Source organism: Pectobacterium artocarpous (assembly GCF_046159765.1).
Taxonomy (GTDB): domain Bacteria; phylum Pseudomonadota; class Gammaproteobacteria; order Enterobacterales; family Enterobacteriaceae; genus Pectobacterium.
Map to the genome: position 1 here is coordinate 57,672 of NZ_JBJXVK010000006.1, position 115,343 is coordinate 173,014.

At 51.4% G+C, this 115,343-nt stretch carries 99 protein-coding genes and 9 tRNA genes (1 of these 108 only partly in view); 53 read left to right on the forward strand and 55 right to left on the reverse strand.

Annotated elements, in window-relative coordinates; genetic code table 11:
- Positions 1–636: the 5' portion of a polysaccharide export protein gene (locus ACKQAD_RS05360; protein WP_409159202.1), read on the reverse strand. Its footprint begins 501 nt before the window's first position; only the first 636 of its 1,137 coding nucleotides appear in the window; the start codon lies at positions 634–636; its stop codon lies beyond the left edge, outside the window.
- 144 nt (positions 637–780) lie between these two features.
- On the reverse strand, positions 781–1,836 hold the full coding sequence (gene wecA / locus ACKQAD_RS05365; protein WP_409159203.1) for a UDP-N-acetylglucosamine--undecaprenyl-phosphate N-acetylglucosaminephosphotransferase: 1,056 nt from the start codon (positions 1,834–1,836) through the stop codon (positions 781–783).
- Positions 1,837–2,547: 711 nt separating this feature from the next.
- Between wecA and ACKQAD_RS05370 the strand changes: the two genes are divergently transcribed.
- Positions 2,548–4,134, forward strand: coding sequence for a TerC family protein (locus tag ACKQAD_RS05370; protein WP_409159204.1), 1,587 nt, complete (start codon positions 2,548–2,550; stop codon positions 4,132–4,134).
- Positions 4,135–4,345: 211 nt separating this feature from the next.
- Here the strand turns inward: ACKQAD_RS05370 and asmA are convergent, their stop codons facing one another.
- The 4 genes from asmA to apbC form a co-directional block, all read right to left on the reverse strand.
- The gene (gene asmA, locus ACKQAD_RS05375) at positions 4,346–6,181 is read right to left on the reverse strand and encodes an outer membrane assembly protein AsmA (protein ID WP_409159205.1); all 1,836 of its coding nucleotides are present in this window, start codon (positions 6,179–6,181) and stop codon (positions 4,346–4,348) included.
- A gap of 63 nt (positions 6,182–6,244) precedes the next feature.
- A complete protein-coding gene (gene dcd, locus ACKQAD_RS05380) occupies positions 6,245–6,826 on the reverse strand; it encodes a dCTP deaminase (RefSeq protein ID WP_225087396.1) in 582 nt (193 codons plus the stop codon).
- Between the two features lie 124 nt (positions 6,827–6,950).
- Entirely contained in the window at positions 6,951–7,592 is a 642-nt protein-coding gene (gene udk, locus ACKQAD_RS05385) for a uridine kinase (RefSeq protein WP_015839564.1), read from the reverse strand.
- 369 nt (positions 7,593–7,961) lie between these two features.
- Positions 7,962–9,071, reverse strand: coding sequence for an iron-sulfur cluster carrier protein ApbC (gene apbC, locus ACKQAD_RS05390; protein ID WP_409159206.1), 1,110 nt, complete (start codon positions 9,069–9,071; stop codon positions 7,962–7,964).
- 223 nt (positions 9,072–9,294) lie between these two features.
- On the opposite strand from apbC, the gene metG reads away from it, so the two are divergent.
- The 6 genes from metG to ACKQAD_RS05420 all read left to right on the forward strand — a co-directional run bounded on the left by metG (position 9,295) and on the right by ACKQAD_RS05420 (position 18,804).
- Positions 9,295–11,325: a methionine--tRNA ligase gene (gene metG, locus ACKQAD_RS05395; RefSeq protein ID WP_409159207.1), complete on the forward strand. Its 2,031-nt coding sequence runs from the start codon at positions 9,295–9,297 to the stop codon at positions 11,323–11,325.
- Between the two features lie 278 nt (positions 11,326–11,603).
- Positions 11,604–14,651, forward strand: a complete 3,048-nt coding sequence (gene fdnG, locus ACKQAD_RS05400) for a formate dehydrogenase-N subunit alpha (protein ID WP_409159208.1) — start codon at positions 11,604–11,606, stop codon at positions 14,649–14,651.
- 12 nt (positions 14,652–14,663) lie between these two features.
- A complete protein-coding gene (fdxH, locus tag ACKQAD_RS05405) occupies positions 14,664–15,572 on the forward strand; it encodes a formate dehydrogenase subunit beta (RefSeq protein WP_409159209.1) in 909 nt (302 codons plus the stop codon).
- Positions 15,565–16,200 carry a formate dehydrogenase-N subunit gamma gene (fdnI, locus tag ACKQAD_RS05410; protein ID WP_409159210.1) on the forward strand — a complete coding sequence of 212 codons (636 nt, stop codon included), beginning with the start codon at positions 15,565–15,567 and terminating at the stop codon, positions 16,198–16,200. Before fdxH ends, fdnI begins: the two co-directional genes overlap by 8 nt.
- Before the next feature lie 261 nt (positions 16,201–16,461).
- Positions 16,462–17,538 (forward strand): sugar ABC transporter substrate-binding protein, encoded by a 1,077-nt coding sequence (locus ACKQAD_RS05415; protein WP_409159211.1) that lies wholly within the window; start codon positions 16,462–16,464, stop codon positions 17,536–17,538.
- Between the two features lie 15 nt (positions 17,539–17,553).
- Positions 17,554–18,804: an LVIVD repeat-containing protein gene (locus ACKQAD_RS05420; protein WP_409159212.1), complete on the forward strand. Its 1,251-nt coding sequence runs from the start codon at positions 17,554–17,556 to the stop codon at positions 18,802–18,804.
- A gap of 53 nt (positions 18,805–18,857) precedes the next feature.
- Here the strand turns inward: ACKQAD_RS05420 and pgl are convergent, their stop codons facing one another.
- Positions 18,858–19,856, reverse strand: coding sequence for a 6-phosphogluconolactonase (gene pgl / locus ACKQAD_RS05425; protein ID WP_409159213.1), 999 nt, complete (start codon positions 19,854–19,856; stop codon positions 18,858–18,860).
- Positions 19,857–20,101: 245 nt separating this feature from the next.
- Here pgl and ACKQAD_RS05430 point away from each other — a divergent pair, with 245 nt between their 5' ends.
- Positions 20,102–20,464 carry a DUF4186 domain-containing protein gene (locus ACKQAD_RS05430; protein ID WP_409159214.1) on the forward strand — a complete coding sequence of 121 codons (363 nt, stop codon included), beginning with the start codon at positions 20,102–20,104 and terminating at the stop codon, positions 20,462–20,464.
- A 102-nt stretch (positions 20,465–20,566) separates the two neighbouring features.
- Here the strand turns inward: ACKQAD_RS05430 and ACKQAD_RS05435 are convergent.
- Positions 20,567–20,654, reverse strand: a tRNA-Ser gene (locus ACKQAD_RS05435).
- Positions 20,655–20,928: 274 nt separating this feature from the next.
- On the opposite strand from ACKQAD_RS05435, the gene ACKQAD_RS05440 reads away from it, so the two are divergent.
- Positions 20,929–21,750 (forward strand): pyridoxal phosphatase, encoded by an 822-nt coding sequence (locus ACKQAD_RS05440; RefSeq protein ID WP_409159215.1) that lies wholly within the window; start codon positions 20,929–20,931, stop codon positions 21,748–21,750.
- A 70-nt stretch (positions 21,751–21,820) separates the two neighbouring features.
- Here ACKQAD_RS05440 and glk read toward each other — a convergent pair whose 3' ends face one another.
- The 5 genes from glk to ACKQAD_RS05465 form a co-directional block, all read right to left on the reverse strand.
- Positions 21,821–22,786: a glucokinase gene (gene glk / locus ACKQAD_RS05445; protein ID WP_409159216.1), complete on the reverse strand. Its 966-nt coding sequence runs from the start codon at positions 22,784–22,786 to the stop codon at positions 21,821–21,823.
- 359 nt (positions 22,787–23,145) lie between these two features.
- Positions 23,146–24,204: a molybdenum ABC transporter ATP-binding protein ModC gene (gene modC, locus ACKQAD_RS05450; RefSeq protein WP_409159217.1), complete on the reverse strand. Its 1,059-nt coding sequence runs from the start codon at positions 24,202–24,204 to the stop codon at positions 23,146–23,148.
- Positions 24,204–24,893, reverse strand: a complete 690-nt coding sequence (gene modB / locus ACKQAD_RS05455) for a molybdate ABC transporter permease subunit (RefSeq protein WP_409159218.1) — start codon at positions 24,891–24,893, stop codon at positions 24,204–24,206. The genes modC and modB overlap by 1 nt, the downstream gene beginning before the upstream one ends.
- Positions 24,893–25,663 carry a molybdate ABC transporter substrate-binding protein gene (gene modA / locus ACKQAD_RS05460; RefSeq protein ID WP_409159219.1) on the reverse strand — a complete coding sequence of 257 codons (771 nt, stop codon included), beginning with the start codon at positions 25,661–25,663 and terminating at the stop codon, positions 24,893–24,895. The genes modB and modA overlap by 1 nt, the downstream gene beginning before the upstream one ends.
- A 145-nt stretch (positions 25,664–25,808) precedes the next feature.
- The gene (locus ACKQAD_RS05465; protein WP_409159220.1) at positions 25,809–25,964 is read right to left on the reverse strand and encodes an AcrZ family multidrug efflux pump-associated protein; all 156 of its coding nucleotides are present in this window, start codon (positions 25,962–25,964) and stop codon (positions 25,809–25,811) included.
- A 320-nt stretch (positions 25,965–26,284) separates the two neighbouring features.
- Between ACKQAD_RS05465 and modE the strand changes: the two genes are divergently transcribed.
- The 10 genes from modE to gpmA all read left to right on the forward strand — a co-directional run bounded on the left by modE (position 26,285) and on the right by gpmA (position 38,806).
- Positions 26,285–27,076: a molybdenum-dependent transcriptional regulator gene (gene modE / locus ACKQAD_RS05470; RefSeq protein ID WP_409159221.1), complete on the forward strand. Its 792-nt coding sequence runs from the start codon at positions 26,285–26,287 to the stop codon at positions 27,074–27,076.
- 40 nt (positions 27,077–27,116) lie between these two features.
- Positions 27,117–28,592, forward strand: coding sequence for a molybdate ABC transporter ATP-binding protein ModF (gene modF, locus ACKQAD_RS05475; protein ID WP_409159222.1), 1,476 nt, complete (start codon positions 27,117–27,119; stop codon positions 28,590–28,592).
- A gap of 198 nt (positions 28,593–28,790) precedes the next feature.
- Positions 28,791–29,810, forward strand: coding sequence for a UDP-glucose 4-epimerase GalE (gene galE, locus ACKQAD_RS05480; RefSeq protein WP_409159223.1), 1,020 nt, complete (start codon positions 28,791–28,793; stop codon positions 29,808–29,810).
- A 125-nt stretch (positions 29,811–29,935) separates the two neighbouring features.
- Complete coding sequence (gene galM / locus ACKQAD_RS05485) at positions 29,936–30,982, forward strand: galactose-1-epimerase (RefSeq protein WP_409159224.1); 1,047 nt, start codon at positions 29,936–29,938, stop codon at positions 30,980–30,982.
- Positions 30,983–31,131: 149 nt separating this feature from the next.
- Positions 31,132–31,584: a hypothetical protein gene (locus ACKQAD_RS05490; RefSeq protein WP_409159225.1), complete on the forward strand. Its 453-nt coding sequence runs from the start codon at positions 31,132–31,134 to the stop codon at positions 31,582–31,584.
- Between the two features lie 74 nt (positions 31,585–31,658).
- On the forward strand, positions 31,659–32,012 hold the full coding sequence (locus tag ACKQAD_RS05495) for a copper-binding protein (protein WP_409159226.1): 354 nt from the start codon (positions 31,659–31,661) through the stop codon (positions 32,010–32,012).
- 12 nt (positions 32,013–32,024) lie between these two features.
- Positions 32,025–33,284, forward strand: a complete 1,260-nt coding sequence (locus ACKQAD_RS05500) for a TolC family protein (RefSeq protein WP_409159227.1) — start codon at positions 32,025–32,027, stop codon at positions 33,282–33,284.
- Complete coding sequence (locus ACKQAD_RS05505) at positions 33,281–34,783, forward strand: efflux RND transporter periplasmic adaptor subunit (RefSeq protein WP_409159228.1); 1,503 nt, start codon at positions 33,281–33,283, stop codon at positions 34,781–34,783. Before ACKQAD_RS05500 ends, ACKQAD_RS05505 begins: the two co-directional genes overlap by 4 nt.
- Positions 34,780–37,908 (forward strand): efflux RND transporter permease subunit, encoded by a 3,129-nt coding sequence (locus ACKQAD_RS05510; protein ID WP_409159229.1) that lies wholly within the window; start codon positions 34,780–34,782, stop codon positions 37,906–37,908. The genes ACKQAD_RS05505 and ACKQAD_RS05510 overlap by 4 nt, the downstream gene beginning before the upstream one ends.
- Before the next feature lie 145 nt (positions 37,909–38,053).
- On the forward strand, positions 38,054–38,806 hold the full coding sequence (gene gpmA / locus ACKQAD_RS05515; RefSeq protein WP_409159230.1) for a 2,3-diphosphoglycerate-dependent phosphoglycerate mutase: 753 nt from the start codon (positions 38,054–38,056) through the stop codon (positions 38,804–38,806).
- Between the two features lie 76 nt (positions 38,807–38,882).
- On the opposite strand, the gene aroG is transcribed toward gpmA, so the two are convergent.
- Positions 38,883–39,938 carry a 3-deoxy-7-phosphoheptulonate synthase AroG gene (aroG, locus tag ACKQAD_RS05520; protein ID WP_409159231.1) on the reverse strand — a complete coding sequence of 352 codons (1,056 nt, stop codon included), beginning with the start codon at positions 39,936–39,938 and terminating at the stop codon, positions 38,883–38,885.
- Between the two features lie 295 nt (positions 39,939–40,233).
- Between aroG and zitB the strand changes: the two genes are divergently transcribed.
- A complete protein-coding gene (gene zitB / locus ACKQAD_RS05525; protein ID WP_409159232.1) occupies positions 40,234–41,184 on the forward strand; it encodes a CDF family zinc transporter ZitB in 951 nt (316 codons plus the stop codon).
- A gap of 7 nt (positions 41,185–41,191) precedes the next feature.
- Here the strand turns inward: zitB and pnuC are convergent, their stop codons facing one another.
- The 24 genes from pnuC to sdhC form a co-directional block, all read right to left on the reverse strand.
- Positions 41,192–41,917 (reverse strand): nicotinamide riboside transporter PnuC, encoded by a 726-nt coding sequence (gene pnuC / locus ACKQAD_RS05530; protein ID WP_409159233.1) that lies wholly within the window; start codon positions 41,915–41,917, stop codon positions 41,192–41,194.
- 109 nt (positions 41,918–42,026) lie between these two features.
- The gene (gene nadA / locus ACKQAD_RS05535) at positions 42,027–43,088 is read right to left on the reverse strand and encodes a quinolinate synthase NadA (protein WP_409159234.1); all 1,062 of its coding nucleotides are present in this window, start codon (positions 43,086–43,088) and stop codon (positions 42,027–42,029) included.
- 617 nt (positions 43,089–43,705) lie between these two features.
- Complete coding sequence (locus ACKQAD_RS05540) at positions 43,706–44,422, reverse strand: DUF554 domain-containing protein (RefSeq protein ID WP_409159235.1); 717 nt, start codon at positions 44,420–44,422, stop codon at positions 43,706–43,708.
- 494 nt (positions 44,423–44,916) lie between these two features.
- A tRNA-Lys gene (locus tag ACKQAD_RS05545) sits at positions 44,917–44,992 on the reverse strand.
- A gap of 50 nt (positions 44,993–45,042) precedes the next feature.
- A tRNA-Lys gene (locus ACKQAD_RS05550) sits at positions 45,043–45,118 on the reverse strand.
- Positions 45,119–45,293: 175 nt separating this feature from the next.
- Positions 45,294–46,070: a cell division protein CpoB gene (gene cpoB, locus ACKQAD_RS05555; protein WP_409159236.1), complete on the reverse strand. Its 777-nt coding sequence runs from the start codon at positions 46,068–46,070 to the stop codon at positions 45,294–45,296.
- 9 nt (positions 46,071–46,079) lie between these two features.
- On the reverse strand, positions 46,080–46,589 hold the full coding sequence (pal, locus tag ACKQAD_RS05560) for a peptidoglycan-associated lipoprotein Pal (RefSeq protein WP_409159237.1): 510 nt from the start codon (positions 46,587–46,589) through the stop codon (positions 46,080–46,082).
- Positions 46,590–46,629: 40 nt separating this feature from the next.
- A complete protein-coding gene (tolB, locus tag ACKQAD_RS05565; RefSeq protein WP_409159238.1) occupies positions 46,630–47,922 on the reverse strand; it encodes a Tol-Pal system beta propeller repeat protein TolB in 1,293 nt (430 codons plus the stop codon).
- A gap of 136 nt (positions 47,923–48,058) precedes the next feature.
- Positions 48,059–49,162: a cell envelope integrity protein TolA gene (gene tolA, locus ACKQAD_RS05570; protein WP_409159239.1), complete on the reverse strand. Its 1,104-nt coding sequence runs from the start codon at positions 49,160–49,162 to the stop codon at positions 48,059–48,061.
- A gap of 64 nt (positions 49,163–49,226) precedes the next feature.
- Positions 49,227–49,652, reverse strand: a complete 426-nt coding sequence (tolR, locus tag ACKQAD_RS05575) for a colicin uptake protein TolR (RefSeq protein WP_409159240.1) — start codon at positions 49,650–49,652, stop codon at positions 49,227–49,229.
- Between the two features lie 13 nt (positions 49,653–49,665).
- Complete coding sequence (gene tolQ / locus ACKQAD_RS05580) at positions 49,666–50,352, reverse strand: Tol-Pal system protein TolQ (RefSeq protein ID WP_225087365.1); 687 nt, start codon at positions 50,350–50,352, stop codon at positions 49,666–49,668.
- Positions 50,349–50,750 (reverse strand): tol-pal system-associated acyl-CoA thioesterase, encoded by a 402-nt coding sequence (ybgC, locus tag ACKQAD_RS05585; protein WP_409159241.1) that lies wholly within the window; start codon positions 50,748–50,750, stop codon positions 50,349–50,351. The genes tolQ and ybgC overlap by 4 nt, the downstream gene beginning before the upstream one ends.
- 133 nt (positions 50,751–50,883) lie before the next feature.
- A complete protein-coding gene (gene ybgE / locus ACKQAD_RS05590; RefSeq protein ID WP_409159242.1) occupies positions 50,884–51,177 on the reverse strand; it encodes a cyd operon protein YbgE in 294 nt (97 codons plus the stop codon).
- Positions 51,174–51,290, reverse strand: a complete 117-nt coding sequence (gene cydX / locus ACKQAD_RS05595) for a cytochrome bd-I oxidase subunit CydX (protein WP_015839522.1) — start codon at positions 51,288–51,290, stop codon at positions 51,174–51,176. The genes ybgE and cydX overlap by 4 nt, the downstream gene beginning before the upstream one ends.
- A gap of 16 nt (positions 51,291–51,306) precedes the next feature.
- Positions 51,307–52,446: a cytochrome d ubiquinol oxidase subunit II gene (gene cydB / locus ACKQAD_RS05600; protein WP_409159243.1), complete on the reverse strand. Its 1,140-nt coding sequence runs from the start codon at positions 52,444–52,446 to the stop codon at positions 51,307–51,309.
- 13 nt (positions 52,447–52,459) lie between these two features.
- Complete coding sequence (cydA, locus tag ACKQAD_RS05605; protein ID WP_409159244.1) at positions 52,460–54,028, reverse strand: cytochrome ubiquinol oxidase subunit I; 1,569 nt, start codon at positions 54,026–54,028, stop codon at positions 52,460–52,462.
- A gap of 710 nt (positions 54,029–54,738) precedes the next feature.
- Complete coding sequence (gene sucD, locus ACKQAD_RS05610) at positions 54,739–55,611, reverse strand: succinate--CoA ligase subunit alpha (RefSeq protein WP_409159245.1); 873 nt, start codon at positions 55,609–55,611, stop codon at positions 54,739–54,741.
- Positions 55,611–56,777 carry an ADP-forming succinate--CoA ligase subunit beta gene (sucC, locus tag ACKQAD_RS05615; protein ID WP_349888727.1) on the reverse strand — a complete coding sequence of 389 codons (1,167 nt, stop codon included), beginning with the start codon at positions 56,775–56,777 and terminating at the stop codon, positions 55,611–55,613. Before sucC ends, sucD begins: the two co-directional genes overlap by 1 nt.
- A gap of 196 nt (positions 56,778–56,973) precedes the next feature.
- Positions 56,974–58,203: a 2-oxoglutarate dehydrogenase complex dihydrolipoyllysine-residue succinyltransferase gene (gene odhB / locus ACKQAD_RS05620; protein ID WP_409159246.1), complete on the reverse strand. Its 1,230-nt coding sequence runs from the start codon at positions 58,201–58,203 to the stop codon at positions 56,974–56,976.
- Positions 58,204–58,216: 13 nt separating this feature from the next.
- Positions 58,217–61,024: a 2-oxoglutarate dehydrogenase E1 component gene (sucA, locus tag ACKQAD_RS05625; RefSeq protein WP_409159247.1), complete on the reverse strand. Its 2,808-nt coding sequence runs from the start codon at positions 61,022–61,024 to the stop codon at positions 58,217–58,219.
- A 276-nt stretch (positions 61,025–61,300) separates the two neighbouring features.
- Complete coding sequence (locus tag ACKQAD_RS05630) at positions 61,301–62,017, reverse strand: succinate dehydrogenase iron-sulfur subunit (protein ID WP_409159248.1); 717 nt, start codon at positions 62,015–62,017, stop codon at positions 61,301–61,303.
- 16 nt (positions 62,018–62,033) lie between these two features.
- Positions 62,034–63,800, reverse strand: coding sequence for a succinate dehydrogenase flavoprotein subunit (gene sdhA, locus ACKQAD_RS05635; RefSeq protein ID WP_409159249.1), 1,767 nt, complete (start codon positions 63,798–63,800; stop codon positions 62,034–62,036).
- A complete protein-coding gene (gene sdhD / locus ACKQAD_RS05640; protein ID WP_409159250.1) occupies positions 63,800–64,147 on the reverse strand; it encodes a succinate dehydrogenase membrane anchor subunit in 348 nt (115 codons plus the stop codon). The genes sdhA and sdhD overlap by 1 nt, the downstream gene beginning before the upstream one ends.
- A complete protein-coding gene (sdhC, locus tag ACKQAD_RS05645) occupies positions 64,141–64,530 on the reverse strand; it encodes a succinate dehydrogenase cytochrome b556 subunit (RefSeq protein WP_409159251.1) in 390 nt (129 codons plus the stop codon). Before sdhC ends, sdhD begins: the two co-directional genes overlap by 7 nt.
- A gap of 651 nt (positions 64,531–65,181) precedes the next feature.
- Here sdhC and ACKQAD_RS05650 point away from each other — a divergent pair.
- Positions 65,182–66,468 carry a citrate synthase gene (locus tag ACKQAD_RS05650; RefSeq protein ID WP_409159252.1) on the forward strand — a complete coding sequence of 429 codons (1,287 nt, stop codon included), beginning with the start codon at positions 65,182–65,184 and terminating at the stop codon, positions 66,466–66,468.
- Between the two features lie 104 nt (positions 66,469–66,572).
- Here ACKQAD_RS05650 and ACKQAD_RS05655 read toward each other — a convergent pair whose 3' ends face one another.
- The 10 genes from ACKQAD_RS05655 to ACKQAD_RS05700 all read right to left on the reverse strand — a co-directional run bounded on the left by ACKQAD_RS05655 (position 66,573) and on the right by ACKQAD_RS05700 (position 74,628).
- Positions 66,573–66,995, reverse strand: coding sequence for a hypothetical protein (locus tag ACKQAD_RS05655; RefSeq protein ID WP_409159253.1), 423 nt, complete (start codon positions 66,993–66,995; stop codon positions 66,573–66,575).
- Complete coding sequence (locus ACKQAD_RS05660; RefSeq protein WP_409159254.1) at positions 66,992–67,384, reverse strand: hypothetical protein; 393 nt, start codon at positions 67,382–67,384, stop codon at positions 66,992–66,994. Before ACKQAD_RS05660 ends, ACKQAD_RS05655 begins: the two co-directional genes overlap by 4 nt.
- Positions 67,385–67,426: 42 nt before the next feature.
- Entirely contained in the window at positions 67,427–68,218 is a 792-nt protein-coding gene (gene nei, locus ACKQAD_RS05665) for an endonuclease VIII (protein ID WP_409159255.1), read from the reverse strand.
- 59 nt (positions 68,219–68,277) lie between these two features.
- Positions 68,278–68,925, reverse strand: a complete 648-nt coding sequence (gene pcp, locus ACKQAD_RS05670; protein ID WP_409159256.1) for a pyroglutamyl-peptidase I — start codon at positions 68,923–68,925, stop codon at positions 68,278–68,280.
- A gap of 29 nt (positions 68,926–68,954) precedes the next feature.
- Complete coding sequence (gene pxpA / locus ACKQAD_RS05675; protein WP_409159257.1) at positions 68,955–69,692, reverse strand: 5-oxoprolinase subunit PxpA; 738 nt, start codon at positions 69,690–69,692, stop codon at positions 68,955–68,957.
- Entirely contained in the window at positions 69,682–70,626 is a 945-nt protein-coding gene (pxpC, locus tag ACKQAD_RS05680) for a 5-oxoprolinase subunit PxpC (RefSeq protein WP_409159258.1), read from the reverse strand. The genes pxpA and pxpC overlap by 11 nt, the downstream gene beginning before the upstream one ends.
- Positions 70,620–71,276, reverse strand: a complete 657-nt coding sequence (gene pxpB, locus ACKQAD_RS05685; RefSeq protein ID WP_409159260.1) for a 5-oxoprolinase subunit PxpB — start codon at positions 71,274–71,276, stop codon at positions 70,620–70,622. Before pxpB ends, pxpC begins: the two co-directional genes overlap by 7 nt.
- Before the next feature lie 156 nt (positions 71,277–71,432).
- Complete coding sequence (locus ACKQAD_RS05690) at positions 71,433–72,176, reverse strand: type 2 GTP cyclohydrolase I (RefSeq protein ID WP_409159261.1); 744 nt, start codon at positions 72,174–72,176, stop codon at positions 71,433–71,435.
- Entirely contained in the window at positions 72,169–73,647 is a 1,479-nt protein-coding gene (gene phrB, locus ACKQAD_RS05695; RefSeq protein WP_409159262.1) for a deoxyribodipyrimidine photo-lyase, read from the reverse strand. The genes ACKQAD_RS05690 and phrB overlap by 8 nt, the downstream gene beginning before the upstream one ends.
- A 21-nt stretch (positions 73,648–73,668) precedes the next feature.
- Complete coding sequence (locus ACKQAD_RS05700) at positions 73,669–74,628, reverse strand: YbgA family protein (protein WP_409159263.1); 960 nt, start codon at positions 74,626–74,628, stop codon at positions 73,669–73,671.
- A 635-nt stretch (positions 74,629–75,263) separates the two neighbouring features.
- On the opposite strand from ACKQAD_RS05700, the gene ACKQAD_RS05705 reads away from it, so the two are divergent.
- Positions 75,264–76,136, forward strand: a complete 873-nt coding sequence (locus ACKQAD_RS05705) for a hypothetical protein (RefSeq protein WP_409159264.1) — start codon at positions 75,264–75,266, stop codon at positions 76,134–76,136.
- 185 nt (positions 76,137–76,321) lie between these two features.
- Here ACKQAD_RS05705 and ACKQAD_RS05710 read toward each other — a convergent pair whose 3' ends face one another.
- Positions 76,322–76,528 (reverse strand): YbfA family protein, encoded by a 207-nt coding sequence (locus ACKQAD_RS05710; RefSeq protein WP_010299142.1) that lies wholly within the window; start codon positions 76,526–76,528, stop codon positions 76,322–76,324.
- Positions 76,529–76,948: 420 nt separating this feature from the next.
- On the opposite strand from ACKQAD_RS05710, the gene kdpF reads away from it, so the two are divergent.
- The 7 genes from kdpF (at position 76,949) to ACKQAD_RS05745 (ending at position 85,542) form a co-directional block, all read left to right on the forward strand.
- Positions 76,949–77,038 carry a K(+)-transporting ATPase subunit F gene (gene kdpF / locus ACKQAD_RS05715; protein WP_039290783.1) on the forward strand — a complete coding sequence of 30 codons (90 nt, stop codon included), beginning with the start codon at positions 76,949–76,951 and terminating at the stop codon, positions 77,036–77,038.
- Positions 77,038–78,726: a potassium-transporting ATPase subunit KdpA gene (kdpA, locus tag ACKQAD_RS05720; protein ID WP_409159265.1), complete on the forward strand. Its 1,689-nt coding sequence runs from the start codon at positions 77,038–77,040 to the stop codon at positions 78,724–78,726. The genes kdpF and kdpA overlap by 1 nt, the downstream gene beginning before the upstream one ends.
- A 15-nt stretch (positions 78,727–78,741) precedes the next feature.
- A complete protein-coding gene (gene kdpB, locus ACKQAD_RS05725; RefSeq protein WP_409159266.1) occupies positions 78,742–80,886 on the forward strand; it encodes a potassium-transporting ATPase subunit KdpB in 2,145 nt (714 codons plus the stop codon).
- Positions 80,887–80,905: 19 nt separating this feature from the next.
- On the forward strand, positions 80,906–81,481 hold the full coding sequence (kdpC, locus tag ACKQAD_RS05730; protein WP_409159267.1) for a potassium-transporting ATPase subunit KdpC: 576 nt from the start codon (positions 80,906–80,908) through the stop codon (positions 81,479–81,481).
- Between the two features lie 102 nt (positions 81,482–81,583).
- Positions 81,584–84,346: a two-component system sensor histidine kinase KdpD gene (gene kdpD, locus ACKQAD_RS05735; protein WP_409159268.1), complete on the forward strand. Its 2,763-nt coding sequence runs from the start codon at positions 81,584–81,586 to the stop codon at positions 84,344–84,346.
- Between the two features lie 5 nt (positions 84,347–84,351).
- Positions 84,352–85,032 carry a two-component system response regulator KdpE gene (kdpE, locus tag ACKQAD_RS05740; RefSeq protein WP_409159269.1) on the forward strand — a complete coding sequence of 227 codons (681 nt, stop codon included), beginning with the start codon at positions 84,352–84,354 and terminating at the stop codon, positions 85,030–85,032.
- An 81-nt stretch (positions 85,033–85,113) separates the two neighbouring features.
- Positions 85,114–85,542, forward strand: a complete 429-nt coding sequence (locus ACKQAD_RS05745) for an EamA family transporter (protein ID WP_409159270.1) — start codon at positions 85,114–85,116, stop codon at positions 85,540–85,542.
- 304 nt (positions 85,543–85,846) lie between these two features.
- Here ACKQAD_RS05745 and pgm read toward each other — a convergent pair whose 3' ends face one another.
- Together pgm and seqA are read right to left on the reverse strand one after the other, a co-directional pair.
- Positions 85,847–87,490 carry a phosphoglucomutase (alpha-D-glucose-1,6-bisphosphate-dependent) gene (gene pgm / locus ACKQAD_RS05750; protein WP_409159271.1) on the reverse strand — a complete coding sequence of 548 codons (1,644 nt, stop codon included), beginning with the start codon at positions 87,488–87,490 and terminating at the stop codon, positions 85,847–85,849.
- Between the two features lie 47 nt (positions 87,491–87,537).
- Complete coding sequence (gene seqA / locus ACKQAD_RS05755; protein ID WP_409159272.1) at positions 87,538–88,074, reverse strand: replication initiation negative regulator SeqA; 537 nt, start codon at positions 88,072–88,074, stop codon at positions 87,538–87,540.
- A 273-nt stretch (positions 88,075–88,347) separates the two neighbouring features.
- Between seqA and ybfF the strand changes: the two genes are divergently transcribed.
- Positions 88,348–89,115, forward strand: coding sequence for an esterase (gene ybfF, locus ACKQAD_RS05760; RefSeq protein ID WP_409159273.1), 768 nt, complete (start codon positions 88,348–88,350; stop codon positions 89,113–89,115).
- Positions 89,116–89,406: 291 nt separating this feature from the next.
- Entirely contained in the window at positions 89,407–89,688 is a 282-nt protein-coding gene (ybfE, locus tag ACKQAD_RS05765; protein ID WP_409159274.1) for a LexA regulated protein, read from the forward strand.
- A 115-nt stretch (positions 89,689–89,803) separates the two neighbouring features.
- Here ybfE and ACKQAD_RS05770 read toward each other — a convergent pair whose 3' ends face one another.
- Positions 89,804–91,474, reverse strand: a complete 1,671-nt coding sequence (locus ACKQAD_RS05770) for a methyl-accepting chemotaxis protein (protein ID WP_409159275.1) — start codon at positions 91,472–91,474, stop codon at positions 89,804–89,806.
- A gap of 861 nt (positions 91,475–92,335) precedes the next feature.
- Here ACKQAD_RS05770 and fldA point away from each other — a divergent pair.
- Positions 92,336–92,863 carry a flavodoxin FldA gene (gene fldA / locus ACKQAD_RS05775; protein WP_409159276.1) on the forward strand — a complete coding sequence of 176 codons (528 nt, stop codon included), beginning with the start codon at positions 92,336–92,338 and terminating at the stop codon, positions 92,861–92,863.
- 328 nt (positions 92,864–93,191) lie between these two features.
- Positions 93,192–93,641 carry a ferric iron uptake transcriptional regulator gene (fur, locus tag ACKQAD_RS05780; RefSeq protein ID WP_225087336.1) on the forward strand — a complete coding sequence of 150 codons (450 nt, stop codon included), beginning with the start codon at positions 93,192–93,194 and terminating at the stop codon, positions 93,639–93,641.
- A gap of 62 nt (positions 93,642–93,703) precedes the next feature.
- Here fur and glnS read toward each other — a convergent pair whose 3' ends face one another.
- Together glnS and nagE are read right to left on the reverse strand one after the other, a co-directional pair.
- Positions 93,704–95,362 carry a glutamine--tRNA ligase gene (gene glnS / locus ACKQAD_RS05785; RefSeq protein WP_409159277.1) on the reverse strand — a complete coding sequence of 553 codons (1,659 nt, stop codon included), beginning with the start codon at positions 95,360–95,362 and terminating at the stop codon, positions 93,704–93,706.
- 174 nt (positions 95,363–95,536) lie between these two features.
- Entirely contained in the window at positions 95,537–97,033 is a 1,497-nt protein-coding gene (gene nagE, locus ACKQAD_RS05790; RefSeq protein WP_409159278.1) for an N-acetylglucosamine-specific PTS transporter subunit IIBC, read from the reverse strand.
- A gap of 357 nt (positions 97,034–97,390) precedes the next feature.
- Between nagE and nagB the strand changes: the two genes are divergently transcribed.
- From nagB to ACKQAD_RS05845, 11 genes are all read left to right on the forward strand, one after another.
- Positions 97,391–98,191: a glucosamine-6-phosphate deaminase gene (gene nagB, locus ACKQAD_RS05795; protein WP_409159279.1), complete on the forward strand. Its 801-nt coding sequence runs from the start codon at positions 97,391–97,393 to the stop codon at positions 98,189–98,191.
- 19 nt (positions 98,192–98,210) lie between these two features.
- Positions 98,211–99,356 (forward strand): N-acetylglucosamine-6-phosphate deacetylase, encoded by a 1,146-nt coding sequence (gene nagA / locus ACKQAD_RS05800; RefSeq protein ID WP_409159320.1) that lies wholly within the window; start codon positions 98,211–98,213, stop codon positions 99,354–99,356.
- 122 nt (positions 99,357–99,478) lie between these two features.
- Entirely contained in the window at positions 99,479–100,702 is a 1,224-nt protein-coding gene (gene nagC, locus ACKQAD_RS05805) for a DNA-binding transcriptional regulator NagC (protein WP_409159280.1), read from the forward strand.
- A 203-nt stretch (positions 100,703–100,905) separates the two neighbouring features.
- Positions 100,906–102,570 (forward strand): asparagine synthase B, encoded by a 1,665-nt coding sequence (gene asnB, locus ACKQAD_RS05810; protein ID WP_409159281.1) that lies wholly within the window; start codon positions 100,906–100,908, stop codon positions 102,568–102,570.
- A 219-nt stretch (positions 102,571–102,789) separates the two neighbouring features.
- Positions 102,790–102,866: transfer RNA gene (locus ACKQAD_RS05815), tRNA-Met, on the forward strand.
- A gap of 7 nt (positions 102,867–102,873) precedes the next feature.
- A tRNA-Leu gene (locus ACKQAD_RS05820) sits at positions 102,874–102,958 on the forward strand.
- A gap of 53 nt (positions 102,959–103,011) precedes the next feature.
- Positions 103,012–103,086 (forward strand) — tRNA-Gln (locus ACKQAD_RS05825).
- 36 nt (positions 103,087–103,122) lie between these two features.
- A tRNA-Gln gene (locus ACKQAD_RS05830) sits at positions 103,123–103,197 on the forward strand.
- 53 nt (positions 103,198–103,250) lie between these two features.
- Positions 103,251–103,327 (forward strand) — tRNA-Met (locus tag ACKQAD_RS05835).
- 6 nt (positions 103,328–103,333) lie between these two features.
- Positions 103,334–103,408, forward strand: a tRNA-Gln gene (locus ACKQAD_RS05840).
- Between the two features lie 132 nt (positions 103,409–103,540).
- The gene (locus ACKQAD_RS05845) at positions 103,541–104,155 is read left to right on the forward strand and encodes a hypothetical protein (RefSeq protein ID WP_409159282.1); all 615 of its coding nucleotides are present in this window, start codon (positions 103,541–103,543) and stop codon (positions 104,153–104,155) included.
- A 22-nt stretch (positions 104,156–104,177) separates the two neighbouring features.
- Here the strand turns inward: ACKQAD_RS05845 and ubiF are convergent, their stop codons facing one another.
- Positions 104,178–105,344, reverse strand: coding sequence for a 3-demethoxyubiquinol 3-hydroxylase (gene ubiF, locus ACKQAD_RS05850; protein ID WP_409159283.1), 1,167 nt, complete (start codon positions 105,342–105,344; stop codon positions 104,178–104,180).
- A 227-nt stretch (positions 105,345–105,571) separates the two neighbouring features.
- On the opposite strand from ubiF, the gene miaB reads away from it, so the two are divergent.
- From miaB to ACKQAD_RS05895, 9 genes are all read left to right on the forward strand, one after another.
- Complete coding sequence (miaB, locus tag ACKQAD_RS05855) at positions 105,572–106,996, forward strand: tRNA (N6-isopentenyl adenosine(37)-C2)-methylthiotransferase MiaB (RefSeq protein WP_409159284.1); 1,425 nt, start codon at positions 105,572–105,574, stop codon at positions 106,994–106,996.
- Between the two features lie 390 nt (positions 106,997–107,386).
- Entirely contained in the window at positions 107,387–108,445 is a 1,059-nt protein-coding gene (locus ACKQAD_RS05860; protein ID WP_409159285.1) for a PhoH family protein, read from the forward strand.
- Positions 108,442–108,921, forward strand: a complete 480-nt coding sequence (gene ybeY, locus ACKQAD_RS05865; RefSeq protein ID WP_409159286.1) for an rRNA maturation RNase YbeY — start codon at positions 108,442–108,444, stop codon at positions 108,919–108,921. The genes ACKQAD_RS05860 and ybeY overlap by 4 nt, the downstream gene beginning before the upstream one ends.
- A gap of 309 nt (positions 108,922–109,230) precedes the next feature.
- Positions 109,231–110,109, forward strand: coding sequence for a CNNM family magnesium/cobalt transport protein CorC (corC, locus tag ACKQAD_RS05870; RefSeq protein WP_409159287.1), 879 nt, complete (start codon positions 109,231–109,233; stop codon positions 110,107–110,109).
- 1 nt (position 110,110) lies between these two features.
- On the forward strand, positions 110,111–111,646 hold the full coding sequence (gene lnt, locus ACKQAD_RS05875; protein WP_409159288.1) for an apolipoprotein N-acyltransferase: 1,536 nt from the start codon (positions 110,111–110,113) through the stop codon (positions 111,644–111,646).
- A gap of 439 nt (positions 111,647–112,085) precedes the next feature.
- Entirely contained in the window at positions 112,086–112,982 is an 897-nt protein-coding gene (locus ACKQAD_RS05880; protein WP_409159289.1) for an amino acid ABC transporter substrate-binding protein, read from the forward strand.
- A 212-nt stretch (positions 112,983–113,194) separates the two neighbouring features.
- Positions 113,195–113,935, forward strand: a complete 741-nt coding sequence (locus ACKQAD_RS05885) for an amino acid ABC transporter permease (RefSeq protein WP_409159290.1) — start codon at positions 113,195–113,197, stop codon at positions 113,933–113,935.
- A 3-nt stretch (positions 113,936–113,938) separates the two neighbouring features.
- Positions 113,939–114,613: a glutamate/aspartate ABC transporter permease GltK gene (gene gltK / locus ACKQAD_RS05890; protein WP_409159291.1), complete on the forward strand. Its 675-nt coding sequence runs from the start codon at positions 113,939–113,941 to the stop codon at positions 114,611–114,613.
- Complete coding sequence (locus ACKQAD_RS05895) at positions 114,613–115,338, forward strand: amino acid ABC transporter ATP-binding protein (protein ID WP_409159292.1); 726 nt, start codon at positions 114,613–114,615, stop codon at positions 115,336–115,338. The genes gltK and ACKQAD_RS05895 overlap by 1 nt, the downstream gene beginning before the upstream one ends.
- Positions 115,339–115,343: the final 5 nt, after the last annotated feature.

Genomic DNA, 115,343 nt, shown 5'->3' on the forward strand with positions numbered 1-115,343 from the left:
ATTACGCCAGTCGGCATTTTCTGTGAGCCCGCCCGCTTTGTTAATGGCATCCAGCACCGTCAAGGGGACGTTGGTGATGGGCTGTTGACCCGACGTTGCCACTTCACCCGTCACATAGGCTTTCTGTGAGCGGAAGGCTGCAATACTGACATCAACCTGAGGAGACTCTATATATTGCGCTAAACGACTCATAATCTGATCGCGCACTTCAGTAACTGTTTTGCCCGCAACGTTAACCTTACCGATGTAGGGATAGAAAATCGTACCATCGGAATGCACCCAGTTACCAGTATCAGCAGCAGTACGGTATGTACCAGCCGGCGTAGTCAGTTCAGGGTGATCCCACACCGTCACCATGATGACATCACCAATACCAATACGGTATTCATAACCCTGTAATTCTTTCTCCAAGGCAGGGTTAGCTTGCGCTATCAGTGGCCTAGCGCGCATTTTTTCGACCAAATAAGGCGTTAACGGATAAACATTGACTAGCTTATCGATATTGAAATCCGCATCTTGCTGCTCGACAACATTCTTGCCGCTAGTAGAAAGGTGAGAACCAGGAACCAAGGTACAACCACTAAGTAGCGCTATTGACACCATCAAGGGCATCAATTTTTGTTTGTGTTTTATCATCCTGTCTATGCCATCGCTCTTAATAAAAAATTGTTTATATCCCTACAAAATAGTTAGTAATTATAGAGAAAAACGATTCAGATTAACTCAAGATCTAACGTATAAAACAAGGGTAAATCTCGCTTTAGCCACACTTCAATGCTGCTATTGCTTAGCCACAACAACGAGAACCCGACGAAACCATGCTAACACGCGTACCAGTGAGGTTATTGCCGCCATATAGCCAGAGAACATCAATAAAAAGACGCTTAACATAATAGACTCACTTATGTTGCTACGCTCGCAAATGATACCAGCCATTGCAAATAACGTCGCAATAGTCACAATCACAACTAACGTCTGGCCCGGTGTAAATCCTGAACGGAGCAATACATGGTGTAAATGTTCTCGATCGGCTTTAAAAGGATTTCCACCTTTAGCAAGACGCCGTATCATTACTGCTGCCATATCCATGAGAGGAACAGCAATTAGCCATAATCCCGTCACCGGCTGCATTACACGTCCTTCTCCTTGGGTCGCCAGAATCAGTAGCCAGATAATGGAGAATCCAACCAGTGTACTTCCCGCATCTCCCATAAAAACTTTGAATCTTTTTCCTAGCAACATACCCGAATTCAAAAATGCATAAGGCAACGTCGCTGCCAGAAAACACAAACTCCAGCGAGCAAGTTCATTGTTTCCTCCAAGATAAAAAGCGAGAACCAAGGCGCTAAGCGTGACGAAAGAAAGCCCACTAAGTAGACCGTCCATACCATCCACCATATTGAAAGCATTGATAGATCCCAAAACAGCAAAAAGAGTCACGATATAACCAAATGCGCCTAAAAAAATCTCATCATCAAAGAAAACATTTCCTAAAGAGGAAATAAACAACCCCGTAGACATCATCGCGATGGCCACACACATTTGGAGTCCGATTCGCGGTAAAACAGGTATGTCAAAACGATCATCGAGAATGCCTACAACCAGCAGCACGGTTGAACACACCAAGTATAGAAAAAAATGCGGCAATAAATCAGCCTGAAGTACATAGAGAACACACAGAGCCAGATAAATCGACACACCACCGACCAATGGGATATTACCCTTATGTCTTTTACGGACATCGGGTTTATCTACCAATCCGATTTTAACCGCCGCCTTTCTAGCCAAAAAAAGCGAGGCAAAAGCACTGATGAAGATTAGGGTAGACTCTTGCATACCTGTACCTAGCCCATATTGAGTTTTTTTGCTTCAGGCACGCTACCGCCCTTGGCTTGTAGCTACCAATGCACTATCAAAGTACGGTCCCGTCCTGCGGGTTAAATTTTTTAAAGTGTTAAGTTGCAGATTTATTATACGGATACAGTATGTCGCCAACTGAGCACTCTATGATCGCAGAGGATACATTAAGCCCCAATCACTCAAAATGAGAGCTGTCGGTCAGCAAAAAACGCTACCATAGTATTGACCACTCAAGCGGGATCACAAGAACAAGATGTTTAGGGCGGAGTTTTTAGGAATAAGACTATGAACATCCATTGTGGCAAAGCCTCCATAAGTATAAAAAACCGCCTAAAAGAATAAAGTCAGCCTGTTTCAGTCATAAAATGGCTGCTTGGGATGTAAAACTACATGATTATGTGGATATTAGCAGCGGCGCGTTATTCTATGCTCGGATACATAGCATGATCAAATGTTACGGCCTGTGTCCCCGTTATACAGCATAATTTTTTTTAAGGCCGATAATGAGATTTTTTAACATTAGCCAATCTTAATCTGACATGCTGCATATAAAAAACGCACAAAAATACGTCATAATTTCTGCGCACGACACCACATACTAAAGAATATCCCTGCAAATTCTGGTTCATCTGTGTCTGCCCTGATACGCTATCGAGGTTATCTTCATTTAAAGGTGAAAAAATAGATATGGAGTGGATCGCTGATCCAACAATATGGGCCGGGTTGGCCACGCTGGTTGTCCTGGAGTTGGTTCTGGGCATTGATAATCTTATCTTCATCGCCATTCTGGCTGAGAAACTACCAAAAGAACAACGCGATAAAGCCAGAGTGGTCGGTCTGTTACTCGCCCTGCTTATGCGCCTGGGTCTGCTGGCGTCCATTTCGTGGCTGGTCTCTTTGACTATCCCACTTTTCACGCTCCTTGGGCACACATTCAGCGCTCGCGATGTCATTATGTTGATTGGCGGGCTGTTTCTACTCTTTAAAGCCACGATGGAGCTCAACGAGCGGCTCGAAGGGAAAGATGAAGAGCAGCACGCCCAACGTAAAGGTGCACGTTTCTGGCCCGTCGTCGCACAGATTGTAGTACTGGATGCGATATTCTCACTGGACTCCGTGATTACCGCTGTCGGCATGACCGATCATCTGCTGGTAATGATGTCCGCCGTGACCATTGCCATCTTCCTGATGCTGCTAGCCAGTAAACCGTTGACCCGTTTTGTCGCGGAACACCCGACCATCGTTATCCTGTGCCTCAGCTTCCTTCTGATGATTGGTTTCAGTCTGGTCGCAGACGCCTTCGGCTACCACATTCCTAAAGGTTATCTCTACGCTGCGATAGGTTTCTCGGTACTGATTGAGATGTTGAATCAGGTCTCCATGTTTAACCGCCGACGCTTCCTTTCTTCTTCAGTCCCGCTACGTCAGCGTACTGCGGAGGTGGTTTTGCGTATTTTGCGCGGCAACCACGAAGAAGCCGAGCTGGACAATCAAACCTCATCAATGATTGCAGACAATACCCGGGCAGGTCAGGAAGTATTCAATCTTCAGGAACGCCGGATGATAAAGCGGGTACTGGGGCTGGCACTGCGAACCATTAGCAGTATCATGACATCGCGGCATGATATCGATTCGGTTGAGCTGGATATTACTCAGGATGAACTCGCTAAGCTGCTAACGAGCAACCAGCATTCCCGACTTGTGGTTACCGACAGCAAGACGTCTGACGAGCCGCTGGGCATAGTACATGTTGCAGACTTACTACAGCAGCAGCTAAACCGCGAACCGTTTAACCTGCGTATTCTCATTCGTCAGCCGCTGGTTTTCCCTGAACAACTTTCTCTCTTGCAGGCTTTAGAACAGTTCAGAGAAGGGAGAACGCATTTTGCGTTCGTGGTTGATGAATTTGGTTCGATGGAAGGGATTGTTACATTAAGTGACGTGATGGAGACTATTGCAGGCAATCTGCCGCGCGAAGGCGAAGATCGCGATACGCGGCACAGCATTCAGCAGAATGATGACGGCAGTTGGACCGCAAATGGCTATATTCCGCTGGAAGATCTGACGATGTATGTTCCGTTGACGCTGGATGAAAAGCGCGAATACTACACGTTGGCGGGGCTGTTGATGGAGCACGCGCAGCGGGTTCCACAGGTGGGCGATACACTATTAATCGATAGTTATCAGTTCACTATACTGGCGGTGGAAAGTCATCGAATCGTGGAGGTTCGCATCACTCCAAGCGACGAACCACAGCCTGATTTTGAAGTGTGACGACGTAGAAGCAGGGAATGGCTTATCTTCTCCCCCAACCTGCTTGGTTATAATTGGTGTTCGTGCAATCCTGTCAGACACACTCATAGCCATGGAAGGTATAACATGTTCGATAAGATCGTTATGACAAGCCAGAGGAAAACAGTGGCGAGAAGCTGCCGATTTGCTGACAGGAATCAGCAAATCGGCTAAAGCCCAGTATTTCAGAAAATTAAAGACGATCGAGGAGTTGCTTCAGATCCTTACCCTTTTGGCTTTGCTGATTTTGGCTGGCCCATTCATTCAGGCGCTTCTTCAGCTCGTCCTGTAGGCGTTTGCGCAACAGTTGGTCTACCTGTAGCTGATAATTTAATTTATCCCACTCGCCATAGACGCGTAACGGGATCGCCGTATTTTTCAGCACACTGATCAACTGCTCGTCGCCCCGCCACCCTTGAGTGATAGAGATATTCAAATTGACATCGCACGTCTGGGCAGGCAAATCGAATTGTCCAACACCGCCGAGTGACAGCAGTTCTGAACGGCCATTGAGATCGGTAAGGCGTAACTTACCCGCATTCAACTGGGCTTTCCCCGTCAGCTGTTGCAGCTCAGTGTAACGCTCGTAGCGCTCTTGTCCTCGCACATTACCGTTGCTACGCGCGACAGCCATCTGCACCATTTGCTGAATATTCAAACCCTGTAGACGGACGCTATTGGCCTGAAGAGTCGCCGTTCCCTGCCACTGCTGGAGCAACGCAGGTAGCGTAACGCTGTTACCGCTGAACTGCCCTGTCATCGACAATTTTCCGCTGACCGTCTCGGCAGGCAGCGCAAACGCGGACATGAGTTGAGACAGCTCAATGTCCTTGAGTTCTGGCCGTAGCGTGATGTTGGTCGATTGCTTCGTCACGACTCTACCAGGTAATGAAAAATGCCCACTGCCCAGTTCACCGCTCAACGTCGTAATATCCAGCAATCCCGGCTGATTTTCTGCCCGTAGCGTAAACTGACGAACATCAAGCCCACGGTAGATCATCGTCGCAGCATGTAACGACAGGCGCGCGGTGAATGCCTGTAAGCCATCTTCTGGCTTGGTTAACCCACTTTCATTTGAAATGACAGGGGCTGAGGATTTAACCGGTGCGTTGGAGGCAACGTCTTCCTTTGCCGCCGCGATTCCCAGCAGGGAATCCAAATCCAGCGTCTTCGACAGCAGATCCAAATCGTAATGTGGGATATCACCCAGCGTCACGCTCCCCGCCCCCGACAACTGGCTATTATTGGTATTCAATGAAAGCTGGCTAAACGTGATTTTTTCAGGCTGCTGTTGATAACTTGCCTGTACGCTCCCCGTTCCGCTGATACCGCTTGCCGGTACGCCAGCTCCTTGAAGCAGGTAGTCCAGCCTGGTGATATTGGCATTGACCTGCTGAGGGAAGTGCAGCAAATCGACCTCCGCGTTAAGAGAGAAGGCAATATCGCGCTGATTGCGATTGATACGGCTTGATAACTCAATGTTGACCTGACGGTCGCTGTTCTGCTCCATAGCAAGATTAATGTCGCGAACATTGATCTGTTCATTGTTGCTACGTTGCAGAACCAACAGGCTATCGGCGACTTTTATTTTATCGATATCCAACCGCCAGCGCCGTTCTTCAAATGGAGTTTGCGATCCCGCCGGAGCAATTGGGGCATTGTTGGCCTGTCTAGCTTCACTTTCTGGCGTCAGGCGAATAATCGCCCCTTTCAGCATCACCTGCTTGACCGCAAGTTTGTGTGACAACAGCGGCCACAGTTGCACATCAAGACGCATGTTCTCTGCACTGATAATAGGCGCACTGGAACCCGGCGCACTTAGCGACATCCCGCCGGATAATATGCTCAGTTGCGGCCACACATGCCAGCGCAGATCGCCATCCAACTGGAGACGATAGCCGCTACGTTCCTCAACCTGCTTCACCATATAGGCGCGGAAGTCATTGGGATTAACCAGTACGACCAAAGCCGTCATTCCTGCTACCAGCACAACAAGCAGAATTGCCAGCGTCGTCAGAAATCTTCTCATGCCATCCTCATTGCGAAACGCACGGCCACCTGCTTTTTACCTTGCAAGCCTGTCGCCAGTCGCTCAGTCTTTATCGATCCGGCTCGCTACCGCACCCTGTTGGTCTTTATATTTGGCATCCTGACGACGGTTGTATGGACGAGCCGCCGGCCCGGAAAGCGGTTCAAAACTCAGAGCGCCAATCATCATGCCGGGGCGTAACGCCAGCGGCAACTTACCTGAATTATAGAACTCCAACACAATTCTTCCTTGCCAACCTGGATCAATGCGGTGTGCGGTAACGTGAACCATCAATCCCAGACGAGCCAGCGAAGAGCGACCATCCAGCCAGCCGACCAAATCATCGGGCAGCGTAACTGACTCAAACGTCACCGCCAGCGCTAACTCTCCCGGATGCAGGAAGAATGCCTCGCCTTCCGGTAAATTAATCTCGTCACTCATGACGCGATCAAGCGCTGCACTGACTTCATCCTTCGGTCCACTTAGATCAATGAAAGGCGCGGTGTGTCCGCGGAATACGCGAAACTGATTTCCCAGGCGAACATCAACGGTCGCGCCAGAGATTCTCTCGGTTGGCGGACGGGGCGTAATCACCAGTCGGCCATCATCCAGCCAGGCTTCAATGTCACGGTCACACAGTCTCATCTTATTCTCCATTCAACACCAGTATCTATCAGATAAACCTCATCTCTTTCCGTCATACATCACGCTGCGGCGGCGTGTTCCAAACGTCAATCTCGGTCACGCAACCTGAATGATTCAGGAGATATTATTCAAAGAACTGGCTTATCTTGGCTTTCAAAATATCAATCGCAATACGGTTTTTCCCGCCGCGCGGCACGATAATATCGGCGTACTGCTTGGATGGCTCAATGAATTGCAGGAACATCGGACGCACGGTTTTCTGATACTGTTCCATCACGGAATCCATGGAACGCCCGCGCTCATTCACATCGCGGCGCATGCGACGCAGCAGACAAATATCCAGCGGTGTATCGACAAAAATAGAGAAATTCATCTCATCGCGCAGGCGTGCATCCGTCAGCAGCAGGATACCTTCCAGAATAATGACCTTTTTCAGCTCAATATGTACCGTTTCCTGCTTGCGGGTATGCTCGACATAGCTGTACTGCGGGACTTCAATCGCCTGACCTGCTTTCAGCATCTGCAAATGTTTCAGCAACAGACTGTGATCCATTGAACTCGGGTGGTCATAGTTAGTTTTTACCCGCTCTTCCATCGTCAGGTGGCTTTGATCTTTATAATAGCTGTCTTCAGATATCACCCCGATATGCTGATCGCCGACCTGATCGCGTAATTCCCGATACAAGGTGCTGGAAATAAGACTTTTACCCGAAGCGGACGCTCCTGAGATCCCGATGATGACACACTGGTGAGACTGATCAGTCATAGTATTAACGACCTGATTAACATAAATAAAGAGAGGGGAATGCGCTAACGGGCGCTTTGACGCGGCAATTATAGGGAGTTCCCCCCCTTCACGCCACCCTTTCCGCGTATTGCGCCCGAGGGAAGTGAGGACTGGCGCAGGTCAAGCCGGGACAGAGCCCGGCCTTTTTACCCATCATACTTCAAGTTGCATGTGCGTTGGCTGCGTCCACTCAACCGAATCACTTACCTGAGTAAGCTCATCGGGATTCCTTACCTTGCCGCGTTATTCGGCCTTATAGCCCCATCCCTTCGGGTCAGCGCAAGCGCTGTTCAAAAACGCCTTGCCGTTTTTGTCCTGAAACTCGAATTAGTTAGGGTATATAGCAGGCTACAGCGCCCGGAAAGAAATTTCGCCGGGAATAACGGCCCCCTGCCAGTAGAGCTGAGCGGCAACCTGCCCCGCCAGTTCACGGTACAGAGACGTGAATTCACTGTCTGGCTGGCTGACAACCGTCGGCTCACCGCGGTCAAGATCTTCACGCAGGGAGATGTGCAGCGGAAGCTGGCCTAACAGGGAACAGTGGTATTTCTCCGCCAGCTTCTGCGCGCCGCCCGTACCGAAGATCGGCTCCAGATGCCCACAGTTGCTACAGATATGTACGCTCATATTCTCAATGATGCCCAAAACCGGCACGCTGACTTTTTCAAACATCGCGATGCCCTTCATGGCATCCATCAGCGCGATATCCTGTGGCGTCGTCACGACGACCGCCCCCGTAACAGGAATACTCTGCGCCAGCGTCAATTGAATATCACCCGTGCCCGGTGGCATATCGAGTACCAGATAGTCCAAATCCGGCCAGAGGGTATCTTGCAATAGCTGCAATAACGCTTTGCTGGCCATCGGCCCGCGCCACACCATGGCGTTATCGTCCGTCACCAGATAACCAATCGAGTTGGTTGCCAGACCGTGTGCGATAATCGGCGCCATATGTTGACCGTCCGGCGAGGTTGGCCGCTCACTGGCTGACCCCAGCATGGTCGGAATGGAAGGGCCGTAGATATCGGCATCCAGAATGCCTACATTGGCACCTTCAGCCGCCAATGCCAGCGCCATGTTGACCGCCGTGCTGGATTTGCCGACTCCGCCTTTCCCGGAACTGACGGCAATGATGTTTTTCACGCCCTTCACACCGGCCTGATCGTTAACCCGGCGCAAGGTAGCGATATCGTGCGTTAAGCGCCATTCGACTGCCTTTGCGCCTGATAAACGTAATAGCTCATCGCTAACCGTTTCTTTTAATACTGCCAAACCGCTCAGCCAGACAAACGGCATCGTCAGTTCGATGTGCAACACGTTGTCCAGCAGCGCACAATGGCGCAGCGCATTCAGTGTCGTCAGGTTATTTTTCAGTGTCGGGTGCTGAAAAGTAGATAAAACCCCGGTGACCATCGCACGCAGTGCTTCAGGGCGTTGTTCGGGGACTGTCGCGTTCATTCCGGCTCCTTGAAATTCTCATATTTGACCGTTGAGACCTTGTACAGCATACCAGAGCCATCACAGTCTGACGCCCTTCGGCGTCAAAAACGTGGAAACGCTACGCAAAATAAAATCTGCCATGGGGTTTCCTGCCGTTTTTACTCACGCCAGCGGTTTACGCAGCAAGGCGCTATCGGTTAACATCGATCTCCCTCTATTCACAAAAGAAAGCAAGTTCCTCATGACTCAAGTCGCAAAGAAAATCCTGGTAACGTGCGCGCTGCCTTACGCTAATGGTTCGATCCACCTCGGTCATATGCTTGAACACGTTCAGGCCGATATTTGGGTTCGTTACCAGCGAATGCGCGGCAACCAAGTTCACTTTATCTGTGCGGACGACGCCCACGGCACGCCAATCATGCTGAAAGCGCAGCAGATGGGGATTGCGCCTGAACAAATGATTGCGGCAATGAGTGAGGAGCATCAACAGGACTTTGCCGGTTTCAATATCAGCTATGACAACTATCACTCCACGCATAGCGAAGAAAACCGTGAGCTGTCTGGTCTGATTTATCGCCGCCTGAAAGAGAACGGCTTTATTAAAAATCGCACGATTTCTCAGCTGTATGATCCAGAGAAAGGCATGTTCCTGCCGGATCGTTTCGTCAAAGGCACCTGCCCGAAATGTAAGGCTGTCGACCAATACGGCGATAACTGCGAAGTTTGTGGGGCGACCTACAGCCCAACGGAACTGATCGACCCGAAATCCGCGGTTTCTGGTGCGACGCCAGAAATGCGTGAATCAGAGCACTTCTTCTTCGATCTGCCCGCGTTCAGCGAGATGTTGCAAGCCTGGACACGCTCCGGCGCATTGCAGGAGCAAGTCGCTAACAAGATGCAGGAGTGGTTCGATTCAGGTCTGCAACAGTGGGACATTACCCGCGACGCACCGTATTTTGGCTTTGAAATCCCCGATGCGCCGGGCAAATATTTTTACGTCTGGCTGGATGCGCCCATCGGCTACATGGGTTCGTTCAAGAACCTGTGTGACAAGCGTGGCGATCTGAATTTTGATGATTTCTGGAAGAAAGACTCCGACGCGGATTTGTACCATTTCATCGGTAAAGACATCGTTTATTTCCACAGCCTGTTCTGGCCGGCTATGTTAGAAGGCAGCGGTTTCCGTAAACCGACGAACCTGTTCGTGCACGGCTACGTCACGGTCAACGGCGCCAAAATGTCTAAATCACGTGGCACCTTCATCAAAGCGGACACGTACCTGCAACATCTGGATGCCGATTGCCTGCGTTATTACTACGCGGCAAAACTGTCTTCTCGCATTGATGACATCGACCTCAATCTGGAAGATTTCGTTCAGCGCGTGAATGCTGACATCGTTAACAAAGTCGTAAATCTGGCATCACGTAATGCCGGTTTCATCAACAAGCGCTTTGACGGCAAGCTGGCGGGCAAGCTGGCCGACGCCGAGTTGTACAAAACCTTCACCGATGCCGCAGCCAGCATTGCCGAAGCCTACAGCAGCCGTGAGTCCGGGCGAGCCATTCGTGAGATCATGGCGCTGGCGGATATCGCCAACCGCTATGTTGACGAACAAGCACCGTGGGTGGTGGCAAAAGCAGAAGGTCGGGATGAAGACCTGCAAGCCATTTGCTCGATGGGCATCAACCTGTTCCGCGTGCTGATGACGTACCTGAAGCCGGTACTGCCGGCACTGGCACAGCGGGCAGAAGCGTTTTTGAACACGGAACTGAGCTGGGACGCAATCACCGCCCCGTTGCTGAACCATCAGGTTAGTCCATTCAAAGCACTGTTCAACCGCATCGATCTGGATAAAGTCAACGCGATGGTTGACGCGTCTAAAGAAGACATGGTCACAGCGCAAAAAGCGGTGTCCGGTCCGCTGGCAGATAACCCCGTGCAGGACACCATTAGCTTTGATGATTTTGCCAAAGTCGATATGCGTATCGCATTGATTAAACAGGCTGAACTGGTTGACGGCTCTGACAAACTGCTACGTCTGACGCTGGATCTGGGCGGCGAAACTCGTCAGGTCTTCTCCGGTATTCGTGAAGCCTACCCCGAGCCAGCGAAACTGGAAGGTCGCCTAACCATCATGGTGGCCAATTTGGCACCGCGGAAAATGCGCTTCGGCATATCGGAAGGGATGGTGATGGCTGCGGGGCCGGGCGGGAAAGATATCTTCCTGCTAAGCCCAGACAGCGGTGCACAGCTAGGTATGCAGGTCAAATAACCCCCCATCAAGCCGGATACCTATCCGGCTTTTTTTTGCAACAATTTCGCCACAAATCCCTGTTTATCCCTTTTCGAGTAACTCGCTGCCCACATAGTTTGTAACCATGAAATAACAAAAACGCTGTATATTACAATATATAGCGAGTGAAAAATATACCCCTTTGTAGGTGCAATGGGGGTTTAAATACTTAAATTTTGATTTTGCGCAAAACCCACAATTTATGTGTTGTTAAATTGCTCGCAACAAAAATGACACATAATTACACAGGGAAACTAATGCAACTGAATAGAAGAGGTTTCTTTAAAGTTTGCGCGGGGGGGATGGCTGGAACCACTCTCGCGGTATTGGGCTTTACACCCGCAGAAGCAATGGCATCAGTACGTCAATATAAGCTGTTACGCGCGAAAGAGACACGTAACAACTGCACATACTGCTCGGTCGGTTGCGGTGTGCTCATGTATAGCCTGGGCGATGGCGCCAAGAATGCAAAGCCTTCCGTTTTTCATATCGAAGGCGATGCGGATCATCCAGTCAGCCGCGGCTCCCTTTGCCCGAAAGGTGCGGGTCTGGTCGACTATATCCACAGTGAAAACCGCCTGCTCTACCCTGAATACCGTGCACCCGGCTCCGACAAATGGCAGCGAATCAGCTGGGACGACGCGATCGAACGTATCGCGCGTCTGATGAAAGCGGACCGTGACGCCAACTTCCAGCGTACTAACGCTAAAGGTGAAACCGTCAACCGCTGGCTGACGACCGGTATGCTGTGCTCTTCTGCCGCCAGTAACGAAACCGGTATTCTCGACCAAAAATTTGCCCGTTCTCTGGGCATGGTCGCCATCGACTGCCAGGCTCGCCTGTGCCATGGGCCAACTGTCGCCGCGCTGGCACCGACATTTGGCCGTGGCGCAATGACCAACAACTGGGTTGATATCAAAAACGCCAACGTCATCATCGTCATGGGCGGCAACCCGGCAGAAGCGCACCCGGTCGGTTTCAAGTGGGCCGTGGAAGCAAAAACGCACAATAATGCGAAATTGATCGTTGTCGATCCGCGTTTTAACCGCTCCGCAGCCGTTGCCGACCTCTACGCGCCCATTCGCGCAGGTTCAGATGCCGCCTTTCTGTTAGGTATCGTTAACTACCTCATTACAAATGATAAAATTCATCATGAGTATGTGGTGTCCTACACCAGCGCTAGCCTGATCGTTCGAGAAGATTTCAGCTTTGACGAAGGTTTATTCAGCGGCTACGACGAACAAAAACGTCAATATGATAAATCCAGTTGGCAGTATGAGTTTGATGAATCCGGCTTTGCCAAACGCGACACCACGCTATCTCACCCACGCTGCGTGTGGAACCTGCTGAAAAAACACGTCTCCCGCTATACGCCAGAAATGGTGACATCCCTGTGCGGTACATCAGCCAAAGATTATGAAACGATCTGCCGCACGCTGGCCGAAACCTGTGTGCCGAATAAAACGGCGACGTTCATGTACGCCTTAGGCTGGACGCACCACACCAACGGTGCACAGATCATTCGCTCAGCCGCCATGATCCAACTGCTACTGGGCAACATCGGCATGGCTGGTGGTGGTATCAACGCGCTGCGTGGTCACTCTAATATTCAGGGTTATACCGATCTGGGCTTGCTGTCATTAAATCTTCCGGGCTATATGCCGCTGCCGTCAGAAAAGCAGCCGGATCTGAAAACCTATCTGGGGCAAATCACACCAACCGCGCAACTGCCCGACCAGGTTAACTATTGGAAGAATACGCCAAAATTCTTTATCAGCATGATGAAGAGCTTCTATGGCGATAATGCTCAAGCGTCGAATGACTGGGGCTATGACTGGCTGCCGAAGTGGGATCGTAGCTACGATATCATGGTACAAACCGAACTGATGGTGGAAGGCAAAATGAACGGCTATATCGTTCAGGGCTTTAACCCCGTTGCGGCGTTTTCCAACAAGAATAAAGCGACCGAAGCACTCTCCAAACTCAAGTACATGGTCATTATCGATCCGCTGGTCACCGAGACGTCCACGTTCTGGCAGAACTATGGCGAATTCAATGACGTGGATACGAAGTCCATTCAGACTGAAGTCTTCCGCCTGCCTTCTTCCTGTTTTGCCGAAGAGAATGGGTCTATCGCCAACTCAGGCCGCTGGTTGCAATGGCACTGGGCGGCGGCTGAGCCACCAGGAGAAGCCCATCACGACGGCGAAATCCTCGGAAAACTGTTGATGCGCCTGCGTGAGCTGTATCGCGAAGAAGGTGGTACGTATCCCGATCCGTTGATGAACATCAACTGGAACTATAAAGACCCGGAAGATCCGACGCCGGAAGAGATCGCCCGTGAAGCCAACGGCATGGCGCTGGCCGATATCTATGATGACAGCGGCAAACTGCTCCTGAAGAAAGGTCAGCAGCTCGCCGATTTCTCACAGTTGCGCGATGACGGCTCCACATCCAGCTTCTGCTGGATCTATGCCGGTAGCTGGACGGAAGCGGGTAACCAGATGGACAGACGCGACAACGCGGATGCCGGTCTGGGCTGCACACCGAACTGGTCATGGTGCTGGCCACAAAACCGCCGCATCCTCTATAACCGCGCGTCTGCCGATCTACAAGGTAAGCCATGGGACAGCAAACGTAAATTACTGGAATGGAATGGTCAGAAATGGCAAGGCATTGATGTACCTGATTTCGCCGCGACCGTACCGCCGGGCAAAGACACCGGGCCGTTCATCATGCTGCCGGAAGGTCTGGCACGTCTGTTCTCCATGGACAAGCTGGTCGATGGGCCGTTCCCTGAGCACTACGAACCGATCGAGTCCCCTATCGGCACCAACCCGCTGCATCCGTCGGTGGTGTCCAGCCCAGCAGCGCGTCTGTTTGATCGTGATGCCAAAACCATGGGGACCGCGAAGGACTTCCCTTATGTGGCGACAACGTACTCCATTACCGAATTGTTCCGTCACTGGACAAAACACGCTCGTCTGAACGCGATTGTGCAGCCGGAACAGTTTGTTGAGATCGGTGAAAATCTGGCGAAGAGCAAAGGCATTAAAGCGGGCGATGAAATCAAAATCTCCTGCCAACGTGGCTACATTAAAGCCAAAGCGGTGGTCACCAAGCGTATCAAGACGTTGGAAATAGCCGGACGCAGCGTGGAAACCGTGGGAATCCCCTGCCACTGGGGCTTTGAGGGAACCACGCGTAAAGGGTTCCTGGCTAATACACTCACCCCAAGCGTCGGCGACGCTAATTCACAAACGCCTGAGTACAAAGCGTTTTTGGTTAATGTAGAGAAGGTGTAAGGGTAGCCAACTATGTCAATGCAATCACAAGATATTATTAAACGTTCGGCCACCAACGGCTTTACACCGCCTCCGCATGTGCGTAATGACAAAAGCGAAGTGGCAAAACTGATTGATGTTACAACCTGTATCGGCTGTAAAGCCTGTCAGGTTGCCTGCTCAGAATGGAACGACATCCGCGATGAAGTCGGCCATAACCTCGGGGTTTATGACAATCCCGCGGATCTGAGCGCCAAATCCTGGACGCTGATGCGCTTTTCCGAAGTGGAAGAGAACGATCGTCTGGAATGGCTGATCCGTAAAGATGGCTGTATGCACTGTAGCGATCCGGGCTGTCTGAAGGCCTGCCCTTCCGCTGGCGCGGTTATTCAGTACGCCAACGGCATCGTCGATTTTCAGTCCGAGAATTGTATCGGATGCGGCTATTGCATCGCCGGTTGCCCATTCAATATTCCACGTCTGAATAAAGAAGATAACCGCGTCTATAAATGTACGCTGTGTGTCGACAGAGTCAGCGTTGGGCAAGAACCCGCCTGCGTGAAAACCTGCCCGACGGGTGCCATTCGTTTCGGTACGAAAGAGGAGATGAAGCATCTGGCGGAAGAACGTATCGCCGATCTCAAAAACCGTGGTTATGAGCACGCAGGTCTCTACGATCCGCAGGGCGTGGGCGGTACGCACGTGATGTATGTTCTGCACCACACAGACAGACCATCGCTCTATCACAACCTGCCAGATAACCCGCAAATTTCCACGCCGGTCAATCTGTGGAAAGGCATTCTGAAACCGCTGTCCGCGTTAGGATTTGTCGCCACATTCGCCGGGTTAATGTTCCACTACGTCGGTGTGGGTCCAAACACGGAAGAAATGGAGCATGAGCACGAGGGAGAAGGCAAAGAAGGGGGAGACAAACATGAGTAAACCACAAATGATTTTGCGTACCAAGTTTATCGATCGCATCTGTCACTGGATTGTGGTGATTAGCTTTTTCCTGGTTGCGCTCTCTGGTATTGCTTTGTTCTTCCCTACCCTGCAATGGCTGACGCAGACGTTTGGTACGCCACAAATGGGGCGTATTCTGCACCCATTTTTTGGTATGTTGATCGTCATTTGTCTGATTCCGATGTTCTTCCGGTTCGTTAGTCATAACATCCCGAAGAAGCGCGATCTGCCGTGGTTCCTCAACATTGTTGAAGTGTTGAAAGGCAATGAACATGAAGTCACGGAAGTGGGTAAATATAACCCAGGTCAGAAGATGATGTTCTGGAGTATCATGGGGTTAACGCTGGTACTGCTGATCACCGGGATTATCATGTGGCGCCCTTATTTTGCCCACCTGTTCCCGATTGATATCGTGCGCTACGCCATCCTGATTCATGCGGTTGCGGCCATCGTCCTCATCCATGCCATTCTGATCCATATGTACATGGCGTTCTGGGTGAAAGGATCGATCAAAGGCATGATTGAAGGCAAAGTCTCCAAACCCTGGGCGCGTAAACACCACCCGCGCTGGGCACGTGAAATGGAAGAGAAAGAAGCGAAGAAATAACGTACTCGCTTTCACCAAACATCCTTCTCAAATGCCCGCCTGCGGGCATTTTCTTTTACTCACAGTCAGCACGAATCGTTATAACTTAAACCCAAACGGCATAACTCCCTCTCTTTCTCGCCTATTGCTCTACGGCTATGATGCAGTATCATTTTTAAATAGACATCCAGACATAAAGACAGCTATAAAGTAGTCACGCAGGGAACATAACAATACTGCAATCGACACGACATCAATTTATAAAACGCCATGGAGCTGATAATGAAGAAATTTACCCCCGCCCTGCTTGCATTGAGCTTACTGACAGCATTACCGGCATTGGCCAATCAGAACGCTAGCATTGCTCCCGTTCCAGCGGCTATCGCTAATCATGACGGTCCGGTTCGTATCGCGGTTATCCGCAATCTGGGTTCGGATGACAACACTACGCAGTTTGTTTCCGGCGTGCTTGAAGAAGGCAAAAAGCTGGGCTTCAAAGTCAGCACCTTCCTAAGCAACGGCGACGACGCCCGTTTTCAGGATTTCGTAAACCAGGCCATTAGCCAGAAATATGACGGCATCATCCTGTCACAGGGTCGTGATCCCTACTCTACCGATTTGATTAAACGTATCGTCGACAGCGGTATTGCCGTCTCAGTATTTGATACCGCCGTAAAAGGTGAAATCCCAGGCGTGACCGTCACCCAGCAAGATGATGCTTCATTGACTAACGAATCACTCGGCCAACTGGTGAAAGACTTCAACGGTAAAGCCAACATCATTAAGCTGTGGGTCGCCGGTTTCCCGCCAATGGAACGCCGCCAGCTCGCCTATCAGCAGATCCTCAAAGCTAACCCCGGCATCAAGGAACTGGAATCGATTGGCGCCGTGTCCTCTGACGTACAGGGCGATACCGCCAATAAAGTCGGCGCGGTGCTGGCGAAATACCCGAGAGGCAAAATCGATGCAATCTGGGGATCGTGGGATGCCTTCAGCCAGGGCGCCTATAAGGCATTGAAAGAAAACGGCCGGACTGAAATCAAACTGTACAGCATCGACATCTCCAATCAGGATTTACAACTGATGCGCGAAGCAAGCAGCCCGTGGAAAGTCAGCGTGGCCGTCGATCCAAAACTGATCGGTAAAGTTAACCTGCGTCTGGTTGCCAACAAGATAGCTGGTGAACCCACGCCTGCAACCTACGAGTTCCGCGCGGCCGCGATTCCGCAGGCGCTGTTAGCCAGTCAGGCAGGTGCAGTCAACGTCGCGGGATTGGCGAAAATCATCCCTGGCTGGGGCCACACGGATGATTTTATCGCGCCATGGTTTGCTACACTGGAAGCCAAACAGGCGAAATAATACGGAGATAACGTTATGGCATTGACCCCTCTGCCCACTCCTGATTACAGCCGCAATATGCGGCTGATAGGACACAGCGATCAGGGCGGCAGACCCGACGGCGTGCAGGTGATGGTCCATCGCGGCTATGCTTACATCGGGCATATGGTTTCACAAGGCGTGTCGATTGTGGATGTGCGCGATGCCAAAAATCCCAGACCAGCGGGGTTTATTGCTGCCCCGCCCGGTACCTGGAATATCCACCTGCAAACCCATGATGACTTGCTGCTTGTCGTTAACGCACGCGATTTGTTTGCCGATGCCAGCTTCGCCGAGGAAAAAGTCTATTACACCCGCTCCGTCGCCGATACGGTCAGTACCAAACAGCAGGGCAAAAGCTGGAGCGCCGGATTACGGATTTTCGATATTTCAACGCCGGCTAAACCACGCGAAATCAGCTTCCTGCCGCTGGACGGCATCGGGATTCATCGCATCTGGTACGTCGGCGGACGTTGGGCTTATGTCTCCGCGTTGCTTGATGGCTATAGCGACTACATCTTTCTGACTATCGACCTGGCCGATCCGCAGCGCCCTGAAGTTGCTGGCCGCTACTGGCTACCCGGCATGCACACCGCCGGTGGGGAAACCGCAAGCTGGCCGGACGGCAAACGTTATGCCCTGCACCACGCCATCATCAGCGGCGACACCGCCTATGGGAGCTGGCGTGATGGCGGGCTAACGCTGCTAGACGTGAGCGATCGCACCAACCCACAGCTCATCAGCCATCGTAACTGGAGCCCACCGTTTGGTGGCGGCACACATACAGCGCTGCCGCTGCCGGATCGCGAGCTGCTGATCGTGTTGGATGAAGCGGTATTAGATGATCAGGAAGATGGAGAGAAATTGATTTGGGTGTTCGATATTCGTGAACCGAGCAATCCAGTGAGCATCGCTACCTTTCCACAGCCGAAAGAAGCGGACTATGTGAAGAAAGGCGCACACTTTGGTCCACATAACCTGCACGAAAATCGACCCGGCAGCTTCATCAGTTCCTCACTGATTTTCGCCACTTATCAAAATGCGGGAGTACGGGCTTACGACATCAGTAATCCGTATCAACCGAAAGAAACCGGTGCACTGGTGCCTGCTGCACCCGCCAGAATGGTCGATAAACGACATGGCAGGCCGCAGATCATTCAGTCTTGTGATGTGTTTGTTGATGCCGATGGCATCATTTATAGCACCGACTACAATGCGGGTTTGTCGATTATTGAATACCGGGGCTAATCGAAAAAAAGCCCTGCGGATAAAAACAGGGCTTAGTGTTGTACTTGGTTTTTTTAGTCCAGCGCCAGCACCGATACCCACATTGGCCCCTGACCGACGGCGTAACGCGCCAGCGGTTGCAGTTCGCCCGTGTTCTGATCGATGTGATACACCTCGATGTGCTGAGATTTTTGGCCCGCTGAAATCAGAAACTTGCCAGAGTGATCAATATTGAAACCGCGCGGCTGCGTTTCAGTCGGTTGATGACCAGTCAGCGCTAACGTGCTGCCGTCTTCAGACACCAGGAAAACGCTCAACAGGCTAGCCGTGCGATCGCTGATATACAGGAAACGCCCATTCGGCGTAATGTGAATATCCGCCGCCCAGCGCGTGTCGCTGAAGCCCACAGGCATAGCATCCAGCGTTTGTACCTTTTGCAAATCGCCGCTGGCTGCATCCAACTGGTACACATCTACCGAGCTGTCCAGTTCATTCACGCAATAGGCAAAACGCTGATTGGGATGGAAAGCCATATGGCGCGGACCGGCACCCGCTACCGTCGTCATTTCAGCCTGACGATGCACGCTCAGTTTTCCATCAGCGCTGAGGTCGTACAGACGAATACGGTCTTCTTTTAGGCAAGGCGCCCACACGACAGTATTGGTTGGATCGATGTTGGTAGAGTGACACCCTGCTAATCCTTCCAGTTGTTGAATTGGCTCGCCGACAATGCCGTCAGCGCCAATTGGGCTAACGCTCACGCAAGCACCGCTGTAAGACGCGCTGAACAGGAAACGTCCGTCATTATCGGTAGACAGGTGTGTCGGGCTGCCCGGCAGCGACGCCACACCCGCTTGCGTTAATGTGCCCTGTTCGTCAATACGATAGCTCAGTACCCTGAAGTCAGGACGAACACCAACATACAGGTGACGCTTGTTCGGTGCGATCACCATCGGCTGAACCTGTCCCGGAACGTCAACGGTTTGCAATAATGTCAGATTTCCCTGAGCACAGAGTTGCCAAACATGAATCTGCTGGCTTTCCGGGCTGGCGACATAAACAACTTGCTGCATCGTATTCTCCTTATTTCACGCGAATGTGACGGCTCAGGAAGGCGCAAAGCGGTTCATTGAAAGGATAACGAACTTGCTCAACCTGACGCACGGTATACCATAAATGACCAATCACTCTATTCTACAGAGACATCGCAAGGCTACTATTGATTTAAGCAATGGCTGATTTAGGTAATCATTGATTTATACAGCGATGCCCGCACTTATCTGCTATTGCATGGTTTACGTTCTACGGACTTCAGATTATGACCACGTTTGATTCGCTGTTTTCCCGGCTGTCGCGTTCCCCTTTCCGCCAGCGCTTTAAGTTAGGTGCCAAAGAGCGTGACTATTGCTACAACAAAGGTAAGGAAACGATCGCCTCCCACGCTGCCGATTTTATCGCTCGCAGGCTGGCACCGGCGGATCCGGCCAATGATGGCAAACAGACCCCGATGCGTGGTCATCCTGTGTTTATTGCACAACACGCCACCGCAACCTGCTGCCGGGGATGCCTGGAAAAATGGCATCATATCGCTCAACATCGTCCGCTAAGTGATGAGGAACAGCGTTATGTCGTCGACATAATTTTGTACTGGCTGGAAAACGATTTGATTAGCAGACGCTAAAGATGCAGCGATAACGAATAAAACAGAAACTATGACGGCAAATCGTCAGAGATAATCAAGAAGCAAGAGAAAGAATGAAATAAGAAAGGTTAAGATTGAAAGTGGCGGAGGAGTAGAGATTCGAACTCTAGAACACTTTCGCGTCGCCGGTTTTCAAGACCGGTGCCTTCAACCACTCGGCCACTCCTCCGCAATGACGCGCACTATAAACAGTACGTCGCACATTGTAAAGCCGCGTTTTGATCAATTGCTTAAAAAAATAGGTGATAACCTGTTGAAAGTATACAAAATCGACAACGACGTTGCCAAACTGTCTGTTTCGCCTTATTTCCCGCCGCTGCGCAGTACCTTTTGTCATCAAATGGACCTCAGGCACTTTTATCTCGTTGTTGTCTGTCTATTTTTCGCCGCGTCCTTTATCGTAAGGCTTATTTGATATCCACATTTTTATTGGCGAGACAACGATGACCTACCGAGTAATTGCACTTGATCTTGATGGTACCCTACTGAATCAACAGAAAAAAATCCTGCCCGAATCACTCAGCGCACTCGCGCTGGCCCGACAGCAAGGCATAAAAGTGATGATCGTCACCGGACGCCACCACTCAGCCATTCATCCTTTTTATCAGGGATTGCAGTTGGATACGCCAGCTATATGCTGTAACGGTACCTATGTCTATGATTACCAGCAAGGCCAGGCGTCGCATACCAATCCGCTCTCTGTTGAACAGGCCAAAAATGTCATCGCGCTGCTAGAAGGATTTGATATTCATGGGCTGATGTATGCTGATGACGACATGTATTACCAATACCCTACCGGGCACGTCGTTCGCACGCTGGCATGGGCCGCTAACCTACCGGAACAACAACGTCCTCGCTTTGCGCAGGTAGAAAATCTGGTACGCCAGACTGAGGCGTCCCACGCCATTTGGAAATTCGCGACCACGCATGCTGATGTCCCCACACTGAACCACTTCGCCGTAGAAGTGGAAAAACAGCTCGGACTGGCCTGTGAGTGGTCATGGCAAGATCAGGTTGATATCGCCCAAACCGGCAACAGCAAAGGCAAACTGCTTCAGCAATGGCTTGGCGAACAGGGCATCAGCATGAAAGACGTTGTGGCATTCGGCGATAACTTTAACGATATCAGCATGCTGGAAGGCGTGGGATTGGGTGTCGCTATGGGCAACAGCGCCGACGAAATCAAAGCGCGTGCCGATCTGGTGATTGGCAGCAATGAAGAATCCAGCATCGCAGATGTCATCCTCACCCGCATTCTGGCATAGCCAACGATGATACAATCAGGCAAGCGCGTTCTTATTAGGCTGCCTGATTGCGTTCCACGAGCAAACTCACTTACAGTGCGTTGCCAAGCACTTGCCGCAGGTAAGCTCCTGCTCCCATTAATCCCGGCTGCTCATGGGTAATCAGGTACACAGGGATATCCTGCATATAACGTTTAAGCCGTCCTTTGTCTTCAAAGGCTGCCCGAAAGCCGGAAGCTTTAAAAAACTCCAGAAAGCGTGGCACGATGCCGCCAGCAATATAAACACCACCAAATGTGCCTAAATTTAACGCCAGATTGCCGCCGAAGCGTCCCATGATGACGCAGAATAGCGACAGTGCGCGGCGACAATCCACATCCGTGTTGTTGACGGCCCGTTCAGTAATATCTTTCGGCTCCAACACCTCCGGCGTGCGGCCATCGGACAACACCACTGCACGGTAAATATTCACCAGTCCCTGCCCGGAGAGTAGGCGCTCTGCGGAAACGTGCCCCAGCGACTGGCGCAAGACTGCCAGAATGTTGTCTTCTTCGCCGCTATTAGACGCGAAATCCACGTGCCCGCCCTCACCCGGCAGACTGATCCACTGATTGGCAACATGAACCAGATGAGCAACCCCCAGCCCCGTGCCTGCGCCATACACCGCAATGGGCTTACCCGGCACAGGTTCCCCGCCACCGAACTGGAGCAGACTCTCACTCCCCATCACTGGCACCGCCATGGAGACCGCGGTAAAGTCGTTGATAACCTCAACGTGGCGTAAGCCCAGGCTCGCTTTCATTTCAGCGATGGAAAATGCCCAAGTGTGATTCGTCATCGCCACCCAGTCACCGGTCATCGGGCAGGCAATCGCAATACAAGCATCCTGCACCGTGACCTGTCGTGAATCGAGATAATCACGGATCGCCCCTTCCAGAGAAGGGAAATTCAGCCCGGAATAGGTCTCGATTTGCGACAGCTTGCCCGTCATGGCGTCACACAGTGCCAAACGCGTATTGGTGCCGCCGACATCACCCACTAAAACAAAGTGCGTCATTCTTCTTTTCCCCTCAAGCACAGCTGATACCCGATCATTGCGCGAAAACAGCCAACTGCGCCATGACTATATAACTTTCTAGCGATAAGGATCTCATTCGCGCCATTCAATGCATGGCAGCGCAAATCGGCAAGCATGCGGTGACCATGTCGTCACAACATGTTAGTCACCCTGACAATAAAGAAGAAAGCGACGGTTAAATAGCCGTTATCGGGAAGGTATTCGATTCATCACCACAGTACACAGCGATGATGAATCGAACCTGACAGCCTGCGTTCATAAACCACAGTCTAGTGCGAGAAGGCACTGCTTTATTATCGGTTGACTCACTGCAACAAGAAAAACTGCATTGATGTCCATTACGCCGTAATCGACACGCTCTTAATCTGCGCATAGAGAATTTGCCCCGGATGAAGCGCGAGATCGTCACGTGCCCACAGTGTAATCCGGGACCATAACGTCTGCTGACCAACCGCCAGTTTCACTTCAACCTGTCCATCGGCATCAATGCACTCCACCACGCTGGCACACAGCACATTACGGATACTGCTTTTTTCTGGCGGCTGTAATACCAGAGAAACATCGGCGGCATTCACGCGAATGCGCAATGTGGCATCTTGAGGAAGTTCGACTTTTCCAACCCACACCTGCTGGTCACCTAATGCCAGCGCCGTCATCGCGTAATGCTCATGCTGAGCCAACACACGCGCGCTCAGAATCGTGCTCTGTTCTTCTTTTGGTAACCACGGACGTAGCGTGCTGCTAGCCCACACCTCTTCCAATAGCCCCTGCGCTTTCACTTTGCCTTTATCGAGCACCACGACACGATCGGCTAACCGAACAATCTCTTCCAGACTGTGGCTGACATACAGGATAGGAATATTGACTTCTTTCGCCAGACGTTCCAAATATGGCAACAGCTCGCGCTTTCTGGGTAAATCCAGCGACGCCAGCGGTTCATCCATGAGCAGCAATTCCGGTGCGGTCAGCAATGCCCGACCAATCGCGACACGCTGTTTCTCTCCACCGGACAGCGTCCGTGGATAGCGATTCAGCAGCGGCTCGATACCCAGTAAGCTGACGATATCATCGAACTGCGATGCCATTGTTTCAGCCATACCGTAGCGTAGATTGCCGCGCACGCGATAGTGCGGGAACAGGCGAGCATCCTGAAACACATAGCCGATTCGCCGCTTTTCTGGCGGAAGAAAAATACGTTGCTGCGTATCCACCAGCACATGATTATTGAGCACAATCCGCCCGCCATCTGGCCGGGTCAGGCCAACAACAGCGTTGATCAGAGAGGTTTTCCCTGCCCCAGATACGCCGAAAATAGCGGTAATCCCCTTCGCAGGCAGTTCAGACTGAACGCGAAGTTCGAGGCTACCTAGCTGTTGATGAAAATCGAGTTGCAGCATTATCCCCCCAACCGCTTGCGGCTCCAGTTTGTTAGCCATTCCGATGCTAACAGCGCCGCCAGCGACAAGACGATGGCAATAATACACAGCCTTGCCGCATCAGCCTCTGCGCCGGGCGTTTCAATCAGGGTATACATCGCCAGTGGAATGGTGCGGGTTTCGCCAGGAATATTAGAAACAAACGTAATGGTCGCGCCAAATTCGCCAAGCGAACGGGCAAACGCCAATACGGTTCCAACAACAATCCCAGGAAAAGAGAGAGGTAGCGTGATGGTAAAAAACACACGCCAGGGTGTGGCACCCAGTGTTCGGGCAGCCTGCTCCAGATGCTTATCGACAGCATCCAGTGACAGTCGAATCGCTCGAACCATCAGCGGGAACGCGACAATCGCCGATGCTAATGCGGCACCGCGCCAGCTAAAACTAAAGCTGAAGCCGAGCCAGTCATAGAGCCAGGAACCGATTACGCCGCGTCTTCCCATCACCACCAGCAGCAGATAACCAATGACCACTGGCGGCAACACCAGTGGTAAATGGATAATGCTATCTAACAGCGATTTGCCGGGGAACCGACAGCGCACCAAAATCCACGCCATCAATATCCCAAACGGCAAGCTGCATGCCACAGCCACAACGGAAACTTTGAGGCTCAGCTCAACCGCCTGCCATTCGTAATCACTCAGCATCATTAACGCGGCGCAAAACCATAACGTTTAAATACGACCGCCGCTTCCGGCGTTTTCAGGTAGTCATAAAATCCGGTAACTGCTGGGTTTTTATGTTCTTTTACTATCGCCATCGGATATTCGACAGGCTTATGGCTCGTGACAGGGAACGTACCGACAACCTTAACTTTGTCGCTGGCAACCGCGTCAGAACCATAAACGATACCCAGCGGCGCTTCTTCACGTTCCACCAGCGCCATCGCGGCACGCACGTTGTTAGCCCGAGCCATCAACGGGGAGAGTTCATCCCAGGCTTTCAGATTCTGTAACGCTTCTTTAGCGTAAATTCCGGCTGGCACATGATCCGGGTCGCCAACGGCCAGGCGGCCGCCTTTCAGCAGGCTTTTCCAGTCGGTTTTATCATCAATGTTGATATCTTTCTGCGCGCTGGCCTTCGGCACAATCACCACCAGCTCATTGCCCAGCAGCGTGTGGCGCGTGGTGGTATCCATCAGGTTTTTATCCTGCGCGTAATCCATCCACTGTTGATCAGCAGAAATGAACAGATCGGCAGGCGCACCTTGTTCAATCTGGCGCGCCAGCGTTGAAGATGATGCGTAAGACGCTACAACGGCAACGTTTTTCTCTTTCTGATATTGCGTAGCAATGTCCTGCAACGCATTGGTCAGTGATGCCGCGGCGAACACCGTAACTTTATCTTCTGCCGCCGCAGGCAGCGCCATTCCTGCACTGAGCGTCAGTGCGGCAAACCATTTTAACCATTGCTGCTTCATTCTTGTCTCCTGACAATTATCGTTGTGTAAATAATAATATAACGAATCATAAAGCAGTGTCATGCGCTTTAAAGAGGTAGATATAGGGGTAGATAAAGAAATGTCCGGCAAGAAACCGGACATCAAAATAGAAAAGAATCGTGAATCAGTGCTGATTCTTTGCGCGCTGGCCGTTGGAATGACCGATGCGGGACAACACGTTAAACACTTCGCCCAGACAATAAATCGCGCCCATGATCACCACCATCATCACAGGAACCATGGCAACTGCAAACAGCAGGCTCTTCAACAACTCCAACATGCTTACCTCACTTATTGCAACGGTTACCGCTACTCTAGCCCGTCTATATCCGTCATACTTCAAGCTGCTTGTGCGTTGGTGCCCTTACTCACCCCAATCACTTATTTGTGTAAGCTCCTGGGGATTCGCGCGGTTACCGCCTTCACGCAACCCGAATTATCCAGGGTACAATGTGCTATTTCACTGTAAACCGAGATCGTCATTATCTCCATGTAGTCTACCGTAGTAATAGAAAATAGTGCGTCTATTTGTGCGATTTGCCCGTAATGAAGAAAATAGCGACAATACAGGGAATTAAACTCACCGACGGTGCCCTCATTATGCAGGCTGAAATTCTTCTCACCCTGAAACTCCAACAGCGTTTATTCGCCGATCCGCGGCGTATTGAACTGCTCAAGCAAATTCGTCATACCGGCTCAATCAGTCAGGGAGCCAAGCTGGCGGGGATTAGCTATAAAAGCGCATGGGATGCCATCAATGAGATGAACCAGTTAGCCGAACAGACCATTGTTGAGCGTATGACCGGCGGCAAAGGCGGCGGCGGCGCAGAGCTTACCCGCTACGGCGAACGCCTTCTCCAACTGTACGATTTGCTCGCGCAGATCCAGCAAAAAGCCTTCGATGTCTTGCAGGAAGATGGACTGCCGCTGGATAGTCTGCTAGCAGCCATTGCGCGTTTCTCACTGCAAACCAGCGCCCGTAACCAGTTTTTTGGAACCGTGCTCGCACGTGCTGAAGAACAGGTGCAACAACATCTGGATATTTTACTCGCCGATGGTAAAACAACGATTAACGCACTGATTACGCAACAAAGCGCCGAGCGCCTGCAATTACAGAAAGGAAAAGAGGTGCTGGCACTGATTAAAGCGCCGTGGATCGACGTGTACGCCGCTACATCCGCCGCGCCTGCCGCTGATAACGTCTTGCCTGGGCAAATTCAGGCAATCCAGCACGGTGTAGAAAACAGCGAAATTCTGATTACGCTAACCGGGGGGGAAACCCTGTGTGCCATGGTGCCGAATGCCTTGCTTGAGCAGCAAAAGCTGCAACAGGGAATGGATGTGAAGGCCTGCTTCAATGCCGACCGGGTCATTATCGCCACGCTTTGTTAATGCCGCTTTAGCGCTATCGCCATCTGACGAAGGATAAAAGATGTCATTGTTAAAAATCACTCAGGGATTGTTTCGTCTTAGCGACACCCGCATGTTGCGTCTGGACGAACTGACGCTCGAAAAAAACCAGTGCTGGGCCTTTGTCGGAGCCAACGGAAGTGGTAAATCTGCACTGGCGCGGTCGCTATCCGGCGAACTGCCGCTATTGCGTGGTGAGCGAACAACGGAATTTCAACGCCCTGTTCGTCTATCGTTTGAACAATTACAAAAACTGGTTTCCGACGAGTGGCAGCGCAATAACACCGATCTGCTGGGCGAGGGGGAAGATGACACTGGCCGCACCACGGCGGAAGTGATTCAGGATAGCCTCAACGACCCTGCGCGTTGCCAACAGTTGGCACACCAGTTTGGTATTGCACGTTTGCTGGAGCGTCGTTTCAAGTACCTCTCTACAGGGGAGACCCGTAAGGCGATGCTGTGTCAGGCACTGATGTCTCAGCCCGACCTGCTGATTCTCGATGAGCCTTTTGATGGGCTGGACGTTGCCTCTCGCCAGCAGCTTGCCGATGAGTTGCGGAAACTGGCAGGCATGGGTTATACACTGGTGCTAATTCTGAATCGCTTTGACGATATCCCTAACTTTATCAACCATGTTGGTGTGCTGGCAGACTGTACGCTGACCCGCCTCGGCGAACGTAAAACGATCCTCTCAGAAGCGCTGGTGGCTCAACTTGCTTTTAGCGAAAAACTGTCGGGGAGCTCGCTGCCAGAACCCGAAGATCCGCAACGTTATATAACACTTCCCGCCGACGAGGCGCGCATTCAGTTGCGTAACGGTGTGGTGCAATACAACGATCGCCCCATTCTGCATGCATTGACATGGGAAGTGCTGCCCGGACAGCATTGGCAGATTGTCGGCCCCAATGGCGCAGGAAAATCGACGCTGTTGAGTTTGATTACCGGAGACCATCCGCAAGGCTATAGTAACGACCTTACGCTGTTTGGCCGTAGGCGCGGCAGCGGGGAAACCATATGGGATATCAAACGCCACATCGGCTACGTCAGCAGCAGCTTCCATCTAGATTATCGCGTCAGCACCAGCGTGCGTAACGTGATCCTGTCCGGCTTCTTTGATTCCATCGGTATTTATCAGGCGGTGTCCGACCGTCAACGCCATCTGACCGAACAGTGGCTCACCCTGCTGGGGCTTAATGGCGCAATCGCCGATGCCCCATTTCAGTCACTCTCCTGGGGTCAGCAGCGTCTTACACTGATTGCACGTGCGTTAGTCAAACACCCCGCCCTGCTCATTCTTGATGAACCGCTACAGGGGCTTGATCCACTCAATCGCCAACTGGTACGCCGCTGGCTGGATATCCTGATTGGCGAGGGCGAAACGCAGCTCCTCTTCGTCTCTCACCACGCGGAAGACGCGCCAGAGTGCATCACACACCGGCTCACTTTCATCCCGCACAACGACATCTATCGTTACCAGATTGATGGGTTATATAAATGATACCTAAAAACAGAAATGATAACGCTACCACAAAATAAAATGTAGGGAAGGAGTCTAGGTTAATTTACACTGTAGTCTACGCTTCATTAAGTTTCTTCGTACAAAAATCATCGATAACAGAGGCAGATTCTCGCTGTAGATCACCTTTTTCAGCGTCTAGCCATGTTATTTTGCAGCATTACCATAATAGGGGTCATTATGAACGTTCTTGTTACAGGTGGTAGCGGTTACATAGGAAGTCATACTTGCGTACAATTGCTGGCTGCCGGGCATAATCCCGTCATTCTCGATAACTTGTGCAATAGCAAAGCTAGCGTCGTTAAAACCATTACACGGTTAACCAACAAAACGCCTGTTTTTTATCAGGGAGATATCCGCGACAGCACATTGCTGGACGAGATTTTCGCTAAACACGCTATTGATTCCGTCATCCACTTTGCTGGCTTGAAAGCCGTCGGGGAATCAGTGCGTGAACCGCTGAGTTACTATGATAATAACGTCTACGGTACGCTGGTGCTGACTGAGGCGATGAAGAAAGCAGGCGTGAAAAATCTGATTTTTAGCTCTTCCGCTACTGTTTATGGCGATCAGCCACACACGCCCTATCAGGAAAGTTTCCCGACCGGACACCCTGCCAGCCCCTATGGCCGTAGCAAGCTGATGGTGGAGCAAATTCTGCAAGACTTACAGCATGCGGAACCAGAATGGAGTATTACGCTATTGCGTTATTTCAACCCGGTTGGCGCACATCCATCGGGCGAGATGGGCGAAGATCCGCAGGGTGTGCCCAATAACCTGATGCCTTACATCGCTCAGGTTGCAGTTGGGCGTCGCGATTCGCTGGCGATCTTCGGTAATGACTACCCTACCGTTGACGGCACGGGCGTACGAGATTATATCCACGTTGTCGATTTGGCTGACGGTCATATCGCCGCCATGAACACCCTGCAAAATCGTGCTGGCGTGCACATTTACAATCTGGGCGCGGGTATAGGCTACAGTGTATTGCAGGTCGTTGAAGCCTTTAGTCAGGCCTGTGGTAAGCCACTGCCTTACCATTTTGCCCCGCGTCGCCAGGGAGATCTGCCTGCTTATTGGGCAAATGCCGAACGTGCAGAAAAGGATCTTAACTGGAAAGTCACACGCTCATTGCAAGAAATGGCGCAGGACACCTGGCACTGGCAATCCAACCACCCTAACGGGTATGAAGAAGCGTAACGGCGTTTTTTCACGTCGAGTGACAGAGTGGGAAGCGTAGCAGAGCTGGCTTCTGCTGCTTTCCCCCTATACTGCATGTATCGGCAAGCCCCTTCTATCTTGTCGAGCCTCTACAGGAGCAAGTCATGTTGAATGAAAGTCTTAATTCGCTGGCACCAGATGGCCAGCCGTTTCAATTAACAACTTTGCAGAATCAGGCAGGCATGCGCGTATGCCTGATGGACTGGGGGGCAACCTGGCTTTCCTGTGAGCTCCCGCTACCAGAAGGTGAAGTACGAGAGGTTCTCTTGGGCTGTGCCTCACCCGAGCAATATCCGCAGCAAAGCGCTTATCTCGGTGCGTCGATTGGCCGCTATGCCAACCGGATAGCCAAAGCCACATTCAGTCGAGAGACCGAAACCTTTCATCTGGTTCCGAATCAGAACGAACATCAGTTGCACGGTGGCCCGGAAGGCTTTCATGCCCGCCGCTGGCGAATCGTCAGTCAGAGCGCGACACAGGTCACTTACCAGTTACATTCACCAGATGGCGATCAGGGGTATCCAGGGCACCTCAACGTGCAGGTGACCTATGCGCTGACTGAATATAATTCGCTGGAAATTTCATATCAGGCGACCGTGGAAAAAGCCTGCCCCGTCTGCCTGACTAACCACGCCTACTTTAACCTTGATGGCGATCTGACTGACGTACGTAAACACCAATTACAGCTGTTTGCCGACTATTATTTACCGGTCAATAGTTCAGGGATTCCCAATGCTGACCTGACACCGGTAAACGGGACCGGAATGGATTTCCGCCAGCCAAAAACGCTCGAAGAGGATTTCCTGCGCGACAGCGATCAAATGGCCGTCGGTGGTTACGATCACGCTTACTTACTGCATCGCACCTGCGGTTCCAGTGAGAGTCCGGCCGCCAATTTGTGGTCGTCAGATGGCCGCGTGCTGATGAGCGTCTTCACCAGCGCCCCCGCCTTGCAGCTCTACAGCGGCAACTTTCTGGCCGGAACACCTTCGCGGGACGGTGGTCAGTATGAAAACTATGTCGGCGTCGCGCTGGAAAGCGAATTCCTGCCAGACAGTCCGAATCACCCAGACTGGCCGCAACCCGACTGCTGGCTAAAGCCGGGAAAAGTCTACCGTTCGGATACCACGTACCAGTTTCTCGTACAGTAACCGAACAGCAAAACACAATTAACTCGTTGATAACATTGGCAGAGATATCTGCCAATTTACTACACGACTTTACAAAACTATGCCATTCCCCGCTTGCCCCTCTCCAGTTTAGACGCTTACACTCCTACGACATTCAAAAAGGAATTGCCATGTCCGCATCATCACGGTCTCCATTACTCATTCATCATCTGCGCCATAAAGGCAGGTGGGGATGGCTATTGGCGCTGTGTTGGCTTTTCCTGAATGCGCAACTGGCTATCGCAGGTCATCAATGCGATATGACGCTCAGCCAGACATCCCCCACTATTCAGCATCAGGCACATCTGCAACAGGCTGACGTTCAGCCATTATCGTCTCACGCTCAGCATACGGCTGAAGCGTCTTACACAGCCAACCAGCAAACGCCACTGTGCGAAAAGCACTGCGTACCGGATAGCGTTAAGCAGGATAACGGTTCGCTGGCATTACTCGCACTGCCGGTCAGCGGTGAACTGGTTTTAGCGGATAACCCTGTCCCGCTTAATCAGGCATGCGATGCCTGGCTCTCTCCTCCCGCAGTTGGCCCTCCGGCTGAGATCCGCTTCTGTCGATTCAGAGAATAACCCAAGCGATTGATAACCTCTGCGCCAGCGAGCGCAACACCTTGTTTATCAATTATTTTTATTGGGATTATTTTATGCGTATCACTTATATGACTCTGCTCAGCGGCCTGGTTTTTGCTGTTTCTTCCGTTACTTTTCCCACGTGGGCAAACGACCACCAGCATCACGCGATGATGCATACCACACCTCCTGCGGCCACTCCCGTTGTTTATCAGAGCACCGGGATGGTTAAACAGTGGAACGCCGACAGCGTGACGCTCTCTCACGCCCCCATTGCCGACCTAAAATGGCCGGCTATGACGATGGCCTTCACGCTGCCATCAGAGGGAAAAATAGCGCCGTTACCCATCAACACGTCCGTTTCGTTCAGCTTTATCCAGAACGACAGCGGCTACATTCTGACCGCGATTACGCCACAGCAGCCTTAACCGGAGCACATCATGAACTTATCCAAACACGACGCCACGCCTGCGTGTCTGGCGATGTTGCTGTGGCTGCCTGCCGTCGTATTTGCGGCAGATCTGAGTCTTGAACAGGCTTTACAGGCAGCGGAACGTTATTCCGCCGATCTGTCGGCCAATCAACACCAGATTAACGCGCTACAGAACATGGCCGACTCCGCCACACAACTTCCCGATCCCAAATTGAAATTTGGCGTCGAAAATTTGCCATTGGGCGGTAACAACGGTAGCCGACTCACACGGGAAGGGATGACGATGCAGCGTATCGGCGTCATGCAAACCTATGTCAGTAGTCGTAAGCGCGATAGTAAAGCGCAGGCTATTCGGGTCGAAGCCGACGCGCTGCAAAGTAATAGCGAAAGTATCCGCGCTCGCCTGCAACGGGAAACGGCACAGGCATGGCTGGAGCTGGCGCTCTCACAGAGAGCATTGGCCGACGTCGCTGCGCTGGTCAACGAAAGCCAGCGGCAGATTACGTCACAAAAAGCGAATGTGGCGGCAGGCGGTGAAACCAGTAGCGTACTGGATGCTCGTCTGACGCTGGCAACCATGCAGGACAAGCTGGCCGACGCCGAACGAGATAATCAGATCGCGCACGCCCGACTAGTGCAGCTTACCGGCATGACGGCAATTAACGTGCAAGGCGAACTGCCCCGCTTTGAACGACTGCCAGCTTCACCAGAGGTGCTGAGCAGCACCATTCACCAGCACCCGGAAATGCAACAGGCGCAACGTGAAGCCGAACTGGCTCAGGCTCGCTCCGCACAATCAGCGGTTGCCGCCATCCCTAATGTCGATGTTGAAGTCTATTACGCAAAACGTGGTGACGGTTACGACGACATGGCAGGCATGATGGTGACGGTCGATCTGCCGCTGTTCACATCCAAACGTCAGGACAAGGACTACGCCGCAGACGTCTCGCGCAGTATGGAGGCACGCGACAAAGTCTTGCTCACCGAACGAGAACATCAGGCGCAGCTCGATACGCTGATTGCCCAATATCACGCCGCACAGTCACGCTGGCAGCGTCAGAGCAACGACGTTCTCCCGCTACAACAGCAGCGCATCAAACTGATTCAGGCTCAGTATCAATCCGGCAGCAGTAATCTCGCTGCCGTACTGGATGCCCGCCGGGCACTGCTTGAAAGCCGGATCGCGGTTCAGGATACCGCCCAGGAGATGGCGCAATATTGGGCCGCCATCCGCTATCTGACACCACAAGGAAGCCCTACGCGATGAGCAAAACCGTAATGAAAAAATCACTCATGTTTAGTCTGGTGACGCTGGCTATTCTCAGTGCAGGCGGCGTGGGCTATCTGGTGGGTCAACAGCAAACATCCCACATCCCCGCTACCGCTGAGCCAGAACGTACCGTCCTCTATTGGTACGACTCAATGGTACCGGATAAACGTTTCGACAAGCCGGGGAAGTCCCCCTTTATGGATATGGAACTGGTGCCCCGCTACGCCGATGAAGTACAGGATGATAGTGGTATTACCGTCAGCGCCCGTCAGCAGCAAAACCTCGGCGTTCGCACCGCACGCGCGGAAATGCGCGAACTTGCCGATCGTAGCACGGGTTACGGCACCGTTGCGATCAATGAGCGTGGATTGCACACGCTGGTCGCGCCCAGTGGCGGCATCGTCGAAAAACTCACGGTTAACGCGCTGCAACAGCAGGTGAAGAAAGGCGAAACGCTGGCCACATTGTGGAACCCGACCTGGGCGGCAGCGCAGCGCGAATATCTGGCGGTACGGCAGTTGGGCGACGATGTCCTCAGCCAATCGGCCCGACAGCGGCTGTCGCTGCTCTTCATGCCGGAAACGGTGATTCGTCAGGTCGAGCGTAGCGGCAAGCCGCAGGATAGGATTGTCATTACTGCACCGGAAGACGGCTACGTGAATAAGCTTGAAGTACGGCAAGGCATGCAGTTAAGCCCTGCTCAGCCATTATTTGAGCTTGCCAGTCTGAATCCAGTTTGGATCGATGTCGATTATCCCGAATCGCAGGCGGCTCAACTCACTATTGGTAATGACATCAGCGCCGCCAGCAATGCCTGGCCGGGAAAAACCTTCCACGGCAAAATCAGCGAACTGCTGCCCGTGCTGGATAGCACCACGCGCACGTTAAAAGCGCGCGTTGTACTCGACAACCCGCAACAGCAGCTAAAACCTGGCATGTACCTCACCGTACAGCTTTCTCACGTTCAGGCACAGCCGCGTCTGGCGATCCCACAGGAAGCGCTATTGGTCAGTGGTAGCCAAAATCGGGTCTTGCTGAGCGATGGCAATGGCCATTTCACCCCGCGCAACGTCACTGTGGGTGCGTCGCTGGGGGACTGGGTCGAAATAATCGAGGGCCTGAAGGCTGGTGACAGCGTAGTCACCTCCGGCCAATTCCTGATTGATTCCGAAGCCAGCCTGCGCAGCGCCTTACCGCAGTTTGATGCAGAGACATCAGCAAACCCAGCAACGCCAGCTACCTCGGTTGGCTATCAAACACAGGGAGTTATCAGGGCAATAAACGGCAATCAGGTCACCATCGAGCATGAAGCCGTTCCGGCGCTCAACTGGTCACCGATGACGATGGACTTCACGCTGCCAGCGTCAGGGCTGCCTCAGGGCGTGGGGCTCGGCAGCACCGTGCGTTTCCAGTTCAACATGGACGACAGCGGGATACACGTTCTGCATTTTTCCACCACTGACGATCCGCATGCCGGACATGGAGTCCATCCATGATTGCCTACGTGATTCGCTGGTCGCTCAACAATCGTCTTCTGGTTTTACTGGCGGCGCTATTCATGGCGGCCTGGGGTCTGCTTTCCCTGCAAAAAACGCCGCTGGATGCTCTCCCCGATCTGTCTGACGTGCAGGTCATCATTCGCGTCAGCTATCCGGGGAAAGCGCCACAGGTGGTGGAAAATCAGGTGACCTATCCGCTCACCACCACCATGCTTTCCGTGCCGGATGCCAAGACAGTTCGGGGCTTTTCCATGTTCGGCGATGCCTACGTCTACGTGCTGTTTGAGGACGGAACCGATCCTTACTGGGCGCGCTCCCGCGTGCTGGAGTACCTCAGTCAGGTGCAATCCAGCCTGCCCGCCGAGGCCAAAACCTCGCTGGGTCCAGATGCCACTGGCGTAGGCTGGATCTACGAATACGCGCTGGTCGATCGTAGCGGCAAATACAGCTTGGCCGACCTGCGCGGATTTCAGGATTGGCTGTTGAAATATGAGCTGAAAACGGTTCCTGATGTGGCAGAAGTCGCCAGTGTGGGCGGTATGGTCAAACAGTATCAGATCATCGTCGATCCAGAACGTATGCGGACACAGGGCATCACCCACCGGCAGATCGTGAGTGCCGTGCAGGCAGCCAATCAGGAAAATGGCGGCTCCGTACTGGAGCTGGGTGAAGCGGAGTATATGGTACGCACTACCGGCTACCTGAAAACCGTGCAAGACTTTAACCACGTGGTGATTACCACCCGCAACGGCATTCCTGTGCTGTTACAGGATGTGGCTACGCTCAGAGAAGGGCCGGAGATGCGACGCGGCATCGCCGAACTGAATGGCGAAGGCGAAGTGGCGGGCGGCATTATCGTCCTGCGCTATGGTAAAAATGCGCTGAATACGCTGCATGCTGTCAAAGCACGGTTACAGGAGATACAAAAAAGCCTGCCAGCGGGCGTTGAGATCGTCCCGACCTACGATCGTTCGCAGTTGATAGAACACGCTATCGACACGCTCAGCTTTAAGCTGCTGGAAGAGTTTGCCGTTGTCGCCGTCATCTGCGCACTGTTCCTGTTCCACTTCCGCTCGGCGCTGGTAGCGATTATCAGCCTACCGCTGGGGATTTTAGGGGCATTTATCATCATGCGCTATCAGGGCGTAAATGCGAATATCATGTCGCTGGGCGGAATCGCGATTGCCATCGGCGCCATGGTGGATGCCGCGATTGTGATGATAGAAAACATGCATAAAGTCATTGAGCAGTGGCGGCATGAAAACCCCGGCAAGCAGCCGCAGAACAACGAGTGGTGGCAGTTAGCCGAACGGGCGGCGGTGGAAGTCGGTCCCGCGCTGTTTTGCAGCCTGCTGATCATTACGCTGTCGTTTGTACCGGTGTTCTCACTGGAGGCACAGGAAGGCCGCATGTTTTCACCGCTGGCTTTTACCAAAACCTACGCCATGGCCGTTGCCGCCGGATTAGGGATTACGCTGGTTCCGGTATTAATGGGGTATTTCGTGCGCGGTAAGATACCGGACGAACAGGCAAATCCGATTAACCGTTGGCTGATTACACTCTATCATCCGGTGCTGCAAAAAGTGTTGAGCTACCCAAAGACCACACTGCTGGTCTCCGGCCTGCTGTTACTGCTAACGCTCTTTCCGCTCAGCCGTCTGGGAAGCGAATTTATGCCACCGCTGGATGAAGGCGACCTGCTGTATATGCCTTCCACCCTGCCCGGCATTTCTGCGCGTGAAGCGGGTCGGTTGTTGCAACAAACAGACCGGCTGATTAAAACCGTGCCCGAAGTTGAATCGGTTTTCGGTAAAGCTGGCCGTGCCGAAACGGCAACTGACCCTGCTCCGCTTACTATGCTGGAAAGTACAATTCGGCTGAAACCGCACGACCAGTGGCGTGAGGGTATGACTATGGACAAACTGGTTGCGGAATTGGATCGCACCGTCAGTCTGCCGGGCATCGCCAACGTATGGGTGCCACCGATTCGCAACCGGCTGGACATGCTGGCTACCGGCATCAAAAGTCCGGTTGGTATTAAGGTTAACGGCAACAATCTGGCAGACATCGAGCGTACCGCCGAGCAAATCGAGCAGGTGGTAAAACAGGTGCCTGGCGTGACGTCTGCGCTGGCAGAACGATTAGCAGGAGGACGCTATATCGATATTGATATAGACCGCCAACGCGCTGCGCGCTACGGTGTCTCCGTTGAGGAACTTCAGTCGGTCGTCGCGACGCTCATCGGCGGGCAGAACATCGGCGAAACCATTGAAGGTCGCCAACGTTACCCCATCAATATCCGCTACCCACGAGAATTGCGCGATTCGCTCCAAAAATTGCGCGACCTGCCCATCGTGACGGCAAACGGTAGCAGAGTGACGCTGGCGGAGCTGGCTGATATTCGCGTCAGCGAAGGGCCCCCTATGCTGAAAAGCGAGAACAGTCGTCTGTCAGACTGGATTTATGTCGATCTACGCGGCCGTGACCTGAAATCCGCCGTTGAAGACATGCAGCAGGCCGTCGCCCAGTTGGTCACGCTACCGGAAGGGATTTCACTCAGTTGGTCCGGTCAGTTTGAATATCTGGAACGCGCCACGGAGAAAATGAAAGTCGTAATCCCTTTTACGCTGCTGATCATTTTTGTGCTGCTGTATGTCACCTTCAACCGCATCAAAGATGCCTTGCTGATTATGGCAACGCTCCCCTTCGCACTGATTGGCGGCGTCTGGCTACTCTATTTCCTTGGCTATAATCTTTCTGTAGCCGGTGCTGTGGGCTTTATTGCATTGGCGGGCGTCTCGGCGGAGTTTGGTGTCATTATGCTGCTCTATCTCAATCATGCGGTGGAGAAACACCGCGTGGCGGGCCAGGCGCTGTCACGCCAGCAGTTAATGGATGCCATCCACGAAGGAGCCGTTCTGCGCGTACGGCCAAAAATGATGACCGTAGCGACGATTATGGCTGGGTTACTCCCCATTATGTGGGCCGGAGGCAGCGGGTCTGAGATCATGCAGCGGATCGCCGCGCCGATGATAGGCGGTATGGTAAGCGCGCCCCTACTGTCAATGCTGGTGATCCCTGCGGTTTATCTGTTGTTACATAAGGGGAAACCGGTTTGCTGAAACGGTAAAGCCATAGCGTGATTTTACGCAAATAACCTGCGGATAAATCACGCTTGCCATCGACTATCGATTGCCGATAACCGTTCTCAGCCCCTATAATGAAATCAGTTATCACAGAAATCTTAGGATAGGAAGGAGTTTAGCTATGGCTGTAACTAAGCTGGTACTGGTAAGACACGGTGAGAGCCAGTGGAACAACGAAAACCGCTTCACAGGCTGGTACGATGTCGATCTGTCCGACAAAGGCCGTTCAGAAGCCAAAGCCGCAGGTCAGTTGCTGAAAGACGAAGGTTTTACCTTTGATTTCGCGTATACCTCCGTGCTGAAACGTGCCATTCATACACTGTGGAACGTACTGGACGAGCTGGATCAAGCCTGGTTGCCAGTGGAAAAATCCTGGAAACTGAATGAGCGCCACTACGGTGCATTGCAGGGTCTGAACAAAGCCGAAACGGCTGAAAAATACGGTGACGAGCAGGTTAAACAATGGCGCCGTGGTTTTGCGATTACGCCTCCAGAGTTGACGCGTGATGACGAGCGTTTCCCGGGCCACGATCCGCGTTACGCTTCTCTTAGCGACAAAGAGCTGCCGCTGACTGAAAGCCTGGCGCTGACCATCGAGCGTGTTGTGCCTTACTGGAATGAAACCATCCTGCCACGCATCAAGAGCGGCGAGCGCGTGATCATCGCGGCTCACGGTAACTCACTGCGTGCTCTGGTGAAATACCTGGACAACATGGGCGAGGACGAAATTCTGGAACTGAATATCCCGACTGGCGTGCCGTTGGTATATGAGTTCGACGAGAACTTCAAACCAATTAAACGTTACTACCTAGGCAACGCAGATGAAATCGCTGCAAAAGCGGCCGCAGTAGCGAATCAAGGTAAAGCGAAGTAATTTACCGTTGAATGAAAAAAACCCGGTCTGTGCCCGGGTTTTTTTCATGGCGAGCCTGCTAGCACGCCATTCGGTATTACTTGCTACGGCGTTCTCGTACGGCAGACGCTAACTGACGCAGTAGGGATTCCGTGTCTTCCCAGCCAATACAGGCATCGGTCACGCTACGGCCATAAACCAGCGGCTCACCACTTTCCAGACTCTGATTACCTTCAACTAGGTGACTTTCCACCATCACGCCCATAATCGCTTTTTCGCCCTGAGCGATCTGCCCGCAAACATCAGTACAAACATCCATCTGCTTCTTAAACTGCTTGCTGCTGTTTGCATGGCTGAAATCAATCATGACCTGCGGTGTCAGACCGGCTTTTTCCAAGCCAACCTTCACGTCTTTAACGTGTTCAGCGCTGTAGTTAGGCGTTTTTCCGCCGCGCAAAATGATGTGGCAATCGTTGTTGCCGCTGGTGTTCACGATAGCCGAATGACCCCATTTGGTCACAGACAGGAAGCAGTGTGGTGCACTGGCGGCGTTAATCGCGTCAATCGCAACCTTGATGGTGCCGTCAGTGCCATTTTTAAAGCCGACAGGGCATGACAGGCCAGAGGCCAGTTCACGGTGTACCTGAGATTCCGTCGTACGTGCACCGATCGCACCCCAGCTCATCAAATCCGCCAGGTATTGCGGGGTGATCATGTCCAGAAATTCACCCGCAGCCGGTAAACCGGTATCGTTAATTTCCAGCAGCAGTTGACGTGCAATGCGCAAACCGTCATTGATCTGAAAGCTGTTGTCCATGTGCGGATCATTGATTAGCCCTTTCCAGCCAATCGTGGTACGTGGTTTTTCAAAATAAACCCGCATAACCACTTCCAGATCGCCACTCAGCTCATCACGCAGCGTCAGCAGACGCGCGGCATACTCTTTTGCTGCTTTCGTGTCGTGGATCGAGCAAGGACCAATCACCACCAGCAGGCGGTCGTCATTGCCATTAAGAATTTTGTGGATGGCAGTACGCGCGAACGATACCGTTTCCGCAGCCTTCTCCGTAGCTGGAAACTTTTCTAGTAAAGCAACCGGCGGCAAAAGTTCATTAATCTCTTTAATTCTTAAATCATCATTTTGGTAATTCATAAATAAATCCATCGGTTCCGAAACGGTATGTTAACCCCATCCAATGCGCGCCATCCCACCCATGCAGGTAGCCTGAGAAACGGGATGTTTCATATTGAAGATTGATTATTATATGTCAAGCTGGTGTTATCAGGACGCTGAAATCAACGGGATTTACGCGATCAAATGCTTTCAGATGCCCTATCCATCTTATTTTCACCAGAAAATAGCCCAATCGACAGGCCGATGAAGCGCAGAGTAGGTTTTCACTGTCGGTTTAAGTAAAGTGGAACAAAACCACCACTCAGGGTGATCGATGTCACATAACCACAGCCACACGGAATCAGGTAACAGTAAACGTCTGCTAGCCGCATTTATCATTACCGCCACGTTTATGGTGGCAGAAGTCATTGGCGGTCTGCTATCCGGTTCCCTCGCCCTACTTGCGGATGCAGGTCATATGCTGACAGACGCCGCCGCACTGTTTGTCGCACTTGTCGCTGTGCGTTTCGCACAGCGTAAGCCCGATGCGCGCCATACCTTCGGCTATTTGCGGCTCACGACCCTCGCCGCATTTGTAAATGCGCTAACGCTGATACTGATTACGGCCTTCATCTTCTGGGAAGCCATCCAACGCTTCTATGAGCCTCAGCCTGTTGCGGGCATCCCCATGCTGCTTGTCGCCGTTGCCGGATTGCTGGCAAACATCGTGGCATTTTGGCTGTTACACCACGGCAGCGAAGAGAAAAACATTAACGTCCGCGCGGCAGCCCTGCATGTGTTGGGCGATCTGCTCGGTTCTGTCGGCGCGATGATGGCGGCCGTCATTATCCTTTATACCAACTGGACGCCTATAGACCCGGTTCTCTCTGTTCTGGTGTCGTGCCTGGTGCTGCGCAGCGCCTGGGCGTTATTGAAAGAGAGCATTCACGAGCTATTGGAAGGCACGCCCACCCAACTTAGCGTTGAGGTTCTACAGAAAGATCTGACGCTGAATATTCCCGAAGTCAGGAACATTCACCATGTGCATTTATGGCAGGTAGGCGAGAAACCGATGATGACGCTGCATGCACAGGTGGTTCCGCCTCACGATCACGATGCGTTGTTAAGACGTATTCAGGCATATTTACTGAAAAATTATCAGATTGGACATGCAACGGTGCAGATGGAATATCGACGCTGTGATGATGACCACTGCGATTTTCACCATCAGGGACGCCATCATTCGGCAAACCATGACGCAGAAGGCCACCACCACAAGCATTAAGTTTGGATTATACCCTCTGTGAAACCGTGCTGGCGCGGTTTTCCTTTGCGCTCTTAATCCATAGCCAGGAACCGTTCAGGGCGATCAGCGTCAGGATCGCGTACTCTACCGCCATCGCGTAGACGCCTTGATAAGCAAAAATCACCACGCTTATCACATCAATCACTACCCACAACAGCCAATTTTCGACGTATTTACGCGTCATCAGGATCATCGCCACGATCGACAGCACCATCATGGTGGAATCCCAGAATGGGAACGCATCCGGCTGGAGGGTCGGCATCTGTACAACCAACCCCAGCCTCTGCATGCTGGAAACAGCAATGCGCGTCAGCACAGCAAATACTGCATCAATGTAGAACGTCATCAAGCCAATCGCGGCAATACACGCTACCGACCAGCCAATCAGCTTCTGTAGCGGTAGCCAGCGAATGCGCAACTCCACTTCCTGCGAATCGGTCTTACGCGTCCAGGCGTACCAGCCATAAATATTGGCGGCAAAGAAGAAGATTTGCAGCAACAGGCTGGCGTAAAGCTGAATCTGGAAAAAGATCACGGCAAACAGCGTGACGTTAATCAACCCAAATAAATAGTTGATGGTTTTTTCCTGACTCGCGAACCAAATACACAGCAGGCCAAACAGCGTGCCGATCGCCTCAATCCAGGAAAGATCGTATCCCCCTTCCCCCAAAGGAATATGAATTAACATATTGCTGGTACTAAAAAAATCCATCTCACCCCCTGTCTCAATTATTGTAAGAAGTCGCGATATCCGTAATGCTTCGAGTCGCCTGCATGCAATTCAAATTATTTGGAGTATATCAAGATGCCTGGGATCGCCGTCAGGCATTCCCTTTCACATGTAATTTTAGTGAAGCCGCAAATTCCAGCATGCGATTCAGCGGGATTAACGCACCTTCTCGTAGGGCTGCATCAACATGAATCTCATGGGCACTGCCGCCTTGTTCAAGGCCGTTAGCAATCGCTTCCAGCCCATTCATCGCCATCCACGGGCAGTGGGCACAGCTGCGGCAGGTGGCTCCTTCACCTGCGGTCGGCGCTTCCAGCAACATTTTCTCTGGGCATGCCTGCTGCATTTTGTAGAAAATGCCGCGGTCGGTCGCCACAATCAGTTCACGCTGCGGCAACGTTTTCGCCGCCTGAATCAGCTGGCTGGTCGACCCAACGGCATCAGCCATCTCCACCACGCTCTGCGGTGACTCTGGATGGACCAAAATGGCCGCATCTGGGAACAAAATCTTCATGCGCTTCAGCGCCTGCGTTTTAAATTCGTCATGCACAATGCACGCGCTCTGCCAGCACAGTACATCCGCCCCAGTCTGCTTTTGAACATAGCTTCCCAGATGACGATCCGGTGCCCAGATAATCTTTTCTCCCAGGCTATCCAGATGTTCGATCAACTCCACCGCGATACTAGACGTGACCACCCAATCGGCACGCGCTTTTACCGCCGCGGAAGTATTGGCATAAACGACTACTGTTCGGTCTGGGTGCGCATCGCAAAAACGGCTGAACTCATCGACGGGACAGCCGAGATCGAGCGAGCATTCGGCTTCCAACGTGGGCATCAGAATCATTTTTTCTGGATTGAGTATCTTAGCGGTTTCTCCCATGAAGCGGACACCCGCCACCAACAGCGTCGACGCCGAATGGGTGCTGCCGAATCGCGCCATTTCCAGCGAATCCGCCACGCAACCGCCAGTTTCTTCTGCCAACGCCTGAATTTCAGGATCGGTATAGTAGTGCGCGACCATGACGGCGTTTCTTTCCCGCAACAGCGTTTTTATCCTGCTACGATAGTGCTGCTTCGCATCAGCCGATAAAGGTTTCGGCTTCGGCGGAAACGGATAAATGGTTTCATTGCTATCAAAAAAGGTGATCATTATGAATTTCCACGATGACAACTCGGGTTGTAACACCTGATACTGATTCATCATCAGTATCGAAGTTTTTTATCCTAAACAAAATACCGAAAACCATGCCTAAAGTCGCGGTGTTTTTTCCAGAAAACAGGCCATCTTGTTTAAGATGCTTAAAACACCGATATGCAATACGTGAGTGGTATGACTTATAGAAAAGAGACAAGGAGAGAAATGGCATGGTCAGTTTCTATATCAGAATATATCGCGATACCCTGACCACCAGAAATGTGGGCACGAAACAAGAGGTGACAGGGAAATCAGAAACGCCTTTTACCACCACGTGCTTACTTCTCGGGCAGATGATTCCAGCAGCGACTCACAAGCAAGATGGCAGCTAAACGGCTGATTAATCTGTTCTCCTCGCACAGCGTCATCATTCATGCCATGAAGATAGAATGAAGGTGGGCACAGCCAGGTAGAATTTGCCAGCCACTAAATAGAGCTAGTCAAGAGTATCAGCCCGCAAGGAAAGCATATTTATGTCTGTAGCAAAAATGTACCGCTTACCGATATGGAAGTGATACAAATTTTTCGCGGCGACATGCCTTCACTTGCCCGCCACTAATCAGACATGACTTTTAGCCGAAAATGCGATGCCAGTAGAGAGAGATAGGAATAACCAGAACCAAAGCAGGCAGGAAGTTAACCACCGCAAATGATTTGATCTGCGCGATTCTCAGACCTACCGCAATCATGATAATTCCACCGCAGGCAGAAAAATCCCCCATCGTGATGTCTGTCATAAAGGGCATAATCAATTTGGCGGAGAAGAACAACAGCGTCTGGACAATAATCTGCGGTATCGCAATCGACATCACGGCAAGGCCAAGCGTGATGGAAAAAACCAGCGCGGTAAAAATATCCAAAGCAGATTTTATGATCAGCAGTTGATAATCACCAGTTAGCCCTTCAGTCAATGCGCCAACCACGCCGGTTCCGCTGGCACAAAATAGAACGATTAATGCGGTAAAGTTCTGCGTGTAGACATCCTGCGGTAAGCTGTGCTCCTGTGCAGGCAGCACGCGATTTAACCCTTTCTGAATCATCGTGCCAGCCCACTGAACGCCAGACTCCATGCGGAGCAGTTCGCCTAACGCGACACCAATCACGATAGCCAGCGTCACCGCAGGCAGCTGCTGGACTTTAACAACCAGCGTGATACCCATTGCAATCGACACCATCGCAAACGCTGGCGGAAGACCATCCTGCAAACGTTGAGAGATAAAGCGACGTAAAATAATACCCAAACTGCTACCTATCAAGATAGCAGCACCATTAATCAGCGGACCAATCATATTTTTTCCTAAACAGGGCTACAGGTGCTTTCCCTGTGGCAGTGACTCCATTCCACTCGATAGGATGAGAAAACAGTTTCTGACGGGTTGTATAGCCTAAATCATCCGAGTTGCAGGTAAACAGCGTAATGCTGTGCCCCTGTAGCTTATGGAGGAGATGAATAACTCTGCAACCTATCGCCCATCAAGAGGGATAAAATCCTAATATACCGCAAAGCCTTAACAAATAGGGAACGATGGTGGATTTTTATCTCACCAACACGAAATGCGTAATGGTGATCTTAAAGCGAACTCATTCGGGAAGAGAATCAGCTACTGAGATAGTGGGTCGTGCAGGATGACTTGGCCTTCGGCCTCGCCCCTTCGGGGTCTACGCTCACACGTTGCAGATTCGATTCGCGAGTCTGCAACCAAAGCACAGATTCTCACCTACATGGTACGTGCGACTGTCATTTAAAATGAATTTATTTGAGGAAGGAATTCTACTGCTGAAATGGTGGGTCGTGCAGGATTCGAACCTGCGACCAATTGATTAAAAGTCAACTGCTCTACCGACTGAGCTAACGACCCGCAATGCGGAACTATTTAATGCCTACCAAGACTATGACTATATTTGAAATTGGTGGGTCGTGCAGGATTCGAACCTGCGACCAATTGATTAAAAGTCAACTGCTCTACCGACTGAGCTAACGACCCAATTTCATACTGTTTTAGCGTTTCGCTGTTTGCCTTGGCAACGGCGGCACATATTACTGATTTAAATTTTCAGCGCAACCTATTTTCTTGGAAAATTGTTTGATTGCTTACTCTTAAGACGTTTAGGCACAAAAACCGCTCATGATGGGCGATTTTTGTGCCAATTAAGACGGAGTTACGATGCAGATAAACGTTTTTGTGCCTGCTTTGCACTTTCTGTATTGGGGTACATTTTTACAACTTGCTGGTAAACGGCCTTCGCTTTATCAGCCTGACCTTTTTCCTGCATGATCACCCCGACCTTCAGCAATGCCTCGGCACTTTTTGGTGACTTGGGATAATTTTTAACAACATTAGCGAAATAGTACGCCGCATCATCCTTTTTCCCCTTGTTGTAATTCAACTGACCAAGCCAATAGTTGGCATTAGGCTGATAGGTTGAATCCGGGTACTTCTTGACGAATGCCTGAAATGCGCTGATCGCTTGATCGTACTGTTTTTTTTCCAGCACGAGCGCGACTGCAGCATTGTAATCCGTATTCACATCACCCGTACTCGCCGGTGCCGATGTGTTAGCAGCACCAGTATCAGTACCCACAGCAGCGGCAGGCGTGCCATCTGTCGTCGGTGTAGAGGATGATTGCGAACTTAATCCATCAATCTGCTGATATATCTGCTTCTGCCGTTCAACAACCTGATTCAACTGATACTGGCTTTCCTGAATCTGCCCACGAAGGCTGTCAATATCACGCTGATTATCAGAGATTTGCTGCTGAAGTTGGGTTAAAAGCTGGCTGTGAGCGTTAGAAATACGCTCCAATTGAGTGACACGATCTTCGACCGAGCCAGAGCCGACATTACTGATTGGCGCTTGGGCAGCAGCGGCCCAAGGGACCGCTACGCCAACCAGTAACGACAGACCCAACAGGTGACGTCTGAAGTTACTGCTCATGCGATTCTCTTAATATACCAGAACGGCACGACGGTTTTTGGCATACGCCGCTTCGTCATGACCGAGAACAGCTGGTTTCTCTTTACCGTAAGAAACGATGGAGATCTGATCGGAAGAAACGCCTTTACCTTGCAGGTACATTTGTACCGCGTTGGCACGACGCTCACCCAGAGCGATGTTGTATTCTGGCGTACCGCGTTCGTCCGCGTGACCTTCGATAGTCACTTTGTAAGACGGGTTGCTACGCAGGAATGCAGCGTGTGCGTCCAACATCTGAGCGAATTCAGAGCTAACATCGTACTTGTCCAGACCGAAGTAAACGATGTTGTTGCGCTGTAATTCTTGCATCTGCAAACGAGCTTGCTCAGAAGAAGACATGTTGCCGCCGTCCATCATGCCGTTGTTGCCAGCCCCCATGGAAGATTGGTCATTGTCCGCGTTCTTGTTGGAGCTACAAGCGGCCACTGCCAGCACCGGCAGAGCCAACATCAGGCCTTTCAGCACGTTATTGAATTGCATTTCTTATGTCCTTTGACGAGTTTATTGTACATATCTGTACTTATAGATACGGCGACCAGGCAGGGAATTTAACCTGTCCATCTGTAGCCGGAAGACGCGCTTTGAAACGCCCATCTGTCGAAACCAACTGTAGCACTGATCCCAGTCCTTGTTTGGAACTGTAGATCACCATCGTGCCATTCGGTGCGATACTTGGCGTTTCGTCCAGGAACGTGTCCGTTAATACTTGTACGGCACCCGTTACCAGATCCAGTTTGGAAATATGCTGAGCTCCGCCATTAGAGCCAACCGTTACCAAAAACTTCCCGTCGGCGCTCACGTCAGCATCCTGATTCTGAGCACCTTCCCAGGTCAAACGCTGCGGTGCTCCGCCGTTAACATTGACTTTGTAAACCTGAGGACGGCCCGCCTGATCTGAAGTATAGGCCAGGGTCTGGCTGTCAGGGAACCATGTTGGTTCCGTATTATTGCTACGGCCATCCGTCACCTGGCTGATTTGCCCAGATCCCAGATTCATAACATACAGGTTCAAGCTACCGCTCTTGGAGAGCGCGAATGCCAGTTTGCTGCCATCGGGAGAGAAAGAAGGCGCACCGTTGTGACGTGGGAAAGACGCAACCTGACGGATCGCACCATTTGCCAGCGTCTGGATAACCAGCGCAGAACGGCCACTTTCAAATGTTACATAAGCGAGTTTGCTACCGTCTGCCGACCAGGCCGGAGACATCAGCGGCTGTGGTGAACGGTGAACAACAAATTGATTGTAACCATCATAGTCCGCAACACGCAGCTCATAAGGGAACTGACCGCCGTTGGTCTGAACAACGTAAGCGATACGGGTTCGGAATGCACCTTTTATACCGCTCAGTTTCTCAAACACTTCATCGCTGGCCGTGTGCGCAGCGTAGCGTAGCCACTGTTTGGTTACTTTGAATTGGTTCTGAGCCAGAACGTTACCAGGGTTACCCGACGTATCGACAAGCTGATAAGAAACCAGGTAGCTGCCATCAGCGCTCGGTTGAACCTGGCCAACAACAACCGCATCAATACCCAGCGCAGTCCATGCAGCAGGCGTCACTTCAGATGCCGTCGCAGGCTGCTGTGGCATGCGATTTACGTCAATCGGGTTGAATTTACCGCTGTTACGTAAATCAGCACCTACGATGCCGCCTACGTCCTCAGGTACTGCGCCCGCCCCCGCCCATTTGAATGGAACCACACCGATAGGACGTGCAGAGTCTACCCCTTGGGTAATCTCTATACGTACTTCCGCGTGCAGCGCCGCTGCCCACAGCATTAAAAAGCTTAATGCAACTTTCAGTACTTGCTTCATCTCATCTCCCTTATCCAGACGCGAAGCCTACGATAAATTAGCAGAATTTTAACAAAAACAAACCAATGTCAACAAAACTACATAACCTGGTTTATTTACCATCGTAATAATCTTAAATCTTGGGTAAACAGCCCAGCTACTGCGGTTTAAAGTCTATTGGCGCGTTTTTGAAAGCCTCATAAACCTCTGTGCTCGGTGGCTTCGGTATTCTGGCCTGTTTGGCAGCCGCAATAGCTGCCTGACATAACGCCGGATCGCCGCCTTCAGCAGTGACATCAATCAGCAGGCCATCTGGTGCCAGTTTAATCCGTAATGTACAGGTACGCCCTTTGTAGAGCTGCCAGTCATAAAACTTGCTCTGAATGGCTGAACGCACCTGACCGCCATAGCTGTCCAGTGCCGCACCTGATGCCCCGCTCTTCTTATTGTTACCTGTGCCCACAGGCGCGCCACCGCCAGATTTCGGTGCATTTTTCGATGAAGCCAGCCCGCCTAGCAAATCGTCAACGGCGCTTTCCTGCTTAGCTGCTTCTGCTGCTTTCTTTTTCTCATCAGCCGCTTTCTTAGCCACAGCGGCTGCTTCTGCTTTTTTCGCTGCTTCAGCATCGGCTTTTTGCTTAGCCGCCTCTGCCGCCTTCTGCTTAGCCGCTTCAGCGGCCTTTTCTTTGGCCTCTTCTTCTGCCTGCTTCTTAGCCGCAGCGGCTGCCGCAGCCTGTTTCTTCGCTTCGTCTTCCGCTTTCTTTTTAGCGTCCGCCGCCGCTTTCGCCTGTTGCTCGGCTTCAGCCTTCGCTTTGGCCGCTGCTGCTTCGGCTTGTTTCTGCTGCTCTTTTGCCTGCTGAGCTGCGGCTTCGGCTTGCTTACGCTGTTCTGCCTGTTCCTGAGCCTGATTTTTTGCCTCTTCCTGCGCTTGCAGACGCTCTTTTTCCAGCTCTTTCAGCCGCTGTTGTTCAGCCGCCTGCTTCTGCTGGAGCTCTTCTGCCTGCCGTTCAGCCTGCTTTTGACGCTGCTGCTCAGAGCGTTTCGCATCAGTCTGCTGCTGCTGTTGGCGGTTATACTGCTCCACCACTGCGCTCGGATCGACCATTACGGCATCAATTGACGAGCCTCCGCCGCCTCCGCTGGCATCCATCGTTTGCGTCGACGAACTCAAGAGCAGCAAAGCAATCAGTATGATGTGCAAAACAGCCGAGATAATAACGGCGCGTTTCAGCTTATCGTTTTGTTCGTTTGCCTTTAGCACAAGCGATTCCCAAAAACAGTGTTGCCAGAAATAGGCTTAACGATCATTACCGTGATGCGCTCATTTAAATCGGTTGTGTCATCAAACCAACGGATTTTACGCCAGCTTGATGCAATAAATTCAACGCTTTAATGATCTCATCATAAGGAACATCCTTCGCGCCACCAATCAAAAAGACCGTCTTGGGATTGGTTGACAACCGTGATTGCGCTTCAGCAATCACCTGCTCTGCCGGAAGTTGTTCCATACGGTTTTGTTCAACAACCAGGCTATATTGTCCTATGCCTGAAACCTCTACGATCACGGGTGGATTATCATTGCTGGAGACCGTTTTTGAGTCGGTCGCGTCCGGCAGATCTACCTCAACGCTCTGCGTAATAATGGGAGCTGTCGCCATAAAAATCAGCAACAGCACCAGTAGCACGTCCAGTAGCGGAACAATGTTGATCTCGGATTTCAGCTCACGACGGCCTCTGCGTACTCGTGCCATGATCCCCCCCTGATTACTTGCTGTTGTCGCTGGAGAACGCCTGACGGTGCAGGATCGCGATGAACTCTTCCATAAAGTTGTCGTAGTTCTGTTCCAGTTTGCTCACCCGCAGATTAAGGCGGTTATACGCCATGACCGCAGGAATTGCCGCAAACAGGCCGATTGCCGTTGCAATCAAGGCTTCGGCAATACCAGGGGCAACCATCTGTAAGGTTGCCTGTTTCACTGCACCCAGCGCGATGAAGGCGTGCATAATCCCCCAAACGGTACCAAACAGGCCGATATACGGGCTGATAGATCCCACTGTACCCAAGAAGGGAATATGCGTTTCCAGCGTTTCCAGCTCACGATTCATGGAAATACGCATTGCGCGGGACGCGCCTTCCACTACAGCTTCCGGCGCATGGCTGTTCGCACGATGCAACCGTGCAAATTCTTTGAAACCTGAATGGAAGATTTGTTCAGTGCCTGTCAGGCTATCGCGACGACCTTGGCTTTCCTGATAGAGACGTGACAGCTCGATGCCCGACCAAAATTTGTCCTCGAAGGCTTCAGCTTCGCGCGTCGCCGAATTCAGAATTCGGGTACGTTGAATGATGATCGCCCAGGAAGCGATAGAAAAACAGATTAAAATCAGCATGATTAGTTTGACCAGAAGGCTTGCCTTCAGAAACAAATCAAAAACGTTCATGTCAGTCACTGCTTAAACTCCGCGACAATAGACTTAGGAAGCGCAATGGGCTTCATTTGATGTGGATCGATACATGCGATCAAAACTTCAGCATGACTTAGCAGGGTGCCATGATTGAGAATACGTTGTGCAAAAGTCAGCGAAGCACCACGCAGTGAGATAATCTCACTTTGCACTTCCAGCATGTCGTCGAGGCGCGCAGGAGCAAGATACTCCACCATCATCCGACGAACAGCAAACGCGACATTTTCACTTAGCAAGGCTTGCTGGTGAAAGTTGCGCTCACGTAGCGCCTCCGTCCTTGCCCTTTCATAAAAGGCAATATAGCGCGCATGGTAGACAACGCCACCTGCATCAGTGTCTTCAAAGTAGACTCGAACTGGCCAGCGAAACAATGAATTACTCACTCTACATCCCAGTAATGCATTAAACCTCGCTACTATACGCAAGAGAAATAAGGTTTGGAATGGATTGTGACTGCGGAAAGAAAATAATTATGGGCTGCACACAACCCATAACTAAATGGAATAGGAAGCCACTTTAACCGAAGAAATAGAACAATCCTGCGCACAGGATCACAAAGGCAGGAAGTGGTGCGAAAAACGCGCGCCAGAGTAGACGATGCGGACGAAAACTCACGCCGTGAATAACGCCTGCACAAACGGCCCAAATCAGCAGCAGCCCCTGCCAAACGGCGAGTTCACTGGTACGCGCCGCAAAGCGCGTCGGATCCCAGAATACACAGCCCGCCAACAGTAGCGCCATGATAAGGGAAAGAGCCCTTATCGGGCTCTTGTCCATCAGGCGATAGAGTTTATCGACCAGATCACTCATTGCTTATCTTCTTCAGCCGCTTTGCTTGCCTCACTCTGCTCAAGCGCCAGGGCCGTAATAATCCCCAGTGAGCAAGCAAGAAGCGTTCCGAGTATCCAGGCAAAATACCACATAAATTAAGCTCCTTACTTAGTACAGAGAGTGAGTGTTTTGCTCAATCTGCTCTTTGGTAATGCGACCGAACATCTTGTAGTAACACCATGCGGTATAAGAAAGCACGATCGGAACGAAAATAATCGCCACGACGGTCATCACTTTCAAGGTCAGCAGGCTCGATGTAGCATCCCACATTGTCAGACTCGCGTTAGGCACGGTGATTGACGGCATGATGAATGGGAACATGGCCACCCCAGCCGTCAGAATCACACAGGCGATAGTCAGCGAAGAGAACAGGAATGCCCATGCCCCTTTCTCTGCACGCGCCATCACCGTAGTCAGCACAGGTAGTACTACGCCCAAAGCAGGAATCGCCCACAGTACAGGATAATTATTGAAGTTGATCAGCCAGGCACCTGCCTGATGAGTGACTTCTTTATGCAACGGATTAGATTCAGCCGCTGTGTTAATCGCAGACGTCACCACATAGCCATCAATACCGTAAACGACCCACACACCAGCCAGAGCAAACGTTACCATCATCACCAACGCAGAGATCTGCGCAGCAGATTTGGAACGCACGTGCAGATCGCCCGTGGTTCGCATCATCAGGTAAGTGGCGCCCTGAGTCAGGATCATGGTCAGGCTAACCACGCCAGCCAATAAACCAAACGGATTCAGCAGTTGGAAGAAGTTTCCGGTGTAGTACAGACGCAGATATTCATCGACATGGAACGGCACACCTTGTAACAGGTTGCCAAACGCCACACCGATCACCACCGGCGGGACAAAGCTACCGATGAAAATGCCCCAGTCCCACATGCCACGCCAGCGCGGATCCTCAATTTTCGAGCGATAATCGAAGCCGACAGGACGGAAGAACAGTGATGCCAACACCAGAATCATCGCCACGTAAAAGCCGGAGAACGCGGCAGCGTAGACCATCGGCCAGGCAGCAAACAGTGCACCACCGGCGGTGATTAGCCATACCTGATTACCGTCCCAGTGCGGTGCAATACTGTTAATCATGACGCGACGTTCGGTATCGCCACGCCCCATCAGACGCACCAGAATGCCCACGCCCATGTCAAAACCATCAGTGATAGCGAAGCCAATCAGCAAAATACCGATCAACAGCCACCAGATAAAACGCAAGACTTCATATTCAAACATAGTGGACTCCTGTTTACCGTGCTTCCTGCGCAGCCGCTATAGGTTGTTCAAAGTGGTAGCGCCCCGTTCTCAGGCTACTTGGGCCCAGGCGTGCGTATTTGAACATCAGATACATTTCTGCAACCAGGAATAGCGTATACAGACCACAAATCAGCGCCATAGAGAACAGAATATCCCCTGCTGTCAGTGATGACGTGGCGACAGCCGTTGGCAGAATTTCACCGATGGCCCAAGGTTGACGGCCGTATTCAGCCACAAACCAACCTGCTTCAACAGCAATCCACGGCAGCGGAATACCGTACAGCGCAGCACGGTGCAGCCATTTTTTCTGGCCAATTTTGCCACGCAGAACCGTCCAGAAAGACAGACCGATAATCAACAGCATCAGTACGCCACATGCAACCATGATACGGAAAGAGAAATACAGCGGAGCAACGCGTGGAATAGAATCTTTGGTCGCCTGCTGGATTTGTGCTTCAGTCGCATCAGAGACTTTCGGCGTATAGCGTTTCAGCAGCATGCCGTAACCCAGATCCTGCTTAGACTGATTGAACGCTTCTTTTACTGCCGGATCGGTATTGCCCGCACGCAGTTCTTCCAACAGCTGATAGGCTTTCATACCGTTACGGATACGCACTTCGTGCATTTCCATCAGCTCTTTCAGGCCAGTAACCTGCTTATCCGTTGAACGGGTAGCGATCAGGCCCAGAACATAAGGGATTTTGATGGCATAGTTATTTTCCATCGTATCCTGATTTGGAATACCGATCAGCGTGAAGGATGCCGGAGCAGGCTGGGTTTCCCATTCGGCTTCAATCGCTGCCAGTTTGGTTTTCTGCACGTCGCCCATTTCATAACCAGATTCATCACCCAGCACGATAACAGACAGTACCGCAGCCAAACCAAAACTTGCTGCGATAGCAAATGAACGTTTGGCAAACGCAATGTCGCGGCCTTTAAGCAGATAGTAAGAACTGATACCCAGAATAAACATCGCGCCCGTACAGTAACCTGCGGCCACCGTGTGGACGAATTTCACCTGAGCAACCGGGTTCAGCACCAGATCGGCAAAGCTCACCATCTCCATACGCATGGTTTCGAAATTGAAATCTGATGCGATGGGGTTTTGCATCCAGCCATTGGCAACCAGAATCCACAGTGCGGAGAAGTTGGAGCCCAGCGCGACCAGCCAGGTCACGGCCATATGCTGCACTTTTCCTAATCGGTCCCAACCGAAGAAGAACAAGCCAACAAAGGTCGATTCCAGGAAGAATGCCATCAGGCCTTCAATCGCCAACGGCGCACCGAAAATATCCCCGACGTAGTGAGAGAAATATGACCAGTTGGTCCCGAATTGAAACTCCATGGTCAATCCGGTAGCGACCCCCAGAGCGAAGTTAATAGCGAATAACTTGCCCCAGAATTTGGTCATATCTTTATAGATTTGTTTGCCGGACAGCACATATACCGTTTCCATAATCGCCAGCAAAAACGCCATCCCCAGCGTTAATGGTACGAATAGAAAATGGTACATTGCAGTTAAGGCAAACTGTAAACGTGACAGTTCGACTACATCAAACATTTTGACTCCTTGCTCCTCGCAGGAAGGGATTAGCTTGCAAACGCTGACAAGCCGCCAAACATCCGGCCATTACACCCAAAAAGAACACAACAAGAATTGCTTTAAAACAGGCTGTAACAAACGCTATAAATACCGTTCACCAGGGCAGTCACGCCCCAACAGCAAGTTCAAGATAAATCACAAGTATTACAAGTAGCGTACCCCATCAGGACGTAGCCGTATATTACGCCTGTAATCCCCTACAATAAATAGGTTTTTACGTGACCCAGACTAGGTTTTTGGCTTCAAATCAACTTTTCCGCTAAAAGACTCGAAAGGCGATAATTGACCTCGCGCAATTTAAGCCTATTTCATAAATTATATCCAGAGGCGTTTTTTGATCTAAAACAATTTAACGTTTTTCTCGTGATTAGTGCGTTGCATTAATTTCTTTATTACACCTATTGTTAATATAATGTGATTTTTAAGTTTAATTAAAATTAATTCAGCAATATATCTTTTACTTTAAGGTTAGCCCATTCACATGCAATGAAACGCACTTTTTATTCTGCATGATTTGATTTATTACTTATTTTTTCTTTTATTTATTGTTTGAAAGTTTTTGCGAATATACAACACTATTTTCTCATATCTGATCCTATTGAATTTCATCATTTTTTTGCATAAAAAAGCCACCCGAAGGTGGCTAGGGTGTTTAAGCGGATAATCGACTAACGCGCTAATATCGCTTTTACTGCATCACCGATATCTGACAGGCTACGGACGGTTTTAACACCCGCGGCTTCTAACGCCGCGAATTTATCGTCAGCGGTGCCTTTACCACCTGCGATGATGGCACCAGCATGGCCCATACGCTTACCTTTCGGTGCAGTCACACCCGCGATGTAGCCGACAACAGGCTTAGTCACGTGCTCTTTAATATACGCCGCCGCTTCTTCTTCCGCCGTACCACCGATTTCACCGATCATAACGATGGCTTCGGTCTGTGGATCCTGTTCAAACAGCTTCAGGATATCAATGAAGTTAGAACCTGGGATCGGGTCACCGCCAATACCAACACAGCTGGATTGACCCAGACCCGCATCGGTCGTTTGCTTCACGGCTTCATACGTCAGTGTCCCTGAACGAGAAACGATACCCACTTTGCCCGGCAGGTGAATATGACCCGGCATGATACCGATCTTACATTCGCCCGGGGTGATCACACCTGGGCAGTTCGGACCGATCATCCGCACGCCACTCTGATCAAGTTTTACTTTTACCGTCAGCATATCCAACGTCGGGATACCTTCGGTGATACAGATAATCAGCTCGATACCTGCGTCGATCGCTTCCAGAATAGAGTCTTTACAGAACGGAGCAGGAACGTAGATAACAGATGCCGTTGCGCCCGTCGCTTCTACTGCCTCACGCACCGTATTAAATACGGGCAGCCCCAGATGTTCCGTGCCGCCTTTACCTGGCGTCACACCACCGACCATTTGCGTACCGTAAGCAAGTGCTTGCTCAGAGTGGAATGTCCCCTGACTACCGGTAAAACCCTGACAGATAACTTTGGTATTTTTATTAATCAGAATGGACATTATTTACCCTCCACGGCTGCAACAACCTGCTGAGCGGCACCCGTCAGGCTGGTCGCGGCGATAATATTCAGGCCGCTATCCGCCAGTTTCTTGGCACCCAACTCCGCATTGTTTCCTTCCAGACGTACAACAACCGGTACGTTAACACCTACTTCGGCCACCGCACCAATGATGCCGTCAGCGATCAAATCACAACGCACAATGCCACCAAAGATGTTAACAAAGACGGCTTTTACCTTGTCGTCAGACAGGATAATTTTGAACGCTTCGGTAACACGTTCTTTCGTCGCACCGCCGCCAACATCAAGGAAGTTTGCAGGAGCACCGCCGTGCAGCTTCACGATGTCCATGGTGCCCATCGCCAGACCAGCACCATTCACCATACAACCAATGTTGCCGTCCAGCGCAACATAGTTCAGTTCCCACTGTGCTGCGTGAGCTTCACGGGAGTCTTCCTGGCTTGGGTCACGCATTTCGCGCAACTCAGGCTGACGGAACAACGCATTGCCGTCCGCGCCCAGTTTGCCATCCAGACACACCAGATCACCCTGAGTGGTAATAACCAGCGGGTTGATTTCGACCAGCGCCAGATCGCGTTCAAGGAACAGCGTCGCCAGTCCCATGAAGATCTTGGTGAACTGAGCCACTTGTTTGCCGCTCAAACCCAGTTTGAATGCCAGTTCGCGTCCCTGATACGGCTGTGGGCCGACCAGTGGATCAATCGCCGCTTTATGGATCAGTTCTGGCGTTTCTTCCGCGACTTTTTCAATTTCTACGCCACCTTCGGTGGATGCCATGAACACCACGCGACGCGTGCCACGGTCAACAACCGCGCCCAAGTAAAGCTCTTTGTCGATATCCGTTGCCGCTTCAACCAGGATTTGATGAACCGGTTGACCCTGCGCGTCAGTTTGATAAGTAACGAGTTTTTTACCCAACCAGTTTTCAGCAAAGGCGCGGATATCTTCTTTGTTACTGACGACTTTAACGCCCCCTGCTTTACCGCGACCGCCAGCGTGCACCTGACATTTTACGACCCACGGACCCGCACCAATTTTAGACGCGGCTTCTTCCGCTTCACGTGGCGTGGTACAGGCATAGCCGGTCGGTGCCGGTAAACCATATCGAGCAAAGAGTTGTTTTGCCTGATACTCGTGTAAATTCATGATGTTCTATCCATTTAGGTTTGGAGATAAGTTGGCAGGCGAATTTCATCATCGATTCTTTCGGTAGCAAAAAACGCCAATAACTCTCTGATATATTTGGATAACGCCGTTGAGAAAAACGGCCTGCATAGCACTTAATCTGTCTATTTCGGGCGGAAATCGTCAGGATTATCCGCCCGAGAGTCTACTTGTCAGATTAGACGTCTAACAGCAGACGCGCTGGATCTTCCAGCATCTCTTTCACCGTCACCAGGAAGCCAACGGACTCACGACCGTCGATCAAACGGTGATCGTAAGACAGCGCCAGATACATCATCGGCAGAATGACAACCTGACCATCCACCGCCATTGGGCGATCTTTAATGGCGTGCATACCCAGAATCGCACTCTGCGGTGGGTTGATGATCGGGGTAGACATTAGAGAACCAAAGACACCACCGTTGGTAATCGTGAAGTTACCCCCCAGCAACTCTTCAACCGTCAGCTTGCCATCACGGCCTTTCACTGCCAGATCTTTGATACGTTTCTCGATGTCAGCCATACCCAGCGCATCCGCATCACGCAACACTGGTGTAACCAGGCCACGCGGGGTAGAAACCGCGATGCTGACATCGAAATAGTTGTGGTAAACGACATCTTCGCCATCAATGGAGGCATTCACTTCTGGATAACGCTTCAGCGCTTCAACCACGGCTTTGATGTAGAAGGACATAAAGCCCAGACGCACGCCGTGACGTTTCTCAAACGCTTCACCGTACTGCTTGCGCAGATCCATGATTGGCTGCATGTTGATTTCGTTGAACGTCGTCAGCATGGCCGTGCTGTTTTTCGCTTCCAGCAGACGCTCTGCAACACGTTTACGCAGGCGCGTCATCGGTACGCGTTTTTCACTGCGTGCCCCCAAAGCCGGTGCCGGAGAAACTGCTGGAGCCTCAGACTTAGCAGCCGCTTTGCCAGGTTCTTTCTTCTGGGCAGCCAAATGTTTATCGACATCTTCACGAGTAATTCGACCCCCTACGCCGCTGCCTTTGATAGCAGAGGCATCAAGATCGTGTTCTGCAATCAGGCGGCGGATCGCCGGGCTGAGCGCATCGCTATTCTCTTCTTCCAGCCCAGCCGTATGGCGCTGTGCCGGTGTTGCTTCTTTACTCTGTGACTTCTCGCTGGTTTCTTTACCAGAGCTGTCTCCACGACGAATCCGGCCCAGCAACTGGCGAGAAGTTACCGTTGCGCCTTCATCTTCCAGCACGGCATCCAAAATACCGGCTTCAGAGGCAGGCACTTCCAGCACAACTTTATCAGTTTCAATTTCAACCAGTACTTCATCGCGCTGAACGCTATCGCCTGGTTTTTTATGCCAGGTCGCCACAGTGGCGTCAGCCACGGACTCAGGCAGGTCGGGTACATGAATATCTACGCTACTCATTATCTATCCTTATTTAATCAACGTTCAGCGCGTCATCGACCAGATCTTGCTGTTGTTTCTGGTGTACGGACATATAGCCAACGGCGGGTGATGCAGACGCCGGGCGTCCTGCGTAACGTAAAGAAGCCCCAAACGGAATCACTTCACGGAAATGGTGCTGACTGCAATACCACGCCCCCTGATTCAGTGGCTCTTCCTGACACCACACGAAATCATGAACATGGGCAAAAGGTTCCAGTACCGCTTGCATCGCCTGATGCGGGAACGGATAAAGCTGTTCGATACGGACGATCGCGACATCTTTTTGCTCGTTCTTACGACGTTGTTCCAGCAAATCATAGTAGACCTTACCGGAACAAAGCACGACACGCTTCACGCCAGCCGGATCTAATTGTTCTATTTCACCAATCGCGGGTTGGAAGGAGCCGTTCGCCAGTTCTTCCAGTGAAGAGATCGCCAGCGGATGGCGCAACAGGGATTTCGGTGACATGACCACCAGCGGACGGCGCATTCCACGCAGCGCCTGACGACGCAACATGTGATACACCTGTGCAGGCGTTGATGGAATACAAACCTGCATATTTTGCTCAGCGCACAATTGCAGATAACGTTCGAGTCTGGCAGACGAATGCTCTGGACCCTGTCCTTCGTAACCGTGCGGCAGCAACATGACCAGACCACACATCCGGCCCCACTTCTGCTCGCCAGAGCTGATGAACTGGTCGATAACCACCTGTGCCCCGTTGGCAAAGTCACCAAACTGTGCTTCCCAGATGGTCAACGTGCGCGGTTCTGCAGTCGCATAGCCGTATTCAAACGCCAGAATCGCTTCTTCGGATAGCACGGAGTCCCAGACATTGAACTCGCCCTGCCCGTTATGTACGTGGTTCAACGGCGTGTAGCTGGAACCATTTTTTTGGTTATGCACGACAGCATGACGATGGAAGAACGTGCCACGACCGCTGTCCTCACCAGACAAGCGAATCGGAATGCCTTCGTCAACCAACGTGGCGTAAGCCAGCGTTTCTGCTCCGCCCCAGTCAAACGGTTTATTACCCGCAGCCATTTCGGCACGATCGGTATAAACCTTGGCAACGCGAGGATGGATATCAATCCCTTCCGGCACTTCACTGATACGCTTAGCCAGTTCCTGCAAACGCTTCATTTCCGTTGCATGTGGATAAGGTTCATCCCACTCATGATTCAGATACGGCGTCCAGGTAAAGGACTGCATATCCATTTCACGCCATTCTTCTACCACGCATTCACCCGCATCCAGCGCATCGCGATACAGGTTGACCATCTCTGTGGCATCTTCCAGCGTGATGGATTTTTCCTGCTCCAGACGATCGGCGTATACCTTACGCGGCGTCGGGTGTTTTTTGATCTTCTGGTACATCATCGGCTGCGTTGCGCTTGGCTCGTCAGCTTCGTTATGGCCGTGGCGGCGATAACAGATCAGATCGATAAACACATCACGCTTAAACTCATTACGGAAATCCAGCGCCAGACGTGTTACAAACGCTACAGCTTCAGGATCGTCCGCATTCACGTGGAAAATAGGTGCCTGCACCATTTTACCGATATCGGTACAGTACTCGGTTGAGCGAATATCCAGCGGGTTGGACGTCGTAAAGCCGATGCGGTTATTGATCACAATACGCAGTGTGCCACCCACTTCGTAGCCACGCACTGTCGACATATTCAACAGTTCCTGCACCACACCCTGACCACTGACTGCCGCATCACCATGAATAGTGATCGGCAGAACACGAGGACCGCTCTGGCTGCCCAGACGATCGAGACGCGCACGAACCGACCCAGTGACGACCGGGCTGACGATCTCCAGGTGCGAAGGGTTGAACGCCAGCGCCAAGTGCACCAGACCACCAGCGGTCTCGAATTCAGACGAGAAGCCCTGGTGGTATTTCACGTCGCCAGTGCCAAGGTGTTCTTTATGCTTACCGGCAAACTCGTCAAACAGGTCCTGTGACTTTTTACCTAATACGTTAATCAGTACGTTGAGGCGGCCACGGTGCGCCATTCCCAATACGACTTCGCGCGTACCATTCGCACCTGCATGACGAATCAATTCTTTCAGCATCGGAACCAGTGCGTCCCCCCCTTCCAGCGAGAAACGCTTGGCACCGGGATATTTGGCGCCCAGATAACGCTCCAGGCCTTCGGCTGCGGTTAGTTCTTTCAGGAAACGGCGCTTTTCTTCTACCGTAAATGACGCCTGTCCCATGACCGATTCAATGCGCTGCTGGATCCAACGCTTCTCTTCCGTGCTGGTGATATGCATGTATTCCGCACCGATAGAACCGCAATACGTGCGCTTCAGTGCCTCATACAAATCTTCCAGCTTCATGGTGTCTTTGCCGATGGCAAAAGAACCCACGTTGAAGGATTCTTGTAGGTCATCCTGCGTCAGGTTGTGGTAATCCAGCTCCAGCTCTGCAACGGGTTCCTGAGGGCGCAGGAAAATCGGGTCCAGGTTCGCGCGCTGATGTCCACGGAAGCGGAACGCATTAATCAGCTGTAATACCTTGACCTGCTTAGCATCAATATCGGGATCGGTGACAGATGAGGTGAAGCGCGAAGCGTCTTTCGCCAGACGGCGGAAATAATCACGCGTTTTGGAATGGAGTTGATCCGGTTTGACCCCACTCGTAGGCAATTGCTGGAAGATCGAGCGCCAGCTATGTTCGATCGAGTCAGGATCGGTTAAAAAATCTTCATAGAGTTGCTCTATGTAGGACTGATTCGCACCCGCCAAATAGGAGGAATCCAGCCAGGCCTTCATTGCGCCGTTCTGCATTATGATCCCTTAAGCTAATAAGCTTCAGTTTTCGCCGTGGTTAACATGTAATTTAGTGCCCGTATATCACTTACCATACAAACGGTTCACTCGTCGTACATCGGTACGCGCTTAGGGTATCCATCCCCCCTAAGGAACCTTTAAAAACCGGTTCTGACGCGTAAGCCGGTTTTTAAAGGTTTCCTGTGCTCCCTCTGAAGAATAGCAACTTCAGAGGGAGATACATGTTTTACTACTTAATCTTTATGCAATAACGCGTTACTTAATGGCTATCCGTTACGCGCTGCGGTGCAACAACATCGATTTAATATGACCGATAGCCTTGGTTGGGTTCAGCCCCTTCGGACACACGTTAACGCAGTTCATGATGCCGTGGCAGCGGAAGACGCTAAACGCATCGTCCAGATCATCCAATCGTGGTTTGGTTTCCGTATCGCGGCTGTCGATCAGGAAACGGTACGCCGCCAGCAGCCCCGCAGGCCCAACAAACTTGTCCGGGTTCCACCAGAACGACGGGCAAGACGTTGAACAGCAGGCACACATGATACATTCATACAGCCCATCCAGTTTGGCACGTTGAGCGGGCGATTGCAGATGTTCACGTGCCGGTGGATTTTTCCCATTATTCAACAGGTAAGGCTTTATTTTCTCATATTGAGCATAGAACTGTCCCATGTCCACTACCAAATCACGTACAACCGGTAATCCAGGTAAAGGACGAATAACAATTTTGCTGTTTCCGCGACGTAACGCAGAAACCGGCGTAATACAGGCCAGTCCATTTTTGCCGTTCATGTTAACGCCATCAGAGCCACAGACGCCTTCACGGCAGGAACGACGGAATGAAAGCGTCGGATCCTGCTCTTTCAGCAGCATCAGCGCATCCAGAAGCATCATGTCGCGGCCTTCTTCCGCCTCCAACTGGTAATCCTGCATCCGCGGAGCATCGTCAACATCCGGGTTGTAACGATAAATAGAAAATTCGAGTTTCATCGTTTGATCTCCGCAATTAATAAGTACGTACTTTCGGCGGGAATGCCGGACGCAGTTTAGGCTGCATGTTCACCTCGCGGCGTGTCATGCTGTCGGTTTGCGGCAGATACAACGAGTGGCACAGCCAATTCTCATCGTCGCGCTCAGGGTAGTCGAAGCGGCTGTGTGCACCACGGCTTTCGGTACGGAAGTTGGCGGATACCGCTGTCGCATAGGCGGTTTCCATCAGGTTATCCAGTTCCAGACATTCGATACGTTGGGTGTTGAACTCGCTTGAAGTATCATCCAGACGCGCATTTTTCAGGCGTTCGCGAATCACTTTCAACTCTTCCAATCCTTTCGCCATCGCATCGCCTTCGCGGAAGACCGAGAAGTTATTCTGCATACAGGATTGCAGCGCTTTACGGATTTCAACCGGATCTTCCCCTGAACGTGTATTGTTCCAGCGGTTCAGGCGATCGAGAGACGCTTCAATATCGGAATCGCTCGCATCACGGCTGCTGCCCTGCTCTTCCAAAGACTCTTGCAGATGAATGCCGGCCGAGCGACCAAATACCACCAGATCAAGCAGCGAGTTACCGCCCAGACGATTGGCACCATGAACGGATACGCAGGCGATTTCACCCACGGCGAATAACCCTGGAATCACCACGTCTTCACCTTTCTCATTCACGGTTAACGCCTGACCACTCACCTTGGTCGGAATTCCGCCCATCATATAGTGGCAGGTTGGAATAACCGGAATCGGCTCTTTCACCGGATCGACATGAGCAAACGTGCGCGACAGCTCCAAAATACCCGGCAGACGAGATTCCAGAACGTCTTTACCCAAATGATCCAGCTTCAGCTTAGCGTGCGGTCCCCACGGGCCCTCGCAGCCACGACCTTCACGGATCTCGATCATGATGGAACGCGCAACAACGTCACGACCCGCCAGATCTTTCGCGTTCGGCGCGTAGCGCTCCATGAAACGTTCACCGTGCTTGTTCAGCAGGTAGCCGCCTTCACCACGGCAGCCTTCGGTTACCAGCACACCCGCGCCGGCAATGCCGGTTGGGTGGAACTGCCACATTTCCATGTCCTGCAATGGAACACCGGCACGCAATGCCATGCCTACACCATCACCCGTATTAATGTGTGCGTTGGTCGTGGATTGGTAGATACGGCCCGCACCACCCGTTGCCAATACTGTCGCTTTCGCTTTGAAATAGACCACTTCACCGGTTTCAATACAGATTGCCGTACAGCCGACAACCGCGCCATCCTGATTCTTAACCAGATCGAGGGCGTACCACTCGGAAAAAATAGTCGTATGGTTTTTCAAGTTTTGCTGATACAACGTATGCAGCAGTGCGTGACCGGTACGATCTGCCGCCGCCGCAGTACGCGCGGCCTGCTCGCCGCCAAAATTCTTGGACTGACCGCCGAACGGACGCTGATAAATTCGGCCATCGTCCAGACGGGAAAACGGTAAACCCATATGCTCCAGTTCCAGAATCGCTTCCGGGCCGGTTTTACACATATATTCAATCGCGTCCTGATCGCCAATGTAATCTGACCCTTTTACGGTGTCATACATGTGCCATTCCCAGTTATCTTCATGGGTGTTACCCAGCGCAACGGTAATACCGCCCTGCGCAGAGACAGTATGGGAACGGGTTGGGAACACTTTCGATAACAGGGCACAGGACAGGCCCATTTGGGAGATTTGCAGCGCGGCACGCATACCTGCGCCACCCGCACCAACAACCACTGCATCAAATTCTCTGACTGGCAAATTCATCACGCACCCCACACCACAATAGTTCCATAAATGACGTACACCAATAGCGCGACGACAATCGCCAACTGTAAAGTCAGGCGTAAAGCCAGCGGTTTAATGTAGTCGGTCAGCACTTGCCACATCCCTATCCAGGCATGGACCAGAATGGAAAATAACGTTAGCAGTGTGAATACTTTGGTGAGGGCCATCGAGAAGAAACCACGCCAGATGTCATACGTGATATCGCCAGCCGTAGCAATAAAACCAATGAGATAAATTACATACAAAACAATGACGATGGCAGAAGCGCGAATCAGTAACCAATCGTGTACGCCATTGCGTCCTAACGCAGAAGCATTGCTTACCATACGAGGACTCCAGCCAGAATTGAAAGCACGACAGTAATAATAAAGGAGATATTTGCAGAACGCTTACCTGCGGCAAGGTCTTCTTCTATATAACCAAAATCCATCAAGAGATGACGTAAACCACCAACAATGTGATAAGTCAACGCTACGAGGATGCCCCAAACGATAAACTTGACGATGAAACTATCCATAATTTCCGCAGCGCGCAGGAACCCTTCCTCTGAGGAAAGAGAAGTGCCTAACAGCCACAGTAAAATACCGACAGCGACAAAGGTGATAACGCCGGAGACGCGGTGAAGAATAGATGCTATCGCAGTAACGGGAAACTGGATCGTCTGCAATTCCAGATTGACAGGTCTTTGTTTTTTCACGGATTTGCCCACACAGCTTTTATTATTGTTTCTTCCTCCGGGCCTGATGTGAGGTCAGACAGTATGAAAGTTGCAGCCCTGAAGAGTGGGTTTACGTTACGCGCTCAAACATCGACATTCCGGTGTCTAAACAGCGCATGATCCTTTCATACTGGGTGCTCCTACTGCAGGGTGATTCCGGAGACCTGGCGGCAGTATAGGTCCTTCACATTCTTATTACAATTACCATACAAACTGTTTGGTGACATTTGCCTTGAACAGTGATTTAGATCACGAATTTCACAATTTATATAAAATTAATTATCTGATTTGACAAAAGTTCAACATTTCAATTACAACTAGGGGATTGAGTTCCTTATGATGTGTTAAAGAATACGGCGGCCCTTCCACACTGGCATAACTTATGTAACAGTAGAGAGAGTCCACGTAAAAGTCATAGGTAATGACTAGAATCTATTCAGAGCGCCACTCATTATCTGAATATTGTTAATTACCTGGAGAACGAATTTTTCATCCTGAATGCGGCGATCCGCCTTACTCTGTACCCTATTTGACGACTGTGTCACGACAGAGTTTCACCGGCCATTATTCTTGCCGGCGTACAGGCATGACGGTATTTCTTCAGTGAAAATTTTTAAAATTAAAGCGCTAAGGAGACTGTAAATGGCTGATAAAAAAGCAACACTTACTCTAGAAGGTAAAGAACCAATTGAGCTAAATGTCCTATCCGGCACACTAGGACATGATGAGATTGATATTCGTCCCCTTGGTTCTAAAGGTTACTTCACGTTTGACCCTGGCTTTACCTCTACGGCATCTTGCGAATCAAAGATTACCTATATCGACGGTGATGAGGGCATCCTGCTGCACCGCGGTTTCCCAATTGACCAACTGGCTGAAAAATCCAATTATCTTGAAGTGTGTTACATCCTGCTGTTCGGTGAAGTTCCGACGTCAGAACAGTATGAAACCTTCAAAACGACCGTGACGCGCCACACCATGATCCATGAGCAGATTACCCGTCTGTTCCACGGTTTCCGCCGCGATTCCCACCCAATGGCCGTGTTGTGCGGCGTCACCGGCGCACTGGCGGCGTTCTACCACGATTCACTGGACATTAACATTGAGCGCCACCGTGAAATCGCGGCCTACCGCCTGCTGTCCAAAATGCCGACCGTCGCGGCAATGTGCTACAAATACTCACTGGGCCAGCCGTTCGTTTATCCAAAAAACAACCTGTCCTACGCGGGTAACTTTCTGCACATGATGTTCTCTACGCCTTGTGAAGAGTATGTTGTAAATCCGGTGCTGGAACGCGCCATGGACCGTATTCTGATCCTGCATGCCGATCACGAACAAAACGCGTCAACCTCTACCGTCCGTACCGCTGGCTCGTCTGGTGCGAACCCGTTTGCCTGTATCGCCGCGGGGATCGCCTCGCTGTGGGGACCGGCGCACGGTGGCGCGAACGAAGCCTGTCTGCGTATGCTGGAAGAGATCAGCAGCGTGGAACACATCCCAGCATTTATCGAACGTGCAAAAGACAAGAACGACTCCTTCCGTCTGATGGGCTTCGGCCACCGCGTGTACAAGAACCACGATCCACGCGCCAAAGTCATGCGTGAAACCTGCCATGAAGTGCTGAAAGAACTGGGCAGAAAAGACGACCTGCTGGAAGTGGCGATGGAGCTGGAGCATATCGCGCTGAACGACCCGTACTTCATTGAGAAGAAACTGTACCCGAACGTGGACTTCTACTCCGGTATTATCCTGAAAGCGATGGGTATTCCTTCTTCCATGTTCACCGTTATCTTCGCGATGGCGCGTACCGTGGGCTGGATTGCACACTGGAACGAAATGCACGACGACGGCATCAAGATTGCCCGTCCACGTCAGTTGTATACCGGCTACGACAAGCGTGATTTCGCGTCCAATCTGAAACACGATTAATCCATACAGTACCTACACAAAAAGGCCGGATATGATATCCGGCCTTTGTTTTTTTACCCTATACTGATTTTCAATGGTGATTGAAATACGGATAATCAGCGCTGTTAGTTATGGAATACTTTCGTAAGGTAAACCTGTTTAGCGTCTTTATTAACCCAGATATAGAAGGTTGCCCCTTCAATCTCAGTACGCTTTTTCCACACCTCTTCCTCCCCCTGCTTACGTTCCTGCTGCTCATATCCTAATGTTGTGAGGTACGTTTTTAGTGGAGTAGCGTCAGAGGTGTCATTAAAAATGATGGCATTTGATGGCGCATAACCATCACCGGGCACATATTCAAAAGCGTAATTGCTCGATATTCTTGGGGCGTTGTGGATATCTTCATCGGTGAACGCATAGTAGGTAAAATGATCGCCTTCAGTATACGTTCTTATCTCCGTAGAACCCGATGCCACAATAAATATAAATAACATCCCAACCATCACCGCAGGAACCACAAGCAGTAATAGATATTTGATTACTTTCATGCTCGGATTCTTCCACCTTTGGGTTTGTTAAATTCTAGTGTTGTACCGTCATCCGTTAGAATGTTAACTACGCCAGAAGTAAAATCATTCCATGCAAGCATTATGCTATTGATCTCGTCTCGGCTTCTCCCGCTCTTGATTTCCCATCGATTGAACTTTCCTATACCAACGTTATGACCGAATTTTTTGTATCGCATATCTTGGCGATACATAACGCGATAACTCTTTTCTCCAGAGCTTTCGCCAGCCAAAAACTGATGTTTTAATTCAACAATATCGTCTCCCCTTGCATGGCCCATATCAACCCAGCCCAGCAATTCGGTATAAACAATACCTGATTTGAGCATATCAAAGAGAGAACCGTCCCTAATGTCACTTCTATTACTCATACGAAATCCTTTTCAATTAATCTAAAAGCTGCACTGCGCCCTTTAACTCTGGCAATACGGACACCAATAAAACGGGCGTGATGACAGCATGGTTCTTTCGATGACTCCGCCGCAGCGCTCGCAGCGTTCCCCTTCACGATGGAAAACCTTAAACGAAAAAATCGCCCCATGATGGTGGCTTTCATCAACGGTGCCGCGCGTGTTGTAGGACAACCGGGGAATATCCAGCAGTGCCTGGCTTAACGTCTGCAACTGTTCCTCATTCAGCTGTGCAGCCGTGTGCTGCGGCGCCAACTGTGCCTGCCAGAGAATCTCGACGCGCAGGTAATTCCCCAGCCCCGCAAGAAATGCCTGATCCAACAGCAGCCCACTGAATTGACGACGGCGAAAGCGCGGTAATAACAGACGCTCATAGACCTGTTCCGACGTCAATGAGAGATCCAAGACATCAGGGCCAATACGTTGCAGGAAAGGATGCGTAGCGAGTGCCTCCGGCGTCAGCATTGCAATATCGGACGCACTGTAAAGCAAAATGGCACGATCCTGCGTTTCCAGCCGGACGCGCAAATCCCGCTTCGTTTCCGGCGATTCGCCGGCATTCACCACGCGCCACACGCCATACAGCTGGTTGTGGCTATACAAGACCCGATCGTTGCTAAAATAGGTCAGCAGCGCCTTTCCGCGCGTTTCAATCTGCCTGACCTGCTGCCCGACCAATTCTGCCTCGTACGGTTTCAACTCAGGAAACGCGAACCAGACACGCGTCAGCGTTTTTCCCACTACGGCCTCAACCAGCTTATCGGCCGCCCGACGAATTTCCGGCCCTTCCGGCATACCTTACTCCCTGGAATTCAGACGTATTGCGTGATTAGCCACACTCTCGGTTAACCACACTAATGCAGGGCGCCACCCGTCACCGCCACATCAACCTGGTGCACCAGCGATTGCTTGATCATCACTTCCAGCGCCGCTGTAACGAGCGGTGTGGGCATGCTCGGTTCGCCGGGGTGCCGCACAGCCTGTTCCGGCGAATAAGGAATATGAACGAACCCGCCGCGCACCACATCGCCCTGTTGATGCAACTGATGTAAAAGCCCGTACATCACATGGTTGCAGACAAACGTCCCCGCAGTGTGCGACACCGAAGCGGGAATACCCGCCACACGTAACGCTTGCACCAGCGCTTTCACCGGCAGTGTCGAGAAATACGCTGCGGGCCCCTTTTCCACTACGGGTGTATCAATCGGCTGGTCGCCATGGTTATCGGCAATACGGGCATCATTAATATTAATCGCCACGCGTTCGACAGAAATATCAGCACGACCGCCCGCCTGCCCTAGCGCGATGACCACTTCCGGCTGCCATTCCGCTATTGCACGGTAAAGCGGTTCCAGCGACAGATCAAAAACACAAGGTAAGCAACAGACTACCACGCGGGCACCGCCGACTTCCCGTTGATGAAGCACTTTCACCGCTTCCCATGAGGGATTAATCGGTTCGCCCTCAAAAGGCTCAAACGCCGTGATCAAAACGGTTTTCATCGGTTATCCCCGTGATACAAAAATAATGATTATAACGCAGCAACCGCTATCTGATGCTCGCTAAAGCAGTGGCGTAATTTGCGGGCAAACAACAGCGCATGTTTTCCATCGCCGTGAATACACACGGTATCCGCCTGCACATTCACCCAGGAACCGTCGATAGCCCTGACCCGCTGGCGCTGAATCATTTCCAGCGTCTGTGCCAGCGCCAGCTCATCGCTATTAATCAGCGCCCCCGCCTGAGTGCGTGGCACCAGCGTTCCGTCAGGTTGATAACAGCGATCGGCAAATACTTCCTGACGTGTTGCCAACCCCAGCCGTTGCCCGGCTCGGATGAGCTCACTGCCCGCTAGCCCGACCAGACGCAGCGCGGGATTGATGGCCTTCACCGCCTTGGCTATCGCATCGGCTAGCGCCGGTTCACACGCAGCCTGATTATAAAGCATGCCGTGCGGCTTTACGTGCGACAGCGTGCCCCCTTCAGCAGCGACAATCGCACTGAGCGCACCAAGCTGATACACCACCTGTGCAAAGACAATTTCCGTAGGTACATTCATCGCCTTGCGGCCAAAATTTTCACGATCGGGAAAACTCGGGTGAGCGCCAAGCGCAACCCCATAGCCGATTCCCCAACGCACTGACTGACGCATAGTTTGTGCGTCGCCAGCATGAAATCCACAAGCAATATTGGCAGAGGTCACCAGTTTCAGCAGCGCTTCGTCGTTATCTCCCCCCTCGCCCAGATCGGCATTCAGATCAATAATCATGCAGCCTCCACGCCAGTTGTTCGAGGTAACGTCGCTGTTCTTCGTCCGCTTTTTGCGCCTGTGCCTGGGTACAGTGAATAAAATGTATTGGTTCACCGAGCCGGATTTGCGCCAGATGGAATAAATCCGCTTCGATCACTGTTGCAATACGCGGGTAGCCACCGGTTGTCTGCGCATCCGCCAGCAGTACAATAGGATGACCATTGTGGGGAACCTGCACGACGCCCGGCAACAGTCCATGCGATGGCAGTTCACGCGGTTTGTTGCCTGACAATACGGAACGCTGTAGCTCTGCGCCCAGCAAACGGTAGCCCATACGGTTACTTTGCGGGCTCAACTGCCAGGAAGTTCGCCAGAACAACTCCTGCATCTCTTCGCTGAATTCCTGATACTCCGGCCCCGGCAATGCACGCACGCGGTTGCTGAATAACAGTTGCTTGATGCCGACTTCCCGCGTCAGTTCGCGCGTCGGCGTACCCAGTTGAAGCTCATCGCCGTCCATCAGCAGACGCCCGTCAAAACCACCAAAACCCGCTTTCAAATCGGTACTGCGCGAACCGAGTGCTTCCGGCACATCTATGCCACCGGACAGTGCCAGATAGCTGCGCATTCCGTTACGCGGCATGCGCATTTTCAACGTTTGCCCCGGTTTCACGGCGAAACGCCAGCCAGTCCAAAGCGGTTTACCATCCAAATCAGCATGACAATCTGCACCGGTCAGCGCCACCCAGCAGGCGGTAGTGAATGTTGCGGTAAACTTGCCCAGTGTAATTTCCAGCGCGGCCGCATTCTCTGCGTTGCCCACCAGCCGGTTAGCCATCGTCAGAGCGGGCAGATCGAGTGCGCCTGACTGACTGATTCCCAAACGACGAAAACCGACACGTCCGCCGTCCTGCACCGACGTATGCAATCCGGCATGGATAACTTTCAGCATACGCCCTCCTTCTGTGGCAGAAACCGAACGTTATCGCCAGGGCGCAGCAGCGTGGGTGGCATCGTCTGTGGATTAAACAATTTCAGCGAAGTGCGACCAATCAGTTGCCAGCCGCCCGGTGTCGCCAGCGGATAAATTCCCGTCTGTGCACCGCCAATCCCCACCGATCCTGCTGGCACGCGCAGGCGCGGTTCGGCGCGACGCGGCATATGCAGTTTCTCGTTTAACCCGCCGAGATAGGCAAAACCCGGCTGAAAGCCCAAAAAGTAGACCACATACTGTGCAGATGCATGCATTTCCACCACCTGAGACTCGCTCAGGTCACTGTGAGCGGCAACTTCCGCCATATCCGGCCCTGCTTCTCCGCCATACACAACAGGAATGTCGATATCACGGGGGTCAAACACCAACGACTCACTCTCTTCCCACCAGCGCTGCAAGCGTTCAATCGCATCCAGCGCCACCTGCTGCGGATGCGCCAACAGCACAGTCAGGTTATTCATGCCAGGAATCGCTTCCAGCACCTCTTCTTGGTGGTTCAGGCGCTCGGCAAGCCCCCATATCCGCTGCTGGCTCTCCAGCGACATTGGCGGTTCCAGTTCCAGAACAACCGCTCTCTCGCCCAGAAGATAACATCGTGCTCGTTGCAATCTTTCCTCCTGAATCGCGTTTTATCCGTCATGGTGAACATGGCTAAATGATTAGCATTGCTTACCGATGTATTTTCTTCTCAACAGTCAAGCAACAACGATGCCAACATAACAGATGCGGCATCATTCCTGTGCGATACAGCGACTTTCAGCCCATCAAGCGGGGTTAGGAATATCAATAAATGTCACATCCAAACCGTGCTGTGCCGCCAGCCATTCGCCCAACGCGCGAATGCCGCCGCGCTCGGTAGCATGGTGCCCGGCAGCAAAGAAGTGCAGCCCCATTTCTCGCGCGATGTGGATGGTTTGCTCAGACACTTCACCGGTAATAAAGGCATCGACGCCAAATCGGGCCGCTTGTTCAATAAAACCCTGGCCACCACCAGTACACCAGGCCACGCGCTGTATCAGTTGCGGTGCATTATCCCCACAATGCAGCACCGTACGCCCCAGACGCTTTTCTACACGGCGGCAAAAGGCATCCGCTGTCATGGGTTGCGCCAGCTCGCCATAGGGCACCAGCGGCTCAATCTCGCCTTGCACCTGAATCTCCAGCAGCGCCGCCAGTTGGGCGTTATTCCCCAACTCAGGGTGCGCATCCAGCGGCAGGTGATAGCCGTACAGATTGATATCATTGATTAGCAGCGTTTTCAGCCGGTTGCGTTTCATGCCACAGACAATATGCGGTTCGTTTTTCCAGAAGTAGCCGTGGTGAACCAGAATGGCATCAGCCTGTTTTTCTACCGCGGCATCCAGCAGCGCTTGTGAGGCCGTTACGCCTGTCACAATACGTTTTACTTCTGCACGTCCTTCAACCTGTAAACCGTTCGGCGCGTAGTCCTGAAACGCCTCCGTGTTCAGTTTCTCATTAATAATGCTTTCCAGTTCCACATTACGCATACTTACTTTTCTCTTCTCGATCGTTATCCACCATGCCGATACTTTTAGCCACTTCAAACGCCGCCAGCGTGTCCTGACGCGCGGTTTTGTGGTCAACGATGGGCAGCGGATAGTTCAGTTGATGTTGCTGTTTGTCAGCCCAGCGATGAGGCTGATGAATATCTTTATCCGGCACGGCGGCCAGCTCAGGTAGCCAGTGACGAATAAACCGACCTTCAGGATCGAAGCGCTCGCCCTGGGTTGTCGGGTTAAAAATGCGAAAATAAGGTGCCGCGTCAGTACCCGTAGACGCCGCCCACTGCCAACCGCCGTTATTCGCCGCCAGATCGCCATCCAGCAGTTGCGACATAAAGTAGCGTTCGCCGTCACGCCAGTCGATCAGTAAATCTTTGACAAGAAAACTAGCGCAAATCATACGCAGACGATTGTGCATCCACCCCGTTTCATTCAATTGACGCATCGCCGCATCCACGATCGGGTAACCGGTTTTCCCCTGCTGCCAGGCGACTAAATCCTCCGGTGATTTTCGCCATTGCACCCACTGCGTCCACGCGGTAAACGGACGGTGTTTACACAACTGCGGCCAGAAAACGATCAGGTGACGGTAAAATTCACGCCAGACCAGCTCGTTAAACCAGGTAAACGCCCCGCCTTCACGCCGTTCCAGCATATCCGGGCACTCGGCGCGCAGACGATTAAAACATTGACGTGGCGACACGATCCCAAGCGCCAGATACGGAGAAAGTTTACTCGTACCGAGTAGCGCCGGGAAATTCCGCTGCTGATCGTAATCCTGTACCTGCTCACGGCAAAAACGGCGCAGTTGCTGCAACGCCGCTCGTTCGCCGTAGGGGAAATCGTCGCGATTCACGTCGTGCAGCGGATAGCTGAACGGCACCAGTGCCGCCGTGTTATTGATCGGCTCGCCACGCTCGTCTGGTGCCGCTACGCACGCTGTCTCCGCCTCCAGCAGACGTTTGATAAACGCCTGACGAAATGGCGTGAACACTTTATACATCTCGCCATTGCCCGTCAGCACGCTGCCCGGCGGCAGCAACAGGCTGTCATGATAGCCGTGACAAACCACACTATCAGCCAGCCGATCTTTCACCTGCTTATCACGCAACCGCTCGTTGATTTCATACTGATAATTGTAAAAAAGGTCGGTAACCTGCTGCTGCGTACAAAATTTCACCAGCCAGTCAACCGAGGCAGCAAAGTCAGGACATTCATGGTAATGCAGCGGGATCCCTTTCTCAGCCAGCGCGTGTTGCACCTGCTTCAGGTTCTCCAGCAGAAAGGTGGCCTGTCGCGGTGCCATGCTGTGCTTTTCCCACTGTGCAGGCGTCGCGATAAAGACCGCCAGCACGGTGGCATCCGTATCCTGACAGGCCGCGGACAGCGCCAGATTATCGGTAATGCGCAGGTCGTTGCGCAGCCAGACGACATGTGTAACGGCATGCGTGGTCATGAAACTCCTCAGGCGGTAAAACTAGTGTCCGTAACGTAGGCGCAATGCTTCTGGGTACGGCTCGAAGTAGCGCTGCTGAGCCAGATACACATCGGGATATTCCGCCATGTAATGTTTCAGCAGCGTGATGGGTGCCAATAGCGGCTGCAAACCTTGCCGATAGCGATCGATGAGTTGCGCCAGTTCCTGCCGTTGTTGAGAATTAAGCTGGTGTCGGAAGTAGCCCTGCACGTGCATCAACACGTTAGTGTGATTGCGCCGCGTCGCAGGCGTCGATAGCAGCTTCATCAGCCGTTTCCGGTATTCCACAACGTAATCGTCCAGCGATTCCCACTTATCGATCGCCGCAACAAACGGCCCCAGTTCGCGGTATTCCGGCTGGGAATGCGCCAGCAGCAGTAATTTATAGCGGCTATGAAAGGCAATGAGCGCACCACGGCTCAGCCCGTTTTGCCATAGCTGATTCAATTCGTGTAACGCATAAACGCGCTCAATGAAGTTTTCCCGCAGGCCGGGATCCTGTAGACGTCCGTCTTCCTCAACCGGTAGCCAGGGCATTTGCCGCATCAGCTCCTGCGTAAACAGGCCGATACCACTTTTACGCGCATCCTTTTGCGATTCATTGTAAATCTTCACGCGCTCCATACCGCAGCTTGGCGATTTGGCGCAGACGATATAACCGCATAAGTGCTGAAGCTGGCTGACTTTGTCAGCGGAAAACGCCACCATCTGCTGGGTGACATCCAGCGGCGAACCATTGCTGGCACGCAGCGTGATATGGTTTTCCCCTTCTCGTACCAATCTGAGCGCCGGACGCGGCACCGGTAAACCAATCGCCATTTCCGGGCAGACAGGTTCAAAACGAAAATAGGGTGCCAGCTGTTCAGCAGCAAACGTCAAACGTTTATGTCCGCCATCAAATCGCACGGGATTACCGAGCAGACAGGCACTGATACCAACAGGGATGAGTTCGAGCGTCATGATTTATCCTTATACCCGTCATATTTCAAGCTGCATTCTGCAAACCCTCTGACCAGCATAGCGGATTTCACCACGATTCTGTGCAGTCACAGCGAAGAATAAAGTAATAAATCATGAGATTGGGATATATTGTTGTAAAAATTCCCGACTTATGAAATTATCACCCTCTATTTTATATGGAAATATAATAATCTATTGAGATCGGATACCGTGTCTTGACAGTTGACGATGCAAAAGTCGCATATCAAATTATTCACATCACAGAGCTGAAAGAGTTCAGTAAATCAGAATAAAAAAGCAAGGAGTATAAAAATACGAGTGTTTTGTAATGTGAATGTTAGATACAGAGGGAATCGTTCTCTTCCCTACCAATTAAATTAAAGAAAAGATGTAAATCATGAAAATAAAAAGCTAACTAATTAAAGAATGGCATAGCAATGAATTCAAAAAGATAGATTTAAATGAATTTAAAAAATATGATATTCAATCTAATTATTTGCAATGCACTTATAAAAAACAAAAAAAATAAACTTGCCTGTTTTATAAAAAACACTATTCTTTTATCTGGCAAGATTAATTTTGCCTGAAACAATACCACCTATTTATTTTCATCAATTTTATTAAGAGAGGGTTTTATGTCTGATATTAAACATGATAACGCATTAGTCACATTTAGCTCATGGCTTGATAATGATAAAAATATTAAATTAAGTGAATCATCAATAAAAACACACCAACTATTCTCATTATCAGCCGAAGGGGATAGCAGTGTATCGGGTCAAAACTCCATATCAACTGGTACACTGGCATCTCAAGAATCTGCACAAGGAAAGATTCTTGATAATGCGATAGCTCGCGGAGATAAAAATGAGATTGCAGAAGTTTTGGCAAGCTCGACGGGTAATGCTGTATCCAGTATTTTGGGCTTGTCGCAGAGTCGTTCCGGCTGGAACCCTTTAGACCCAGATAGTGATAGCAATAGTAAAGGTTTTACTCGATTTGTCGAAAGTTTATTAAAAGTGCCTTATTTTAATACAACTCAAGCAGAAAGAACGACCGTTCACTATGAAGAAGAAAACTATAACTCTCTAATTGATAAAGTTGTTGATTTATACAACGGCGTAGAAGAAAAAGACAAGTCTAAAATAAAAACAAGCATTGTAAATTTAGCAAAAGCATGTACAAGTCGGGTCAATACTAAAAATACAAAAACACTTTTCGTTCAAAATACATTGAATGCCTCTAACAAAAATATCGTTGTCCAGTTACAGCAAACATTTATGATGATGGAACTTAGTCATACTTCAGGAAAAGGGGCACCTAAAGATAAATATAAGACAGAAATTATCGTTCAGGTATTAGAATTAACATTTCAAGGAAATATCTGGACAAAAAGTGCTGCTGAGAAATTGGCTGAGAAATTTGCAAAAAGTTGGGATGACTGGCTAAACGACACTACTACGCCAGAATCAGATGATGCAAAAAATATCAACTTTTGCTTTAAGTAGTGAGAAAGGTATCATTTTTATAGTTCCAAGATAATATCAATAAAGTAAAGTTAATCTAGTTATGCTTAACCGTACTAGATTAGTCAAGTATATCTATTTTAACCTAACAATTTATCCAGAAATTGGATCGTATTAATTTCAAAATGGCCGGATAGTTTCCGGCCATTTTTGCTTCCGGCACTGACTTAATAGAAATCGCAAGCGGCGGCTTCGGACTGCGCCATCCATACCGGTTTATCGCTGGTTTTCAGCCAGACGCGGTGTAAATAGCTGTAAAAACGTGCCCGATCGCGGCGGAACAGCATCACCGGTAACGCCAGCACACCGATGGCAACCACGGCAGCGCGACGCAGGAGAATACGGTGCAAGGGATAAGTAGTATAAAGCGACATAACGATCCTCCTCTGGGATAAGCACCCTTGTTCAGCGGCGCTTTCATAACGATAAAATAAGCACTGTGACATTGGTTAAAATTTTACCGCCTTTTCTGAAAGTTTACTACTCATCTGACCAGTAAAGATGAAATAATCGCCAGTTTTTTTCGTCATCATGTCATTAAGTTACAGCAAGGTTAAAAATAAACTTACCATTAGTTAATTTATGGTTTTAGATTGGATCACTTGAGTTCCTCTTCGCTAATTATCTCTTCTCGCCGCCTTCAGCTTTGCTCATGCCATAACGCTCTTATCGCGTTACCGCTTACTTTTCATTCCATTTTTATACTTTTTTTACGCCCACAGACGGGAAATTTGCACCTTCTTTTCCTGCGTTTTCCTACCCTGACGCTGTCTATTCTGTTCTGGAGGTGTGTTGTGACGCTTAGCATCGTCTTAGGCGGCCTACTCGTGCTGCTATTACTGGCCTATCTGGTTTATGCCTTGTTGAAGGCGGAGGAATTCTGATGGCCGCTGACGCTTTTTTACTGATCTTTGGTCTGCTGATCACGGTGCTGATCGTAGCCCAGCCGTTGGGCAGCGTACTGGCCCGTCTGATTGAGGGCGAGACGGGTACGCGCCTGCAAAAATTTGAGGCGGGTACTGCGCGCCTTTTCGCTTTGGATACGACGGAAATGCGCTGGCAACAGTATGCGGCAGCCATTCTGACGCTCAACCTAATCGGTATTCTCGTGCTGTTTGTGCTGTTAATGGCGCAGGGGGCACTGCCGCTTAACCCAGAAAATATGCCAGGGCTGTCGTGGCATTTGGCGTTAAACACGGCGATCAGTTTTGTCACGAATACCAACTGGCAGGCCTACAGCGGTGAAAACACGTTGAGCTACCTGAGTCAGATGGTTGGCCTAACGGTACAAAATTTCCTTTCCGCCGCCAGCGGCATTGCGGTGGCTTTCGCGTTAATCCGCGCGTTTTCCCGTCGCAGTGTCGATACGCTGGGTAATGCGTGGCTCGATCTGCTTCGTATCACGCTGTACGTATTACTGCCGCTTTCTCTGTTACTAGCACTGTTCTTTGTCAGTCAGGGCGTATTACAGAATCTGCTGCCTTACCAACATCTGACCACACTGGACGGCGCAGCACAAACGCTGCCGATGGGGCCGGTTGCCTCACAGGAAGCGATTAAACTGCTTGGTACCAACGGCGGCGGTTTCTTTGGTGCCAACTCGGCGCACCCGTTTGAAAACCCGACCGCGCTGAGCAACATCGTGCAAATGCTGGCGATCCTGTTGATTCCTACTGCGCTGTGCTTCGCCTTTGGTAAAGCCGTCAGTGACAACCGTCAGGGCTATGCACTGCTGTGGGCCATGGGGCTAATCTTTATCGTCGCCGCTGCCGTAGTGATGAAAATGGAGGTCATCGGTAACCCCCATCTGCTGGCATTAGGCGCGGACAGCGCCGCGAATCTGGAAGGTAAAGAGACGCGTTTTGGCATTCTGACGTCTAGCCTTTATGCCGTTGTCACAACAGCGACATCGTGTGGCGCAGTGAACGCGATGCACGATTCCTTCACGGCACTTGGTGGTATGGTTCCCATGTGGCTGATGCAGATTGGCGAAGTAGTGTTCGGCGGCGTCGGCTCTGGCCTATACGGCATGCTGCTGTTCGTGCTTCTGACCGTCTTTATTGCTGGCCTGATGATTGGTCGCTCACCGGAATATCTGGGCAAAAAGATCGAAGTCTATGAGATGAAGATGACCGCACTGGCGATTCTGATTCCGCCCGCACTGGTGCTGCTCGGCACTGCGCTAGCGCTGAGTACGGAAGCGGGACGCAGCGGCATTCTGAACCCCGGTGCACACGGCTTTAGCGAAGTGCTCTATGCGGTGTCTTCCGCCGCGAATAACAACGGCAGCGCGTTTGCCGGCCTGAGCGTCAATACGCCGTTCTATAACGTCCTGCTCGCTGTCGCCATGCTGCTGGGCCGCTTTGCCGTCATGGTACCCGTGCTGGCTATCGCAGGTTCGCTGGTGGTGAAAAAACGCCAGCCGGAAAGCAAAGGCTCACTGTCGACCCGTAGTCCGCTGTTTATCGGCATGCTCATTGCCATCGTACTGCTGATTGGTGCGCTGACATTTATCCCTGCACTGGCGTTAGGGCCAGTCGCTGAACATTTACCGTTCGGCCTGACTCACTAAGGCTGGAGACTTTTTATGACTCGTCACACGATGAATCATCAGGCAACAAATGAACCGACCTCGGCCCAACAGGGTGAGGCCTCCCGCCATGTTGGCAAACGTAAACAGCAAACGCTGTTTGACAGAACGTTAATCCGTTCGGCGCTGAAAGATGCGTTGAAGAAACTCGATCCACGCGTGCAGTGGCGCAACCCGGTCATGTTCGTGGTGTACCTCGGCAGTATGCTGACCACCCTCGTCTGGCTGACTATTCTGGCGGGTAAAACGGAAGGGAATGCCGTGTTTACCGGGCTGGTGTCACTCTGGTTATGGTTTACCGTCCTGTTCGCCAATATAGCCGAAGCGCTGGCGGAAGGTCGCAGCAAAGCGCAGGCCAACGCGCTGAAAGGCGTCAAGAAAACCAGTTGGGCTAACAAGCTCTCCGCGCCACATCACGATGCCAGTTCGGAATCGGTACCGGCAGACAGCCTGCGTAAAGGCGATATCGTGCTGGTAAGCGCGGGTGAAACCATTCCGTGCGACGGCGAGGTGCTGGAAGGCGGTGCATCCGTCGATGAAAGCGCTATTACCGGGGAATCCGCCCCGGTGATCCGCGAGTCCGGCGGCGATTTTGCTTCCGTTACAGGCGGCACGCGCGTGCTGTCCGACTGGCTGGTGATTCAGTGCAGCGTCAATCCCGGCGAAACCTTCCTCGACCGAATGATTGCGATGGTTGAAGGGGCACAGCGTCGGAAAACGCCGAACGAAATCGCTTTAACCATTCTGCTGATCGAGCTTACGCTCATCTTCCTGCTGGTAACTGCCACGCTATACCCTTTCTCCTGGTTCGGCGTACAGGCGAATAACAGTGGCGATGTCGTCGGCGTGACCGTACTGGTCGCCCTACTCATCTGCCTAATCCCGACCACCATCGGCGGCCTGCTGTCAGCGATCGGCGTAGCGGGGATGAGCCGGATGCTGGGGGCTAACGTGATCGCCACTAGCGGCCGTGCTGTCGAAGCGGCGGGTGATATCGACGTTCTGTTACTGGATAAAACGGGCACCATTACGCTGGGTAACCGTCAGGCTTCCGCTTTCCTGCCCGCGCCGGGCGTCACCGAGCAGGCACTGGCTGATGCCGCACGCCTTGCCTCTTTAGCCGATGAAACACCAGAAGGCCGCAGCATCGTGGTGCTGGCAAAGCAGCGCTTTACCCTGCCGGAGCAGGACGTAACGTCGCTGGACGCCACCTTTGTTCCCTTTACCGCCCAGACGCGCATGAGTGGCGTCAATTTTGGGCAGCGCACCATTCGTAAAGGCGCCGTCGATGCCCTGCGTCGCTACATTGAAGCAAACAATGGCGATTTCCCGCATCAGGTCGAGGAAGCGGTATCCAACGTCGCACGCAGCGGCGGCACACCGCTGGTGGTTGCAGAAGGCAAACGCATACTTGGCGTGGTGGAGCTGAAAGATATCGTGAAAAGTGGCATCAAGGCGCGCTTTGCCGAACTGCGCAGTATGGGGATCAAAACCGTGATGATCACCGGCGACAACCCACTCACGGCGGCAGCGATTGCCGCAGAAGCGGGCGTCGATGATTTTCTGGCAGAAGCCACACCGGAAACCAAGCTGGCGCTGATTCGCCAGTATCAAGCCGAAGGCAGACTGGTGGCGATGACCGGTGACGGCACGAACGATGCTCCCGCTCTGGCACAGGCCGATGTCGCGGTGGCGATGAACTCCGGTACACAGGCAGCGAAAGAAGCGGGCAACATGGTCGATCTGGATTCCAACCCGACCAAGTTGATCGAAGTGGTGCATATCGGCAAACAGATGCTGATGACGCGCGGCTCGCTGACCACGTTCAGTATCGCCAACGACGTGGCGAAATATTTCGCCATTATCCCAGCGGCTTTTGCAGCCACCTATCCGCAGCTCAATGCGCTAAACGTGATGCAACTGCATTCTCCCACGTCAGCCATGCTGTCTGCGGTGATCTTCAATGCGCTGATTATTGTGTTTCTGATCCCGCTGGCGCTCAAAGGGATTAGCTATCGCCCCATGAGCGCGGCGGCACAGTTAAGTCGCAATCTGTGGATTTATGGTTTTGGCGGGCTGCTGGTGCCGTTCCTCGGTATCAAGCTGATTGATATGTTGCTGACTGGGCTGAATCTGGCTTAAGGACTGACGGGTATACGCTATGCGCTATTTACGTTCCTCTTTGTTTTTATTCTTATTCTTGCTGCTGTTTACCGGTCTGGCCTACCCGCTGTTGACAACAATGTTGGCACAGTGGTTGTTCCCGACACAGGCAAACGGATCGCTGCTTTACCGTGAGAATACCGTCGTTGGTTCATCCCTGATCGGGCAGCCATTCAGCCGGGCTGGCTATTTTCAGGGGCGCCCTTCCACCACATCAGATGGGCCGTATAACGCGCGGGCATCCGGCGGCAGCAATCTGGCTGCCAGCAATCCCGCGCTGGATAAACTGATCGGTGAACGCACGGCTTACTGGCATCAGATTGTCGGTAATCAGCACCCCGTGCCTGCCGAGCTGTTGACGGCCTCCGGCAGCGGGCTGGATCCGCAAATCTCCCCTGAAACCGCACGCTATCAGGCGCTGCACATTGCGCAGGCCAGAGGCATGTCACTCCAGCAGGTACAGCAATTGATCGATCGATTTACCGAAACGAGTAAGCCCGCGTTCATTGGGCAGCCGACGGTCAATGTCCTGCTGCTGAATCTGGCGCTGGATAAGGAAAAGCCCCTGCCTTAATCGACAGTGGGTTATTATTAGTGACTATACGGGGAGCCAGACTCCCCGCCGTCTTTGCTGCGGCCTGACGACTGTTCAGGCCGCGCTAATAAGGGATAGAACATGATTGACGGTGAAGATCGTCGCCCGGATCCCGATAGCCTGTTAGCTCAGGTCGGTGTACCACCGCGCGGCAAGCTGAAAATCTTTTTTGGTGCCTGTGCGGGTGTCGGGAAAACCTATGCCATGTTGCAGGAAGCCCAGCGGCTGCGGGCGCAGGGATTGGACATTCTGGTCGGCGTGGTCGAAACCCACGGCCGCAGCGAAACCGCCGCGCTGCTGGATGGTTTACCGCTGCTGCCACTCAGGCACTTTCGTCATCACGGTCGCCACACGGTTGAGTTCGATCTGGATGCAGCACTGGCGCGCTGTCCGGCGCTGATTCTGATTGACGAACTGGCGCACAGCAACGTTAACGGCTCTCGTCATCCCAAACGCTGGCAGGACGTGCAGGAACTGCTCGATGCCGGTATCGATGTCTTTACTACAGTGAATGTTCAGCATCTGGAAAGCCTGAATGACGTGGTCGGCGGCGTCACGGGAATTCGCGTACGAGAAACCGTGCCAGACCCGATCTTCGATCAGGCCAGCGAAGTTATTTTGGTGGACCTGCCGCCGGACGATCTGCGCCAGCGCCTGAATGAAGGCAAAGTGTATCTGCCGCTTCAGGCCGAGCGTGCCGTCGAGAATTTTTTCCGTAAAGGCAATTTGATCGCCCTGCGTGAGCTGGCGCTGCGGCGCATGGCGGATCGGGTTGACGATCAAATGCGCGCCATGCGTGCCGGGAAAGGCCGCGAGCAGGTCTGGCATACGCGCGATGCCATTCTGTTATGCATCGGCCACGGCACGGGCAATGAAAAACTGGTGCGTACGGCAGCACGGCTGGCGGCACGGTTGGGCAGCGCCTGGCACGCCGTTTACGTCGAAACGCCGCGTCTGCATCGTTTGCCTGAACCTCAACGGCGCGCCATCTTGCGGGCGCTCAAGCTGGCGCAAGATTTAGGGGCTGAAACGGTTACGCTATCGGAACCCGACGAAGAGCTTGCCGTCCTTCGCTATGCGCGTGAGCACAATCTCGGCAAAATCGTCATTGGTCGCCACGTAGAGCAGCGCTTCAGCTGGTGGTGGCGCACGCATTTTGCCGAACGGCTCGGCCGACTCGGGCCGGATCTCGATCTGGTCGTAGTCGCCGTACAGGATGACGTGCCAGCCGCACCGATTAAAACGCCTGATGCGCGCGGGCTGGTAGAGAAATGGCGCATTCAGCTCGTCGGCTGCGGACTGGCAACGCTGCTGTGTGCCTTGATCACCCTGCTCGCCTCATGGTCGCCGTTTGCCATGCTGGAACCGGTCAATCTGGTGATGATTTACCTGCTGGCCGTGGTAATCGTCGCACTCTTTTTTGGCCGCTGGCCGTCGGTGTTCGCCGCCATCATCAACGTCGCCAGTTTCGATCTCTTCTTTATTCTGCCGCGTGGTACGTTTGCCGTCTCGGATGCACAATATCTGGTCACTTTTATCGTGATGCTCGGCGTCGGCCTGCTGGTGGGTAATCTGACCGCAGGCGTGCGCTATCAGGCCAGAGTCGCCCGTTATCGCGAGCAGCGCGTCCGCCATCTGTATGAGATGTCCAAGGCGCTGAACCGCAGCCTGTCCAGCGCCGATATTGTCGAAACCAGCCAGCATTTTCTCAGCACAACGTTTCAGGCCAGGATCGCACTTCTGCTTACCGATAGCCTGCATCATACCTCGCCTGAACTCGCACAGCCTGCGCGAGACGGCCAGCAGTTAATTGTCGATCATGCTATCGCCCGCTGGAGCTTCGATCATCGCGCGCCTGCCGGAGCGGGAACGGCCACCCTACCCGGCGTGTCGTATCAGATTCTGCCGCTCGCCACCACGCAGCAAATCTTCGGCGTGTTGGCAATCGAGCCCAATAACGCCCGCCAGTTGATGATCCCCGAGCAGCAGCGCCTGCTGGAAACCTTTACCGTGCTGATCGCCAACGCGCTGGAGCGCCTGCATCTGCTGCAAAGTACCGAAAATGCCCGGCTGGATGCCGAGCGTGAACAGCTACGTAACTCTCTGCTTGCCGCGCTTTCGCACGATCTCCGCACGCCGCTGACCGTACTTTTTGGTCAGGCCGAGATTCTGACGTTGAATCTGGCAAGCGCAGGATCACCTTATGCCCAGCAGGCCAACCAGATTCGTCAGCACATTTTAAACACCACGCGACTGGTGAATAACCTACTCGATATGGCGCGTATTCAGTCGGATGGTTTTAACCTGCGCAAAGAGTGGCAAACGCCGGAGGAGCTTATCGGCAGCGCCCTACAGCAGTTGGAAAGCGCGCTGGCGAAAAACACCATTCAGGTTACGCTACCTGATGAGATGGTTCTGGTTTATTGTGATGCAGGGCTGGTGGAACGCGTGTTCATTAACCTGTTGGAGAATGCGCTGAAGTACGCCGGAGAACAGGCCACGATCGCTATTTCAGCAAGTATTGTTTCAGCAGGCCTGATGGCAGAGAGCGCTGCTTCGCAGCACGATACGCAGGAAAGCGTGTTGGAAATCATCGTGCAGGACAATGGCCCAGGCATTGAACACGGCCAGGAAAGCATGATTTTTGATAAATTTTCTCGTGGCCACAAAGAATCATCAATTCCCGGCGTGGGGCTGGGGCTGGCAATCTGTCGGGCAATTGTGGAAATTCACGGCGGTCGTATCTGGGCAGCTAATGCCGAAAGCGGCGGTGCCGTCTTCCATTTCACCCTACCGCTGTCGGCAGCACCGGATCTTGAACCGGAAGATATTGAGGAGCACTGAATCCATTGCAGGCCACCATTCTGATCGTTGAAGACGAAAAAGAGATCCGTCGTTTTGTTCGTCAGGCGCTGGAAGGCGAAGGCTGTCGCGTGTTTGACGCAGAAACGATGCAGCGTGGCCTGCTGGAAGCGGCCACACGCAAACCCGACCTGATTGTTCTCGATTTGGGCCTGCCGGACGGCGACGGCATCGACTACATCCGCGATTTACGCCAGTGGAGCAACCTGCCCGTGATTGTGCTTTCTGCCCGTACCGACGAGCAGGATAAAATAGATGCGCTGGATGCCGGTGCCGATGATTATCTGACCAAGCCGTTCGGCATCGGCGAACTGCTGGCGCGATTGCGCGTCGCACTGCGTCGCCACAGTAATACACAGCAGGAAACGCCGCTGGTGAGCTTCGGTGCGATCACCGTGGATTTACTCAATCGGCAGGTGAATCGCGACGGTCAGGAACTGCACCTGACGCCCATCGAATTTCGTCTGTTAGCCACACTCCTCGCCAACCCAGGCAAAGTGCTAACGCAACGTCAGCTACTGACGCAGGTTTGGGGGCCGAACGCCGTCGAACACAGCCACTATCTGCGCGTTTATATGGGACACCTGCGCCAGAAGCTGGAAAGCGATCCGGCAAGACCGCGCCATCTCTTGACTGAAACCGCTATCGGTTATCGTTTTATGCCGTAAAATCATCCTTCTGTATCAGGCGACGTCCGTAGAGCATGTCTCCCGCTATACGCGCTTGCTTTTTTTCAGGAATACACTGTCATGAGTAGTTGGTTAATTTACGCCTTGCTGTCTGCCGTATGCGCCGCGCTGGTCGCAATATTTGGCAAGATTGGTCTGCAAAATCTGGACGCCAATACGGCGACCGCGATTCGTGCCGTCATCATGGCACTTTTTCTGGTAGGGGTAGTGGTCGCGCAAGGCAAACTGGCACTGGTCGGTGAGGTCGTCGCCAATAAAAAAGCGCTGTTGTTTATCGTGCTCAGCGGCGTCGCGGGGGCGCTGTCATGGCTGTTTTACTTTGTCGCATTGAAGAGCGGTAATGTCGCTCAGGTCGCTCCGATCGATAAGCTCAGCGTGGTCTTCGCTGTCGTGCTGGCAGTCATTCTGCTGGGAGAAAAGATTTCGCTGATAGCGGGAGCCGGCGTTGCGCTGATTTCTGTGGGAGCGTTGCTGGTCGCATTGGGATAAAGACGTTCTGCATTTTCTGGCTGTACAAGATTAAAAAAGCAGACCGTTGAAAAACCTATTTGCCGAATGAAAACGGGCGTAACGGAATAGAACAGTAAAGCGTTTGCGCCAGAGACAAAAACGTCAGGAACGTTTTTGAACGTCGCTTGCGACGGCTCTGAAAGAGTGAATCTCAGGGATGAGATTCATATCTGCGCAAATCGAGCATACATGGACGTACTTGCAGCGTCTTTACGATCCGTTACACCCGCTCTGCGGACTTTTCCAGCAGTCTGAAAGGCGCTGCAAGCAGCGCCTTTTTTACTTATTTCGCCGTTGCGAGTACCGCACTGACAATTTCTACCGCTTCTTGCTCGATGCGCTCGCGGTGTTCCACCCCGAGGAAACTTTCACAGTAGATTTTGTAGGCTTCTTCGGTACCGGAAGGTCGTGCGGCAAACCAGCCGTTTTCCGTCATCACTTTCAGGCCGCCAATCGATGCACCATTGCCCGGCGCAGCGGTTAAGCGAGCAGTAATCGGATCGCCCGCCAGCGTGCTGGCCGATACCTGCTCAGGGGACAGCTTGGACAGCACGGCTTTCTGTGCATGCGTCGCAGAGGCCTGAATACGGCTGTAGCTCGGTGCGCCAAAGCGCTGTGCCAACTCATCATAATGCTGCTGTGGGTTTTTACCCGTCACGGCCGTAATTTCCGCCGCCAGCAGACACAGGATGATACCGTCTTTGTCCGTCGACCACGGCGTGCCATCAAAGCGCAGGAAGGACGCCCCCGCACTCTCTTCGCCACCAAAGCCAAAGCTACCGTCATACAGGCCGTCAACGAACCATTTGAAACCAACGGGTACTTCCACCAGCTTACGGCCCAAATCTGCCACTACGCGGTCAATCATCGCACTGGATACCAGCGTTTTACCGACAGCAACAGATTGTCCCCACTGTGGACGATGCTGGAACAGATAGTTGATCGCCACCGCCAGATAGTGGTTCGGGTTCATCAGCTCGGAAGGGGTGACGATACCGTGGCGGTCATAGTCAGGATCGTTGGCAAACGCCAAATCGAATTTATCACGCAGCGCCAGCAGCCCTGACATGGCGAATTCTGACGAGCAGTCCATACGAATCACGCCGTCGTGATCCAGCGACATAAAGCGGAATGTTTGATCGACTGCATCATTCACCAGCGTCAGATCCAGCTTGTAGTGCTCGGCAATACGCTGCCAGTAGGCAATGCCGGAACCACCCAGCGGATCGACACCCAGTTTCAGACCGGCACGTTGAATCGCCGCCATATCCACAACGCTAGCCAGCCCTTCTACATACGGCTGAACCAGATCCTGCTCGTGGACATATCCGCTTTTCCACGCCTGCTCCAGTGTAATACGCTTCACGTCACGCAGTTCATCCGCCAGCAGGGCATTCGCACGTTTCTCAATCACGCTAGTGAGATTGGTGTCTGCCGGGCCACCGTTAGGCGGGTTATATTTAATGCCACCATCTTCCGGCGGGTTGTGGGACGGCGTGATTACTATGCCGTCCGCCAGCGCCCCACTCTGACGATTGTGAACCAGAATTGCGTTAGACACCGCAGGTGTTGGAGTAAAACCATTATCCAACTGCACGATCACATCCACGCCGTTGGCAGCCAACACTTCAAGCACAGAGATAAACGCAGGTTCGGAGAGCGCGTGAGTATCTTTACCGACATAGCACGGGCCGCTGATGCCTTGCTTTTTACGCTCTTCAGCAATCGCCTGCGCAATCGCCAGAATGTGCAGTTCATTAAAGCTATGGTGCCCCGCGCTACCTCGATGACCAGACGTGCCGAATTTCACCGCATGCGCTGTGTTGCCGACTTCCGGCCGCAGCACATAATATTGTGACGTTAACTGTGCCACATTAATCAAATCGCTCTGCCGGGCAGGCTGCCCGGCCCGTGGGTGATTAGCCATTGGCGCTTCTCCCTAACGCTGTAGTTAGATAAATAGTTGATAAATAATCAGATGGTTCCGCACACTTTTTCTGTCAGTTCCGTAGGGAACTGCATCGTCAACATGATGTGCTCAACCATGCTACGTTTACGATCGGTATTCGTGTTGGTAATTACCCAGTATGGCGTGCCCGGAATATGTTTAGGCTTTGTGTGTGTACCATGCTGAAGCAACGTTTGTTGATCGCCCGCAAAATAAACTCGGGTGCGACCATGAAGAGATTCTGTCGCGGCAGCAAACTCCTGCGGCGACAAGGTATACAACGTGGACAGAACCAGCATAAAGCGATTGATGGCCTTATTCTGTTCAGCGTATTCATCCGACAGCAGCAGCTCACGCAGGGTCCGTACCCGATCGCGCGGGCTCGGCGCAACGGCTGGCTGAGACGTCACCGTTGTGGCAACCTCTACCGCTGGCGTGGTAACAGGCTGACCAGCGGTAAATTTCAGCATGCGCCGTAAAATATCCGATGCGCTTTCACCAATATGTTGTGTGTGGCTGGCAATATAACGATAAAGCTCTTCGTCGACGTCAATAGTTTTCATCTTTATCCAGTGCTGTTTTTACCCAAAATTGTGCAAATTACAGAGATGTACCTTTCTGTAACCCGGCATCTATGGGTAGATGACTCAAATCAAAAGGATTATACAGGCGTTCAAATATTATCGAACAGCGGCATAATGGGACAATAGCAAAAGTCAGACTATGCCCCAATGCCTTTCACATCCCTTCGAGTGACGATATCGATTCCTTCAGCGACAACATTGATTCTAAAGTCATGATACCCTAAGCCTATGTCTCTCTGAATGAACTTCACCATGAAATTGAATCATCGCTGGCAAAATGCGCACCAACCCACAGATAAAATCCCTGTCGTCCTGATTCATGGCCTGTTTGGCACACTGGATAACCTTGGCGTATTAGGCAGAGATTTGCAAAACACGCATGACATCCTGCAAATCGATTTACGCAATCACGGTTTGTCGCCACGCTCGCCGCAGATGAATTACTCCGCGATGGCGCAAGATGTGCTGACACTGCTGGATGACCTGAACATCGAACGCGCTATCGTTATTGGCCATTCAATGGGCGGAAAAGTTGCCATGGCGCTCAGCGCGCTCATTCCCGAACGACTGGACAAACTGGTCGCGATTGATATCGCACCAGTGGATTATCAGGCACGCCGCCACGACACCATTTTCTCTGCGCTACGCGCCGTCACGGAAGCCGGGCTGACCTCGCGCGCAGAAGCCGCCGTCTTAATGCGTCAGCACATAATAGAAGAAGGTGTCATTCAATTTTTGCTGAAATCCTTCCAACAGGGTGAGTGGCGTTTTAACGTACCAGTGTTGTGGGATGAGTACGAAAACATCGTTGGCTGGCAGGATGTTCCCGTCTGGCAAGGCCCTATCCTGTTCATCCGAGGCGGCGATTCTCCTTACCTGGACGATCGCTACCGAGACTCGCTGCTGCGTCAGTTCCCAGCGGCGCGCGCGCATGTCATCAGCGGAGCGGGCCACTGGGTTCACTCAGAAAAACCCGATGCGGTTTTACGCGCTATACACCGTTTTCTGGACACGAATTAACCAGACGACATTGCCACTGGCGGATTCATGATAACGGCGACAGTTAACCGTTGTCGACGCCAATGCGGCTAAGGTATGATGGCGCTCGCAGTAGAGGGACGGCTGATTCAGCCACAAGCATTGTAACCACTTCATCAAAATGCACGCATAACTTCCCGACATGTTTCACAGATAAAAAACCGCATTTTGGCAACCTCTGTTGCAGGGTGAGAATCGGTATCGCTTTTATCTGTAGAACAAGACGGACAGCACCGTGTATTTTGGTCCGAATACCTTGCAGTATCATTACTTATGGCAAAAGAACAAACGGATCGCACCACACTGGATCTGTTCGCAGATGAGCGTCGTCCAGGCCGCCCCAAGACCAACCCGCTCTCGCGTGACGAACAACTAAGAATTAACAAGCGTAATCAATTACGTCGCGATAAAGTGCGTGGTTTGCGCCGTGTTGAATTAAAGATTAACAGCGATGCCGTCGATATCCTGAACAGCCTTGCTGAAGAGCGGAACATCAGCCGCAGCGAATTGATTGAAGAGATGCTGCTGTCGCAGTTAGCGGAACAGCAGCCCTGATTGGTGTAATTCCGCACTCATTTCTTGCAATATTCACATTTTGTGCGGTGCCATTTCTGACGCCGCACAAATTTCTATTTGAGAGCCAACTCTCGCGTTCGGATTAAAACAACGCTTAGAATTTTTCCCAGTTATCATTACTCGGTGGCAAGGCTTTGCCTGCTCGGGGTGCAATCACCTGCTGCGTTTTCTGCACAGGCTTTGCCGCGACTTTCAACGCTGACTGCATATCGGACAACTGGAACAACGACACCGTCTGATTCAACAACGCCGCCTGCTCTTCCAGCGACAAGGCGGCCGACGATGCCTGTTCAACCAACGCGGCGTTTTGCTGCGTTACGCTGTCCATTTCTGCCACGGCCTGACCAACCTGCGCAATCCCTTTACTCTGTTCTTCCGATGCTGACGCAATTTCGCCCATAATGTCCGTCACGTTGGTGACTGCACGGACGATATCCTGCATGGTGTCACCGGCATCGTTAACCAGATTGGAACCCGTATCCACACAGCGAACAGACTCGGAAATCAGCCCTTCAATCTCTTTCGCCGCCTGCGCACTGCGCTGCGCCAGACTGCGTACTTCACCCGCGACCACGGCAAACCCGCGCCCTTGCTCACCCGCACGTGCCGCTTCCACTGCCGCGTTCAACGCCAGAATGTTGGTCTGGAAAGCGATGCCGTTAATCACGGTAGTGATTTCTGCGATTTTTCTCGAGCTGCCGGAGATTTCTGCCATGGTTTTCACCACGTTCTCAACGATTTCTCCACCTTTCTTCGCCGTTGTCGACGCTTGTAATGCCAGTTGGCTAGCGTGGTTGGCGTTTTCAGCGTTCTGTTTCACCGTCGCCGTCAATTGCTCCATGCTAGCCGCAGTTTCTTCCAGTGCGGAAGCCTGCTCTTCGGTTCGTGAAGACAGATCGTTGTTGCCCGCCGCAATCTCAGAAGCACCCTGATAGATGGAATCCGTGCTGTTTCTGATCGTGCTAACCGTGTTGGCCAGACTCCCCTGCATTTCACGTAGCAGCGGGAACAGGCGCCCTACACAATTGTTGCCGAAATCCAGAATTGGCTTGCCTAGATGACCAGAAGCAATCACGCTAAAGTGATCGCGCAGGTCATTTAACGGACGGGTCAGACACACCACCAGATAACGATCGGTCAGGAACAGCATGATAAGACCGATAACCAATCCGCTTAGCAAAATGTTCTGCCCAATCGTGGTAATTAGCTCAAAACGCACACCCGCTGCATCGAATTTCTCTGCACTGGCTTTACTGAATGCGGTTAAAGACGCACCAAACTGGCGACTCAGCGGCGGCACAACGTTCTTGGCCTGATTTTGGTAATCATCCAGCGCATTGGCAACGGCTTTTTGATAAAGCGGCTCAACGCCCTGAACAACCAGGTTATTCCAGTCACGGCTGACGGCCTGCACCAGAGAAGCATCCAGACCCGCATGATCGATAGCATTAAATGCCACCAAATCGGACTTCAGTTTATCCAGCGCGACAAGTGCAGAAGCCTGCTCTTTATCTGCGGTGGCATTATCACCACTGCGGCGAGCGTCAACAGCGCGCGCCAGACGGGTTACCATACGGAAGTACTGATCGTTGCCCTGGTTGATAAAATTCATGTTCTGAACCAGCAAGGTGCTGGTTTTCGAGCTCGCCGTCATCTCTTTAAAAGAGAATATGGTATATATTGATACGCCGCCCCAAAGAATACAAAAAGTGCCCAGCACCCATAACATAGCGGTTCTGATGGCAATATTTTTTATAAGTCTCATAGCTCACTCCAAATCAGGAAAATGGTTAAAAAGATTTTTATCGCTAATCAACCGATATGAATCATAAAATTCACACCATGAAACAGGTCACTTCTCTCTAGCGTTCATATTTCACCGAGTTGAAAACTCAAAAACCACGCTAACTCATCGGCTAAACGCAGAGAATATTTAGCGCTCTCGCCATATTTATTAAAATAATTTTTCATATTGAGAATGAACTCACTTATTTTTATAGATATAGGGATTTTCAATCAGTGAGTTACCATCAAAAGCGCTGTCGTCCGTGTCTCATGTATGTCGGCAAGCCCGCTTATACTAAGTTTCCATTTCATTCTTTAACATCAAAAGGATAAAAAATACCTCCGTATTTTTATCACCTCGCCTGTAAATGGGTATAATTCTTGCCTTCATTTATTAGGAATATTCCCAATAAATGTCACAAGTGTTCAATTTGATAAAAACATTATCTTTTGTATGCTTTTAATTCTCATGAATAGTAACGTACCGTGAAGTGACTTTTATTTATTACAAACAAAAGCCTGCTTTCAATTACAACCGAAATTAGCCCTTAAAATAAAAAGCGCATTCATAAAAAATGAAACATTATTGTTAACATAAAAATACACTTAAGGATATGTGCATTTGCTCCTAGACGATGACATAATCCATATCAATTATGTGGAATTTGGCCTCAGCAGGGATACGCTTCGTTTCTTTTACTGCCCTCCGCATTTCATATGTTCTTGATTTACGCCTCCTTACCGATACGAGTTTCTCCTGATGTGAGTGTCTGTTATTATTAATGGATAAGTGGGTGAAACATTACACCATACCATTAGGAATCAAGAGGTTATTCAATTCATGGCACTCATCGGAATATTCTTTGGCAGTGATACTGGTAACACTGAAAACATCGCCAAAACGATCCAACAGCAGTTAGGCACCAACGTTGCGGATGTTCATGACATCGCCAAAAGCAGCAAAGAGGACCTTGAAGGTTTCGATATCCTGCTGCTAGGTATTCCAACCTGGTATTACGGTGAAGCTCAGTGTGATTGGGATGACTTTTTTCCTTCACTGGAAGAAATTGATTTCACTGGGAAACTGGTTGCCCTATTTGGCTGTGGCGATCAGGAAGACTATGCAGAATACTTCTGTGATGCCATGGGCACCATTCGTGACATTATTGAGCCTCGCGGCGCGACGATTGTCGGCCATTGGCCAACAGAAGGCTATTATTTTGAAGCCTCTAAAGGGCTCGCCGACGACAATCACTTCATCGGCCTGGCTATCGATGAAGACCGTCAGCCTGAACTGACCAGCGAACGCGTAACAACGTGGGTGAAACAGATCAGCGATGAACTGAATCTGAAAGAGCTGGTTGGGTAAACCACGTTGGCTCTGATAATCACTATCAGAGCCAAAATAACATTGATAGGTAAAATCTTTCATAATAATTGATACATTTTTTTAACTTCTATCAGTAAACCTGTACAATAATCCCATCGGTTTTATATGTGCTTCACCATTTCCTCATTCATCAACAACGGATTGCGTTATATACCAGTAGTGTGAATGGGGACAATATTGTTAACATTCCCTTGTTTTCATTTTGTATGTGCGGTTCTATAATTGGGACGCTATTACATTTTTGCGCCGACCGATGTCATAGGCTAGGCAGCCTCCATTGATAAGTAAGCAACAGGACTAAACCCGCATGACTGACAACAATATCGCATTAAAGAAGGCCGGCCTGAAAGTCACTCTTCCAAGACTGAAAATTCTGGAAGTGTTACAGGATCCTGTCTGTCACCACGTCAGTGCGGAAGATTTATATAAGAGATTGATTGATATGGGCGAAGAGATTGGTCTTGCTACCGTCTATCGCGTACTCAACCAATTTGATGATGCGGGCATCGTCACTCGTCATAACTTCGAAGGGGGTAAATCCGTTTTCGAACTGACACAGCAGCATCATCACGATCACTTAATTTGCCTCGACTGTGGCAAAGTCATTGAATTCCGCGATGAATCTATCGAAGCACGCCAACGCGAGATCGCAGAAAGACACGGCATTAAACTGACCAACCACAGTTTGTATCTCTATGGGCATTGCAGTGAAGGGGATTGCCGCGAGGATGAAACCCTGCACGAATCAACACGATAAATCGACCGCATAAAAAATAAAACCGCCGAGGCGGTTTTATTTTTGTCTTCTTACTGGTGGCGTTAGCCTACCCAGGTATCACGCAGTCCAACCGTACGGTTAAACACCATATGTTCTGCACTGGAGTAAACGCGGTCGGCACAGAAGTAACCTTCGCGCTCAAACTGATACGCTTTCTCTGCTTCCGCCTGCACCAGGCTCGCTTCTACAAAACCTTGCGTAATCTTCAGTGAGTCTGGATTAATCGTCGACAGGAAGTCCTCCGCTGCGCCAGGGTTTGCCACACTAAACAGGCGATCGTACAGACGGAACTCCGCTGGCACCGCGTGTGCCGCAGAAACCCAATGGATCACACCTTTCACTTTACGGCCATCAGCCGGATCTTTGCTCAGCGTTTCCGCATCATAGCTACAGTAGATCGTGGTGATGGTGCCCTGCTCATCTTTATCAATACGCTCGGCTTTGATCACATAGGCATTACGCAGACGCACTTCTTTACCCAACACCAGACGCTTGTACTGTTTGTTGGCCTCTTCGCGGAAATCAGCGCGATCGATGTAAACTTCGCGGCTGAATGCAACCTGACGTGAGCCCATTTCTGGCTTGTTCGGATGGTTTGGCATCGTGACAAACTCTTCATGCCCGGCTGGAAGATTCTCGATCACCACTTTGACCGGATCCAACACCGCCATCGCGCGCGGGGCGTTCTCATTCAGATCGTCGCGGATGCAGGATTCCAGCGCGGCCATTTCCACGTTGTTATCCTGTTTCGTGACGCCGATGCGCACGCAGAATTCACGGATAGAAGACGCACTATAACCGCGACGACGCAGACCAGAGATAGTCGGCATACGTGGATCGTCCCATCCTTCAACGACATTTTCCGTAACCAGTTGATTCAACTTACGCTTGGACATAATCGCGTATTCAAGATTCAGGCGAGAGAACTCATACTGACGCGGATGGCAAGGAATGGTGATATTATCCAACACCCAGTCATACAGACGACGGTTGTCCTGGAATTCCAGCGTACACAGCGAATGCGTGATCCCTTCCAGCGCATCGGAAATGCAGTGGGTAAAGTCATACATCGGGTAGATGCACCACTTGTTACCCGTCTGGTGATGATCGGCAAATTTAATACGGTACAGCACCGGATCGCGCATTACGATAAAGGACGATGCCATATCGATTTTTGCACGCAGGCAGGCCGTACCTTCCGCAAATCCCCCGTTGCGCATTTTTTCAAACAGCGTCAGATTTTCCTGCACGGTACGGTCGCGGTAAGGGCTGTTTTTGCCCGGCGCCGTCAACGTACCACGGTATTCACGGATCTGCTCGGGCGTCAGTTCATCAACGTAAGCCAGCCCTTTACCGATCAACTCAACCGCATACGCGTGCAGTTGATCGAAATAATCAGAAGAATAGCGAACATCGCCGCTCCATGAAAAACCCAGCCACTCGACGTCACGTTTGATCGACTCAACGTATTCGATATCTTCTTTTACCGGGTTGGTGTCGTCAAAGCGCAGGTTACATTGCCCCTGATAGTCACGCGCGATACCAAAATTCAGGCAAATAGACTTGGCATGCCCAATATGCAGATAGCCGTTCGGCTCTGGCGGGAAACGCGTCTGAATATGGTCATGCTTACCGGACGCCAGATCTTCATCGATAATCTGACGGATAAAGTTGGTTGGGCGGGCTTCAGCCTCACTCATTCTTCATTCCTCAATGCTAAAACGACGTATAACCGACAATGATCCAACAAGCTACGCTGGGAAACAACCGTTAGTTTCATTTAATTATTCATAACGAAAAAAAAGGCGAGATTGCTATCTCGCCCTATCTATTTCATCGACACAACAGCACGTTAAACATATAACGCCGTCATATTACGCCTTGTTATGTTCCGCTTTCAGCGCGGTCGCTATCGATTCAGCCTGTGTGCCAACGACAATCTGGACGCTTTGCTTATTCAGACGAATCACGCCCGCCGCACCAAGACGCTTCGCCTGCGCATCATCAACCAGAGAGGAATCTGCCACATTCAAACGCAGGCGTGTGATACAGGCATCAATGCCGATCAGGTTGGCTTTGCCGCCCAGCGCCTGCAAGTAACCCCGCGCCAGTACCGCTGCATCGCCTGATTTCTCGCTTGCAATCGCGGTACTCACGTCATATCCATCAGCTTCGCTACCGCTCACGGCCAGTTCACGTCCCGGCGTTAACAGGTTGAAGCGCATGATGGTAAAACGGAACACCACATAGTAAATGATGAAGAATACCAGCCCTTGTGCAAGCAGCATATACCACTGTGTAGCAAGTGGATTGCGTGAGGACAGCACCATGTCCACCAGACCGGCACTGAAGCCAAAGCCGGCAATCCAATGCATACTGGCCGCGACAAAGACGGAAAAACCGGTCAGTAACGCATGTAGGAAATACAGCACCGGGGCCACAAACATGAAGGAAAACTCCAGCGGTTCGGTGATCCCGGTGAAGAAGGAGGCAAATGCCGCCGCCAGCATGATCCCAGCTACTTTGCTTTTGTTCTCAGGGCGGGCGCAGTGGTAAATCGCCAGCGCTGCCCCCGGCAGGCCAAACATCATTATCGGGAAGAAGCCCGCCTGATAACGTCCGGTGATCCCCACCACGGCTTTGCCAGAATCGATAGACTGCTGACCAGCTAGGAAGTTAGGAATATCGTTGATGCCCGCGACATCAAACCAGAACACAGAGTTCAACGCATGATGTAGCCCAACAGGAATCAGCAAACGGTTAAAGAAGGCGTAAACCCCGGCGCCCACCGAGCCCAACTGTTGGATATGTTCACCGAACGACACTAGCGCATTGTAAATCACCGGCCAGACGTACATTAAAATGAACGCCACCAGAATCATCAGGAAAGAAACCAGAATAGGGACCAATCGGCGTCCGCTGAAGAACGACAGCGCCTTAGGCAGTTCAACCTGGCTAAAGCGGTTATACAGTTCGGCGGACATCACACCGACCAAAATCCCGATGAACTGGTTTTCAATCTTGCCAAACGCAGCGGGCACCTGTTCAACAGGGATCCGTTGGATCATAGCGACAACGGCCGGAGAACACAGCGTAGTCAACACCAGATAACCGACAAAGCCGGTCAATGCCGCCGCACCATCCTTATCTTTCGACATGCCGTAAGCAACACCGACAGCAAACAACACCGCCATATGCCCGATAATCGCCTCACCCGATTTGATGAGGAGTGCCGCCAGCGCGTTCTCGCTTCCCCAGCCAACCGGATCAATCCAGTAACCAATCCCCATCAGGATAGCGGCAGCAGGCAGCGTCGCGACAGGCACCATCAACGCCCGGCCGACTTTTTGTAAATAGCTCAAAGTACTCACTTTTCCCTCTCTTACCTTTGCGAGATAAATGAAATGTTGTGGGGCAAACAAACCTGCCAATAAATTTCACTGCCGAAAAACGTCGCTGTTGAAAATGTCATTGCCAAAAAACGTGACCAGCGGTGGTTCTTAGGGGGAGTGTAAGAAAAATAATTCGCTACACAAATTAAACCCCGTAATTATGTGATAAAAATCACCCAAAAACTGCATATTAAAAGTTTATACCTGAATAAAACCCCAACTTATTTCAAGATTAAAAAAAACGGAGTAGACTAATTTTAATGCATAGACAACACGCGCAACTGGCGCTTGACGCAATAACGCAATTCATTCCACTTGAAAATCAGGAGAGTGCTGATGAGACTCATTCCCTTAACTACCGCCGCAGACGTCGGAAAATGGGCAGCCCGCCACATCGTTGAAAAGATTAACGCTTTCAAGCCCAGCGCAGAGCGCCCTTTTATTCTTGGGTTACCGACAGGCAGTTCACCGCTGGAGGCTTATAAATCGCTGGTCGCCATGCACAAAGCAGGTTTAGTGAGCTTCAAACACGTTGTCACCTTCAATATGGATGAATATGTCGGCCTGCCGACCGACCATCCAGAAAGCTATCATACCTTCATGCATCAGAATTTTTTCAATCACGTTGATATTTTGCGTGAAAACATTAACCTGTTGAACGGCAACGCAGAAGACACCACAGCAGAATGTCACCGTTATGAAGAGAAAATAAAGTCTTACGGAAAAATTCATCTTTTCATGGGCGGCGTGGGTAATGATGGACATATCGCCTTCAATGAGCCCGCTTCCTCTCTGGCTTCCCGTACTCGCATTAAAACGCTGACGGAAGAGACCCGCATCGCGAATTCCCGTTTCTTTGGCGGGGACGTCAGTCTGGTCCCTAAATTTGCGCTGACCGTTGGCGTTGGTACGTTGCTGGATGCCGAAGAAGTGATGATTCTGGTGACCGGCCGCAACAAAGCGCAGGCGCTACAGGCTGCGGTAGAAGGCAATGTTAACCATATGTGGACGATCAGTTGTCTGCAACTGCATGCCAAAGCCATCATGGTGTGCGATGAGCCTTCCACGATGGAGCTAAAGGTAAAAACTGTTAAGTATTTCCGTGAGTTAGAAACGGAAAGTATGAAGAACCTCTAACCGATCGCGGGAGTCGATGATGTACGCGTTAACCCACTGCCGGATTTTCACCGGCCATCAGATTCTGGATAATCACGCCGTCGTGATTGCCGATGGGCTGATCGAGCGAGTCTGCTCACTTGCCGAGCTCCCTGCCGGCATTGAACAACACGACCTGAACGGCGCATTTCTCGCGCCAGGGTTTATCGATCTCCAGTTGAACGGCTGCGGCGGTGTGCAGTTCAACGACTCACTGGACACGATCTCCGTCAAAACGCTGGAGATCATGCAGCAGGCAAACCAGCGTTCAGGCTGTACCAGTTTTTTACCTACGCTGATTACCTCCAGCGATGCGTTCATGAAACACAGCATCGATGTGATGAGAGACTGGCTGGCGCAGAATAAGCATCAGGCGCTGGGGCTACATCTCGAAGGCCCGTGGCTGAACGTGATAAAGAAAGGTACACATGATCCCGCCTTTATTCGCCAGCCCACGCAAGAGCTTGTCGATTTTCTGTGCGCTAACGCGGATGCCATTACAAAAATCACACTGGCACCGGAAGAGGTCGAGCCATCGGTTATCCGTCAGCTAACGGCTACGGGGATTATCGTCTCTGCCGGGCACTCCAATGCAACCTGGGAACAAGCTAAGCAGGGTTTTGCGGCCGGTATTCGTTTCGCGACTCACTTGTTCAACGCCATGCCATATCTGACTGGCCGCGAACCCGGTTTGGTCGGCGCAATTTACGACGCTCCGGAAGTCTATTGCGGTATTATCGCGGATGGGCGACACGTTGACTGGGCCAATATTCGCAATAGTAAACGTATCAAGGGCGATAAGCTGGTGCTGGTTACCGACGCTACCGCACCGGCGGGCGCAGATATTGACCAATTCATTTTTGCTGGTAAAACCATATACTACCGTGATGCCATTTGTGTCGATGAGCACGGCACACTAAGCGGTTCCGCACTGACCATGATTGAAGCCGTGCGTAATAGCGTCGAACAAGCTGGTATAGCACTGGATGAAGCCATTCGAATGGCGACGCTCTATCCCGCTCGCGCCATCGGCGTCGATAAGCAGTTAGGTACTATTGAAAGCGGTAAAGTGGCAAACCTGACCGCTTTTGACCGTGATTATCACATTCTCAAGACGTTTGTTAACGGTAACCCGGTTTGGGGATAAAGTGAAAAACGTCTCGGGGTAAAGCAGACATACGTGGGGTAAACCGAGATAGGCTTGCTCCATGTTGACGAAGACGACGCATTTATCTCTGCGTTATACCTAAAGAAGCGAGTAACTTTTTCATGACCACAGGCGGACAGGCGCAGATAGGGAATGTCGATCTGGTTAAGCAATTAAACAGCGCGGTGGTTTACCGCCTGATTGACCAGCAAGGCCCCATCTCACGAATTCAGATAGCAGAACAGAGCCAGCTTGCACCTGCCAGCGTCACAAAAATCACCCGCCAACTTCTGGAGCGCGGGCTTATCAAAGAAGTCGATCAGCAGGCCTCCACTGGCGGCAGGCGCGCCATTTCAATTATCACCGAAAACCGCCCTTTCCATTCTATCGCCATCCGTCTTGGTCGTTACGACGTGACCATTGGGCTGTACGATTTGCAGGGAAAAGCGCTGGAAGAAATGCACTACGACCTGCAAGAAAAAACACAGGAGGCGCTGGAAGCCGCGCTTTTTCAGGCGATTGGCGGCTTTATCGCCAGCCACCAGCGCCGCATTCGCGAACTCATTGCAATCTCCGTTGTACTGCCTGGGTTGGTTGATCCGGTGGCAGGCATTGTTCGCTATATGCCGCACATCAGCGTGAATAACTGGAAACTGGTTGAAAATCTGCAACGCCAGTTCAACGTTACCAGCTTTGTCGGTCACGACATTCGTAGTCTGGCGCTGGCAGAACACTATTTCGGTGCCACCCACGACTCGCTGGATTCTATTCTGGTTCGCGTTCATCGCGGTACAGGCGCAGGTATTCTCGTTAACGGACAAATTTTTCTCGGCAGTAACGGCAACGTGGGCGAGATCGGACATATCCAGATCGATCCACTCGGCGATCGCTGCCACTGTGGTAACTTCGGCTGCTTGGAAACCGTCGTCGCCAACGCCGCCATTGAACAACGGGTACAACATCTATTACGCCAGGGCTACCCCAGTAAAATCGCTACGGATAAACCAACAATCACCGCCATTTGCAAAGCGGCAAATCGCGGTGATGCCCTCGCACGCGAAGTGATCGAACAGGCTGGGATCAACCTCGGTAAAGCGCTTTCCATCGCAATCAACCTGTTCAACCCTCAGAAAGTCGTGATTGCCGGTGAAATTACCGAAGCAGAAAAAACACTGCTTCCTGCAATTCAACGCTGTATCAACACGCAGGTGCTGAAAGAATTTCGTCATAACCTGCCGATTGAGATCTCCAGCCTTAACCATCTCTCAGCTATCAGCGCGTTTGCGTTGGTTAAACGCGCGATGCTAAACGGCGTGCTACTACAGCAATTGCTCGAAAACGCCTGATCCCCATTTTGGCCAGATTATGCAATCACTAAAAATCTGGCTTTTCCTCTTCATGAATTTGAAGAATCGACACCAAAAAAACGAATAAATTAACGAAATACCACATCAATGGCTTTTTTCATTAAATAATATTGAATTCCTATGGCACTTTGATGCTAAATCAATGTCACTGAGGTCGAATCTGTCATTATTGGGAGTCATGTATGTGTTCTATTTTTGGTGTGCTTGATCTGAAAAGCGATCCTGTTGAACTGCGTAAGAAAGCACTGGAGTTATCTCGTTTAATGCGTCACCGCGGGCCAGACTGGTCCGGCGTTTATGCCAGCGACAAAGCGATTCTGGCTCACGAACGTCTGTCTATCGTTGACGTCAATACGGGGGCACAGCCGCTTTACAACGCCGAGCGCACCCACATTCTGGCCGTTAACGGTGAAATTTATAACCATCAAGCATTGCGTCAGCAATACAGTGACCGTTACGCGTTCCAGACCGGCTCCGACTGCGAAGTCATTCTGGCGCTGTATCAGGAAAAAGGTCCAGCATTCTTGGATGAACTTCGCGGCATGTTCGCCTTTGCCCTGTATGACAGCGAAAAAGACTCCTACCTGATTGGCCGTGACCACCTCGGCATTATTCCGCTGTATATGGGTTACGATGAGCACGGTAACTTCTACGTCGCGTCTGAAATGAAAGCACTGGTGCCGGTTTGCCGCACCATCAAAGAGTTCCCTGCAGGTAGCTACCTGTGGAGCAAAGACGGTGAAATCCGTGAATATTACCAGCGCGACTGGTTTGACTACGAAGCAATAAAAGACAACGAAACGGACAAAGAAGCGCTGCGTGATGCGTTAGAAGAGGCGGTGAAAAGCCACCTGATGTCTGACGTACCATACGGTGTATTGCTCTCTGGTGGCCTGGATTCTTCCGTTATCTCCGCGATCACCAAGAAATATGCCGCACGTCGCGTAGAAGATGATGAGCGTAGTGAAGCCTGGTGGCCTCAGTTGCACTCCTTCGCCGTTGGTTTAGAAGGTGCACCTGATTTGAAAGCGGCGCAGGAAGTGGCTGACCATTTGGGCACCGTGCACCATGAAATTCACTTCACCGTGCAGGAAGGGCTGGATGCAATTCGCGACGTGATTTATCACATCGAAACCTATGACGTCACCACGATTCGTGCTTCAACGCCGATGTACCTGATGTCGCGTAAAATCAAGGCAATGGGCATCAAGATGGTGCTGTCTGGCGAAGGTTCTGACGAAGTATTCGGCGGTTACCTCTATTTCCACAAAGCGCCAAACGCCAAAGAGCTGCATGAAGAAACCGTGCGTAAGCTGCTAGCTCTGCACCAGTATGACTGCGCCCGCGCCAACAAAGCGATGTCTGCCTGGGGTGTGGAGGCTCGCGTGCCGTTCCTGGACAAGAACTTCCTCGATGTCGCCATGCGCATCAACCCACGCGACAAAATGTGCGGCAACGGCAAGATGGAAAAACACATCCTGCGCGAGTGCTTTGAATCCTATCTGCCGCACAGCGTTGCATGGCGTCAGAAAGAACAGTTCTCTGACGGCGTGGGCTACAGTTGGATCGATACGCTGAAAGAAGTAGCGGCTCAGCAGGTTACCGATCAGCAGTTGGAAACAGCACGCTTCCGCTTCCCGTACAACACGCCGGGATCCAAAGAGGCGTACCTGTACCGTGAAATCTTCGAAGAGCTGTTCCCGGTTCCCAGCGCGGCAGAATGCGTGCCTGGCGGCCCGTCAGTCGCCTGTTCGTCCGCTAAAGCGATTGAATGGGATGAATCCTTCAAGAAAATGGATGACCCATCAGGCCGCGCGGTTGGCGTACACCAGTCAGCCTACAAATAAGTTGATGTAGTTTCATCAGTTAACGGGCCATAAAAGGCCCGTTTTTGTACGCTAAATTGATTGGGAATGCGTGTTTTTTGACGTTTTTCTCACCATACTGTTCACAACCCAAACAAACGATACGTTGAGGGCACTTTTCGGGAAAAAACTAGTTGACGCAATTTGGCCAACTACGCATAATGCGCCCCGCAACGCCGATGAAGGTGACGCGGAAAGGATGGCTACGTAGCTCAGCTGGTTAGAGCACAGCACTCATAATGCTGGGGTCACAGGTTCGATTCCCGTCGTAGCCACCATCTTTTTGCGGGAGTGGCGAAATTGGTAGACGCACCAGATTTAGGTTCTGGCGCCGCAAGGTGTGCGAGTTCAAGTCTCGCCTCCCGCACCATTATCTTCTCGGTCTGGCATCGTTTTTCGAAGCTTGTAGTGTGTTGTAGTGATTGGGGTATCGCCAAGCGGTAAGGCACCGGTTTTTGATACCGGCATTCCCTGGTTCGAATCCAGGTACCCCAGCCATTTAAAAACACATGCTGAGAAAATTCGTTGTCCTGTTGGGGTATCGCCAAGCGGTAAGGCACTGGTTTTTGATACCAGCATTCCCTGGTTCGAATCCAGGTACCCCAGCCATCTACTTGATGTAGAAGATGTTGTTGAAGTAAAGTAACATTAGCAATACATTTGGCTACGTAGCTCAGCTGGTTAGAGCACAGCACTCATAATGCTGGGGTCACAGGTTCGATTCCCGTCGTAGCCACCATCTTTTTGGGGTATCGCCAAGCGGTAAGGCACCGGATTCTGATTCCGGCATTCCGAGGTTCGAATCCTCGTACCCCAGCCAAATAAAGCTGTAAAACAGCTAGATACGGGGCGACAATCGAAAGATGTCGCCCCGTTTTCTTATGTCTGGTATTAACATAGTCTGGTGCTAACATATCCACACCAATCATTCGATTTTCCCAAAAGGGCGGGCATGAAGGCTTTATCTACATCCTCTGTTACTCATGATTTCAGCCACGTTGTGCTGCCACAGCAGAATGGCATCGGCCAATCGCGATGGTCTATCATACGTGCACAATTAACCAAGCTGCTACTCAGCGTTGCATTACTCTTCTGCTTCATCACCCCGACTTATGCTGCCAACGCATCTTCTTTCAAGATGTCATCGCAAACGTTCGCTGACCGGATGAATGCTAATCTGACAAAACTCAATATCCCTCTTAAATTGACCATTAATTTGGAAAAGGGAACATCCGTCGATGACTTTCAGCACATTTTTAACGAGTACGTCGGATTAATTGGGTCGGTAGAAAGTAAAAGCCAACAGCTTAATGAGATTGTGCTACTCAGCGCCGCATCAGAACCCGCCGAAACAACAAGACAGAATCTGCAAATCGTTGCAGCCGCGTTTTCTGCGCTATTGGGCGAGAACAACCTTGAAAGCCCTGAGGTAACCGAGATGATGTTTGGCCTGCTTCAGGATACCCAAACCTCAGGTAAAGGCGTTCGGCAAGTAGGAAAGGTTCGCTTTACAGCAACAACCAATGAGGACACCGATATTATCTTCACCGCCGAGCCCATGCCGTAGCGGGCAGCGTCCTCATTATTCATCAGACGCCAATGGCATATTTCAAGGCGCGCTGTTTTAACACGCCAGCGCGCTGTGCAACCATCAGCGCCATATTGCGTGCAAAGTTCAGCGGCGGTAACGCATTACTAAACGCGTTATAGAAGAGATCCATCCCACTTTGCATCATCAGGTTATCCGGCATACGACGGCACTGGTAGCGACGTAAAACACGCTCAGAAGCCCACGCCTCCCCCGCATTACGCGCGTTGATTAACACGTCCAGCAATGCCTCAACATCACGATATCCCAGATTAACGCCCTGCCCCGCCAGCGGATTAATGGTATGCGCCGCATCCCCCAGCAGCACCAAACCAGGCTTGATATAAGTTTGCGCATGGCGTCTGACCAGCGGGAATGAACCAGCGGAAAGCGCCTTGACCGTACCCAGCCGTTCAGGAAACGCGGCTGCGATCTCTTTATCCAGTTGTGTAAGCGGCATCGCCTGAAGCTGACGAATACGCTGCGGACTGTCATACCACACCAGCGATCCCCACTGATCAAACAGCGGTAAAAACGCACGTGGGCCGCTCGGCGTGAACTGCTGCCAGGTTACATCCTGCTGAAGTTGAGAAGTCTCAACACCAATCAACATACAAGACTGACGATACTGCCAGCCACTGATACCAATTCCCGCCCACTGGCGAACCTGAGAGTTCGCGCCATCGGCACCAATCACCAGCGAAGCCGTCAGCTGCTGCCCGTCAGCAAGCTGTAAACACCAGCCGTCATCCGTGCGTTGCAGATTCTGTGGCGTGACAGGGCAATAGCATTGGCAGCGTCTCTCTTCCTGCAAACTGTCCCAAAGCGCCAGTTGCAGCACGCGGTTCTCCACCATAAAACCCAGTTCGGGCAGATGAATGTCCGCCGCATCGAAAACGACTCTGGCATTCTCCCATTCCCAGGTTTCCAGTCGGCGGTAAGGCGCACTGCGCATCTGCTGCACTCGTTGCCAGGTGCCCAGTTCTTTCAGTAGCGCAACCGAGGCGTAACCAATCGCCGAGATCCGTAGATCAGGTGGACTGGTTGCATCAAACGGCGTCGGCATATCCTGCTCAATCACTGCGACCTGAAATTCTTGCTGTGACAGCCCAAGCGCTGCAGCCGCGCCAACCATGCCTCCGCCAACCACAATCACATCGTAATGCATATTGGCTTTATCCTCTCTGGTTCCGGTGTATTCACACCAGTAAAAGTGCATGAAAGTAGTGTACTGGATCTGTGGGTGATTTTTCAGAAAAGCCGCATTTTTATAGAAAGTAAGGGGTTATCAAATCCGTGCGATTTCCGGTGCTGGTCACAACGTCAGCGAACGATTACAATACCCGCCCCAAATGAGGGGAATCTTTCTTATCCGCACTGAGTAATGGCAAGTCGATGACAAAAAAACTGCATATTAAAACCTGGGGCTGTCAGATGAATGAGTACGATTCATCGAAGATGGCTGATTTACTGGGAAGTACGCACGGCTATGAGCTGACTGAAATCGCTGAAGAAGCCGATGTCCTGTTGCTCAATACCTGCTCGATCCGTGAAAAGGCGCAGGAAAAGGTCTTCCATCAACTTGGTCGCTGGAAGGCGCTGAAAGATCATAATCCCAATCTGATTATTGGCGTCGGCGGCTGCGTCGCCTCACAGGAAGGCGCGCATATTCGTGAACGAGCGCACTACGTTGACGTTATTTTTGGCCCGCAAACCTTGCACCGCCTGCCGGAAATGATTAACCACGTTCAGGGCACTCGCAGTCCCATCGTTGACATCAGTTTCCCTGAAATCGAAAAATTTGACCGTCTGCCAGAACCTCGCGCCGAAGGGCCAACGGCATTCGTCTCCATCATGGAAGGCTGCAATAAATATTGCACATTCTGCGTTGTGCCTTATACCCGCGGCGAAGAAGTCAGCCGCCCTTGCGATGATGTGTTGTTTGAAATCGCTCAACTTGCCGCGCAAGGCGTGCGTGAAGTCAACCTTCTGGGGCAGAATGTTAACGCCTATCGCGGCGCAACCTATGACGGTGAAATTTGTTCTTTTGCCGAATTGCTGCGTCTGGTCGCCGCGATTGACGGGATCGACCGCATTCGCTTTACCACCAGCCATCCAATCGAATTCACAGACGATATTATCAGTGTCTATGAAGACACGCCTGAACTGGTCAGCTTTCTGCACTTACCAGTACAAAGCGGCTCAGACCGCGTGCTGACGATGATGAAACGCCGTCATACCGCGCTGGAATACAAAGCGATCATCCGTAAGCTGCACAACGCACGCCCAGGCATCCTGATCAGTTCTGACTTTATCGTCGGTTTCCCAGGCGAAACGCAGGCTGACTTTGAACAAACGATGAAGCTGATTTCTGACGTGAATTTCGATATGAGCTACAGTTTTGTCTATTCCGCCCGTCCGGGAACACCGGCTGCGGATATGATTGATGACGTGCCAGAAGAAGAGAAAAAACAGCGTCTGTACCTTCTGCAAGAGCGTATCACCCAGCAGGCGATGCGCTTCAGCCGCCTCATGTTAGGCACCGTCCAGCGTATTCTGGTGGAAGGCACCTCGCGTAAGAGCGTGATGGAGCTGTCTGGACGTACGGAAAACAACCGCGTCGTTAACTTCGAAGGCACACCGGATATGATCGGTAAATTCGTTGATGTGGAAATCGTCGATGTTTACACCAACTCACTGCGCGGCATCGTAGTACGTACCGAAGATCAAATGGATCTGCGCGTACACGAATCGCCATCTTCCGTGATTGCGCGTACTCGCAAAGAGAATGAAATCGGCGTCGGGTTCTACCAACCGTAACCAGCCTTTATTCATCTGGATCGTATTATGGGTGGCAAAGCCACCCATTTTTTATGACGGACATCCTTGTCCGTCCCCCTTCGGGCCGTCGCTAGCGACGTTGAAAAACGCAGGGAGCGTTTTTTTATGCTCCCCGTGGTGGGCCTGACTTTACCGCATTAAGAACACGCCAGCATTTTTTGCGATAGAACAGCTTAATCATCTGTTTCAATTTCATGGCGCTTACATTTGCTTTTGCGAGGCGGCATCCCAATATCATGATTGTGACTTGCACCATCAGGCATTCACGATGAATAATTCATGCATATGGCAGACACATCACGCCGTCTGACAACTGTTCATTTGTGCGGGAAGAATAGCGCCGGCACAGCAACGCTCAAGAGGAATAATTTGAACGTAACGACAAAAGAGATTGCCCTTGAACCCGCAGATAACCAACGCCTGCTCAGCCTTTGCGGTCCCTTTGATGACAATATTAAGCAGTTAGAGCGTCGTTTAGGCATCGAGATCAATCGACGGGATAATCAGTTTAAACTGGTCGGCAAAAACCTGCTGACGCAAGCTGCGGCGGATATCCTGCAACGTCTGTATGTCGATACCGCCCCGGTACGTGGTGTCATCGGTGATATCGATCCTGAGCAAATTCACCTTGCGATTAAAGAATCCCGCGTGCTGGAACAGTCTGCGGAGCACGTTCCTGACTATGGCAAAGTGGTCAATATTCGTACCAAGCGCGGTGTCATCAAACCGCGCACGCCGAATCAGGCACAGTATGTCGCTAATATCCTCGATCACGACATCACATTCGGTGTTGGTCCGGCAGGAACGGGGAAAACCTACTTAGCCGTCGCCGCCGCCGTAGATGCACTGGAGCGTCAGGATATTCGCCGTATCCTGCTAACGCGTCCAGCGGTCGAAGCCGGTGAGAAACTGGGTTTCCTGCCTGGCGATCTGAGCCAAAAAGTCGATCCTTACCTGCGTCCGCTTTATGATGCCTTATTTGAAATGCTGGGCTTTGAGCGTGTAGAGAAACTCATCGAGCGCAACGTGATTGAAGTCGCACCATTGGCTTACATGCGTGGTCGCACGCTGAACGATGCATTTATCATTCTGGATGAAAGCCAGAACACCACCATCGAACAAATGAAAATGTTCCTGACGCGCATCGGCTTCAACTCAAAAGCCGTCATCACCGGTGACGTTACGCAGATCGACCTGCCGAGGAATATGAAATCTGGCTTGCGTCACGCCATTGAGGTGCTGGCCGATGTGGAAGAGATCAGTTTTAACTTTTTTCACAGCGAAGACGTGGTGCGTCATCCCGTCGTTGCGCGGATTGTGAATGCCTATGAAGCGTGGGAAAATGCCGAGCAGAAACGTAAAGACGCCTTAGCAGAACAGCGTAAGCGTGAAGCACAGGCTGCCGCATCAGATCAGGAGCAAAAATGAGTCAGGTGATTCTCGATTTACAAATCGCCAGCGAGCAAGCACAGGGGCTACCGGAAGATAAAGATTTTCAGCGTTGGCTGGAAGGCGTTCTGCCACAGTTTCAGGAAGTCTCTGAAGTCACCATCCGTATCGTGGATGCAGCCGAAAGCCGCGATCTGAATAACACCTATCGTGGGAAAGACAAGCCGACCAACGTACTGTCGTTTCCTTTTGAGGCTCCGCCTGAGGTCGAGCTTCCTCTGCTTGGCGATTTAATTATCTGCCGCCAGGTTGTCGAACAAGAAGCCGCAGAGCAGGAAAAAACCGCAGAAGAGCACTGGGCGCACATGGTTGTCCATGGTAGCCTGCATCTGCTAGGGTATGACCATATCGAAGACAGCGAAGCCGAAGAAATGGAAGCGCTGGAAACCGAGATTATGCAAAGTATGGGCTATGCCGATCCTTACCTTGCAGAAAAAGATGGCCTTACCGAATAAATAGAAATACATTTTGTATAGATCCTAAATAATTCGAGTTGCAAGACAAAGCGTTATCGCTTTGAACAACGCAAGGCGTTGGAAGACCATTTATGGGACTCGTAACGCGGCGACACAACGAATCCCAGGAGCTTACACCAGTAAGTAACTGGGTGAATGAGGAAAGCCAACGCACATGCAGCTTGAAGTATGACAGGTCTAGCCCGAGATCGGGAAGATGTCGGGTACTTCTCTGCCCCACGTCAACCGCTGTGCCACTTCCAGCAGTTGGCAATTATCCTTTAACATGAGTGATGTTAATTAAAACGCATGAGCGACGACCATTCTCAAAACAGCGATGCACCCAGTCCCAAAAAGGGCTTCTTTTCTCTTATTCTTAATCAGCTTTTTCACGGCGAGCCAAAAGATCGTAACGGTTTACTCACTCTGATTCGTGATTCCGAACAGAATGACCTGATTGATCCTGAAACACGAGATATGCTCGAAGGCGTCATGGATATCGCCGACCAGCGTGTACGCGACATCATGATCCCTCGCTCACAGATGATTACACTCAAGCACGATCAAACGCTGGAAGAGTGCCTGGACGTCATTATCGAATCCGCCCACTCTCGTTTTCCCGTTATTAGCGAAGATAAAGACCACATTGAAGGCATCCTGATGGCGAAGGATTTGCTGCCGTTTATGCGCAGTGATTCCGAGCCCTTCAGTATGGATAAAGTTCTGCGCTCCGCCGTTGTGGTTCCAGAAAGTAAACGCGTTGATAGAATGCTGAATGAGTTCCGCTCGCTGCGCTATCACATGGCGATTGTCATTGATGAATTTGGTGGCGTATCTGGGCTGGTTACGATTGAAGATATTCTTGAGCTGATTGTCGGCGAAATTGAAGACGAATACGACGATGAAGAAGACAGAGATATTCGTCAGCTTAATCGCCAAACCTACACCGTGCGTGCGTTAACCGATATCGAAGATTTCAATGAGGCTTTCGGCACACGCTTCAGCGATGACGAAGTCGACACGATTGGTGGTCTGGTTATGCAGTCTTTTGGGCACCTCCCTGCCCGGGGCGAAACCATCGACATAGAAGGTTACCTGTTTAAAGTTGCGATGGCGGACAGCCGCCGTATTATCCAGGTTCATGTTAGAATCCCTGACGATGCCCCTCAACCAAAATTGGAAGAATAATTTGGCAACGGTTGTCGCTTCTGTTCTACAACGCCAGCAGGTCAAAGCCCTGCTGGCGCTCTTATTTGGTGCTTGTGGCACACTGGCATTTTCTCCCTTTGATTTCTGGCCTGCGGCGATTATTTCGCTTATGGGTCTACAGGCGCTGACGCTAAACCGGACTAGCCGTCAATCCGCCGGGATAGGGTTTTGCTGGGGATTAGGCTTGTTCGGCAGCGGCATTAACTGGGTTTACGTCAGTATCGCGCAATTTGGCGGGATGCCGGATCCTGTAAATATCGCACTGGTCGTTTTGCTGGCGGCCTATTTGTCGCTCTACCCCCTGCTGTTTGCTGTCCTGCTCTCACGTCTCAGCCCGAAGACAACGCTGCTGCGTCTGGCGCTTGCCGCTCCCGTGCTCTGGCAGTTAACCGAATTTCTCCGCGGCTGGGTGCTTACTGGTTTTCCGTGGCTGCAATTCGGCTACAGCCAAATTGACGGACCGCTAAAAGGTATTGCCCCTATTCTGGGTATCGACACCATTACCTTCCTCTTGATGAGCCTAAGCGGACTACTCGTTTATGCCATCACTCAAAGAAAAATCGTACCGGCGGTGGTCACGCTTGGCGTTTTTGCTCTAGCATGGCCGTTACGCAACGTGCAGTGGTACACCCTGCAACCTGAACGCGCCGTCAATGTCGCACTAGTACAGGGCAATATCCCGCAGGTGATGAAATGGGAACAGGATGAGCTGTTGAACACGCTGCGGATCTATCTGGATAACAGCCTGCCCTATATGGACAAAGCACCTATCGTTATCTGGCCGGAAACTGCGATCCCTGATATTGAAAGCCGCCAGAACGCCTATCTGAAACAGATTGACGATATTCTGCGTAGCCGTAACAGCAGCCTGATTACGGGTATTGTCGATATCCGACGTGACGGTAATCAAACCGATTTTTATAACTCCGTTATCGTTTTGGGCGATAGAGATCCCTATCACTACCCGACAACGAACCGTTACAACAAAAACCATCTGGTGCCTTTTGGCGAGTTTGTCCCGCTGGAAACCCTGTTACGCCCGCTGGCACCGTTCTTCGATCTCCCGATGTCGTCGTTTAGTCGGGGAGACTACGTTCAGCCTCAGCTTTCGGTTCATGGCTTCAAACTTAATGCCGCCATTTGTTATGAGATTATCTTAGGCCAGCAGTTGCGGGATAACTTCCGACCAGACACCGATATGTTACTGACTATCTCGAACGATGCCTGGTTTGGTCATTCAATCGGGCCGTGGCAGCATTTTCAAATGGCACGCATGCGCGCGCTGGAATTAGGGCGTCCTCTGGTTCGTAGTACCAATAACGGCGTCACAGCGGTGATTACGCCAGATGGCAATGTCAGCGCCAGCCTGCCACAGTTTACACGTGCGGTACTGGACGCACAGGTCGTGCCGGCAACCGGGATCACGCCTTATGCACGCTTTGGTTCCTCGCCGCTCTGGTTCATTACGCTACTTGGCAGCATCGTTACCGTTTTCTTCGGTTTGCGCCGACAATAGCCAACTCCTTTTCACTTCCCTAAGGGCATGCTTTTGCATGCCTTTTTTATTTATGGCACGGTATTTGCCTGCTATTACCTTGTAAAAGGTTGTTTCTGTATTTTTTGGATATTGCGTCGGCTTCAAGCTCTCTATTGGAGCAAGAGATGCACCAAATTGGTGCCACACTCTGACATTGCTGCTATTTGGTGCGGCGGATATCGCAAAAAATAAACATTTCCATTTCAATCTATTTACAATCAGCTACTTTTTAACTGTAGAGACAGTAACTTCGCGCTTTAACGGTGCAGCGTTATCACAGAGAAGTCGCAAAGCGTTATGAGTGATGCAGCGATACGCTGTTTAACGTGAAGACGAAGATAACGGGCACATTAACCATATGGTTATTAATGACAGCGCTATAACTATTGCACTGCAACGACAGCAAAGGAGTTAGAACATGCAAATGCGTAAACTGGCATTATCACTGCTTCTGCTTGGCACCGCCGCCAGCGTAGCTCAGGCTGAAGATCTGGCCGGTACCTTGAAGAAGGTCAAAGATAATGGCGTGATCGTCATTGGACACCGAGAATCGTCCGTGCCTTTTTCTTACTATGACAACACGCAAAAAGTGGTCGGTTATTCTCAGGCCTACTCTGACAAAATTGTCGAAGCGGTTAAGAAAAAACTGGATGCGCCTGACCTTCAGGTCAAGTTACTCCCTATCACCTCTCAAAACCGTATCCCGCTGTTGCAGAACGGTACATTCGATTTTGAATGTGGTTCAACGACCAACAACTTGGAACGCCAGAAACAAGCCGCGTTCTCTAACACCATTTTCGTGGTCGGTACACGCCTGTTAACCAAAAAAGATTCCGGCGTAAAAGACTTCCCGGACCTGGTGGGTAAAACGGTGGTCGTTACCTCCGGTACAACCTCTGAAGTTCTGCTGAATAAGCTGAATGAAGAAAAACAGATGAAGATGCGCATCATCAGTGCGAAAGACCATGGTGACTCCTTCCGTACACTGGAAAGCGGTCGTGCTGTGGCCTTTATGATGGATGATGCTCTGCTGGCTGGTGAACGTGCGAAAGCGAAAAGCGCCGATCAGTGGGACATCGTCGGCAAAGCACAGTCTGAAGAAGCCTACGGCTGTATGCTGCGTAAAGACGATCCGCAATTCAAGAAACTGGTTGATGACACCATCGCTGAAGTTCAGACCTCTGGTGAAGCGGAGAAATGGTTCGATCGCTGGTTCAAACAGCCGATTCCACCAAAAGATCTTAACCTGAACTTTGAACTGTCAGATGAAATGAAGGCCTTGTTCAAAGCGCCAAATGACAAAGCGCTCAACTAATTAATAATGAGAATAAGGGCAGAGTCACCTGCCCTCTGATTGCTGATTCGTGGCAGGACAGGCATGTGATGGTCGTTCCCCGTCACATGTTGCCCCGAGAATTTCGATAAACAGGAAAATAAACAATACGCCTGTAGTTTGAAACAGAACGGGAATATCGCCGCTCATCAATCTTCAGGGTAGCTACGCTACCCTTTTTACCGGAGTTCGTTATGTCAATAGATTGGAACTGGGGCATATTTCTACAAGCCGCCCCTTTCGGCAACACAACCTACCTTGGATGGATTTTGTCCGGTCTACAAGTCACCGTCACATTATCTATTTGTGCCTGGATTATCGCTTTTCTTGTTGGTTCCTTATTTGGAATCCTACGTACCGTCCCGAACCGCTTTGTTGCGGGTATTGGTACCTGCTACGTCGAGCTATTTCGCAACGTCCCACTGATTGTCCAGTTTTTTACCTGGTATCTGGTCGTTCCTGAACTGCTCCCTACCAGCATCGGCATGTGGTTTAAAGCCGAGCTAGACCCCAATATTCAGTTCTTCGTGTCATCAATGATTTGTCTGGGGCTCTTCACCGCAGCGCGCGTTTGCGAGCAGGTGCGTGCCGGGATTCAATCGCTACCACGCGGACAGAAAGCCGCCGGTCTCGCAATGGGCCTGACGCTGCCACAAACTTACCGCTATGTGTTGCTACCCAATGCATACCGCGTCATTGTTCCTCCGTTGACGTCAGAAATACTGAACCTGGTGAAAAACTCGGCCATCGCTTCTACGATTGGTTTGGTTGATATGGCAGCACAAGCAGGGAAACTACTGGACTATTCCGCCCATGCGTATGAATCCTTTACCGCCATCACGCTGGCGTACGTTGGCATCAATGCCATCATTATGTTGATTATGCAGGTCGTTGAGCGAAAAACCCGTTTGCCGGGCAATATGGGGAGCAAATAAATCATGTATGAATTTGACTGGAGCTCAATTGGGCCAAGCATGCCGTACCTGATTCAAGGAATGGTCGTCACACTCAAAATTACGCTGACGGCGGTGGTGTTCGGGATAGTCTGGGGGACGATTCTGGCGGTGATGCGTCTGTCGACGATCACGCCCATCAGTTGGTTCGCCAAACTGTATGTAAACCTGTTCCGTTCCGTTCCACTGGTCATGGTGCTGCTGTGGTTCTATCTGGTGGTTCCTAGCTTATTACAAAATGTGCTTGGGCTATCACCGAAAACCGATATTCGACTGATTTCAGCTATGGTAGCCTTCTCGCTGTTCGAGGCAGCCTATTATTCTGAAATTATTCGTGCGGGTATCCTCAGTATATCGCGCGGCCAATCCTCCGCTGCACTCGCATTAGGAATGACACAGTGGCAATCCATGAAGCTGGTTATTCTGCCGCAAGCATTCCGCGCGATGGTACCATTACTGCTAACGCAAGGGATTGTCCTGTTTCAGGATACCTCACTGGTTTACGTGCTCAGCCTCGCTGATTTCTTCCGTACCGCCTCAACCATCGGCGAGCGTGACGGAACACAAGTTGAAATGATCCTATTTGCCGGATTCATTTATTTTCTCTTCAGCATTACAGCCTCAATGCTGGTCAGTTACCTGAAAAAAAGGACGGTTTGATGATTTCCCTGAAAAATGTTTCTAAATGGTACGGCCAATTTCAGGTACTAACCGACTGCTCCACAGAAGTAAAAAAAGGTGAAGTCGTGGTCGTCTGTGGGCCTTCTGGCTCTGGTAAATCAACCCTGATCAAAACCGTGAACGGTCTGGAACCCATCCAAAAAGGTGAGATTACCGTCAACGGTATTGTCGTTAATGATAAGAAAACCAATCTGGCTCAGTTGCGTTCCAAAGTCGGGATGGTATTCCAACACTTTGAGCTGTTCCCACATCTGTCGATTATCGAGAACCTGACACTCGCACAAGTAAAAGTGCTAAAACGTAAGCGTGAAGACGCCAAAGTGAAAGCACAGAAGCTACTGGAACGCGTTGGGCTGGCAGCACACGCCAACAAGTACCCCGGACAGCTTTCCGGCGGTCAGCAACAGCGTGTAGCCATCGCTCGTGCATTATGTATGGACCCTATCGCCATGTTATTTGACGAACCGACATCTGCACTCGATCCAGAAATGATCAATGAAGTGCTGGACGTTATGGTTGAATTGGCACAGGAAGGCATGACCATGATGGTCGTCACCCATGAAATGGGCTTTGCACGTAAAGTAGCGCACCGCGTGATCTTTATGGATGAGGGCAAAATCGTTGAAGACACCCGTAAGGATGATTTCTTCAATAACCCACAGTCCGAACGCGCGAAAGACTTCCTGGCGAAAATCCTGCATTAATTCTC

Bases quoted from the DNA above. Each gene is read 5' to 3' on its own strand.
- wecA (WP_409159203.1), bottom strand. From the start codon at position 1,836: ATGCAAGAGTCTACCCTAATCTTCATCAGTGCTTTTGCCTCGCTTTTT.
- ACKQAD_RS05370 (WP_409159204.1), top strand. From the start codon at position 2,548: ATGGAGTGGATCGCTGATCCAACAATATGGGCCGGGTTGGCCACGCTG.
- asmA (WP_409159205.1), bottom strand. From the start codon at position 6,181: ATGAGAAGATTTCTGACGACGCTGGCAATTCTGCTTGTTGTGCTGGTA.
- dcd (WP_225087396.1), bottom strand. From the start codon at position 6,826: ATGAGACTGTGTGACCGTGACATTGAAGCCTGGCTGGATGATGGCCGA.
- udk (WP_015839564.1), bottom strand. From the start codon at position 7,592: ATGACTGATCAGTCTCACCAGTGTGTCATCATCGGGATCTCAGGAGCG.
- apbC (WP_409159206.1), bottom strand. From the start codon at position 9,071: ATGAACGCGACAGTCCCCGAACAACGCCCTGAAGCACTGCGTGCGATG.
- metG (WP_409159207.1), top strand. From the start codon at position 9,295: ATGACTCAAGTCGCAAAGAAAATCCTGGTAACGTGCGCGCTGCCTTAC.
- fdnG (WP_409159208.1), top strand. From the start codon at position 11,604: ATGCAACTGAATAGAAGAGGTTTCTTTAAAGTTTGCGCGGGGGGGATG.
- fdxH (WP_409159209.1), top strand. From the start codon at position 14,664: ATGTCAATGCAATCACAAGATATTATTAAACGTTCGGCCACCAACGGC.
- fdnI (WP_409159210.1), top strand. From the start codon at position 15,565: ATGAGTAAACCACAAATGATTTTGCGTACCAAGTTTATCGATCGCATC.
- ACKQAD_RS05415 (WP_409159211.1), top strand. From the start codon at position 16,462: ATGAAGAAATTTACCCCCGCCCTGCTTGCATTGAGCTTACTGACAGCA.
- ACKQAD_RS05420 (WP_409159212.1), top strand. From the start codon at position 17,554: ATGGCATTGACCCCTCTGCCCACTCCTGATTACAGCCGCAATATGCGG.
- pgl (WP_409159213.1), bottom strand. From the start codon at position 19,856: ATGCAGCAAGTTGTTTATGTCGCCAGCCCGGAAAGCCAGCAGATTCAT.
- ACKQAD_RS05430 (WP_409159214.1), top strand. From the start codon at position 20,102: ATGACCACGTTTGATTCGCTGTTTTCCCGGCTGTCGCGTTCCCCTTTC.
- ACKQAD_RS05440 (WP_409159215.1), top strand. From the start codon at position 20,929: ATGACCTACCGAGTAATTGCACTTGATCTTGATGGTACCCTACTGAAT.
- glk (WP_409159216.1), bottom strand. From the start codon at position 22,786: ATGACGCACTTTGTTTTAGTGGGTGATGTCGGCGGCACCAATACGCGT.
- modC (WP_409159217.1), bottom strand. From the start codon at position 24,204: ATGCTGCAACTCGATTTTCATCAACAGCTAGGTAGCCTCGAACTTCGC.
- modB (WP_409159218.1), bottom strand. From the start codon at position 24,893: ATGATGCTGAGTGATTACGAATGGCAGGCGGTTGAGCTGAGCCTCAAA.
- modA (WP_409159219.1), bottom strand. From the start codon at position 25,663: ATGAAGCAGCAATGGTTAAAATGGTTTGCCGCACTGACGCTCAGTGCA.
- ACKQAD_RS05465 (WP_409159220.1), bottom strand. From the start codon at position 25,964: ATGTTGGAGTTGTTGAAGAGCCTGCTGTTTGCAGTTGCCATGGTTCCT.
- modE (WP_409159221.1), top strand. From the start codon at position 26,285: ATGCAGGCTGAAATTCTTCTCACCCTGAAACTCCAACAGCGTTTATTC.
- modF (WP_409159222.1), top strand. From the start codon at position 27,117: ATGTCATTGTTAAAAATCACTCAGGGATTGTTTCGTCTTAGCGACACC.
- galE (WP_409159223.1), top strand. From the start codon at position 28,791: ATGAACGTTCTTGTTACAGGTGGTAGCGGTTACATAGGAAGTCATACT.
- galM (WP_409159224.1), top strand. From the start codon at position 29,936: ATGTTGAATGAAAGTCTTAATTCGCTGGCACCAGATGGCCAGCCGTTT.
- ACKQAD_RS05490 (WP_409159225.1), top strand. From the start codon at position 31,132: ATGTCCGCATCATCACGGTCTCCATTACTCATTCATCATCTGCGCCAT.
- ACKQAD_RS05495 (WP_409159226.1), top strand. From the start codon at position 31,659: ATGCGTATCACTTATATGACTCTGCTCAGCGGCCTGGTTTTTGCTGTT.
- ACKQAD_RS05500 (WP_409159227.1), top strand. From the start codon at position 32,025: ATGAACTTATCCAAACACGACGCCACGCCTGCGTGTCTGGCGATGTTG.
- ACKQAD_RS05505 (WP_409159228.1), top strand. From the start codon at position 33,281: ATGAGCAAAACCGTAATGAAAAAATCACTCATGTTTAGTCTGGTGACG.
- ACKQAD_RS05510 (WP_409159229.1), top strand. From the start codon at position 34,780: ATGATTGCCTACGTGATTCGCTGGTCGCTCAACAATCGTCTTCTGGTT.
- gpmA (WP_409159230.1), top strand. From the start codon at position 38,054: ATGGCTGTAACTAAGCTGGTACTGGTAAGACACGGTGAGAGCCAGTGG.
- aroG (WP_409159231.1), bottom strand. From the start codon at position 39,938: ATGAATTACCAAAATGATGATTTAAGAATTAAAGAGATTAATGAACTT.
- zitB (WP_409159232.1), top strand. From the start codon at position 40,234: ATGTCACATAACCACAGCCACACGGAATCAGGTAACAGTAAACGTCTG.
- pnuC (WP_409159233.1), bottom strand. From the start codon at position 41,917: ATGGATTTTTTTAGTACCAGCAATATGTTAATTCATATTCCTTTGGGG.
- nadA (WP_409159234.1), bottom strand. From the start codon at position 43,088: ATGATCACCTTTTTTGATAGCAATGAAACCATTTATCCGTTTCCGCCG.
- ACKQAD_RS05540 (WP_409159235.1), bottom strand. From the start codon at position 44,422: ATGATTGGTCCGCTGATTAATGGTGCTGCTATCTTGATAGGTAGCAGT.
- cpoB (WP_409159236.1), bottom strand. From the start codon at position 46,070: ATGAGCAGTAACTTCAGACGTCACCTGTTGGGTCTGTCGTTACTGGTT.
- pal (WP_409159237.1), bottom strand. From the start codon at position 46,589: ATGCAATTCAATAACGTGCTGAAAGGCCTGATGTTGGCTCTGCCGGTG.
- tolB (WP_409159238.1), bottom strand. From the start codon at position 47,922: ATGAAGCAAGTACTGAAAGTTGCATTAAGCTTTTTAATGCTGTGGGCA.
- tolR (WP_409159240.1), bottom strand. From the start codon at position 49,652: ATGGCACGAGTACGCAGAGGCCGTCGTGAGCTGAAATCCGAGATCAAC.
- ybgE (WP_409159242.1), bottom strand. From the start codon at position 51,177: ATGAGTGATCTGGTCGATAAACTCTATCGCCTGATGGACAAGAGCCCG.
- cydX (WP_015839522.1), bottom strand. From the start codon at position 51,290: ATGTGGTATTTTGCCTGGATACTCGGAACGCTTCTTGCTTGCTCACTG.
- cydB (WP_409159243.1), bottom strand. From the start codon at position 52,446: ATGTTTGAATATGAAGTCTTGCGTTTTATCTGGTGGCTGTTGATCGGT.
- cydA (WP_409159244.1), bottom strand. From the start codon at position 54,028: ATGTTTGATGTAGTCGAACTGTCACGTTTACAGTTTGCCTTAACTGCA.
- sucD (WP_409159245.1), bottom strand. From the start codon at position 55,611: ATGTCCATTCTGATTAATAAAAATACCAAAGTTATCTGTCAGGGTTTT.
- sucC (WP_349888727.1), bottom strand. From the start codon at position 56,777: ATGAATTTACACGAGTATCAGGCAAAACAACTCTTTGCTCGATATGGT.
- odhB (WP_409159246.1), bottom strand. From the start codon at position 58,203: ATGAGTAGCGTAGATATTCATGTACCCGACCTGCCTGAGTCCGTGGCT.
- sucA (WP_409159247.1), bottom strand. From the start codon at position 61,024: ATGCAGAACGGCGCAATGAAGGCCTGGCTGGATTCCTCCTATTTGGCG.
- ACKQAD_RS05630 (WP_409159248.1), bottom strand. From the start codon at position 62,017: ATGAAACTCGAATTTTCTATTTATCGTTACAACCCGGATGTTGACGAT.
- sdhA (WP_409159249.1), bottom strand. From the start codon at position 63,800: ATGAATTTGCCAGTCAGAGAATTTGATGCAGTGGTTGTTGGTGCGGGT.
- sdhD (WP_409159250.1), bottom strand. From the start codon at position 64,147: ATGGTAAGCAATGCTTCTGCGTTAGGACGCAATGGCGTACACGATTGG.
- ACKQAD_RS05650 (WP_409159252.1), top strand. From the start codon at position 65,182: ATGGCTGATAAAAAAGCAACACTTACTCTAGAAGGTAAAGAACCAATT.
- ACKQAD_RS05655 (WP_409159253.1), bottom strand. From the start codon at position 66,995: ATGAAAGTAATCAAATATCTATTACTGCTTGTGGTTCCTGCGGTGATG.
- ACKQAD_RS05660 (WP_409159254.1), bottom strand. From the start codon at position 67,384: ATGAGTAATAGAAGTGACATTAGGGACGGTTCTCTCTTTGATATGCTC.
- nei (WP_409159255.1), bottom strand. From the start codon at position 68,218: ATGCCGGAAGGGCCGGAAATTCGTCGGGCGGCCGATAAGCTGGTTGAG.
- pcp (WP_409159256.1), bottom strand. From the start codon at position 68,925: ATGAAAACCGTTTTGATCACGGCGTTTGAGCCTTTTGAGGGCGAACCG.
- pxpA (WP_409159257.1), bottom strand. From the start codon at position 69,692: ATGATTATTGATCTGAATGCCGATCTGGGCGAGGGGGGAGATAACGAC.
- pxpC (WP_409159258.1), bottom strand. From the start codon at position 70,626: ATGCTGAAAGTTATCCATGCCGGATTGCATACGTCGGTGCAGGACGGC.
- ACKQAD_RS05690 (WP_409159261.1), bottom strand. From the start codon at position 72,176: ATGCGTAATGTGGAACTGGAAAGCATTATTAATGAGAAACTGAACACG.
- phrB (WP_409159262.1), bottom strand. From the start codon at position 73,647: ATGACCACGCATGCCGTTACACATGTCGTCTGGCTGCGCAACGACCTG.
- ACKQAD_RS05700 (WP_409159263.1), bottom strand. From the start codon at position 74,628: ATGACGCTCGAACTCATCCCTGTTGGTATCAGTGCCTGTCTGCTCGGT.
- ACKQAD_RS05705 (WP_409159264.1), top strand. From the start codon at position 75,264: ATGTCTGATATTAAACATGATAACGCATTAGTCACATTTAGCTCATGG.
- ACKQAD_RS05710 (WP_010299142.1), bottom strand. From the start codon at position 76,528: ATGTCGCTTTATACTACTTATCCCTTGCACCGTATTCTCCTGCGTCGC.
- kdpA (WP_409159265.1), top strand. From the start codon at position 77,038: ATGGCCGCTGACGCTTTTTTACTGATCTTTGGTCTGCTGATCACGGTG.
- kdpB (WP_409159266.1), top strand. From the start codon at position 78,742: ATGACTCGTCACACGATGAATCATCAGGCAACAAATGAACCGACCTCG.
- kdpC (WP_409159267.1), top strand. From the start codon at position 80,906: ATGCGCTATTTACGTTCCTCTTTGTTTTTATTCTTATTCTTGCTGCTG.
- kdpD (WP_409159268.1), top strand. From the start codon at position 81,584: ATGATTGACGGTGAAGATCGTCGCCCGGATCCCGATAGCCTGTTAGCT.
- ACKQAD_RS05745 (WP_409159270.1), top strand. From the start codon at position 85,114: ATGAGTAGTTGGTTAATTTACGCCTTGCTGTCTGCCGTATGCGCCGCG.
- pgm (WP_409159271.1), bottom strand. From the start codon at position 87,490: ATGGCTAATCACCCACGGGCCGGGCAGCCTGCCCGGCAGAGCGATTTG.
- seqA (WP_409159272.1), bottom strand. From the start codon at position 88,074: ATGAAAACTATTGACGTCGACGAAGAGCTTTATCGTTATATTGCCAGC.
- ybfF (WP_409159273.1), top strand. From the start codon at position 88,348: ATGAAATTGAATCATCGCTGGCAAAATGCGCACCAACCCACAGATAAA.
- ybfE (WP_409159274.1), top strand. From the start codon at position 89,407: ATGGCAAAAGAACAAACGGATCGCACCACACTGGATCTGTTCGCAGAT.
- ACKQAD_RS05770 (WP_409159275.1), bottom strand. From the start codon at position 91,474: ATGAGACTTATAAAAAATATTGCCATCAGAACCGCTATGTTATGGGTG.
- fldA (WP_409159276.1), top strand. From the start codon at position 92,336: ATGGCACTCATCGGAATATTCTTTGGCAGTGATACTGGTAACACTGAA.
- fur (WP_225087336.1), top strand. From the start codon at position 93,192: ATGACTGACAACAATATCGCATTAAAGAAGGCCGGCCTGAAAGTCACT.
- glnS (WP_409159277.1), bottom strand. From the start codon at position 95,362: ATGAGTGAGGCTGAAGCCCGCCCAACCAACTTTATCCGTCAGATTATC.
- nagB (WP_409159279.1), top strand. From the start codon at position 97,391: ATGAGACTCATTCCCTTAACTACCGCCGCAGACGTCGGAAAATGGGCA.
- nagA (WP_409159320.1), top strand. From the start codon at position 98,211: ATGTACGCGTTAACCCACTGCCGGATTTTCACCGGCCATCAGATTCTG.
- nagC (WP_409159280.1), top strand. From the start codon at position 99,479: ATGACCACAGGCGGACAGGCGCAGATAGGGAATGTCGATCTGGTTAAG.
- asnB (WP_409159281.1), top strand. From the start codon at position 100,906: ATGTGTTCTATTTTTGGTGTGCTTGATCTGAAAAGCGATCCTGTTGAA.
- ACKQAD_RS05845 (WP_409159282.1), top strand. From the start codon at position 103,541: ATGAAGGCTTTATCTACATCCTCTGTTACTCATGATTTCAGCCACGTT.
- ubiF (WP_409159283.1), bottom strand. From the start codon at position 105,344: ATGCATTACGATGTGATTGTGGTTGGCGGAGGCATGGTTGGCGCGGCT.
- miaB (WP_409159284.1), top strand. From the start codon at position 105,572: ATGACAAAAAAACTGCATATTAAAACCTGGGGCTGTCAGATGAATGAG.
- ybeY (WP_409159286.1), top strand. From the start codon at position 108,442: ATGAGTCAGGTGATTCTCGATTTACAAATCGCCAGCGAGCAAGCACAG.
- corC (WP_409159287.1), top strand. From the start codon at position 109,231: ATGAGCGACGACCATTCTCAAAACAGCGATGCACCCAGTCCCAAAAAG.
- ACKQAD_RS05880 (WP_409159289.1), top strand. From the start codon at position 112,086: ATGCAAATGCGTAAACTGGCATTATCACTGCTTCTGCTTGGCACCGCC.
- ACKQAD_RS05885 (WP_409159290.1), top strand. From the start codon at position 113,195: ATGTCAATAGATTGGAACTGGGGCATATTTCTACAAGCCGCCCCTTTC.
- gltK (WP_409159291.1), top strand. From the start codon at position 113,939: ATGTATGAATTTGACTGGAGCTCAATTGGGCCAAGCATGCCGTACCTG.
- ACKQAD_RS05895 (WP_409159292.1), top strand. From the start codon at position 114,613: ATGATTTCCCTGAAAAATGTTTCTAAATGGTACGGCCAATTTCAGGTA.